The organism is Ancylobacter terrae, assembly GCF_045108345.1.
In the GTDB taxonomy this organism is placed as follows: Bacteria; Pseudomonadota; Alphaproteobacteria; order Rhizobiales; family Xanthobacteraceae; genus Ancylobacter.
Genome location: NZ_JBJGXH010000003.1, coordinates 113,934 through 226,279, shown reverse-complemented (window position 1 = coordinate 226,279; position 112,346 = coordinate 113,934). Strand labels below are relative to the sequence as shown.

Annotated in this window: 101 protein-coding genes and 2 tRNA genes (2 of these 103 cut by a window edge); 56 read left to right on the top strand and 47 right to left on the bottom strand. The window is 68.3% G+C overall.

Going from position 1 to position 112,346, the window contains the following annotated elements; all coding sequences use genetic code 11:
* The 3 genes from ACEUEL_RS17585 to ACEUEL_RS17575 all read left to right on the top strand — a co-directional run.
* A protein-coding gene (locus ACEUEL_RS17585; RefSeq protein WP_405707938.1) for a UbiD family decarboxylase crosses the window boundary here: on the top strand, nt 1-901 show its 3' portion. 458 nt of this gene lie to the left of the window's left edge; 901 of the gene's 1,359 nt are visible here — the last part of the coding sequence; the start codon falls outside the window, past its left edge; it ends in the stop codon at nt 899-901.
* Between the two features lie 119 nt (nt 902-1,020).
* Nucleotides 1,021-1,590 (top strand): hypothetical protein, encoded by a 570-nt coding sequence (locus tag ACEUEL_RS17580; RefSeq protein WP_405707936.1) that lies wholly within the window; start codon nt 1,021-1,023, stop codon nt 1,588-1,590.
* A 50-nt stretch (nt 1,591-1,640) separates the two neighbouring features.
* The gene (locus ACEUEL_RS17575; protein ID WP_405707934.1) at nt 1,641-2,591 is read left to right on the top strand and encodes an amidohydrolase family protein; all 951 of its coding nucleotides are present in this window, start codon (nt 1,641-1,643) and stop codon (nt 2,589-2,591) included.
* Nucleotides 2,592-3,369: 778 nt separating this feature from the next.
* Here the strand turns inward: ACEUEL_RS17575 and ACEUEL_RS17570 are convergent.
* Together ACEUEL_RS17570 and ACEUEL_RS17565 are read right to left on the bottom strand one after the other, a co-directional pair.
* Nucleotides 3,370-3,459 (bottom strand) — tRNA-Ser (locus ACEUEL_RS17570).
* An 828-nt stretch (nt 3,460-4,287) separates the two neighbouring features.
* Nucleotides 4,288-4,611, bottom strand: a complete 324-nt coding sequence (locus ACEUEL_RS17565) for a hypothetical protein (RefSeq protein ID WP_405707933.1) — start codon at nt 4,609-4,611, stop codon at nt 4,288-4,290.
* A 252-nt stretch (nt 4,612-4,863) separates the two neighbouring features.
* Here ACEUEL_RS17565 and rplU point away from each other — a divergent pair, with 252 nt between their 5' ends.
* The 6 genes from rplU to ACEUEL_RS17535 all read left to right on the top strand — a co-directional run bounded on the left by rplU (nt 4,864) and on the right by ACEUEL_RS17535 (nt 9,842).
* Nucleotides 4,864-5,172 (top strand): 50S ribosomal protein L21, encoded by a 309-nt coding sequence (rplU, locus tag ACEUEL_RS17560; RefSeq protein ID WP_405707931.1) that lies wholly within the window; start codon nt 4,864-4,866, stop codon nt 5,170-5,172.
* Nucleotides 5,173-5,202: 30 nt separating this feature from the next.
* Entirely contained in the window at nt 5,203-5,472 is a 270-nt protein-coding gene (rpmA, locus tag ACEUEL_RS17555; RefSeq protein WP_405707929.1) for a 50S ribosomal protein L27, read from the top strand.
* A 135-nt stretch (nt 5,473-5,607) separates the two neighbouring features.
* Nucleotides 5,608-6,258 (top strand): GNAT family N-acetyltransferase, encoded by a 651-nt coding sequence (locus ACEUEL_RS17550; RefSeq protein ID WP_405707927.1) that lies wholly within the window; start codon nt 5,608-5,610, stop codon nt 6,256-6,258.
* A 63-nt stretch (nt 6,259-6,321) separates the two neighbouring features.
* Nucleotides 6,322-7,356, top strand: a complete 1,035-nt coding sequence (obgE, locus tag ACEUEL_RS17545) for a GTPase ObgE (protein ID WP_405707925.1) — start codon at nt 6,322-6,324, stop codon at nt 7,354-7,356.
* A gap of 156 nt (nt 7,357-7,512) precedes the next feature.
* A complete protein-coding gene (locus ACEUEL_RS17540) occupies nt 7,513-8,346 on the top strand; it encodes a thermonuclease family protein (protein WP_405707924.1) in 834 nt (277 codons plus the stop codon).
* Nucleotides 8,347-8,351: 5 nt separating this feature from the next.
* Complete coding sequence (locus ACEUEL_RS17535; protein WP_405708443.1) at nt 8,352-9,842, top strand: M48 family metalloprotease; 1,491 nt, start codon at nt 8,352-8,354, stop codon at nt 9,840-9,842.
* 118 nt (nt 9,843-9,960) lie between these two features.
* Here the strand turns inward: ACEUEL_RS17535 and ACEUEL_RS17530 are convergent, their stop codons facing one another.
* Both ACEUEL_RS17530 and ACEUEL_RS17525 read right to left on the bottom strand, forming a co-directional pair.
* Nucleotides 9,961-10,623: a hypothetical protein gene (locus ACEUEL_RS17530; RefSeq protein WP_405707922.1), complete on the bottom strand. Its 663-nt coding sequence runs from the start codon at nt 10,621-10,623 to the stop codon at nt 9,961-9,963.
* A complete protein-coding gene (locus ACEUEL_RS17525; RefSeq protein WP_405707920.1) occupies nt 10,620-11,036 on the bottom strand; it encodes a helix-turn-helix domain-containing protein in 417 nt (138 codons plus the stop codon). The genes ACEUEL_RS17530 and ACEUEL_RS17525 overlap by 4 nt, the downstream gene beginning before the upstream one ends.
* Nucleotides 11,037-11,070: 34 nt before the next feature.
* Here ACEUEL_RS17525 and ACEUEL_RS17520 point away from each other — a divergent pair, with 34 nt between their 5' ends.
* The 12 genes from ACEUEL_RS17520 to ACEUEL_RS17465 all read left to right on the top strand — a co-directional run bounded on the left by ACEUEL_RS17520 (nt 11,071) and on the right by ACEUEL_RS17465 (nt 27,952).
* Entirely contained in the window at nt 11,071-11,898 is an 828-nt protein-coding gene (locus tag ACEUEL_RS17520) for an FAD binding domain-containing protein (protein ID WP_405707918.1), read from the top strand.
* On the top strand, nt 11,895-14,618 hold the full coding sequence (locus ACEUEL_RS17515) for a molybdopterin-dependent oxidoreductase (protein ID WP_405707916.1): 2,724 nt from the start codon (nt 11,895-11,897) through the stop codon (nt 14,616-14,618). Before ACEUEL_RS17520 ends, ACEUEL_RS17515 begins: the two co-directional genes overlap by 4 nt.
* Entirely contained in the window at nt 14,618-15,961 is a 1,344-nt protein-coding gene (gene guaD, locus ACEUEL_RS17510) for a guanine deaminase (RefSeq protein WP_405707915.1), read from the top strand. The genes ACEUEL_RS17515 and guaD overlap by 1 nt, the downstream gene beginning before the upstream one ends.
* A gap of 174 nt (nt 15,962-16,135) precedes the next feature.
* A tRNA-Gln gene (locus ACEUEL_RS17505) sits at nt 16,136-16,210 on the top strand.
* 260 nt (nt 16,211-16,470) lie between these two features.
* Nucleotides 16,471-17,751, top strand: coding sequence for a hypothetical protein (locus tag ACEUEL_RS17500; RefSeq protein ID WP_405707913.1), 1,281 nt, complete (start codon nt 16,471-16,473; stop codon nt 17,749-17,751).
* Nucleotides 17,751-18,905 (top strand): hypothetical protein, encoded by a 1,155-nt coding sequence (locus ACEUEL_RS17495; protein ID WP_405707911.1) that lies wholly within the window; start codon nt 17,751-17,753, stop codon nt 18,903-18,905. The genes ACEUEL_RS17500 and ACEUEL_RS17495 overlap by 1 nt, the downstream gene beginning before the upstream one ends.
* On the top strand, nt 18,853-19,326 hold the full coding sequence (locus ACEUEL_RS17490) for a BRO-N domain-containing protein (protein ID WP_405707910.1): 474 nt from the start codon (nt 18,853-18,855) through the stop codon (nt 19,324-19,326). Before ACEUEL_RS17495 ends, ACEUEL_RS17490 begins: the two co-directional genes overlap by 53 nt.
* On the top strand, nt 19,323-19,682 hold the full coding sequence (locus ACEUEL_RS17485) for a hypothetical protein (protein WP_405707909.1): 360 nt from the start codon (nt 19,323-19,325) through the stop codon (nt 19,680-19,682). The genes ACEUEL_RS17490 and ACEUEL_RS17485 overlap by 4 nt, the downstream gene beginning before the upstream one ends.
* 839 nt (nt 19,683-20,521) lie before the next feature.
* Entirely contained in the window at nt 20,522-20,815 is a 294-nt protein-coding gene (locus ACEUEL_RS17480; protein ID WP_405707907.1) for a hypothetical protein, read from the top strand.
* Nucleotides 20,816-20,980: 165 nt separating this feature from the next.
* Complete coding sequence (locus ACEUEL_RS17475; RefSeq protein WP_405707906.1) at nt 20,981-24,661, top strand: hypothetical protein; 3,681 nt, start codon at nt 20,981-20,983, stop codon at nt 24,659-24,661.
* 271 nt (nt 24,662-24,932) lie between these two features.
* Nucleotides 24,933-26,924, top strand: a complete 1,992-nt coding sequence (locus ACEUEL_RS17470) for a hypothetical protein (protein ID WP_405707905.1) — start codon at nt 24,933-24,935, stop codon at nt 26,922-26,924.
* A gap of 392 nt (nt 26,925-27,316) precedes the next feature.
* On the top strand, nt 27,317-27,952 hold the full coding sequence (locus ACEUEL_RS17465) for a DUF2293 domain-containing protein (protein WP_405707904.1): 636 nt from the start codon (nt 27,317-27,319) through the stop codon (nt 27,950-27,952).
* 66 nt (nt 27,953-28,018) lie between these two features.
* Here ACEUEL_RS17465 and ACEUEL_RS17460 read toward each other — a convergent pair whose 3' ends face one another.
* Nucleotides 28,019-28,657 carry a recombinase family protein gene (locus tag ACEUEL_RS17460; protein ID WP_405707903.1) on the bottom strand — a complete coding sequence of 213 codons (639 nt, stop codon included), beginning with the start codon at nt 28,655-28,657 and terminating at the stop codon, nt 28,019-28,021.
* A 231-nt stretch (nt 28,658-28,888) separates the two neighbouring features.
* Here ACEUEL_RS17460 and ACEUEL_RS17455 point away from each other — a divergent pair, with 231 nt between their 5' ends.
* The 6 genes from ACEUEL_RS17455 (at nt 28,889) to ACEUEL_RS17430 (ending at nt 33,120) form a co-directional block, all read left to right on the top strand.
* Entirely contained in the window at nt 28,889-29,584 is a 696-nt protein-coding gene (locus ACEUEL_RS17455; protein WP_405707901.1) for a hypothetical protein, read from the top strand.
* A gap of 142 nt (nt 29,585-29,726) precedes the next feature.
* Nucleotides 29,727-30,164 (top strand): hypothetical protein, encoded by a 438-nt coding sequence (locus ACEUEL_RS17450; protein ID WP_405707899.1) that lies wholly within the window; start codon nt 29,727-29,729, stop codon nt 30,162-30,164.
* A 338-nt stretch (nt 30,165-30,502) separates the two neighbouring features.
* A complete protein-coding gene (locus ACEUEL_RS17445; RefSeq protein ID WP_405707898.1) occupies nt 30,503-31,081 on the top strand; it encodes a hypothetical protein in 579 nt (192 codons plus the stop codon).
* Between the two features lie 126 nt (nt 31,082-31,207).
* Entirely contained in the window at nt 31,208-32,089 is an 882-nt protein-coding gene (locus tag ACEUEL_RS17440) for an abortive infection family protein (RefSeq protein ID WP_405707896.1), read from the top strand.
* A gap of 48 nt (nt 32,090-32,137) precedes the next feature.
* Nucleotides 32,138-32,824, top strand: coding sequence for an SOS response-associated peptidase (locus tag ACEUEL_RS17435; RefSeq protein ID WP_405707894.1), 687 nt, complete (start codon nt 32,138-32,140; stop codon nt 32,822-32,824).
* Nucleotides 32,825-32,880: 56 nt separating this feature from the next.
* A complete protein-coding gene (locus tag ACEUEL_RS17430; RefSeq protein ID WP_405707892.1) occupies nt 32,881-33,120 on the top strand; it encodes a CUE domain-containing protein in 240 nt (79 codons plus the stop codon).
* 12 nt (nt 33,121-33,132) lie between these two features.
* Here the strand turns inward: ACEUEL_RS17430 and ACEUEL_RS17425 are convergent, their stop codons facing one another.
* The 4 genes from ACEUEL_RS17425 to ACEUEL_RS17410 form a co-directional block, all read right to left on the bottom strand.
* Nucleotides 33,133-34,458 carry a DUF6538 domain-containing protein gene (locus ACEUEL_RS17425; RefSeq protein ID WP_405707891.1) on the bottom strand — a complete coding sequence of 442 codons (1,326 nt, stop codon included), beginning with the start codon at nt 34,456-34,458 and terminating at the stop codon, nt 33,133-33,135.
* Nucleotides 34,459-34,639: 181 nt separating this feature from the next.
* On the bottom strand, nt 34,640-34,918 hold the full coding sequence (locus ACEUEL_RS17420; protein ID WP_405707889.1) for a hypothetical protein: 279 nt from the start codon (nt 34,916-34,918) through the stop codon (nt 34,640-34,642).
* A gap of 188 nt (nt 34,919-35,106) precedes the next feature.
* Nucleotides 35,107-35,754, bottom strand: coding sequence for a pyridoxamine 5'-phosphate oxidase family protein (locus tag ACEUEL_RS17415; protein ID WP_405707887.1), 648 nt, complete (start codon nt 35,752-35,754; stop codon nt 35,107-35,109).
* 47 nt (nt 35,755-35,801) lie between these two features.
* Nucleotides 35,802-36,788: an MBL fold metallo-hydrolase gene (locus tag ACEUEL_RS17410; protein WP_405708440.1), complete on the bottom strand. Its 987-nt coding sequence runs from the start codon at nt 36,786-36,788 to the stop codon at nt 35,802-35,804.
* 133 nt (nt 36,789-36,921) lie between these two features.
* Here ACEUEL_RS17410 and ACEUEL_RS17405 point away from each other — a divergent pair, with 133 nt between their 5' ends.
* Nucleotides 36,922-37,836, top strand: a complete 915-nt coding sequence (locus tag ACEUEL_RS17405; protein ID WP_405707885.1) for a LysR family transcriptional regulator — start codon at nt 36,922-36,924, stop codon at nt 37,834-37,836.
* A gap of 133 nt (nt 37,837-37,969) precedes the next feature.
* On the opposite strand, the gene ACEUEL_RS17400 is transcribed toward ACEUEL_RS17405, so the two are convergent.
* The 5 genes from ACEUEL_RS17400 to ACEUEL_RS17380 form a co-directional block, all read right to left on the bottom strand.
* Complete coding sequence (locus tag ACEUEL_RS17400) at nt 37,970-38,983, bottom strand: proline racemase family protein (RefSeq protein WP_405707884.1); 1,014 nt, start codon at nt 38,981-38,983, stop codon at nt 37,970-37,972.
* Nucleotides 38,984-39,003: 20 nt separating this feature from the next.
* Entirely contained in the window at nt 39,004-39,798 is a 795-nt protein-coding gene (locus ACEUEL_RS17395) for an ABC transporter permease (protein WP_405707882.1), read from the bottom strand.
* Nucleotides 39,795-40,634, bottom strand: a complete 840-nt coding sequence (locus ACEUEL_RS17390; protein WP_405707880.1) for an ABC transporter permease — start codon at nt 40,632-40,634, stop codon at nt 39,795-39,797. Before ACEUEL_RS17390 ends, ACEUEL_RS17395 begins: the two co-directional genes overlap by 4 nt.
* 4 nt (nt 40,635-40,638) lie before the next feature.
* Nucleotides 40,639-41,682: an ABC transporter ATP-binding protein gene (locus ACEUEL_RS17385; protein WP_405707878.1), complete on the bottom strand. Its 1,044-nt coding sequence runs from the start codon at nt 41,680-41,682 to the stop codon at nt 40,639-40,641.
* A gap of 178 nt (nt 41,683-41,860) precedes the next feature.
* Entirely contained in the window at nt 41,861-42,901 is a 1,041-nt protein-coding gene (locus ACEUEL_RS17380; protein ID WP_405707876.1) for an ABC transporter substrate-binding protein, read from the bottom strand.
* Nucleotides 42,902-42,986: 85 nt separating this feature from the next.
* Between ACEUEL_RS17380 and ACEUEL_RS17375 the strand changes: the two genes are divergently transcribed.
* Nucleotides 42,987-44,045 (top strand): GlxA family transcriptional regulator, encoded by a 1,059-nt coding sequence (locus ACEUEL_RS17375; RefSeq protein ID WP_405707874.1) that lies wholly within the window; start codon nt 42,987-42,989, stop codon nt 44,043-44,045.
* Nucleotides 44,046-44,105: 60 nt separating this feature from the next.
* Here ACEUEL_RS17375 and ACEUEL_RS17370 read toward each other — a convergent pair whose 3' ends face one another.
* The 3 genes from ACEUEL_RS17370 to ACEUEL_RS17360 are packed head-to-tail and all read right to left on the bottom strand — an operon-like array spanning nt 44,106 to nt 47,547.
* The gene (locus tag ACEUEL_RS17370; RefSeq protein WP_405707872.1) at nt 44,106-45,281 is read right to left on the bottom strand and encodes a M24 family metallopeptidase; all 1,176 of its coding nucleotides are present in this window, start codon (nt 45,279-45,281) and stop codon (nt 44,106-44,108) included.
* A gap of 1 nt (nt 45,282) precedes the next feature.
* Nucleotides 45,283-46,380 carry a mandelate racemase/muconate lactonizing enzyme family protein gene (locus ACEUEL_RS17365; protein ID WP_405707871.1) on the bottom strand — a complete coding sequence of 366 codons (1,098 nt, stop codon included), beginning with the start codon at nt 46,378-46,380 and terminating at the stop codon, nt 45,283-45,285.
* 3 nt (nt 46,381-46,383) lie between these two features.
* A complete protein-coding gene (locus ACEUEL_RS17360; protein ID WP_405707869.1) occupies nt 46,384-47,547 on the bottom strand; it encodes a M20 family metallopeptidase in 1,164 nt (387 codons plus the stop codon).
* A 310-nt stretch (nt 47,548-47,857) separates the two neighbouring features.
* On the opposite strand from ACEUEL_RS17360, the gene ACEUEL_RS17355 reads away from it, so the two are divergent.
* The gene (locus ACEUEL_RS17355) at nt 47,858-48,775 is read left to right on the top strand and encodes a GntR family transcriptional regulator (protein WP_405707867.1); all 918 of its coding nucleotides are present in this window, start codon (nt 47,858-47,860) and stop codon (nt 48,773-48,775) included.
* A 26-nt stretch (nt 48,776-48,801) separates the two neighbouring features.
* Here ACEUEL_RS17355 and ACEUEL_RS17350 read toward each other — a convergent pair whose 3' ends face one another.
* The 6 genes from ACEUEL_RS17350 to ehuB form a co-directional block, all read right to left on the bottom strand.
* A complete protein-coding gene (locus tag ACEUEL_RS17350; protein WP_405707865.1) occupies nt 48,802-49,962 on the bottom strand; it encodes a M24 family metallopeptidase in 1,161 nt (386 codons plus the stop codon).
* A gap of 10 nt (nt 49,963-49,972) precedes the next feature.
* Nucleotides 49,973-51,148 (bottom strand): M24 family metallopeptidase, encoded by a 1,176-nt coding sequence (locus tag ACEUEL_RS17345; protein WP_405707864.1) that lies wholly within the window; start codon nt 51,146-51,148, stop codon nt 49,973-49,975.
* A 30-nt stretch (nt 51,149-51,178) separates the two neighbouring features.
* A complete protein-coding gene (gene ehuA, locus ACEUEL_RS17340; RefSeq protein WP_405707863.1) occupies nt 51,179-51,949 on the bottom strand; it encodes an ectoine/hydroxyectoine ABC transporter ATP-binding protein EhuA in 771 nt (256 codons plus the stop codon).
* Complete coding sequence (gene ehuD, locus ACEUEL_RS17335; RefSeq protein WP_405707861.1) at nt 51,946-52,611, bottom strand: ectoine/hydroxyectoine ABC transporter permease subunit EhuD; 666 nt, start codon at nt 52,609-52,611, stop codon at nt 51,946-51,948. The genes ehuA and ehuD overlap by 4 nt, the downstream gene beginning before the upstream one ends.
* Nucleotides 52,612-52,616: 5 nt before the next feature.
* Nucleotides 52,617-53,276: an ectoine/hydroxyectoine ABC transporter permease subunit EhuC gene (ehuC, locus tag ACEUEL_RS17330; protein WP_405707859.1), complete on the bottom strand. Its 660-nt coding sequence runs from the start codon at nt 53,274-53,276 to the stop codon at nt 52,617-52,619.
* Between the two features lie 90 nt (nt 53,277-53,366).
* Complete coding sequence (ehuB, locus tag ACEUEL_RS17325; RefSeq protein WP_405707857.1) at nt 53,367-54,233, bottom strand: ectoine/hydroxyectoine ABC transporter substrate-binding protein EhuB; 867 nt, start codon at nt 54,231-54,233, stop codon at nt 53,367-53,369.
* Nucleotides 54,234-54,541: 308 nt separating this feature from the next.
* Between ehuB and ACEUEL_RS17320 the strand changes: the two genes are divergently transcribed.
* The 3 genes from ACEUEL_RS17320 to ACEUEL_RS17310 are packed head-to-tail and all read left to right on the top strand — an operon-like array spanning nt 54,542 to nt 58,028.
* Entirely contained in the window at nt 54,542-55,756 is a 1,215-nt protein-coding gene (locus ACEUEL_RS17320; RefSeq protein ID WP_405707855.1) for a glutamine amidotransferase-related protein, read from the top strand.
* A 26-nt stretch (nt 55,757-55,782) separates the two neighbouring features.
* Nucleotides 55,783-56,763: a hydroxyacid dehydrogenase gene (locus tag ACEUEL_RS17315; RefSeq protein ID WP_405707853.1), complete on the top strand. Its 981-nt coding sequence runs from the start codon at nt 55,783-55,785 to the stop codon at nt 56,761-56,763.
* Nucleotides 56,760-58,028: a Zn-dependent hydrolase gene (locus ACEUEL_RS17310; protein ID WP_405707851.1), complete on the top strand. Its 1,269-nt coding sequence runs from the start codon at nt 56,760-56,762 to the stop codon at nt 58,026-58,028. Before ACEUEL_RS17315 ends, ACEUEL_RS17310 begins: the two co-directional genes overlap by 4 nt.
* A gap of 6 nt (nt 58,029-58,034) precedes the next feature.
* Here ACEUEL_RS17310 and ACEUEL_RS17305 read toward each other — a convergent pair whose 3' ends face one another.
* Genes ACEUEL_RS17305 through pxpB form a run of 3 tightly spaced genes read right to left on the bottom strand, consistent with a single transcriptional unit; the run spans nt 58,035 to nt 60,621 of the window.
* Nucleotides 58,035-58,808 carry a LamB/YcsF family protein gene (locus ACEUEL_RS17305; protein WP_405707850.1) on the bottom strand — a complete coding sequence of 258 codons (774 nt, stop codon included), beginning with the start codon at nt 58,806-58,808 and terminating at the stop codon, nt 58,035-58,037.
* Complete coding sequence (locus tag ACEUEL_RS17300; RefSeq protein ID WP_405707848.1) at nt 58,805-59,869, bottom strand: 5-oxoprolinase subunit C family protein; 1,065 nt, start codon at nt 59,867-59,869, stop codon at nt 58,805-58,807. The genes ACEUEL_RS17305 and ACEUEL_RS17300 overlap by 4 nt, the downstream gene beginning before the upstream one ends.
* Complete coding sequence (gene pxpB / locus ACEUEL_RS17295; RefSeq protein WP_405707846.1) at nt 59,866-60,621, bottom strand: 5-oxoprolinase subunit PxpB; 756 nt, start codon at nt 60,619-60,621, stop codon at nt 59,866-59,868. Before pxpB ends, ACEUEL_RS17300 begins: the two co-directional genes overlap by 4 nt.
* Nucleotides 60,622-60,897: 276 nt before the next feature.
* Between pxpB and ACEUEL_RS17290 the strand changes: the two genes are divergently transcribed.
* The 8 genes from ACEUEL_RS17290 (at nt 60,898) to ACEUEL_RS17255 (ending at nt 67,321) form a co-directional block, all read left to right on the top strand.
* Nucleotides 60,898-61,524, top strand: a complete 627-nt coding sequence (locus tag ACEUEL_RS17290; protein WP_405707844.1) for a DUF1989 domain-containing protein — start codon at nt 60,898-60,900, stop codon at nt 61,522-61,524.
* Entirely contained in the window at nt 61,524-62,342 is an 819-nt protein-coding gene (locus ACEUEL_RS17285; RefSeq protein WP_405707842.1) for an amino acid ABC transporter ATP-binding protein, read from the top strand. Before ACEUEL_RS17290 ends, ACEUEL_RS17285 begins: the two co-directional genes overlap by 1 nt.
* Nucleotides 62,339-63,001: an amino acid ABC transporter permease gene (locus ACEUEL_RS17280; protein WP_405707840.1), complete on the top strand. Its 663-nt coding sequence runs from the start codon at nt 62,339-62,341 to the stop codon at nt 62,999-63,001. The genes ACEUEL_RS17285 and ACEUEL_RS17280 overlap by 4 nt, the downstream gene beginning before the upstream one ends.
* A 27-nt stretch (nt 63,002-63,028) precedes the next feature.
* On the top strand, nt 63,029-63,982 hold the full coding sequence (locus ACEUEL_RS17275) for an agmatinase (protein WP_405707838.1): 954 nt from the start codon (nt 63,029-63,031) through the stop codon (nt 63,980-63,982).
* A gap of 57 nt (nt 63,983-64,039) precedes the next feature.
* Complete coding sequence (locus ACEUEL_RS17270) at nt 64,040-64,828, top strand: transporter substrate-binding domain-containing protein (RefSeq protein WP_405707836.1); 789 nt, start codon at nt 64,040-64,042, stop codon at nt 64,826-64,828.
* A gap of 98 nt (nt 64,829-64,926) precedes the next feature.
* Nucleotides 64,927-65,601 (top strand): GntR family transcriptional regulator, encoded by a 675-nt coding sequence (locus ACEUEL_RS17265; protein WP_405707834.1) that lies wholly within the window; start codon nt 64,927-64,929, stop codon nt 65,599-65,601.
* Between the two features lie 8 nt (nt 65,602-65,609).
* Nucleotides 65,610-66,542, top strand: coding sequence for a dihydrodipicolinate synthase family protein (locus ACEUEL_RS17260; RefSeq protein ID WP_405707832.1), 933 nt, complete (start codon nt 65,610-65,612; stop codon nt 66,540-66,542).
* Between the two features lie 2 nt (nt 66,543-66,544).
* Nucleotides 66,545-67,321 carry an SDR family oxidoreductase gene (locus ACEUEL_RS17255; RefSeq protein ID WP_405707830.1) on the top strand — a complete coding sequence of 259 codons (777 nt, stop codon included), beginning with the start codon at nt 66,545-66,547 and terminating at the stop codon, nt 67,319-67,321.
* Between the two features lie 11 nt (nt 67,322-67,332).
* On the opposite strand, the gene ACEUEL_RS17250 is transcribed toward ACEUEL_RS17255, so the two are convergent.
* On the bottom strand, nt 67,333-68,007 hold the full coding sequence (locus ACEUEL_RS17250; protein WP_405707828.1) for a GntR family transcriptional regulator: 675 nt from the start codon (nt 68,005-68,007) through the stop codon (nt 67,333-67,335).
* Nucleotides 68,008-68,252: 245 nt separating this feature from the next.
* Here ACEUEL_RS17250 and ACEUEL_RS17245 point away from each other — a divergent pair, with 245 nt between their 5' ends.
* Nucleotides 68,253-69,056 (top strand): substrate-binding domain-containing protein, encoded by an 804-nt coding sequence (locus ACEUEL_RS17245; protein WP_405707826.1) that lies wholly within the window; start codon nt 68,253-68,255, stop codon nt 69,054-69,056.
* A 40-nt stretch (nt 69,057-69,096) separates the two neighbouring features.
* Here the strand turns inward: ACEUEL_RS17245 and ACEUEL_RS17240 are convergent, their stop codons facing one another.
* Nucleotides 69,097-70,395: an LVIVD repeat-containing protein gene (locus tag ACEUEL_RS17240; protein WP_405707824.1), complete on the bottom strand. Its 1,299-nt coding sequence runs from the start codon at nt 70,393-70,395 to the stop codon at nt 69,097-69,099.
* Nucleotides 70,396-70,476: 81 nt separating this feature from the next.
* Entirely contained in the window at nt 70,477-71,166 is a 690-nt protein-coding gene (locus ACEUEL_RS17235; protein WP_405707822.1) for a fumarylacetoacetate hydrolase family protein, read from the bottom strand.
* A gap of 320 nt (nt 71,167-71,486) precedes the next feature.
* On the opposite strand from ACEUEL_RS17235, the gene ACEUEL_RS17230 reads away from it, so the two are divergent.
* The 3 genes from ACEUEL_RS17230 to ACEUEL_RS17220 are packed head-to-tail and all read left to right on the top strand — an operon-like array spanning nt 71,487 to nt 75,430.
* Entirely contained in the window at nt 71,487-73,232 is a 1,746-nt protein-coding gene (locus ACEUEL_RS17230; protein WP_405707821.1) for an ABC transporter permease, read from the top strand.
* The gene (locus tag ACEUEL_RS17225) at nt 73,232-74,338 is read left to right on the top strand and encodes an ABC transporter ATP-binding protein (RefSeq protein ID WP_405707819.1); all 1,107 of its coding nucleotides are present in this window, start codon (nt 73,232-73,234) and stop codon (nt 74,336-74,338) included. The genes ACEUEL_RS17230 and ACEUEL_RS17225 overlap by 1 nt, the downstream gene beginning before the upstream one ends.
* 54 nt (nt 74,339-74,392) lie before the next feature.
* Nucleotides 74,393-75,430: an ABC transporter substrate-binding protein gene (locus ACEUEL_RS17220; protein WP_405707817.1), complete on the top strand. Its 1,038-nt coding sequence runs from the start codon at nt 74,393-74,395 to the stop codon at nt 75,428-75,430.
* Between the two features lie 83 nt (nt 75,431-75,513).
* On the opposite strand, the gene ACEUEL_RS17215 is transcribed toward ACEUEL_RS17220, so the two are convergent.
* The 3 genes from ACEUEL_RS17215 to ACEUEL_RS17205 are packed head-to-tail and all read right to left on the bottom strand — an operon-like array spanning nt 75,514 to nt 80,143.
* Complete coding sequence (locus ACEUEL_RS17215; RefSeq protein ID WP_405707815.1) at nt 75,514-76,296, bottom strand: SDR family NAD(P)-dependent oxidoreductase; 783 nt, start codon at nt 76,294-76,296, stop codon at nt 75,514-75,516.
* Complete coding sequence (locus ACEUEL_RS17210) at nt 76,293-78,059, bottom strand: hydantoinase B/oxoprolinase family protein (RefSeq protein WP_405707813.1); 1,767 nt, start codon at nt 78,057-78,059, stop codon at nt 76,293-76,295. Before ACEUEL_RS17210 ends, ACEUEL_RS17215 begins: the two co-directional genes overlap by 4 nt.
* Nucleotides 78,056-80,143, bottom strand: coding sequence for a hydantoinase/oxoprolinase family protein (locus ACEUEL_RS17205; protein ID WP_405707811.1), 2,088 nt, complete (start codon nt 80,141-80,143; stop codon nt 78,056-78,058). The genes ACEUEL_RS17210 and ACEUEL_RS17205 overlap by 4 nt, the downstream gene beginning before the upstream one ends.
* Before the next feature lie 150 nt (nt 80,144-80,293).
* On the opposite strand from ACEUEL_RS17205, the gene ACEUEL_RS17200 reads away from it, so the two are divergent.
* The 3 genes from ACEUEL_RS17200 to ACEUEL_RS17190 are packed head-to-tail and all read left to right on the top strand — an operon-like array spanning nt 80,294 to nt 82,815.
* Nucleotides 80,294-80,986, top strand: a complete 693-nt coding sequence (locus ACEUEL_RS17200; RefSeq protein ID WP_405707809.1) for a GntR family transcriptional regulator — start codon at nt 80,294-80,296, stop codon at nt 80,984-80,986.
* A 28-nt stretch (nt 80,987-81,014) separates the two neighbouring features.
* The gene (locus ACEUEL_RS17195) at nt 81,015-82,592 is read left to right on the top strand and encodes a UxaA family hydrolase (RefSeq protein WP_405707807.1); all 1,578 of its coding nucleotides are present in this window, start codon (nt 81,015-81,017) and stop codon (nt 82,590-82,592) included.
* Between the two features lie 22 nt (nt 82,593-82,614).
* On the top strand, nt 82,615-82,815 hold the full coding sequence (locus ACEUEL_RS17190; RefSeq protein WP_405707806.1) for a tautomerase family protein: 201 nt from the start codon (nt 82,615-82,617) through the stop codon (nt 82,813-82,815).
* 15 nt (nt 82,816-82,830) lie between these two features.
* On the opposite strand, the gene ACEUEL_RS17185 is transcribed toward ACEUEL_RS17190, so the two are convergent.
* From ACEUEL_RS17185 to dctP, 5 genes are all read right to left on the bottom strand, one after another.
* On the bottom strand, nt 82,831-83,850 hold the full coding sequence (locus tag ACEUEL_RS17185; protein WP_405707804.1) for a hypothetical protein: 1,020 nt from the start codon (nt 83,848-83,850) through the stop codon (nt 82,831-82,833).
* A gap of 115 nt (nt 83,851-83,965) precedes the next feature.
* A complete protein-coding gene (gene aldA, locus ACEUEL_RS17180; RefSeq protein ID WP_405707802.1) occupies nt 83,966-85,435 on the bottom strand; it encodes an aldehyde dehydrogenase in 1,470 nt (489 codons plus the stop codon).
* Nucleotides 85,436-85,458: 23 nt separating this feature from the next.
* Nucleotides 85,459-86,769, bottom strand: coding sequence for a TRAP transporter large permease (locus tag ACEUEL_RS17175; protein WP_405707800.1), 1,311 nt, complete (start codon nt 86,767-86,769; stop codon nt 85,459-85,461).
* A gap of 15 nt (nt 86,770-86,784) precedes the next feature.
* Entirely contained in the window at nt 86,785-87,309 is a 525-nt protein-coding gene (locus ACEUEL_RS17170; RefSeq protein WP_405707798.1) for a TRAP transporter small permease, read from the bottom strand.
* Nucleotides 87,309-88,331 carry a TRAP transporter substrate-binding protein DctP gene (gene dctP, locus ACEUEL_RS17165; protein ID WP_405707796.1) on the bottom strand — a complete coding sequence of 341 codons (1,023 nt, stop codon included), beginning with the start codon at nt 88,329-88,331 and terminating at the stop codon, nt 87,309-87,311. Before dctP ends, ACEUEL_RS17170 begins: the two co-directional genes overlap by 1 nt.
* Before the next feature lie 155 nt (nt 88,332-88,486).
* Between dctP and ACEUEL_RS17160 the strand changes: the two genes are divergently transcribed.
* The 5 genes from ACEUEL_RS17160 to ACEUEL_RS17140 all read left to right on the top strand — a co-directional run bounded on the left by ACEUEL_RS17160 (nt 88,487) and on the right by ACEUEL_RS17140 (nt 94,273).
* Nucleotides 88,487-89,530: a dihydrodipicolinate synthase family protein gene (locus tag ACEUEL_RS17160; protein WP_405707794.1), complete on the top strand. Its 1,044-nt coding sequence runs from the start codon at nt 88,487-88,489 to the stop codon at nt 89,528-89,530.
* A gap of 36 nt (nt 89,531-89,566) precedes the next feature.
* Entirely contained in the window at nt 89,567-90,469 is a 903-nt protein-coding gene (locus ACEUEL_RS17155) for a dihydrodipicolinate synthase family protein (RefSeq protein ID WP_405707792.1), read from the top strand.
* 73 nt (nt 90,470-90,542) lie between these two features.
* The gene (locus ACEUEL_RS17150) at nt 90,543-91,340 is read left to right on the top strand and encodes an aldolase (protein WP_405707790.1); all 798 of its coding nucleotides are present in this window, start codon (nt 90,543-90,545) and stop codon (nt 91,338-91,340) included.
* 175 nt (nt 91,341-91,515) lie between these two features.
* A complete protein-coding gene (locus ACEUEL_RS17145; protein ID WP_405707788.1) occupies nt 91,516-93,645 on the top strand; it encodes a histidine kinase dimerization/phosphoacceptor domain -containing protein in 2,130 nt (709 codons plus the stop codon).
* A gap of 19 nt (nt 93,646-93,664) precedes the next feature.
* Complete coding sequence (locus ACEUEL_RS17140) at nt 93,665-94,273, top strand: biliverdin-producing heme oxygenase (RefSeq protein WP_405707786.1); 609 nt, start codon at nt 93,665-93,667, stop codon at nt 94,271-94,273.
* Nucleotides 94,274-94,322: 49 nt separating this feature from the next.
* On the opposite strand, the gene ACEUEL_RS17135 is transcribed toward ACEUEL_RS17140, so the two are convergent.
* The 7 genes from ACEUEL_RS17135 to ACEUEL_RS17105 all read right to left on the bottom strand — a co-directional run bounded on the left by ACEUEL_RS17135 (nt 94,323) and on the right by ACEUEL_RS17105 (nt 102,454).
* Nucleotides 94,323-95,723 (bottom strand): FAD-dependent oxidoreductase, encoded by a 1,401-nt coding sequence (locus tag ACEUEL_RS17135; RefSeq protein WP_405707784.1) that lies wholly within the window; start codon nt 95,721-95,723, stop codon nt 94,323-94,325.
* A 38-nt stretch (nt 95,724-95,761) separates the two neighbouring features.
* Nucleotides 95,762-96,877 carry an ABC transporter ATP-binding protein gene (locus ACEUEL_RS17130; protein WP_405707782.1) on the bottom strand — a complete coding sequence of 372 codons (1,116 nt, stop codon included), beginning with the start codon at nt 96,875-96,877 and terminating at the stop codon, nt 95,762-95,764.
* A 3-nt stretch (nt 96,878-96,880) separates the two neighbouring features.
* On the bottom strand, nt 96,881-97,732 hold the full coding sequence (locus tag ACEUEL_RS17125) for a carbohydrate ABC transporter permease (protein WP_405707780.1): 852 nt from the start codon (nt 97,730-97,732) through the stop codon (nt 96,881-96,883).
* Complete coding sequence (locus ACEUEL_RS17120; RefSeq protein ID WP_405707779.1) at nt 97,729-98,598, bottom strand: carbohydrate ABC transporter permease; 870 nt, start codon at nt 98,596-98,598, stop codon at nt 97,729-97,731. The genes ACEUEL_RS17125 and ACEUEL_RS17120 overlap by 4 nt, the downstream gene beginning before the upstream one ends.
* Before the next feature lie 56 nt (nt 98,599-98,654).
* Nucleotides 98,655-99,959, bottom strand: coding sequence for an ABC transporter substrate-binding protein (locus ACEUEL_RS17115; RefSeq protein WP_405707777.1), 1,305 nt, complete (start codon nt 99,957-99,959; stop codon nt 98,655-98,657).
* A 47-nt stretch (nt 99,960-100,006) separates the two neighbouring features.
* The gene (locus tag ACEUEL_RS17110; RefSeq protein WP_405707776.1) at nt 100,007-100,747 is read right to left on the bottom strand and encodes a FadR/GntR family transcriptional regulator; all 741 of its coding nucleotides are present in this window, start codon (nt 100,745-100,747) and stop codon (nt 100,007-100,009) included.
* Nucleotides 100,748-101,191: 444 nt separating this feature from the next.
* On the bottom strand, nt 101,192-102,454 hold the full coding sequence (locus ACEUEL_RS17105) for an alpha/beta hydrolase (RefSeq protein WP_405707774.1): 1,263 nt from the start codon (nt 102,452-102,454) through the stop codon (nt 101,192-101,194).
* A 272-nt stretch (nt 102,455-102,726) separates the two neighbouring features.
* Here ACEUEL_RS17105 and addB point away from each other — a divergent pair, with 272 nt between their 5' ends.
* From addB to trxA, 3 genes are all read left to right on the top strand, one after another.
* Entirely contained in the window at nt 102,727-105,780 is a 3,054-nt protein-coding gene (gene addB / locus ACEUEL_RS17100) for a double-strand break repair protein AddB (RefSeq protein WP_405707772.1), read from the top strand.
* Nucleotides 105,777-109,175 (top strand): double-strand break repair helicase AddA, encoded by a 3,399-nt coding sequence (addA, locus tag ACEUEL_RS17095; protein WP_405707770.1) that lies wholly within the window; start codon nt 105,777-105,779, stop codon nt 109,173-109,175. Before addB ends, addA begins: the two co-directional genes overlap by 4 nt.
* A gap of 73 nt (nt 109,176-109,248) precedes the next feature.
* Nucleotides 109,249-109,569: a thioredoxin gene (trxA, locus tag ACEUEL_RS17090; protein WP_405707768.1), complete on the top strand. Its 321-nt coding sequence runs from the start codon at nt 109,249-109,251 to the stop codon at nt 109,567-109,569.
* A gap of 194 nt (nt 109,570-109,763) precedes the next feature.
* On the opposite strand, the gene ACEUEL_RS17085 is transcribed toward trxA, so the two are convergent.
* The 3 genes from ACEUEL_RS17085 to tal all read right to left on the bottom strand — a co-directional run.
* The gene (locus ACEUEL_RS17085; RefSeq protein ID WP_405707766.1) at nt 109,764-110,705 is read right to left on the bottom strand and encodes a ring-cleaving dioxygenase; all 942 of its coding nucleotides are present in this window, start codon (nt 110,703-110,705) and stop codon (nt 109,764-109,766) included.
* Nucleotides 110,706-110,788: 83 nt separating this feature from the next.
* Nucleotides 110,789-111,547, bottom strand: coding sequence for a sulfite exporter TauE/SafE family protein (locus ACEUEL_RS17080; RefSeq protein WP_405707765.1), 759 nt, complete (start codon nt 111,545-111,547; stop codon nt 110,789-110,791).
* A 213-nt stretch (nt 111,548-111,760) separates the two neighbouring features.
* A protein-coding gene (gene tal / locus ACEUEL_RS17075) for a transaldolase (RefSeq protein WP_405707763.1) crosses the window boundary here: on the bottom strand, nt 111,761-112,346 show its 3' portion. The gene runs 386 nt beyond the window's last position; only the last 586 of its 972 coding nucleotides appear in the window; its start codon lies beyond the right edge, outside the window; the stop codon is at nt 111,761-111,763.

Below are 112,346 nucleotides of genomic sequence, written 5' to 3'. Positions count from 1 at the left end.
GTTCCAGCTTCACGATTCGAAGGTGCTCGGGGTGTTTTCGGCCCCTAATCATCGCTTCGGCAAGAACATGGCCAAGGCGATCGAGCGAAAGGTGCCGCTGCATGGCGCCATCGTCATTGGCGTCGATCCCATGACTGCCTTTTCCTGCCAGGTTCAGGGGGGCGACGCGACCAATGACTGGTTCGTCGCCGGCGGGCTGCGGGGCGAGCCGGTCGAACTGGTGCAGGCCGTCGCAAGCACGCTGAAAGTGCCGGCCCATGCCGAATTCATCATCGAGTTCGTGGTCGATTCAGACGACCAGCGCGTGGAGGGTCCGCTCGGCGAGTATACCGGCTACTACACGCCCGCCTCACTGAAGCCGACAGCCAAGGTAACGGCGATCACGCACCGTAAGGACGCGATCTTCCAGGGACTGCTGACCGGCAAGCCGGTCACGGAGAACCATGTTCTCAAGCAGATCCCCTTCGAGGCCTCGATCCTTCGCCAGCTACAGACTCAGTTCCCGACCATTTCCGATCTCTCGATCACCAGTTCGGGCGGCGTTCAGGTCTATGTCGTTATCGCCATGACGCCGCGCTACGAGGGCGAGGCGCGGCAGGCGATACTCGCCACGATGGCCTCGAACCTTCATCCCAAATGGGTGGTGGTCGTCGACCCGGACATCGACATCCGCAATTCGTCCGAGGTGGAATGGGCGAAGTCGTTTCGCGTCAAGCCCCGCGAAGACGTGTTCGTCGTCGACCGAACCGCCGCCGCTCCGCTCGATCCCTATACCGATGGCGGCTATTCATCGTCCGTGGGCATAGACGCCACAAGGCCCTTCGGCGTTGAATTCCCTGAAGTTTCGGAAGTGCCAGGCTGGCGAAGCTTCGATCTGCCGGAAATCATCCGCAGCAAATAGCTGCCCCGGGCCACCGGGCTGCGCGGCTGATCACCGCCAATTTTCAGTGGCAGGCCCTCACAGCAGGGAAAGCCCGACGCTAAGCGGACGATACAGAATGGAACCGGGAGGAGCCTGCCATGCGCGCCGTGATGCTGTGTCTAGTGTCTGTCATTCTGGTTATGGCCCTCGGCCTCGGGCAGCCGGCGGCGGCAAAGAACTATCTATGCAATCAGCAATTCGCCCTGTGCACCTCGGCGCCCTGCATCCCCCAGCCGGGCAACCCCGACATCTCGATCTGCGTCTGTGACGTGCAGGAGGGGCCGAACCTCGCGACGGTCGCCTGCGACACGGTTAAGCCGAGCACGGACACGGAGGGCATTCGCACCGTCTATTCGCAGTTCGCGCTGACCCAGTTTGAGCACGGCAAGAAGGGGCTGAAATGCGAGAGCGGCACTCCCTGGTCGAATTGCCTCAACAAGATCTGCACGGTCGATCCCGCCAAACCTGGCAAGGCAATCTGCGCCTGCGACATCGTCCGCACGGGCGAATGGCAGACGGCCGGCGGCGATTGCGACGCCGCCACCTGCAAGACGGCGTACTGGTCGGGCGCCCTCCTGGCGGACTCCCGGAGCAATGCTGAATTCATGATGGAACAACTCAAGATCACCAAGTCGCCGGCCGAGGCGTGCCCCGCTTCCAAGCCCTGATCGGATCGCACGGCGCCATTCGACCCATCAACGGTTAGAGGAGCGGGCACATGCGCAAGATCGCGCTCGAAGAGCATTTCACCACACCCGAGCTTGCAAACTACGTGGCGCGACCGACGCAGAGCGACGCCATCTTCGCCGATGTGGAACGGCGCCTCGTCGATTTCGATGAGCTTCGGCTCGAGATGATGGACCGGACCGGCATCGAGCTGATGGCGCTCTCCGTCACCACGCCGGGCGTTCAGGGCGTCCGCGATACCCGGGAGGCCATCCGGCTTGCGCGCGGCGCCAATGATTTCCTCGCGCGCGAGGTGCAGACGCGGCCGGATCGCTATGTCGGCTTCGCCCATCTCGCCCTGCAGGACGCCGAGGCCGCAGCGGCCGAACTGGAGAGGGCCGTCAGGGATCTCGGTTTCCGGGGAGCGCTCATCAACGGTCAGACCAACGGGCATTATCTCGACGAAGACCGCTACCTGCCTTTCTGGGAGCGTGTCGAGGAACTGAATGTCCCGATCTATCTGCATCCCGGAAGCATGGCCGACCAACCCGCCATGTTCGCCCGTCGCCCCGAAATCGGCGGTCCGATCTGGGCATGGACCGCGGAAACCGCGGCCCATGCGTTGCGGCTTGTCTTCGGTGGCACGTTCACGCGCTTTCCCAACGTGAAGATCATTCTCGGCCATATGGGCGAGACGCTGCCCTTCCTGCTCTGGCGCCTCGACAGCCGGCGGGAGTTCGACCTCGGCGAGACGCTCGCGCCGGACGCTCTTCCCTCGGCGATCATCAGGCGCAACATCGCCGTCACCACCTCGGGGGTATGCGACCCGGGAGCGCTCATCGCGACCCTCCAGGCAATGGGCGAAGACAATGTGATGTTCTCAGTCGACTATCCCTATGAGAATCCTCAAATCGCCGCCGACTTCATCGAATCCGCGACGATCAGTGCCGACGTCCGCGCCAAGGTCTGCCACGGCAATGCCGAACGGCTGCTGCGCCTATAGACTGACGCGGACAATGCTAGCTCGACAGAAAGCCAAAGCCAGTTCAGGGACGAATGCCGCAATGGACCCCGTGATGCTCCGCCCGCCTATCGCGGACGCGACAGCGAAATCAGCCGTACAACAGTCATGCAAGATGGTTACCGACGTAGCGGTTTAGTTCTTTGGCGCAAAGGTGATACGTGCCGTGCCTCGCCAATGTGTGCCTTTGGGCCACGGCCGTTGCCAGACCGATGGCCGAGATGGCGGCGCAAAGGTGCCGCCCCCTCCACCTCGAGAATGTCGGCTTTCGGGCTACAGCCGTTCTCAGATCAATGTCCGAGATCGCGGCGCAAAGCGGACGTCGCCGAAAGGGCGGTTGAAGGGCAGATATGGGTCAGGAACGGAAATCAGCGGCACCCGGCCAAACTCTATCAGTTTTTATGGATGCCGCGTCTTCTGGGCGCTTCGAGAAAGGGCTGGTTCGCATGCACTCCCGGTGCCGAGCAGTGAGTCGAACGCGAACTCGCCAAAGTCCGAAAGCGGACTGCGCAGAATGTTTCGAGAATTTTGCCGGGCAAAATCGCGGTTCGAACCGGCGGTCCGCTTTTTCCCCGACGAAACCGGACTGCCGAATTGGCCACCAGAGAATAGGCCCGAAGAGCCCGGCCTGAAATGCGGCTTTCCGGACTAACGGGTATCCCGAGAGAATGGGACAAACCGGAATAACGTGGGATTTTCCGGGGGGTTACGATAGCGTATTGGACGCTAAAAAATGAACAATTTCAATCACTTGATTGGCTGGCGGAGAGGGTGGGATTCGAACCCACGGTACGCTTGCACGCACAACGGTTTTCGAGACCGTCCCGATCGACCACTCCGGCACCTCTCCACGGCACGACGTCGACGATCCCTAGGGATCGCAGGCGGAGCGCGGTCCCAATAGCCGAGCCGGCGGCCGCGCACAAGAGAAGAAACGGGCGCCTCGCCAAGGATGCCGATGCGCACGCGATGACGCGGCGGGAAGGTGGTCGGATGGCCGTGCTCCGATCCCGCAACTGTCTCCCGGCGGAGGCCCGCCATGGGGCATCGCGGCAGAGTCGGCTCGGACGGGCGGCCCGATGCATCAAGACGCACGACCGCGCCGGGGCGGTTGCACCCCGCGCACGCCGGGTGCCTGTCTCGGACGGCGAAGGCATGCGGCACGGAAATGGTACGTGAGCCGGCGGCTAGCAATCAGCTATCGAGCGTCGCCGACACTTCGCACAACGACCCTGGGGACGTCGCGGGCGCCCTCAGGGTCGCTCTTTCTCATCGAGGCCGGCAACGTTCATTAACGACGTCGACGCGTCCTTCGAGCCTCTCCAGGCAGATCTTCCCCACCGAGACCGGCAACGTCATTCACGACGTCGACGCGTCCTTCGAGCCTCTCCAGGCAGATCTTCCTCATCGAGGACCGCAACGTCATTCACGACGTCGAAGCGTGCTTGAGGCCTCTCCGGGCTACCTATTTGTCATCGAGGGCCACAACGTCTTTGACGACGTCGACACATCCTTGAGGCCCCTCCGGGGCTAGAAACCGGCAACGTCATTTCACGACGTCGAGGCTTCCTTGAAGTCCGGATCGCTCTTTCTCATCGAGGCCGGCGACGTCATTCGCGACGTCGGGGCCTCGTTGACGGCTCCGGGGCGATCTTCCCCGGCCATCGCCGCGCCCGGCTCAGTCCCGCCGCTGCGTCAGCAGCCAGCCGATCGCCGCGCCGGCGACGCCGGCGGCCAGCACCAGCGCCAGCGGATGGGCGCTCGCATGGCGCGAGAGCTGGCGCATGCCCTCGCCATAGATCTCGCGGCCCGAGCCATAGGCCTCGCCGGCGAGCTCCCGCGCCTGGCTGCGGGCCTGGCCGGCGAGCCGGCGGCCCATGCCGACCGCCTCCTCATAGGCGTCCTCGGCGCGCAACGCGGCCTCGTGGCCGGCATCGCCCGCCACTTCGCGCAGGCGTCCGGTGAGTTCGCGGGCGGCGCCGGTGATGCGATTCCTGTTCATCTCGCGTTCTCCGTTCATCAGGGTCTCGACGACAGAACGCGCCGGCGCGCATTTGGTTGCGCGCCGGCAACGCCCGGGCCGCCCGCCGCCGCGCAGGGCGCCGCTTTTCTTGACAGGGGCTGGCGCGCCGATATAGAAGCCGCCGACGCGCGAGGCGTGCGCAAAAGCGCGCCCGCATTCCCCAACCGACCGAAAGAAGCCGGTCCGGAGCAGACGATGCGCCGAGACCGGGCTCGAACGAAAGGACAGAACATGTTCGCGGTCATCAAGACGGGTGGCAAGCAGTATCGCGTTGCCGCCAACGACGTCGTCACCGTCGGCAAGATCGAGGCCGAGGACGGCGCCAGCGTGAGCTTTCCGGTGCTGATGCTGGGTGGCGACACCCCGCAGGTCGGCGCTCCCGTGATCGAGGGCGCCTCGGTGACCGCCGAGATCGTGCGCCAGGAGCGCGGTGACAAGGTCATCGCCTTCAAGAAGCGCCGCCGGCAGAACTCCCGCCGCAAGATCGGCCACCGCCAGGACTTCACCGTGGTCCGCATCACCTCGATCGCCGGCGCCTGAGACCGCCAAGCTAGGAAATAGGAGAGCAACATGGCTCATAAGAAGGCAGGCGGTTCCTCCCGCAACGGTCGCGACTCCGACGGCCGTCGCCTCGGCGTGAAGAAGTTCGGCGGCGAAGCCGTGATCCCGGGCAACATCATCGTGCGCCAGCGCGGTACGAAGTGGCATGCCGGCACGAATGTGGGCATGGGCACCGACCATACCCTGTTCGCCCTTGCCGCCGGCCGCGTCGAGTTTCGCAAGAAAGCCAACGACCGCACCTATATTTCCGTAGTCCCCGCGGCCGAGGCCGCCGAATAAGACGGTGAGATCCCCAAGGTCCCACCGGTCTCGTCAAGCCGGTGGTACCTTCGGGCCGCGACTCGGGGTGCCGGATGACCGGGGAGGCGAGACGATCGCCTCCCCGTCGTCGTTCCAAGGCATCAGGAGATCGCCATGACCATCGTCGAAGCGACCCCAGGGTCTCCCCTGGCCGAGAGCTGTATCCCCGTCCTCGAAACCGAGCGGCTCGTGCTCCGCGTGCCGAGCATCGAGGACATGGCCTGGATCGCGGAGCTCGCCGACAACCGGAAGGTCGCGGAGATGACCGCGAGTCTTCCCCATCCCTACGGCATGTCCGATGCCGCCGCCTTCATCGCCAATCTGCCGTCCGGCCGGCAGGCGGCGACCTTCGCCATCTTCCTGCGCACCGACGGCGCCAATCCCATCGGCCCGCCGATCCCGATCGGCATGTGCGGCTTCGGCCTGCGCGCGGAGCCGGTGCCCGAGATCGGCTACTGGCTGGGCGAGCCCTATTGGGGCCGGGGCCTTGCCACCGAGGCGGCCCGCGCGGTGATCGACTACGCCTTCGGCGAGCGCCGTCTCGAGGCGCTCACCGCGTCGGCGCGGGTGGTCAACCCGGCCTCGCGGCGGGTCATCGAGAAGTGCGGCTTCCAGTGGACCGGGGCCGGTCTCACCCGGGTCCGTGCGCTCGGCGCCTCGGTGCCGGTCGACCGCTTCCGGCTGGAGCGGAGCCTGTGGGCCTCGCTGCGGGCGTGGGGCGCCTCCACCTTCCCGGTGCTGCACCTGCGCGACCGGCGCCACTGAACCAGTGTCCACCCTCAGGGCTGCCGGAACCGCCGGCAGCCGCGACCCGATGACGAGAGCACGATGAAATTCCTCGACCAGGCAAGGATCTATGTGCGCTCCGGCGACGGCGGGGCGGGCTGCCTGTCGTTCCGGCGGGAGAAGTTCATCGAGTTCGGCGGCCCGGACGGGGGCGACGGCGGGCGCGGCGGCGATGTGTGGATCGAGTGCGTCGACGGCCTCAACACGCTGATCGACTACCGCTTCCAGCAGCACTTCAAGGCCAAGAAGGGCGGCTTCGGCATGGGCAAGAACCGCTCGGGCGCCCGCGGCGACGACGTGGTGCTGAAAGTGCCGGCCGGCACCGAGGTGCTCGACGAGGACGGCGAGACCGTGCTCGCCGACCTCACCCATGTCGGGCAGAAGGTGAAGCTGCTCGAGGGCGGCAATGGCGGCTTCGGCAACGCCCACTTCAAGACCTCGACCAACCAGGCGCCGCGTCGGGCCAATCCCGGCCTCGAGGGGCAGGAGCGCTGGATCCTGCTGCGCCTCAAGCTGATCGCCGATGCCGGCCTCGTCGGCCTGCCCAATGCCGGCAAGTCGACCTTCCTCGCCGCGACCACGGCGGCCAAGCCCAAGATCGCCGACTATCCCTTCACCACGCTCCATCCCGGCCTCGGCGTGGTGCGCGTCGACGGGCGCGAATTCGTCCTCGCCGATATTCCCGGCCTGATCGAGGGCGCCCATGAGGGCGCCGGCATCGGCGACCGCTTCCTCGGCCATATCGAGCGCTGCCGCGTGCTGCTGCACCTCGTCGACGGCACCTCCGAGCATGCCGGCAAGACCTACAAGGTCGTGCGCAAGGAGCTCGAGGCCTATGGCCACGACCTCGCCGACAAGCCCGAGATCGTCGCGCTCTCCAAGGTCGACGCGCTCGATCCGGAGACGCTGAAGGAGCAGGTGGCGCGGCTGAAGCGGGCGGCGAAGAGGACGCCGCTGGTGCTCTCCGCCCAGTCCGGCGAGGGCATCGAGAAGGCGCTGCGCCAGTTGCTGGCGATCATCGACGAGGGCCGCGCCGTCGAGCAGGAGCGCGAAGTGCGCGAGCCCTGGCGACCCTGACGGCTCGGCGGACACGCCCCCGGTCGCCGCTCACACGGGCGTGTGCGCTGCAACACGAATTGCGCGTGCGGTGCGGACGGCTCGGGCTATACTGCGAGCCGGCCCGCCATGGACGGGCCGGGGAGCGGCACCGGGAAGGACGAAGCGCCGGCAGGTATGAAGGCTCGATCAGACATAGCGCGGGCGGATCGCCCCGGGCCGATCGGACGGGCCGCCGGCCGCCTGCTGGCGGGCGCCGCGCTGGCGCTGGCGGCGAGCCTCGGCGGGACCGCGCTCGGCTGCGACCTGCCGGCCCGTCTGGACGGCCGCGTCGTCTCGCTGACGCCGGGCGGCGAACTCGGCCTCGCCGATGGCCGCACGGTCCGGCTCGCGGCGGTTTCGCTCGATTCCGCCGATCCCGATCATGCCGGCGCGCTGGCGACCGCCCTGCGCGAACTCGCCCTCGGGCGCGACATCACCGTCGCCATGCCCGCCGAGACCTTGGACCGGCATGGCCGTCTCGGCGGTCTCGTCACCTTCGCCGGAAAGGACGGTGAGACGTTGCAGGCCACGCTCGCCGGCCTCGGTCTCGCGCTGGCCCGGCCGGAAGAGGGCTTCCTCTACTGCCTCGATGACATCCATGCGCAGGAGCGCCTTGCCCGCGCGGCGGGCTACGGCCTCTGGGAGCGTGGCGGGCTCGACGCCGCCGATGTCGGCGCCATCCGCGGGCGTTCCGGCCACTTCGCCGTGATCGAGGGACGCATTCACGATATCGGCGAGGGGCGGAGCCTGCGTTTCCTCAATTTCGGCCCGGTCTGGCGTCATGACTTGACGGTGCGGATACCGCGCGAATCGGATCCGGCCTTCGTCGCGGCCGGCATCGATGCCTCGGCGCTTGCCGGGCAGCGGGTGCGGGTCCGCGGTGTGGTGTTCGAGGCGGGAGGACCCGCGATCGATGTGCGCTGGCCCGCGCAGATCGAGAGGACCGAGGGCGGAGGCGGAACGCGGTGACCCGGATCGGGGCGGCGCATGGCGAGGCGGAACCGGTGCGGTGGCGGGCGGGCAGGCTCGGCGCGCTGGCGGCGGTCGCCCTGTTGCTCGCCGGCTGCGCCAGTCTCGACATCCAGTCCGGCGATACCCGCGCCTCGGCCGCGCCCTCCGCGATGGAGGAGCCTCTCACCCCGGCCCAGCGCAAGGAACATGAGCGCCTCGTCGCCAGCTATGGCGGCACCTACACCGATCCCAAGCTCCAGGGCCTGATCCAGGACGTGGTGGTGCGCCTCGTCGCCGCCTCCGAGCGGCCGGACCTCAAATACCGCGTCACCATCCTGAACTCGCCGGCGATCAACGCCTTCGCCCTGCCGAGCGGCTCGCTCTACGTCACCCGCGGCCTGCTGGCGCTCGCCAGCGACACCTCCGAGCTCGCCTCCGTGCTGTCGCACGAGATGGCGCATGTCATCGCCAACCACGCGGCGATCCGCGAGGACCAGATGAAGCAGGCGGTGCTGGTCAGCCGCGTCATCTCCGATGTCGTCAACGACAGCGACCTCGGGGCGCTGGCGCTGGCCAAGAGCCGCATCTCGCTGGCGAGCTTCTCGCGGGCACAGGAGCTGGAGGCGGACGCCATCGGCGTCGGCATCAGCGCTCGCGCCGGCTTCGACCCCTATGGCGCCTCGCGCTTCCTCGCCGCCATGGGCCGGCAGGCGGCGCTGCGCTCCTCCTCGATCGGGCAGAGCACGACGGCGGATTCGGCGGATTTCATGGCGAGCCACCCGGCGACGCCCGAGCGCATCTCCATCGCCATCGCCAACGCCCGCGAATACGCCTCGGCCGACAAGCCCGGCGAGCGCGACCGCGCCCAGTATCTGTCCGCCATCGACGGCATGGTCTATGGCGACGATCCGAAGGAAGGCTTCGTGCGCGGCCGGCGCTTCTTCCACCCCAAACTCGGCTTCACCTTCACCGCGCCGGAAGGCTTCACGCTGGAGAACACCTCGCAGGCGGTGCTGGGCGCCACCGCCACCGGCAGCGAGGCGCTCCGGCTCGATGCGGTGCGCGTCTCCGCCGACCAGAGCCTGTCGCAATATCTCTCCTCCGGCTGGATCGACGGCGTCGAGATCGCCTCGGTGGAAAGCCTCGTGCTGAACGGCTTCCCTGCCGCGACGGCGGTGGCCCGCGGCGAGCAGTGGTCGTTCCGCATGTTCGCCATCCGCTTCGGTTCGGATGTCTACCGGCTGATCTTCGCCGCGCGCGAACTGACCCCGGAGGTCGACCGCGGCTTCCGCGCCGCCGCCGAGACCTTCCGCCGCGTGTCGATCGAGGAAGCCGAGAAGGTGCGCCCCCTGCGCATCCGCGTCGTCACCGTCGGCATCACCGACACGGTCGACAAGCTCGCCGCCAAGATGGCGCTCACCGACCGGCCGCTGGAGCGCTTCCTGATCCTCAACGGCATCGAGAAATCGGCCAAGCTCAGCTATGGCGAGCAGGTGAAGATCGTGGCGGATTGATGCGTTTCACAGTGCGCCTAGCGGTTCGATCGTGTCGAAATGGGCTTGGCGTGCTCGTGCAACACCGCCGAGGCGGAATACAGCCCGGCACCAGCCCGCCTTAGTTGTTCGAGCGATTTTATTTATCGGCTATGCGCTTCTGCAGAAATTCCACTGCGCGCTCGACAAACGTCGTCCGTTTGCCATGGGCATCAGGAAATATAAAGCCCCCTTCATCGCCGCGCCTTCGCGCCGCCTCACACATCGCCAGGGCCTCGGAATTCCGCTTCATGAGTGCAAGGCTTGTGACCTCCGTGGCCAGAAAGGCCCCGGGATGGCCACGCGGGGCTGCGCGCAAGAACTCAAAATATTCTTGCATCGTAAGGTTATCGATCGTCGCCAGTTGCTGGGTCGACCAGTTCAAAGTGGTCGCCGCGAGACTCTCGACATCTGAAGCGTCGTTGGCCTCATACATTGTGAATCGTGGAGGTCTGCAGACCCATGCGCCTTGGGCGCGAAACGACAACGGAAGCCCATTATTCTCATTCAGAAGGCATATTTCCCAGAATATGGGATCAATTGCCATTGGCTTGAGATACAACGCAAAAAATGTACGATAGTCGGTTAGAGATACAGTCGTTACTACCTCAATGAACCACTCATTGTAGATCCGAAATAACTCTCCTCTCGCAGCGCGCCAGCCAGACCCCGCAGCATGATCGGCCAATGACCGGGCGAGAGCCTTGGCTTTTGCTCTCCGCTCGCTCTGTCCGGCCCTGTCGATCTTACTTTCAAGACTCATCTCAGTCTCTTCGGGGAATAGAGGCGCGGAGACACTTTACCCTTTTTGGGTTTTGAGTGAGATTTTAGTAGCGTCACCGTCAATCTTGCTCGCGCCCTCACCGGCCCCGCTCTCGTCGCGATAGCGTAAGCGATGCCGAGCGCGCGCTCCAGCTGCACTACCTGCCGCGTCATCGCCGAGCACGCGGCGTTCAGCCGCCGCGCCGCCTCGTGTACCAACAAGTGTTCGGCGACGGCATTGAAATAGATCAGCGAGGGTTGGTGGCACACGCCGGCGAGCAGCTCGGGCCCACGGCGGCAGGCGCGGGCGGGTGGCGCCCAATCGGCAGTCCTCCGGCGCGCAAAACATCTGTAGGCTCCCGATTCGCCATGTCCGGCCGGCCAGGCGGCCGTCCGGCACGGCGATTGCCTCATGCGCTGACGGGCGCGGGGGCGCCGGGGAGCGGAGATGGACCTGAACACGATCGAGGCGGTGGTGCGGCCGGTCGCGCGCGCCGAACTCGCCGGCTTCAGTGAGGGCGATGCCTTCCTCGCCGGCGGCACCTGGCTCTATTCCGAGCCGCAGCGGCATCTGCGCCGGCTGGTCGACCTCTCCGGCCTCGGCTGGGAGCCGCTGGCGGCCAGCGAGGCCGGCCTCACCATCGCCGCCACCTGCACCATCGCGGCCCTCGACGCGTTCGAGGCGCCGCCGGACTGGCGCGCGGCGGGCCTGATCCCCCAATGCTGCCGCGCCTTCCTGGCCTCGTTCAAAATCTGGAACATGGCCACCGTCGGCGGCAATCTGTGCATGGGCCTGCCGGCCGGGCCGATGATATCGCTCGCCGTCGCGCTGGACGGCGTCTGCCTGATCTGGACGCCGGACGGGGGCGAGCGGCGGCTGCCGGTGATCGACTTCGTGCGCGGGCCGCTCGACAACGCGCTGGCGCCCGGCGAGGTGCTGCGGGCGATCGAGCTGCCGCGCGCGGCGCTGATGCGGCGCACCGCCTTCCGCCGCGCCTCGCTCTCGCCGCTGGGGCGCTCCGGCGTGCTGCTGATCGGCACGCGCGACGAGGCCGGTGCCTTCGCGCTGACCGTCACCGCCGCGACGCGGCGCCCGGTGCAGCTGCGCTTCCCGAGCCTGCCCACACCTTCCGCGCTCGCCGCGGCGCTCGACGCCGCCATTCCCGCGGCGCTCTATTACGACGACATCCACGGCCGGCCCGATTGGCGCGCCCACATGACCTACGCCTTCGCGGCCGAGATCCGCGACGAGCTTGCGGAAGGCGGGTCGGCATGAGCGTGCGCGTCAACGGCGTCGACCACGAAGCCCGCCCGCGCCCCGGCCAGTGCCTGCGCAGCTTCCTGCGCGAGCTCGGCTGGTTCGGCGTCAAGAAGGGGTGCGATGCCGGCGATTGCGGCGCCTGCACCGTCCATGTCGACGGCCAGCCGGTGCATGCCTGCCTCTACCCCGCCTTCCGCACGGAGGGCCGCAGCGTGACCACCATCGAGGGGCTGGGGAACGGCGAGCGCCTGCACCCGGTGCAGCAGGCCTTCCTCGACGCGCAGGGCTTCCAGTGCGGCTTCTGCACCGCCGGCATGGTGATGACCGCCGCCAGCCTCAACCAGGCGCAGCGCGCCGACCTGCCCGACGCGCTCAAGGGCAACCTCTGCCGCTGCACCGGCTACCGCGCCATCGCCGATTCGATCGCCGGCGCGAGGCATGCCGAGGCCGGCGGCGCGTGCGGGCGCAACGCCCCGGCCCCGGCCGGGCCGGCGGTGGTGACCGGCCGTGCCCGCTACACCATGGATGTCGCGCCCGAGGGCGAGCTCGCCGGCCTCCTCCACATGAAGCTCCTGCGCGCGCCGCATGCCAGCGCCCGCATCCGCTCCATCGACGCCGCGAAGGCCCTCGCCCTGCGCGGCGTCGTCGCGGTGCTGACGCACGCGGACGCGCCGGCGCGCCATTTCTCCTCCGCCCGGCACCACCACCCGGCCGACGACGCCGACGACACGCGGGTGCTGGACAGTATCGTCCGCTTCGCCGGCCAGCGCGTCGCCGCCGTCATCGCCGAGAGCGAGGCGATCGCGGAAGCCGCGCGCGACCTCATCGCGGTCGATTACGAACTACGGCCGGCCGTGCTCGATCCGCAGGCGGCGATGGCGCCCGGCGCGCCGCGCGTCCACGACAAGGGGCCGGAATCGCGCATCGCCGACCCGGCCCGCAACATCGCGGCGCAGTTCGAGGGCGAGATCGGCAGCCTCGCGCAAGGGTTCGCGCAGGCCGACGCCGTGGTCGAGGCGACCTTCCTGTCGCAGCGCGTCCAGCACGCCCATCTCGAGACGCATGGCTGCATCGGCTGGATCGACGGCGCGGGCGTGCTCACCCTGCGCTCCTCGACGCAGACGCCCTTCCTCACCCGCGATGCGCTCGCCAGCCTCTACGACCTGCCGCGCGAAAAGGTGCGGGTGTTCGCGCCGCGGGTGGGCGGCGGCTTCGGCGGCAAGCAGGAGATGCTCACCGAGGACATCGTGGCCTTGGGCGTGCTGAAGACCGGGCGCCCGGTGAAGCTGGAATTCACCCGCTCCGAGCAGTTCGCCGCCTCGACCACCCGCCACCCGATGCAAATCACCGTAAAGCTCGGCGCCACCCGCGACGGGCGCCTCACCGCCCTGGAGATGCGCATGCTCTCCGACACCGGCGCCTATGGCAATCATGCCGGCGGCGTGCTGTTCCATGGCTCGGGGGAGTCGGTCGCGCTCTACAACTGCCCGAACAAGCGGGTCGAGGGCCGCGCCGTCTACACCAACACCCCGCCGAGCGGCGCCTTTCGCGGCTATGGCCTCAGCCAGACCATCTTCGCCGTCGAATCGGCGATGGACGAGCTCGCCCGCAGGCTGGGCCTCGACCCGTTCGCCTTCCGCCGGCTCAACATGGTGCGCCCCGGCGACCCCATGCTGTCCTGGGAAGCGCATGCGCCGCACGATGTCGACTATGGCAGCTACGGCCTCGACCAGTGCCTCGACCATGTCGAGCGGGAGCTGAACGCGGCGACCGAACAGGGCCCGCCCGGCTGGCTCACCGGCAACGGCGTCGCCTGCGCCATGATCGACACCATCCCCCCGCGTGGCCATGTCGCCGAGGTGGTGCTGCGGCTCGCCACGGATGGCGGCTACGAACTCGTCGTCGGCACCGCCGAGTTCGGCAACGGCACCACCACCGTCCATGCCCAGATCGCCGCCACCGTGCTCGGCACCCGGCCCGAGCGCATCCGCATCCGCCAGTCCGACACCGGCCAGGGCGGCTTCGACACCGGCGCCTATGGCTCGACCGGCACGGTGGTGGCCGGGCTCGCCACCCAGCGCGCGGGCGAGGCGCTGGCCGCGACGATCCGCACCGCCGCCGCCGTCCGCCTCGGGGTCGCGCCCGAGGCCTGCCGGCTCGACGGTGACGCCGTCATCGCCGGGGCGCGGCGCCTCGCGCTTACCGACCTCGCCGCCGCAGGCCCCCTCGAGGCCAGCGGGCGCGCCGACGGCAGCCCGCGCTCGGTCGCCTTCAACGTGCAGGGCTTCCGCGTCGCGGTGCATCCCACCTCCGGCGAGCTGCGCATCCTGCGCTCCATCCACGCCGCCGACGCCGGCACGGTGATCAACCCGATGCAGTGCCGCGGCCAGGTCGAGGGCGGCGTCGCCCAGGCGCTCGGCGCCGCGCTGCACGAGGAGATGCTGCTGGACGGGGAGGGCGCCTTTACCAGCCTCACCTTTCGCGGCTACCACATCCCCACCTTCGCCGACACGCCGCTGACCGAGGTGTTCTTCGCCGACACCGCCGACACGCTCGGCCCGCTCGGCGCCAAGTCGATGAGCGAGAGCCCCTATAATCCGGTCGCGGCGGCGCTCGCCAACGCCATCCGCGACGCCACCGGCATGCGGTTTACCGCGACACCGTTCAAGCCGGATCGGATCTGGCGGGCGGTGATGGAACGGGCCGCATCGCCGGCGCAACGGGAGGAGGCGTGATGGCCGGGACAAGGAAGCCGGCTGGGCCGGGCGCCCGCCGGGTCACGGCGCTGCGCGGCCCGGCGATCTCGCTGCGCGGCAATCCGTTCGAGCAGCCCTCGCGGGACTGCCTCGTCCACCACGCCGATGCGCTGGTGCTGGTCGAGGACGGCGTCATCGCCGCCGCCGGGCCCTATGCCGAGCTGCGGCACCTGCTGCCCGAGGGGGTCGCGCCCGACCATTACCCCGACGGGCTGATCTGCCCCGGCTTCATCGACACCCATGTGCATTACCCGCAGCTGCAGATGATCGGCGCCTATGGCGAGCAGCTGCTGGAGTGGCTGACGAAATACACCTTCGTTGCCGAGCAGCAATTCGCCGACATGGCCCATGCCGAGAAGGTCGCGGCGCTGTTCCTGCGCGAATTGCTGCGCGCCGGCACCACCACGGCCGTGGTCTACTGCACCGTGCACCCGCAGTCGGTGGAGGCGTTCTTCGCGCAATCCGAGCGGCTCGGCACGCGCATGATCGCCGGCAAGGTGCTGATGGACCGCAACGCCCCCGCCGCGCTGCTCGACACGGCCCAGCGCGGCTATGACGAGAGCACGGCGCTGATCGCGCGCTGGCACCGGCGCGGGCGCCAGCTCTACTGCGTCACCCCGCGCTTCGCCCCGACCTCCACCGCGGCCCAGCTCGACGCGGCCGGCGCGCTGCTCGGCGAGCATGAGGGGCTCTACCTCCAGACCCATCTGTGCGAGAATCCCGGCGAGGTCGCCTGGGTGCGCGAGCTGTTCCCCGAGCGCTCCGGCTATCTCGACGTCTACGACCATGCCGGCCTGGTCGGCCCGCGCGCGGTGTTCGGCCATGCTGTGCACCTGCACGAGGGCGATTTCTGCACCTGCCACCAGCGCGGCGCGGCGCTGGCGCATTGCCCGACCTCGAACCTGTTCCTCGGCAGCGGCCTTTTCAGGCTGTTCGATGCGGTCGATCCGCGCCGGCCGGTGCGGGTCGGGCTCGGTACCGATGTCGGCGGCGGCACCAGCCTGTCGCAACTCCAGAGCCTCAACGAGGCCTACAAGGTCGCCGCCCTCACCGGGCAGAGGCTCGATGCGGTACAGGCCTTCTACCTCGCCACGCTCGGCGGGGCGCATGCGCTCTATCTCGACGATCGCCTTGGAAAGCTGGAGCCGGGCTATGAGGCGGACATCGTCGTGCTCGACCCGCAGGCGACGCCGCTGATGGAATTCCGCCGCGGCTACTGCGCCGGCATCGAGGAACTGCTGTTCATGCTGATGACGCTCGGCGACGACCGGGCCGTGCGCGCCACCTATGTGGCGGGGGAATGCGTGCACCGGCGGGACTGACCGCACGGATCGGTCGGACTGGTCGGACTGATCGGACTGGTCGGACTGGTCCGACTTTTCACCTCACTGCACTGACCGGTCACGCCCTCCGGCCGCTCCCGCGCACCCCCGAGGCGGGTTGAAGCGGGACGCGGCTATGGCTATGGTCCGCGCCCGCGCCGGTCTCGCGGCCATTGGGGCGTCGCCAAGCGGTAAGGCAGGGGATTTTGATTCCCCCATGCGGAGGTTCGAATCCTCCCGCCCCAGCCATGCGCGGTATCTTGTTGAAATCAATGAGATAATTTTGATGCTACACCCACCAAATACACCCATAAATACACCCATCACCCTCTAACCTATCCCCATTGTCCACAGCGCCCCTGCACTCTTGACCGGTCGAAGACTCCTTGAAAGCTACGTGGCAAAAATACTCGCGGCTGATATGGGGGGTGGAGGTATTTTCGGATTGACATTGGCTGCGTGCATAGCCTTGCGTAACTCAAGATTGCGCTCACACAGGGTTATGTCCGATGCCCGTGGATTACACCTCAATCGGCCAACGCACTAAGGGTGCGTGGGTCGTCCATCACGGTCAGAAGACGGCTTCGGTCACGAATGCTTCGGCCGAGTTTCCTGCTCTGGATACCGCAGCAAAGGCGGCATCTTTGCTATCACATCTGGCTGCAAGCGACGAGGCGACCCTTGAGAAAGCCAAAGTAGAGGCGCTCGGTAAGGCGGCCGGTCTGAACCCTAAGCTCGAACTACCTGGCTTGCTGAAGATATTGGCCGATCGGAGAGTTATTGACACATCCACGAGCGGCGACGTCGCGGTTCTCGGCCTGACGAGTGCAGTTACGGCGCAGCACGCAGCCGATGTCTTTGACGATCAGGAGCCTACCAAGGAAGAGAAGGCTTCGATAGCGCTAGCAGAATTAACGTCTACCGCACCCGCCACTTACTCCCGAGCGAAGGAGTTCGTATCGGATAGCTTCAAAATATCTTCGTCGAATGCGGATGATCTTCTGCTGAAGTCCGAGCGCATCGGGTTTGTCGACGCCGAGGGGCGTGGCGCTGACCGTGTATTGTTCAACGGCAATCTTTTTCGCCGGGACTCTCTCGTCAAAACACAAAAGGTGCTTAGTTCGCTCTCAGTGTCCGATACCAGCAAGATTGTGGAGCTAGATGGTACGCTGGACCGCGATGCCTGCATCAGCGTTGCCCAAGTTGAACGCATTCTCGGAAAAGAGTTGTTCGACAAGCTGCGTGCTGCAGGCATGTATGACGTCAACGAGGTTGCAAACCCCTTGGGCGAGCACGCCTTCGTTACCCGTCCGTCGGCCTTTCACAAGTTCAATGACCCATTTGTTGACGACTCCTTCGACCTTGCAAAGGCTCTGGTCGCCGCCCTCACGTACGGTATGACACAAAGTAGCGTGGGGCGAGGCAAAATAGGCATGATCAAGGCGTTGCTCAACAAGCTCATCAGAGGCGTCTCGGTTGGTCCCGCAACCGCCATCGGCGAGGACTACCGTGTGCTTGAGATGAAGGGCGTTATTCGGGTGACGCCGGCCCGGCCTTACGGGTACACGATGGTCTTACTCAAGCGCGACATCGGGACGATGGCTCTAAACGTCCTCAGCACGGGGGAGACGTCGTCGTCTAACGCAGTAGACCGGTGCCTCCCCGGCAGCATGACGGGCTTCTCCGGCCCCGAGGCGACTAGATCAAAGTTTCGCGCAAAGCAGGCCGAAGCGAGTAGAAAGCTCACGCAGGATGTTCTTAGCGTTCTGCGTACGACGGGAGACTTCTGATGGCCGCGAGCAAGCCGGGAGCCAAAGGGCTTGATCTGGAGGAGGCACTTCGCGCCTATTTTTGGAATGCGGGGTATTTCGTAGCTCGGGGGGTGCCATATCGGCTCGACGACGAGGATGTTACTGACGTTGACCTGTGGATGTATGAGCGGCCGGCCGCGACATCGAGGCGGCGCCTGATACTCGATGCGAAGAACAAGAGAACGCCCAAGGCCGCGGAGCGGATTATCTGGGCCAAAGGGCTGCAAAGTGCGCTTGGGGTGGATGGCTGCATTGTCGCCACGACGGACAAGCGCCCCGGAGCGAAGCGGTTGGCCAAGGCACTCGGTGTCATACTCCTTGACGGTGAAGCGGTAGCTAAGATTGCGTCGTACGAGAAACGCACCGAAGCACGACGTATGCGGCTTGAGGATAAGGATACCGCTGTCAGAGCTGTCGATACAACGCGGCGAACCAACGAATGGCGCGCAACGCTTGTACGAGCGAGAGGGGCGTTGATATCTGGCTTCGGCTTCCAAAGTGCTAACCACAATCTATCAGCTGCCTCGTTCTTCGCCGTCCAAGCGGCGCAAGCCCAACCCGCTTCAGTGCCGGCCCAGGTTGCGATACGTGCGCTGTATGAGACGTCGGCCTTTGCTGCCGTTAGCCTCGATTATGTCCTCGCTGATCAGGCATTCCGTTCTGCAGACGAGCGCCGTAGGGCAATCACTGATGGCGTTCGCTTCGGCCAGGCAGAAGCCGGTGTTGCGCTATCAACCGTACGTGCGGCGATTGGGCTTGCGCGACAATTCGCTGATAATGGCCCTGCCGTCGCACGGCAGATTGAGCACGGCTTTACCGAGGCCGCTGAGCGCATTCCTGCAGAAGTCATTGGCGATTACGTAGCGCGCTTCGCTGGGACTGATGGTCTTTTCAGCGCTGCGCGCGAGCTAGAAATGGCGTCTGCCTCAGCAGAGCTTCCTTCATTTGACGCACTCGGAACTCAAGCGAAGTCAATCTTGGGCGTATTCTTAGATTTCAATGGCGTATCCCGAGAGCGAATTGCGAAGGCGTGGCCGGGTGGCGGAAACTCTTCAGCCGCACCCGTTCCGAACCCTGATCTTGGCACCGAAGACCTTTTTCAGCCGCCGGCTGATAAGCCAATCGGCCGGTAACGGGGACGCCACGACCACCTACCGCATCCGCGTGGTGCCCCTTGAGGGGAACCCGTGGTTCGTCGCGGCAGACTGCCGCCGCGTCCTCAACATCAAGCAGGCGGGCTCGAACCTCGCTTACCTCGCAGAAGACGAGAAGCGCGTCATTCGTGAGAGTGGTTCGACCTCTTTCAAGGGGCACGGCCTCGCGGTCATCTCCGAGAGCGGCCTCTACAAGCTCATCATGCGGAGCGACAAGCCGCAGGCGCGCGTGTTTCAAGACTGGGTGACCAAGGAAGTCCTGCCGACCATCAGGAAGACCGGCGGCTATGTCCTTCAGGGCGCCGACTGGGCGACCGTGGGGGAGGGCACGGTGTCCCCGGTTGACGCCGACTCCCGGAGGAATCACCCTAACCACGTAGGGGAGGGCCGCCCGGCATGACGAAGATTGCCACCGATGACTTGTTTCGGTCGCTCATCGAAATCCGTGACGCCTTCGAGGAAATGCCCCTGCCCATGGCCATCATGCTCCTCGCCGTGGAGCGCTGGCCCGGTAGCTCCTCATCCGAGCTAGGGCGCCTCGTGAACGCGCCCAAGCGACACTATTTCCGCCAACTCCAGCGCCTCGGAAAGGGCGACCACACCGGGCCGGGGCTGAACCTCGTGGCCGCCATCGTCCACCCGGACGGTCGTGCAAATGCCATCTATCTGACGCGGGCGGGGGAGAAGGTTCTCGCGCGTCTGAGGGCGGCTGGCCGATGCCGGTCGGAAGACACCGACGGGGACGGTACGAACTGAAGAGGCGTGGCAGACTGTCGCAGTGAAGGCGGCCCCTGAATAAAAATCCCGCAAAAAATCCCGCCCCAAGCGAGTCGTTCCAGTCCTTCGCGAGCAGCTTGTGCCCGGCTTGTGCCCTGACCCCCGAAATCGGGATATACTTCATTTAAGTCAAAGGGTTGCGCGAGGTCGAGGAAGCACCCTAAGCCTGTCTCGCGGCCATTAGAGCGGCCGCCATAGAGCTTCGAGGTACTCATGTCGTCATCGCTGCCCCAGCCCTCGCTCACCCATGACGTGCGCCGTCATCCCCTCGATGGAGTCTCGGCAAGTCTGCCCCTTATCGGTCGGGCAGTCCTTGAGCGCCGCGATTGGAAGCCTTGGACCTCTTGGCGGGACTTCTGCCTTGCCGAGTGGACTGCTACCGGCACATTCAGTCTGTGGGTAGGCCGCTACAATCTGCTCGCTGACATGTCGGTTCTGCAACTGCCTCGTCGCAAGCGCGCGCCCCCCATGGTTTTCGCGCTGTGGTGTCTTTTGGGGCTCCCGCTACTGGCTCTGGCCATGGCTGTTCGTTGCGGTTTTCGGAGCTTGTCCGCCTCGTTCCGCCGCCGGCCCGCTGTCCACAGTCCGGGCGCCTAAGGCAAACCCCTCACTATCGCTATTCCACACGCTCGCCACGCCCGCCGTGAATCTATTTCCTCGAGCGGACCCGCTCCTGCGCAGCGACGCGCGTGCGATCTTTGATTGCATTTGTCGTGAATGCACTAAACATGAAAATTTCCCGCATTCTCAATAGGGTAGCAAACCCCCCACTTTCGTTATTATCGACATCGCGCTTCGCGCCTCTAAGGACGATCCTCATGCACCTCTTGTCCATCATCACGACCGAAATCGACACACTTGTTGCGGAGTTGACCTCCCTTCGTGAGCGCGTCGAGTCCCTTCGCGGGCGAGTGCTTCGTTGCTCTGAGGCCGACGCGCTCTCCACATTCTGGGACGGCGTGCGCGAGCGCGGCAACTACACCATTCACACCATGCTGGGCGATGACGTTACCGAGACAGAATACGTCAAGGCACGTTTCGCTGAGCCGCTCGACCACATGCTTCATGCTCTATGTGAGCACCCCGATTTGGTTTCGGATCAGACCTTCTGAAGTAGGCAGTCGGATGCTCCCGTAGAAGCCTCCTAAGCCAGCAGAACTTCGAATCTATCCGCACTGTTCGCGCCCCCGTTCTTGGCCCCCTCCGGCCCTCTGGACGGGGGCTTTTCTATGCCCTGCGGCCTGCCTCAGCGCGGCCCTACCGGAACCGTCACACCCATGAGCAATGAACTCGCCCACGCCATCCGCGCGTCTTCCGAGCGCCTTGGCATCGACCCCAAGCACCTCGCCACGGCCATCTCCTACGAGACCGCAGGCACCTTCGACCCGTGGAAGAAAGGCCCGACCACGCAGTGGGGCGAGCATCGCGGTCTCATCCAGTGGGGCGAGCCGCAGCGCCAGAAGTACGGCGTCACCGAGGGGATGTCCGTCACGGACCAGCTTGGGGCCGTCGAGCGCTACCTGAAGGACGCTGGCGTCCAGCCGGGCATGGGCCTCCTCGACGTGTACTCGGCCATCAATGCCGGCCGCGTGGGCCGCTACACCGCCTCGGATGCGCAGAACGGCGGCGCTCCGGGGACCGTGCGGGACAAGGTGGAGCAGCAGATGGGGCCGCATGCCGAGAAGGCGGTGGCTCTCCTCGGCGGCACCCTGACCCCTGCCGAGCACATCGCGTCCAGCGACCGCGCCCCCACACGGCCCGTCACGGTCCCCGAGCAGCAAGTTGCGGACACCGCAGCGGCCAACTCGGATGGCCCAGGTATTGGCTCGGTCATCGGCGCTGCCGCCCGCGAGCACTCCTTCACCGGGTGGCTGGTCGGGCAGGACTGGCTCCTCCCGGATGACCCGGACTACCGGCTGGACCAAGAGCGCCTCAAGGCCCTCACCAAGGGCATTCCGCAGGACCGTTGGGCCGCCTTCGAGGAGGTCCGTTCCGAGGCTCAGGCGAACGCCCTGCGGCGCCAGCTTCTCGACCAGATGGACCGCCAGCGGACCCTCGCCGAGGCCGGCATCACGGGCACCCTCGCGTCCCTCGCGGCGAGCGTAGGGGACCCGATCGGCCTCGGTGTCGGGCTGGCCTCCGGTGGCGTCGGCAACGCCGTGATGTGGGGCACCAAGCTCGGGAAGCTCTCCCGCGTGGCGCTCTCTGCCGCCGCTGGCGCGGGCATCAATGCCGGCCTTGCGGCCGGCGAGGAGGCGCTGAAGCCGAACCCGGAGTGGGATGCCGTGCTGTATGCGGGGGCCGGTGGAGCGTTCTTAGGGGGCGCGTTCGGGGCGCTGTCGAAGATGCCTCACATGGCCCCGGAGACGCAGCGCCTGCGGACTCTCGCCGCGAAGGAGGTGGAGGACATCGAGCTTGCCTATGGCGACCCGGTGGCCGTGCGGAAGGCGAACCGCTCGGCAGGCGCCGCTCAGGGCATCGAGCACCAGTCCATCCGTCTCGATGCGGACGATTATGTGCGCCTTGCAGACGATGAGAACTCCCCTACCGCCGCGCTCGGGAGAGCCCGGTTCGATGCCACCGGGGCAACCAAGAAGTCCGACAACCCGCTCACCCGCATGACCGGCAACGCTCTCGGCGAGGACGCGGTGGGCAGCGTCGACCGCAGCAAGGCCACCGTCTATTCCGCCATGGAGGAACAGGCGGATATCGCGCGGCGGATGGATGCCCGGCTATCGGCGACCCATGAGGCGGCCCTGAAGGCATGGGCGAAGGAACGCGGGCTCGGTGTCTTCGAGCGCGAGCGGGCACGCGGGGAGTTCAATGAACTGGTCTCCCGAGCGGCCTCCACGGTGGACCCGTTGGACAGCTTCGATGCCCACGTGATGAAGGCCGCCGCTGCCACGCGGACCTTCTTCGACGACTTTCACGCCATGCTCAGCGACCCCGGCGCGGCTATCGGCCTGTCCGGTCAGCTTCGCCCGGTGGCGGGGTTCGGTCCCGGCGCGCCGCCCGCCAAGAGCTACCTTCCGCGCATCTTCTCCTATGACAAGGTGACGGAAGCCTACGCCAAGCATGGCCCCGCCGCCTTGGGCGAGGCAGTCGCCGCAGCGATGCGCCGGCTGAACCCGGACCTTGAGCCGGCCTATGCCACGAAGATTGGCCGGGGCTATGTGAAGAAGCTCCGGGAACTCGCCTACGGGGCCAATATCCGCACGCAAGGGGCGATGTTCGGGGATGACCTTGAGGGCCTTCGCGGTCTCCTCAGCGACCTTCCCGGCGTCGACCCGGAGGAGGTGGAGAACGTCATGGCACGCCTCACCCGGCCGAACGACACGGCGTCCGTCTCCCGCGCGAAGCACCGCGTCCTCTTGGACGAGAACCTTCGCCTTGAGATGCCGGACGGCACGGTGACCACCTTCGCGGACCTGTTCCTTGAGCGGGACGTGCAGAAGCTCACTGCGGCGTATGGGCGGCAGATGTCCGGGCGGGTGGCGATGGCCCGCATGCGCGTGGGCAAGGAGGTGGACGGGGAACGTCATCTCCTGATCGACGGAATCACCCATGACGGGGAATGGGACACCCATCTCCAGAAGGTCCGGGCCGTCGCGGCGGAAGTCGGGCAGGACCGGGCGGCTCTGGAGGGCGACATTCGTGTGCTCGACTATCTCTACAAGAGCACGGTGGGCACCCCTCTCCACGACCCGAACACGAACCTTGCGACCGCCGGCAGGCTCGCCCGCGACTATGGCTTCGTCCGCGTCATGGGTCAGGCGGGGTTCGCTCAGGTGGCGGAAATCGGCAACATCTTCGCCTCCTCGGGGATGAAGGCGGCGCTTACCGCCATGCCCTCGCTCCGGGTCCTCGCCCGCGATGCCCGCACCGGCACGCTCTCCCACGACCTCCTCGCCGAGATGGAAGCGGTATGGGGCTTCGGCGCCGAGCGGCTCCGGCAGGCGGGCAACTGGCGCCTGACCGGCGAGGACGAATGGGGCATGCAGGCGGCCACCAAACCCTGGCTGATGAACGCCGAGCGGGGCCTGAGGCTCGCCAAGCAGGTGACGCTTGAGGTCTCCGGTCTCCACGCGGTCAACACGGCGCTGCACCGCTGGTCCACCACGGCCATCCTGCACTGGTTCTCCCGCGCCGCCTCGGGGGAGATGAAGCTGTCCGTGGAACGGCTCCGTTCGCTCGGCCTCACCGACGAGATGGCAGAGCGGGTGTTCGGGCAGATGCGCCAGCACCGAAGCTTGGCGGACGGCTCCTCCTTCAAGCTGGAGCGGCTGAACCTCGACAAGTGGGAGGACCTTCAGGCCCTCGCTCACTTCGAGCAGGCGGTGTCACGCCGGGCGCGCCGGCTGGTTCAGGAGAATTCCCCCGGCCTGTTCGCACCGTGGATGTCGCACCCGGTGGCGCAGATCATCCTCCAGTTCCGCACCTTCTCGCTCGGGGCGCACTCGAAGCAGCTTCTCCACAACACCCATATGTGGGACCGGGAGAGCCTCTCGGTGTTCCTCGCGACGCTGGTGACGGGCGCGCTCAGCCATGTGGCGCAGACCGGGGCGAACATCCCGAACCTGACCGAGAAGCAGGTGGAGGACCGCCTGTCCTTCGCCGGCATCGCCAAGGGCGCGTTCCAGCGCACCGGCATGTCGGCATTGACCCCCATGCTGGTCGACACCGCCGCGCGGATGACGGGTCAGGACCCGGTCTTCACCAGCCGGTCCACCGGGCAGTCGGCGAGCATCTTCGGGAACCCCACCACGGGCCTCGTGGATGACTTGCCGAATGCCGTCAACGCCATCGTGGCGCCGTTCCGCTACGGCCGGAGCCTGAGCAAGCAGGAGGTGAAGGCCATCCTCCGGCCGCTCATCTGGCAGAACACGCTGCCCGTCACGACCCTGTTCGGGGCCATGGCGCGGGACCTGCCGGACTACGCGCCCAAACCTGCCCGCTGATCACCACCCGCGACGGCTTGCGAGCCGCCTCGGTCCCTTCTCATCCGACCCTCACGCCCTCGTTCGGCTGCCGCCGGGCGGGGGCTTTCCTTTTCCATGTCCGCGTCCCGAGGGGCGCCAGAAGAAAGCTCATCCCATGGCACAGAAACTCCCCGGCCTCGCGCCGATCACCGAGGACCGCCTCACCAGCCCCTCAGTCCGCTCTCGGGCTCCCCGCCGGGTGGCTTCTGAAATCCCCGAGGCTCGCTCCCTCGCCCCTCAGGCGGCTCCGGTGAACACCTACGTCCGGCCGCAGGAGGACCCTTACGCCGGAGCCGACCTCCTCGACCTCGCGTCCGCTCTCCGCGACTTCTCCCCGGTCCTGTCTCAGGCGTTCCAGAACGTCGAGAGGAAGCAGCAGGAGAGCGCTCAGGCGGCGGTCGCTCAGTCCACCGAGGAGGAGCTTCAGGCCCATGTTCGGGCCGGCACGGCGCCCCCCACGGTCACGGGGGCGGGGCAGAAGGCTTACTCGAAGCTGGCCGCTCAGCAACTCGCCATCGGCCGCCTCGGGAAACTTCAGGCGGCGTGGGATAGCGGCGAGTTCGACCGCGACAATGGGGACTTCGGCGCGTTCATCGCGAACGCCGCCAAGGAAGACCTCGCCAACATCCAAGACCCCGACGCCAAGAACGCCTACGGGGCCTTCATCAACAAGTTCAGCGGCAAGCTCAAGGCCGATGCGACCTCCTACAAGGTCCAGCAGGTCAAGGGCAACGCCCTGAACATGGTGGGGGATACGTGGTTCGCGGCACTGACCGCCGGCATCTCCGAGGGGAAGTCCCCGCAGGAGCTTCAGGCCGCCATCCGGGGGCAGTATGCGGGCTTCAAGTCCACCCTGAACCTGTCCCCTCAGGAACTCGATACGGCCCTTCTCGGGGTCACCCGGAGGCTGGCCGAGACGCCCGGCTCCGAGGCGTACATTGAGCACTTCCTGAACGACACGCGGGGCGGTGTCGGCTCCATCGCGGCCAAGGCGGACAGCGTCACGTCCTCTCAGACCATCATCAACCGCGCTCAGGCGGTGACGCGCCAGCACCAGACAGAGCAGCTTCGGCTCCAGAACAAGGCCAATGCCGACCGCGATCAAGCGATGGTGGATGGCCGGGTGGAGATGGCCGCCGAGAACGGGACGCTCGCCTTTATGACCCCCGTCGAGGTCCGCACGGAGAGCGGCGGGGCGAAGATGGTGAGCGCCGACGAGCAGCAGAAGGCGGGCGTTGAGGCCATCCGCAAGAAGGCCGAGGCGATGGCCGAGCAGGGCAACCCCGGCGCTGCCATGGACTACCGCATCGGTGCCCTGAACAAGAACGGACTGGTGGACCCTCAGTGGACCTCGGTGCTCAAGGCGGGGCCTTCAGCGGCCACCCACGAGGCGCTCGAGAAAGGTCAGGTCCCTCCGGCGCTGAAGTCCGGCATCGCCCTCTACGAGACACTCTACGCCCGCAACCCGCGCCTTCTCGCGAAGCACGTCGGGGAGAGCGAGCAGTTCTTCTATGAGGCGTATCGGGTGGCCCGGCAGGACATGGGCTACGACGAAGCCGGGTCCCTCGCGGCGGCGGTGCGGTTCACCGACACGGCGAACCCGCAGGAGATACCGCAAAGCCTTCGGCAGGACTTTCTGAAGCTGCGTGAGGGGCTCGCCAAGCTGCGGGCGGGGACGTGGGAGTGGATGTCGCCGTCCTCATGGTGGCTTCCCGGTGTCTCCGGTAACGGCATCGGGGCCGTGACGGTCACCGACGACGTGGCGCGGAAGATGGAACGGTGGGGCGAGTTCTATGTGCGCCTCGGTAAACCGCCTGAGGAGGCACTGGAGATGGCCGTGAGCCGTGTCCGGGATGTTCACACCGTGATCAACGGCACCCCGGTTCCGACCAATGACCGGACCACGCCGCCGAACTTCAAGGACATGGCGACGTGGAAGCTGAAGCAGTGGGCGCGCACCTACGGGGCGACCTATGGCCTCGACGCCAAGGACCTCACCGTGCGTGCCTCGGGGGACGGGCAGCAGGGGGCTTGGTCTATCTGGCGGAAGGATGGCTCGCCGGTCATGGTCATGGAGGAGGACGCCCGCAACGCCCTGTCGTTCTCCCTCAGGGGCGCGCGGGAGGAGTTCGAGGCGGCCGAGCGGGACCGCATCATCCGCGAGCAGAGCCCCGAGGTTAAGGCCGAACGGCTGAAGAAGTCGCAGGACGACCTCTGGAGCCGGGGCGGAAGCCGACGCTGAGCGGTAGAAGGCTGATGAAAGAGACCCGAAGGCGGTGTGAAAGCGCTGCCTTGGGGACGAACCCGGATGATTTTTCCCGAAAATCTGTCCGCCCATCTGAAATAGAGAGAAACGCGCGGACCCCCCCCATGGCCGCCCACGGAATGGCTCGGGCGGGTGACGCGCGGCTTTCCTCAGACGGGCGCGCGGCTAGGGAAGTCGCGGGCGTCTTCGGAAGGAGCGCGGGGACACGGCAGAGCATCCTCACACTGCCCTCAGGGAGCCGAGAGACGGGCGCTCACTGCCGCCGCTACATTCCTGCCTGCCCACCACTATCGGCCACCCATGAGTCACTCTGACTCGCCCTGAGACCCTTCCTCCGTGCCTGTTCCTGGCCCTATCGTGCGGGCGACATGGCATCGCCCCAAGACACCGAGAGCGACCCGCTCACCAACCCCGAACCGGAGCCCTCCGCTCCCTCCCCGGTGCCCGCCAAGCGCCGCACGTCGCAATGGTTCTTCCGCATCGAGCCGACGCCGGAGGAGCGCGAGCGCTTCCTTCGGCAACTCAGCGTCTACATCGCCGCCATGTATCCCGGTTGCCCGCACCGATGGCGCAGGCGGCTCGTGCGGCGGGCTCGGGAGCGAGGCCATTATGGGCGGCTCGGGGAGATTGCCGGGGTGCTGGTCACGAGTTCCATCCGCCACGAGGCAACGGACTATGACCGCCTGTTGCGCATCAATGGTCCCGGCGATGGCCTCACCCGCGAGGAGGCGAGGCTGGTGGTGGAGGCCGAAGTAGCTGACACCGTGGCTGACTGGCGGCGCCGTTCAGCCGAGCACGATGGCGGCTATATCGCCGTGCGTCGCCAGTTCCGCAGGGCGTGGAGGAAGGGCAGGAAGAAGCCCCGGCCGGGCCTCACGGCAGTGGAGAACGCGGCCCTCGCGGAGTATCTCGCGGAATGGCTGAAACGACCGCCCGAAGGACCGCCCGCGCCGGAGCACATGACGTTCGGCGGTGAGGCGTGGCGGGTGCTGCGGGACCCGTGAAGCGCCCTCGGCTTATGCCTCTTATAGGTGGACCAAGGTCCATATAGAGAGAGGGCAAGGGAGCGCTCAGGCTCCCCACGCCTCCAGCGCCTTCGCCTGCCCGGCCGGATCATCCTTGATCCGATAGACCGTCTGCCGGGTGAGGCCGGTGAGCTTGGAGACCTCGCTGACGCCAGTCCCCTGACCTAGCATCTGCCGCACCGTGGCGAACTGGTCCCGCGTGAAGGTCGGCTTCCGGCCTCGGTACTTCGAGGCCCCCTCGGTCTCCCTCGCGTGCGCAATGCCCGCCTTCTGCGCCTCCTTGGTCGCCTCTGCCTGCGCTTGGGCCGTGGCCGCCATGAAGCCTATCAGCGCGTCCCTCACGGCCATCTGCACGGGGTCCTTGGTGGCCCCGTCGAAGGTCATGGCGTTGATGATGGTCCGCACCACCACGCCCCGGCGCATGAACTCCCGGATGGTCTCGGTCACATCGGCGTAGTTCCGCCCGAGCCGGTCCACCCAGCGTACCACCAGCGTGTCCCCGGAGCGGAGCACATCGAACAGACGGCGGCCCTCGGGGCGCTCCCCGAGGGGCACGGAGACGCCCGACACGCCGTCATCTGCAATCACCATGTCGAAGGTGTAGCCGGCCGCTTCCGCCTGCGTTCGCTGGTGGGCAAGCGTCTGGTCGGCGGTGGAGACGCGAGCATAGAGGACGGTGGACATCGACCACTCCGGGTGTCGGTTAGGATGATGTCCGCAGATAATATGTACGCTGATACGATGTCAACCCTTGCGGACGTTCCTTCCAGTGCTCTCAGAGATGACCGCTAGGGCATACCTCAGGGGACGCGGGCGCCGAACTAGCAAGGTTGGTGGCTAAGTTGCCGTCAGCAATTAGGTGTGTCCAACTACCTTCCTCGTCCACACCGCCCAACGCAACCGGAGATGTTGATCATGGCCACGCCGGTAAGCGAGGGCTGGAGGGCACGCCTTTGGCACGGGATTGACGCAAGTGCGTGGATGGATGAATGGCTCTCGTTGCGGCTGCAATCCGAATGGAAGGCGCTTAATAATATCCGCGTTGAACATCCGTTGTTTGAGCGGGCAATTAGGCGCGAGAAGAGAAATCTTATTGATCGACTGATCCGTGGGCAGGGAGTTCTCCCTTGGTTTCAGAAGAGAAGCCCGCTCTTCAAAGAGCGTGGGTTGCTTCCGGGCACTCGACCGGCGCAATTGACGGCGTTCGATCACCTCATTCCCGTTCATCAACTCAAGTCGCTGGTGGAAATGGCAATTGACGGGGAGAACTGGGCGGCGCCGGTCGAGCGCTTGAAGTTCGCATGGCTGTGCCCCGCCGTCCTCATCACTCCTGAGACGCATCGAACGGTGAGCAAGGGAGAGAAGCGACGGTGCGGAGATTTCCGAATGCCGTTTTCTCGGTTTGCGCGGCTGGAGGGAGTAACGTTGGTCGACCACCGAGAGCGGGAGATTGACCCGGCTAAATTTACGCTGGCGGAGTTGGGGGACAGACTGAACGAGACCGGTATTGTTGGCGACGTCACCCGCTTCTTCGGCGACTTTACACTGCCGTCCGCCGAAGACGAAAAGGATTGGACGAGCAAGAACGTTCGATACCGCGAACCCGAGTAGTACCGCCAAACCTGCAACCGGTTTTTTTCTCACTTCAGCGCCGGCTGCGCAGGACATACTCATACACGTGAAGAGCGCCGCATAGCGTCGGCATAGGCATTCTTCGCTCTTCCCATCCAGCCCAACCCGGAGACCCTGCATCATGACCGATGCCACCCCTACGCGCGCCCTCACGTCCCCCGTTCTGTTCCGCCTCGACTTCTTCGGCACACCCATCCGAGGCACCCGGCATCCCGTCCACGGCCGCCTCCTGATGGCGCGGGATGTGGTGGAGGCCATCGGCTATCAGGTGAAGACCTACACCACCCACGTCCTCAATGGCCTCAAGGTGGCCCATGAGAACCGCATCCTCCTTCATCGCGAGGATTTCGACACCTCCGGGCGGAAGCTGGTGCCGACCTTCGACAAGGCCGCGTTCCTCACCCGCGCGGGGCTGGACCAGCTTGTGGCCGGTGCCGCTGCGAAGAAGGTGAAGAGCTTCAGCCCATGGATGGTGGATGTCATGGAGAACGGCGTCCGCCCGAAGACGGCGAAGGCGGTCCCCGAGGTGCCCCCGGAAGGGCTTCCTTGGAAGGAGTGACGACGGGAGGCGCTGGCGAGTCTTAGGGGCTCGCTGGCGCTCTCGCCGATGCGGGCTGCTATGCCCTCACTATAGAAAGCTCCGGCCGCTTCACGGCCATCGCAGACTCCGCAAACACCCCACTATAGGCCCCACGGTGCCGACCCCGAGGCGCTCCTGCCCGGCCATCGCGGCGAGCCCTCCGGGTTATTCGTGCGTGGACGTGCGAGGAGGCGTCTATCCCCTTTAGGTCCGCCGCAAGGGCCACCTAGGTCCGCTTCACCTTCCCCTTCCATCCATCGCCGTCACGGCTGAACCCGCCCGCCCATGTCGCGTGCGCGGGACTGGAGGCCCATGCCTTGCTCTACACTGAAGAAGTTCTCGACCGCCGCACCGGCGAACTCACGACCATCAGCCTCGGGGATTGGGTCACGGTGACCGAGTTCGGGGAGATGATGGGGGTCGGCCCCCGGCGTGTCCGCTCCATCCTCCGTCATCTCGACTTCGTCGGGGTCGAGGGTGGCGGTGCCCACCAGCGCCACTGTGCAAGCCGTTGGGCAGTACGCGAGGGGCTCGCCAAGCGTATCGACCCAATGAAGCGGGGGGTCCCACCCTTCGATGTCATCAGCCCGGCCGGGCAGGAATGGCTCCGGGCGAGATGGTCGGAAGCGGTCTCGCGTGTCGCTGACCGGGGCACTCGCTCCGGGGTGATGGAAGCAAAGACCGCCTTGGAGGATTTCCAGCGGTCCCGGTCACGGCACAACATGCCACCTCAGGAAGCCGTTTGCTGGCTCACCGACCATTTCCCGAGGCTCGCTCAGGAGGACATCGCGGCCATTCTCGACATTACCCAGCAACTTGCCAGCCGATATCAGAACGTCCAGTCGAAGCAGCGTCGGAAGGCGAGGGAAAGGGTAGAGAAGATGGGCCGGGAGTGAGGGCGTCCCCTCGCAGAGAAATCGGCGTGGTCTTCATTGGCGCGTGTTGTGGACCCTTGCGTTTGTCGAGGTACATTACCCGTGACTACAACACGCAGGAAAATGAAAAGGACTAAGCCGCCTTCCATGCATATCCAACTGGCACCTAGCACCCTCGAAGCTCTCGCGCAAATTATCTCCGGCGGATCGGGTAACGATAACGCGCCGCCTATCGGCGTTTATCGTTCTGGCCCAAAATTGGAGAGTTTCATGCGGGGCTGCAATGTCAGTATGTCAGTAGGAAATGGCTCGCGCCTCCCGGCACTAATCGCGGCACTTGAGCGCACCAATTCGCTCGGCGACCAAGACACACTGAAGATGATTATTGAGCGGGCCGCAGACCCGAGAGATTTTCTCGACCAGCCGGAAAAGTTATCCGCAGTCATCGACTATTTGAACGCTCGCCTAAGGTACGATGGTCTTGAGCTCCATCGGCGAGGTGGCCAAGTGCGCCTCGGTGTGGTGGGAAAATCGCCAAGTGTGATCGATGCTCTCTCTGCCACCATCACCCTGATCGATTTCGACACTGTCAGCCACGATCTTGAGCGCGCCCTAAGCAGCGCGGAGAGCGACCCCGAAGACGCCGTGACCTCCGCTTGCTCCGTACTCGAAAGCGTCTGTCGTTCGATACTCGTCGAACTCGAACTCCCGCTACCCGAGCAGAAGGATATCCAAGGTCTATACCGAGCCGTACGCGAGCCGCTGGGGCTGTCGCCCGGCAAGTCGGGGGTGCCCGACAATATCGCAAATGACGTACGGTCTATCCTTGGTGGTCTCAATTCGGTAATTCAAGGCATCGGGGCTCTGAGAACTCACGGGGGTGACGCTCACGGGAGAGAGAAAGGGCATAAACGAGTCATCGACTCGCGAATAGCGCGTCTCGCCATTCATTCCGCGAGCGCGGCGGCGCTTTTCCTCATCGAAACGTGGCAGCAGAAGTATCCAGCGGTGCGGCTCCGCGCGTATTGAGTGGCTCGCCAGATTCGGCGCTTTTGCAAGTCCCCTTCACGGTGCCCCATGTGCGGACGCATCATCCAACACCAAGGCCCGCTCACCTACGCCGAGCGCTTCGGGCTCGACACACGGGACACCCGCATCCCCAACTTGCCCCCTCGGTGCAACGGGGCGCCCTCTCAGGACATTCTCGTCATCCGCCGGAACCCCGAGACCGCCCGTGCGGAGCTTGGCGCCCTCCGCTGGGGTCTCGTGCCGGTGTGGTCGAGCGACCTCAAGATTGCGTGGAAGACCATCAACGCCCGTGCCGAGACGGTCGCCACCACGCCGGCCTTCCGGGGCGCATGGAAGGCCCGGCGACGATGCATCGTGCCGGTGGATGGGTTCTATGAATGGCGCCGCGAGGGGAAGCAGAAGCAGCCCTTCATGATCGCCCGGAAGGACGGAAAGCCGCTGGCTCTGGCTGGCCTTTGGGAAGGCTGGAGAGACCCCCAGAGCGGCGAATGGCTCCGCACCTTCACCATCCTCACATGCGACGCATCGCCGTTCATGGCGCCACTGCACGACCGGATGCCGGTCATTCTGGAGGAGGCAGACGTGGCGCGGTGGCTGGAGAGCGATGATGTGGCGAGCCTTTTGCGTCCCTACGGCCCCGATGACCTCGCCATGTGGCCAGTCTCCACGCGGGTGAACTCGCCGGCCAATGAGGGGCCGGACCTCGTGGAGCCGATCACGCTTCCCGCTGCCTAGTTGTTCTTATTTCGTTCTCATGGCATCACTCTCCAGCCTGACCGATGGAGGACGCCATGAACGCCGAGTCAGTACCTGTCCCGAACCCTGAAGCGACCCCCGAGGAGCCTCGTGCCAAGATAGGCGAGGACGATGTGGAAGCCGCCATTGCCGCCTGCGGGGGCGACCTGACGGCGACCATCCGCGCCCTTCTGGTAGCGCAAACGTTCCTTGAGGCGGCGCTTGAGGAGGCCCGGCAGGAGGCGTCTTGGGCGTACGTGAGGGGCAGGCCGTCGCGGCAGGCCAGCAAAGCATAGGGGAGCAGCCGTTCATGTGCCCGGACTGCCACCCTTCTTTTCTTTCTCCTTGGGAAGGGTGACCGCCTCCACGCAGGCGCGCAACTGTTCCACGCTCGGGCCGCCCGAATAGGTTCCGAGCGTCATTCCCTGTCGGGCATGGCCAACCACGCTGGAGATGATGTGCGGCGGTTGGCCTGCCATCTCAGCCTTGGTGACGAACCACCGACGAAAGGAATGGAAGTCGATATTGCTCTGGCGCGCGCCGGCAACCTTCTCGTCCACCTTGAGCTTCGTCCTCAGGCGCCCGAAGTGCTTCGTGATGGCCTGCCCCGGCTCAATGGCACTCCCCTCCTTGATCACCGGTAGCTCGCTGAAAAGCCGCTCCTCGGGCTCCTTGCCCGCTGTCCGGGTGGCCACGATGGATGTGAGCGCGGGATGCACTGGCACCACGCGGTTACCCGCCTTGGTCTTTGCGTCGAGCACGTGGAAGAGACCGTCCGCAGTGTCCTTCACCCGCAGTTTGGCAATCTCGGACACCCGCATGCCGGAAAGGGCCGCGATACGAACGGCGTCTCCCAGCATCGTGCCGGGCTCGCTACCGGCCACCAAGGTGAATACCTCGTCGTTCGTGAAGGGGCGCTTGGAGATGGTTGCGGCTTCTAGGTCGCGATCATTGACGCCTTGGCCTCGCCACGGGTTGTCGCCTTCCACATAACCGCGCCTTTCCAGCCACCGCCAGAACGAGGACAGACAGGACACATCCTTGTTGATCGTACGGGGGTGGATGCCCTTCTCTACGAAATGCTCCGCAACGTACTGCCCGACCTTGCGGCGGGTGGCCCCCTCTATCGTTGGGCAGTATGCGGCGAACTTGGTGATGGCGCGCCGGTAATCGTGCTTTTGCCGTGGCTTCATGCTGATGCGTTCGTCCAGCCACTTGTCCACCAACGGCAGGAAGGGCGTCGCGCTGCCAGTCGCCACCGCTCCGAACTCGGCGGCGGCGGCTTTCCCGTGCGTCTCCTCGATAAGCTCCGCACGGTCATAGATCAGTTCCCGCTTGAGGGCCTCCACCTCCTCCTCCGGTCCATCCCAAACGACTTCACTGGTTTTCCAGCGAATGGCCTCGTCCATAAGGGTGCCGCCAGACTTGGCCTTGCCCTTCCGCGTCTCCTCAAACGTCTGCCTGATGCGCGCGATAACCGCATGCTTCAAGCGGGCGGCCTCGGATAGGCTCTCCGTGCCCAGCGAGACGACCATATGCGGCTTGCCGATGGTCTCGCGGAGATCCTTGGGGACCGCAATGCGCACGCGCCACTGCCGCCGATGTTGCTCAAGGTGCATCTTGTCGTAGCGCATGCGCGGCTCCAGTGGGTCGGCTGGGGGTCGAAAATACACCCACCAAATACACCCATCGGCTACACCAAGGCAATGAAATCGTTACGAATAAACGACTGTTGGCTGAGAATCCGAGGCTCCTCCCGCCCCAGCCATGCGCGTTATCTTGTTGAAAAGATATTATGAATTCGCCGCGGCGGCGTCATGACGGGCGCGGGTTCAGGGCGCGCGAGGCTGCGTTCTCCCGGCGCCAGTCGAGCGGGCTCTCACGATAGGCCGGCAGGACCTGCAGCGCGAAGTCGACCAATGCGGCTTCGTCGGTTTCGCCCAGCGTCATGGCCTCGATGAGCGCCGCCGCAAAACGGCTTTCGTTCTCGCGCCCCTCCGGGTCAAGTTCCAAAGCGATTTCAAGAGCGCGGGCGAGGCATTTGTCGAGGATTTGGACGGTATCGGGGTCAAAACGGACGAAACGCGACGGCATGACTACCTCTGACGGCCATTTGCGGCTCGCGAGCCATGTAGTGCCGCCGCTCCGGAGCACAAGGCGTGCCGAACATCAAAGCGCCGGGACGGTGGCGGGCATGCCATCTCCGGGCTCGGCATGTTCTCTCGTACGGGATCGCGGATATCCGGAAGCTCACCGCCGTGCGCCGATCACATTACCGCTCATCAGCGTTGGTGAGTGGACGCCAACTCCTTGCGCAGACGCTCGTTTTCGCGCCGCAGGGTTGCAAGTTCCTCACGCACGGGGATGAGCGCGACATCCAGTTCCGCCTGCGTGAAGCGCGGCGTGATGTGCTGGGGGCAGTTCCAGTCGAACGCCGCGACCTCGATGAGGACGAGGCGCTCCACGCGGCCGGGATAGCCGGGCACCGCCAGTCTCTCCCCCAGCGCCGGATCGTCAGCCACATCCAGAATGCGCATGCGGCCGAAGATCTTCAGGCGCTGCCGGTGCGCATAATCCATCAGGAACAGCGAAACGCGGTCATTGGCCCGCACATTGCCGGTGGTTATGTATTGCCGGTTTCCGCGCAAATCGGCGAAACCCAGCGTCGTGTCGTCGACGGCCCGCAGGAAGCCCGGCGGGCCGCCGCGATACTGCACATACGGCCAGCCCGTCTCGGAGACGCTGGCGATATAGAAGCCATCCCGCTCGGCGATGAAGGCTCTTTCCGGCGCGCCGAGGGGCTGGCTTGGCACGGCAGGATCGACGTTGCCGTGCACCCCCATCCGCGCCCAATGCGCCGCGCTGCCGTAATGTTCCTGCGCGGCGGCAACCGAAGGGGTCGTGGCGATGTCGAGATATCGGTAGCTCATGTCGGCTCCACCCGGCACCGGGGGCGCGACGTGCGCGCCACCTGCGTTCAGTCCTGCAAGGCCCAGTCCGCCACCTGCCAGCGCATCTCACCGCGATCATTGACGATCCGGCCGAGACCCGGGAACGGCATGTGGGTCGCGGCGATCAGGGCGCCTTCCGAAGCGGCGCGGGGGAAGAAGCGGTCGCGCATCGACTGGGCCGCCGCGCGGTCCTGCTCGAACAGGAAGAAGACATCGGTCGCCCCGGGATGCACGACCGGAAAGACCATGTCGGAGACCATGATGAGGCTCCGCCCCGCATCCGCGACCCGTACCCCGATATGGCCGGGCGTGTGCCCGGTCAGGTCGACGATCGAGACGCCCGGCACGATCTCGCGCTCGCCGTCGATGGCCTGCAGCTTGGGGTACAGGCGCACGACCTCATCCGCCATGCGGAAGCTGGTCTGGAGATAGTCCGGAGCCCCATTGCGCTTGGCCGGGTCCGTCCAGTAGGTGACGTCACGCCGGTCGATGTAGATTTCCGCGTTCGGATAGTTGTTGGTGCCGCCGAGGACCAGCCCACCCATGTGGTCCTGGTGCATATGGGTGACGATCACCGCATCGATACGATCGCGCGGCACCCCGAGCGCAGCGAGCGCCTGCGGCAGCGCGCCAGTCTGTCCGATCGAACCGGCCGCGCCGGTATCGATCAGGATGCGGCGATCGCCGTCGTCGATAAGATACTGGTTGAACAGGAAACGCACCCCGCTCGGCCGGGCGGTGAACTGTGCGGCGGCTGCCTGCTCGACCTCGGCCGGTGAGCGGCCCGGAAAATAACCATAGGGCATGTCGGCATAGCCGTCGGTCAGCGCCGTCACGGTGAAGCGGCCGATGCGGATTTGCGCCAGCGGTGTGACGGGGTTGGGCGACGCGGGCGCAGCCGGAGCGCCCGGCGTCGCAGCGACGGCAGGTGTGAGCCCTCCGGCGAGAAGCCCACCGCCGATAAGGCCAAGGGGAAGACCGCCGGCGAAGGATCGACGGGACATATGCACCATGGCGTCCTCTCTGTTCACAGGAGACTGCAGAGCCCATCCTCTTGGCCCGACATGACGCAAAGCTAGGCTGCCCAGATTTCGTGGAGTATCCTGCGGTTTCGAGAGATGGCTTCCCGAAAATCGGAAGGGTGCGGTGGACCGTTTCGAGGCGATGTCGGTCCTGCTGGCGGTTGTCGAGGCGGGCAGTCTTTCAGCCGGGGCACGGCGGTTGCGCGCGCCGCTGGCAACGGTCAGCCGAAAGGTCGCCGAACTGGAGAAGCACCTGGGCGCCAGGCTCGTCCTGCGCACCAGCCGCGGCCTCGCCCTGACGGAGGAGGGGCGCGGTTTCGTCGCGGCGTCGCGGCGCATCCTGGAGGAACTCGAAGCGGCGGAGCGACGGGCCGCCGGCGATTACGGCGCCTTGCGCGGAGGGCTGCATGTAACCGCCCCGGTCGCTTTCGGCGAACGCCACGTCCTGCCTATTGCTCTCGATTTCCTCAAGCAGCATCCCGCAATCGACATGCGGCTCACCCTGGCGGATCGGCAGGTCAGCCTGATGGACGAGCACATCGACGTGGCGCTGCGGATCGGACATCTGGAGGACAGCGCGCTGATCGCGGCGCGCGTCGGCACGGTGCGCCGGGTGATCTGTGCGAGCCCGGATTATCTCGCCCGCCGAGGTGCCCCCCGCCGGCCGGACGATCTCGCCGGGCATGACGGCATCAGTTTTCAGGGCTTCGCCACAGCCCCGGAATGGCGTTATCGGCGTGACAGCGCAGCCTTCGCCGTCGAGCCTCGCCCGAAACTCGCCGTCAACACGACGGAAGCCGCCATTCGGGCGGCTCTCGCCGGGCTCGGGATCATCCGTGTCCTCTCCTACCAGGTGTCGGACGAACTGCGTTCCGGCCAGTTGGCGGTCCTGCTGACCGAGTTCGCGCCCGAGCCGCTCCCGGTAAGCCTCATCTACGCGCCGGCCGGTCTCCTGCCGCTGAAGCTTCGCAGCTTCCTCGACTGGACGGTGCCGCGCCTGCGCGAACGGGTCGCCGCGCTGCACGCCGGGGATTCGTAGGGTGCCGCCAGCAGCAGGCGCATGTGCGCCGAGCCGGAGCCGCGGCTAAGGGTGGACGGGATCGGCACCGCGCAGGGCGTCGATCCAAGATCCATCGATGCCGAGCGCCCAGTTCCGCTCCCGCCGTTCAGCCTCACGCGACGAGGAAGCCGGCGCCGACGGGATCCTGGCGGTCGATCAGCCAGCGTGCCGTGCCGAGCAGTCCCGCCGTTCCCTTTACCGTCGGGCGTACCGCGCGCACGTCGTTGAGCTTCGTCTCGCCGATCAGCTCGCCCTCGAAGGTGCCGGTGCCGAGCAACCCCTCGGAGGTGATCTTCTGGTGCAGCCCGATCACGCCGCGCGCCTCGAACATCGCCATCATCGCGCTGGTTCCGGTGCCGCCGGGCGAGCGGTCGAGTTGGCCGGCGCTGAACACATGCACGTTCTTGTAGAGCGCGCCGGGAATAGTCGGCTCGTGCCAGAAGGTGACGAAGTTGAAGTTGTTGATGTGGCCGGCGGTCGGGTGCTGGATCTTCACCTTCTCGCGGATCGCCTCGCGGGCGAGGATGCCGAGGCGCGACAGCTCCGAGCCGTTCTCGGCGCCGATCTTCAGCGAGGTGCCGCGCAGGTCGATGATGCCGAAATAATTGCCGCCCCAGACGATGTCGGCCTTCAGCGCGCCGACGCCCGGCAGGTCGAAGGCGATGTCCTGCGCCGCCACATAGGCCGGCACGTTCTCGAAGCGGGTCCACAGCACCTGATCGCCGTCGGTGGCGACCTCGGCCTGGACGAGGCCGGCGGTGGTCTCGAAGCGGATCCGGGTGATGCCGTCGTCGGAGCGCCGCACGAAACCATGAGCGACCATCGCCATGGCGACGGCGATCGTGCCATGCCCGCACATGTGCGAGTACTGCGTGCCGTCGATGTAAATGAGGCCGGCGTCGTAGTCGGGCGAGGACGGCGGGGTGAGGAACACGCCGAACATGTCGCGGTGCCCGCGCGGCTCGCGCATCAGCGCGGTGCGCACCCAGTCGTAATTCGCCTCGAGGAAGGCGCGCTTCTCGAGGATCGAGGAGCCCGCCGGATAGGGGATGCCGCTATGGATGATGCAGAGCGGTTCGCCCTCGGTATGGGTGTAGATGACGTCGAAACTGTCCTGCTTGCGCATGGCGAAGGCTCCGTTGGAAATCAGGACCGGTGGCGCTCGGACAACATGTCGAGCCCCATCAGCAGATCGAGAAGGATGATGACGAGCGCAGCCGCGCCGATGGTGATCGCGGACACCGCCGCGATGGTCGGATCGATCGTGTACTGCACGTAGTTGAACATCTTCACCGGGATGGTGTTGAGCGCCGACGTCGTGTTGAAGATCGACAGCTCGACATTGATCCAGGAAGAGATGAAGGCGAGAAGCGCGCCCGAGACGATGCCGCCGCGGATCTGCGGGAGCACGACCAGGAAGAAGGTGGTGAGCGGTCGGGCGCCAAGGTCCATCGACGCCTCTTCCAGCGCCCGTTGCTCGGGGGTCAGCAGCGGCAGCACCGAGCGCAGGACGAAGGGCGTGACGATCACCACGTGCCCGACCAGCAGCGCCTCGAAGGAACGCGCGAGACCGATGGCGCTGCCGAACTGCAGCAACGCCGCGCCCAGCACCACATAGGGCAGCACGAGAGGCGACATCAGGAGCGCGGAGATCGCCTCGCGCCCGGCGAAGACGTAGCGCGCGAGAGCGAGGCTCGCCGGCACCGCCAGCAGCACCGCCACCAGGGTCGCCGCCAGCGCCAGCACGGTGGAGGTGACGAAGGCCGAGACATAGGAGGGGTCGTCGAACAGCGCGCCGAACCATTTCAGGGTCAGCCCCTGCGGCGGAAAGGCGAGGTAGCTGGTCTGCGTCAGCGAGGTGCCGATGATCACCACCAGCGGCAACACCAGATAGGTGAGCGCGGCCAGAGCGATGAGGCGGATCAGGGAACGCGCGATCATGCCGCCCTCCTGCCCGCGTCGCCGATACGGCCGGCGATGGTGACGAGGACCAGCGTCAGCACCAGCAGCGTGACGCTGAGCGCCGCGCCGTAGTGGAAGTCGAACACCGAGGAATATTGCTGGAAGATCAGCATGGAGAACACGGTGATCTGTCCGCCCGAGAGCAGCGCCGGCGTCACATAGGCGCTGACCGCCAGCGCGAACACCATGATCGCCCCGGCGACGAGGCCCGGCAGGCACAGAGGCAGCGTGACGAACCAGAAGGTCCGCGCCGGCCCGACGCCGAGATCGGCGGAGGCGTCCTCATAGGCCGTATCGATCTTGGCGAGCGCATTGCCGACCGAGAGCACGACGAAAGGCATGAGGATGTAGACCATGCCGATCAGGATGCCGGTCTCGGTGCCGAGGAAGCGGATCGGCCGCTCGGTGAGGCCGAGCCCCATCAGCCCCTGGTTCACCAGCCCGGTGCGCCCGAGCAGCACCATCCAGCCGAACGAGCGCACGATGTTCGAGGTGAACAGCGGCACGATGATCAGGATCACGCAGGCCCGCCGCCATGCCCGCCAGCGCACGATGCGCACCAGGTACCAGGCCAGCGGAAAGCCGATCAGCAGGCAGATCGCGGTGGTGGCGAGGGCGATGCGGAACGTCACCCACAGCACGTCCCAGTGATACTGGTCGAGCAGGATGCGCGTGTAGTGCTCGGCCGTGAGGCCGCCGGCACCGTTGGTGAAGCTGGAGATTGCCACCACAGCCATCGGCGCCAGGAAGAAGGCGGCGAAGAACGCCAGCGGCGCGAACAGCAGCAAGGCGAGCGTGATACGCGGCGCGGTCACGGCCTTACTCCGCGATCAGGTGCAGCGCGGAGGGGCGCAGGCCGATGGTCACAGTGCTGCCCGCGCGCAGGTCGGCGGCGGCCATGCCCAGCCGGGCCACCTTCAGCACCACGCCGTCGCAGCGTAGGAACAGCGTGGTGACCGGCCCGATGGCGAGAACTTCCTCGACGACACCCGCCGCGGTGGCCATCCCTTCGGGCACCGGCCCCTCGACCAGCACGACATCCTCCGGCCGCACCATCGCGTAATGGGCACTCGCCGGCACGTCGAGCTCGACCCCGGTCACGGCGAGGCGCCCGCGTCCTGGAGCCGTGGGAGCGAGCGGGATCAGGTTCGGCTCACCCACGAACTCGGCGACGAAGCGCGTCGCCGGCGCGCGGTAGATCTCGGCCGGCGTGCCGGTCTGCTCGATGCGGCCGGCGTGCATGACCACGATCCGGTCGGCCATTGCCATGGCCTCTTCCTGGTCGTGGGTCACGAAGATGAAAGCGATGCCGAGTTTCTCCTGGATGTGCTTCAGTTCGATCTGCATGCGCCGGCGCAGCTTGAGGTCGAGCGCGGAAAGCGGCTCGTCGAGCAGCAGGAGCTTCGGGCGATTGACGATGGCCCGGGCGAGGGCCACGCGCTGCTGCTGGCCGCCGGAGAGTTCGCGCGGCAGGCGGGCGCCCATCTCGGCGAGCCCGACCAGTTCCAGCGCCTCGCGGGCCCGCTCCTGCGCCTCCGCCCGGCCGGCCCCGGCGCGGCGCGGCCCATAGGCGACGTTGTCGGCGACGCTCATGTGCGGGAACAGCGCGTAGCTCTGGAACACGGTGTTCAGCGGGCGGCGATAGGGCGGCGCGCGGGTGATGTCCTCGCCGTCGATGCGGATGCGGCCCTCGTCGGGGGTGAGGAAGCCGGCAATGCAGCGCAGCAGCGTGGTCTTGCCGCAGCCGCTCGGCCCGAGCAGGGCGATGAACTCCCCGGCAGCGACGGTCAGGCCGACCTCCTGCAGCGCCCGATGTCCGGCGAAGCGCTTGGAGACGGCATCGATGGCGAGAAGTGGCTGCACGGATCATGTCCTCGCTGGAGAGCGGACGGCACGCGGAAGGGTGGCCGTCCGATGTCGGCGAAGCGAGATTACGCCAGAGCGGACCTGTCGCGGGGATCAGCACTACCGCGTGCGGGAAGGCTCGGCATCGGATCAGGTGGAAGGCCCGCCCGGCTTAGTGCCCGGGCGGGCAGGCGCCTCACTTGCGGGCGATCTCGCGGTTCCAGGTGTCGACCAGCTCGGCGCGCTTGGCGTTCACCTCGGTCCAGTTCAGCAGGTAGAGATTCTCCACCGAACCCTTCTCGCCCCAGGGCAGCTTGCGCGCGGTCTCGGCGGAGACGGTCACCCCCTTCACCGACGGGCCGAGGAACAGCTTCTCGGCGAGGCACTGCGAGGCCTCCGGTGTCAGCGCGGTGTCGATGAACTTCTGCGCCATTTCCTTGCGCGGCGCGTTCTTCACCAGATGCAGCCGCGCATCGGTCGCCCACACGCCCTCCTTCGGCACCGTGAAGCCGATCGGCAGGCCCTTGGCGATCAGGTCGAACGCGCCGACGTTGAAATGCGCGCCGATTACCGCCTCGCCGCTCTGGAAAGCGTTGGAGGCGGCCCCCGACGAATCGAAGAATAGCGCCGGCTTCAGCTCCTTGATGCGGGCGAACACCGGGGCGAAGTCGCCCGCCGGCGCATTCAGCATCTTGTGCAGGAAGAACAGGAACGGCACGCCGGAGGAGTTGGCCGGCGAGGGAATGGTCACCGCGTCGGCATATTCCGGCTTCCACAGGTCGTTCCAGGAGGTCGGCGCCGCCTTGATCTCCTTGGTGCTGTAGGTGAGGCCGAGCGAATAATAGCCGGTGCCCACCGCATAGATGCCGTTGGCGTTCTTGTAGACCGCCTGCGGCAGTGCCGCCCTGAGGTTCGGCACGCCGGCCTCGGTGATCGGCTCCAGCACGCCCGCCGCTTCCGCGAGCTCGCTCACGCCGCCGTCCATCCAGGCGACGTCGAGGGTCGGGGCGTCTTTCTGCTGCTGCAGCTTGGACAGGGTGACGGTGGAGGTGCCGACCTCCGGCACGACGGCGACGCCGGTAGCCTTGGTGAAGGGGTCGGCAACGCAGGCCTTGAACGCGTCGCCCCAATTGCCGCCATACCAGGCGACGTGCAGCGCGTCCTGTGCCGATGCCGGCGCGACGGCGGCGGCGATCGCGAGCGCCGATGCCGTAACAAGACCATGCAGGCGTGCCATGTTGTTTCTCCCCTCATGTGCAGGCGATCGCATCTTTGCTCCCTTACGCAGCGGCGGCTTGCAGGATCGGGCCAGAAACTTTGATATGAGCGACATGCTGCAGCCGCCGCCACACATCGCCCCTCACGATGACGGCACCACCCTCCCGGCCGTGGCCGGGCGGATGTCACCGCTGCGTGTGGGCTTCGTGCTGCTCGATCAGTTCACGCTGGCAGCCTTTGGCGGGCTGATCGACGCGCTGCGCCTCGCCGCCGACCATGGTGGGCGAAGCCGGCAGATCCATGCCTCCTGGACGGTGATGAGCCTCGACGGCACGCCGCGGCGCGCCAGCTGCGGTGTTCTCATCTCCGACAGCGCGCCCCTGCTCGATCCGGCTCAGTTCGACTATGTCGCGGTGTGCGGCGGCAACGACTACCTCAACGAGAACCCGCCCCCCGCGCTGCTGGACTATCTGCGCCGCGCTGCCGCGTGCCGGGCACGTCTGATCGGCGTGTGCACCGGCACCTTCGCCATCGCCCAGGCCGGGCTCGCCGAAAAGCGCACCCTGTGCATCCACTGGAACGTGCTGGAGGCTTTCCAGTCGCGGTTTCCCGCGCTGAACGCGGTGACCGATAAGCTGTTCGTGGACGAAGGCGATCTGCTCTCCTGCGCCGGCTCCACCGCTGCCATCGACCTCGGGCTCTATCTCGTCACCCGCCATTGCGGGGCGACCAAGGCGAACCAGGCGGTGCGCCACATGATGCTGCAGGGCATGCGGCCGCCCTCCCTGCCGCAGCCGCACTTCCTCGCCGATCTCGGGGGTGTGGCGGATGCGCGGGTGCATCAGGCGGTGCACTTCATGGAGCAGCGGCTCGACGATCCGCCCTCGGTGGACGCCATCGCCCGCTATGTCGGCTGTTCGGGTCGCCAGCTGGAGCGCGCGTTCAATGCCGCCCTCGGGGTAGCGCCGGCGGCCTTCCAGCGGCAGCTGCGCACCCACTACGCCTGTTGGATGCTGGAGAACAGCCCGCGCTCGATCACCGAGATTGCGTTCGACTGCGGCTTCTCGGACGCTGCGCATTTCTCGCGCGAGTTCCGCAACGCCTTCGGGCTGTCGCCGCGCGATTATCGGTCCGGCCGGCGCGCATCGCGCCGCCCAAGCTGAACGCCCCGTCGTCGTCGGCCGCGCGGTCCGATCGACCGGCGGCACCGTGACGACGCCGTCCTACACCGCGACCTCGAGCAGGGCGCGGTCGAGCGTTCCGAGGACGCGGCAGCCCGTCTCGGTGACGACGATGGTCTCGCTGACCCCCACCGTGAAGCGGCCGAAGACTCGCAGTGCCGGCGGCAGGTGGAAGGCCATGCCCGGCTCGAGCAGCGTCTTTACGCCCGCGTTGAGGCTGAGGATGCTTCCCTCGCCCCAGTCCGGTGCGAAGGAGATCCCGACGCTGTAGCCGAGGCGCTTGCGGAAATTGTCGGTGTAGCCGGCGGCATCGATGACCTTCTGGCAGGCGTTGTGCGGCACCTCGCAGGGAACTCCCGGCCGGATCGCCTCCAGCGACACGGAGAGCGCCTCCTGGCAGACCTTCATCATGTCGAGCGCTTCGGTGGGCGGCGTGCCGATCCAGACGAGGCGCATCAGCGCGGCATGGTAGCGGTCATGCACCGCGGCCATTTCGAGGAAGGCGGGGTCGCCGATCCTCAGTTCGCGCCGCCGCCAGGTGCCGTGCGGCACTCCCGATCGGGGCCCGGAGGAAACGAGCGGCTCCATGCCCATATATTCTGAGCCGGCGCCGATGGCCGCGCCCATCATCGCGGCGACGATATCGTTCTCGGTGTTCCCCACCCGTACCGCGGCGAGGCCCGCCCGCATCCCGGCATCGACATAGCCGGCGGCCATGACGAGCTTTTCCACCTCGAGCGGCGACTTCACGGCCCGCAGCTTCTCCACCACGCCGGCCGCATCGTGCACCGCCCCGAGCGCGGCGACGAGCGCCTCATAGGTGGCGATCGGCAGGAACCAGCCGCGCTTGTCGATGGCGACCCGCCTGCTCTTGAGCCCCCTTGCCTCGATGAGGGCGACGAGGAACCGGACGGGATCGTCGGTGTCCTGGTAGATGGCGGCATCGCTGATGAAGGTGTTGGCGACGAAGTTGAAATATTCGAGCTGGCGGACCACGAACACGGGATCGCCGTCCACCGGCAGGATCAGCGCCTGAAAGGTGTAGTAGCCGGGTGTCTGCTGCCCGGTGAGGTAGAAGATGTTCTCCGGTCCGGTGACGATCATGACGTCGATGCCCGCCTGTACGAGGCCGGCGCGCGCCTTCTCGACGCGGGCATCGTACTCGGACTTCGGGAAAGCCGATTCCTGCCCCTGGATCACACCTGCGGTGGCGGTCATCTCACGAAAACTCCCTGATGAGACGCGTTCTGGACGCATCGAAAGCCAAGCCGAGGCCCGGGGCCGGGGGGGCGCGAACGAAACCCGCCGCGTAGTCGAGGCCGGCGGCGGGGTCGTCGGCGAGGCCGTCGGCACCGTAAAGCTCGGCAAAGCACGGGTGGGTGACGCAGGCGACATGCAGCGCCGCGCTCGTCGCGAGACCGCCCTCGTTCATCTGGCCGATCATGAAGGGAACGCCGGCATCGGCGAGCCGCGCCGCCGCCTCGAGCGTCGGCGTGATGCCGCCGAGCTTTACCAGCTTGAGATGCGCCATGAGGCCTGTGTCGAGATCGACGATCCGGTCGACGTCGTCGAGGCCGCTCACGCTTTCGTCGAGCATGATCGGTATCGGCGTTTCACGAGCGAGCGCGGCGAGCGCCGGCCAGTCGCCCGGGGCGATCGGCTGCTCGACATAACTGAGGCCGTAGCGGGCCAGGGAACGCAGATGCCGCGTGGCATCGCTCGCGGCCCAGGCGCCGTTGGCGTCGGCGGCGATCTTGACGGTGTCGCCGAAGCGCTCGCGCAGCAGGGCGATGCGGCGCAGGTCGCCCTCGAAGGCCTCCGCGCCGATCCGGACCTTGAGGTCGAGGAAGCCGCGCGCGACATAGTGCCCGGCCTGGTCCAGAAAAGTTTCGTCCGGCGAAACGAACAGCGTCTGATTGGTCGCGTGCGCGATAACGGCGCCGGCGGGGGCGCCGAGCATCACGGCGAGCGGCAGCCCGCGCCGCCTTGCGCGCAGGTCATGCAGGGCGGTGTCGACCAGCATGCGCACCGGCGCACTTGCGGCGGCCAGCGTTGGGGGAGCGGACGCCAGCAGGGCGGTGGGATCGGCGCTGAAGTCGATGCCGTTGACTGTCTCGATCGCCTCGGCGAGCACAGTCTCGGCAGGAAGGCCGTTGAGATAGGCGATGTTGAGCCGCACCTCGCCGACCGCGTCGATGGCGCCATCCCGGAGCCGGAGATAAAGCGTATCGAGCCCCTCGATGCGCCCCGACGAGGCCGTATGGAGAACGAGCCCGTCGCTATAGGTCAGCGCGGCCCGGTGCAGCGAGACGCGCATGGCTCAGCCTGCCAACATGGTGAGCGCGATGTCGCGATAGATCAGGGCCGAGGTGACGAACTCGTCGACCGGCACGAACTCGTCGGCCTTGTGCGCCACCGACAACGAGCCGGGGCCGATCACCACGCCCTCCGCGCCGGTCGAGCGGAAATGCACGAGATCGCACGCGCCCTGGAAGCCGAACGGGCCGGGCGCGGCGATGCCGTGCGCGCGGCAGGCCGCAAGACTCGCCAGGACGACCGGACGGTCAGCTGCCGTCTCGGTGGCGCCGCCGGTGGTGGGCTTCCACTCCAGTATGTCCGCGCGCAGCCCGAACCGGCGATGTGCGAGGTCCAGCAGGGCCGCGATATCGGCCTTCACCGCATCCTCGTCCTCGCCCGGCACCAGCCGCCGGTCGAGCAGCAGGTCGCAGGCGCCCGGCAGCACGTTGTCGGCGTGCCCGCCCTGGATACGGGTGACGGTAAGGCTTGCTCCGCCCACCAGCGGGTGGGTGCGGTGGCGGACGTCGGTCTCATGAGCCTCCGCGACGAGCCCGAGCAGTTGCCCTGCGCGCAAGATGGCATTCTCGCCGAGATGGGGTGAGCCGGAATGGGCCGGCACGCCATGGACGCGCACCAAGGGGCGTAGGCTGCCCTTGTGCGCGGAATAGACGCTGTTCGAGGTCGGCTCGCCGACCACGGCGAAATCGATGGCCGGCTTGCGCGACGCGTAGAGCCTGGCGCCTTCGCTGGCCACTTCCTCATCCGCCACGAAGACGGCGAGGAGGGTGCCGGACCATTGGGCCCGATCGGCAGCCATCAGGCGCACCGCTTCCAGCATGGCGGCAAGCGGTCCCTTGCAATCGCAGGCACCGCGCCCGTAGAGCCGGCCGTCCGCCTCGCGCAGCGCGAAGGGGTCCGAACTCCAGCCCTCTCCCGCCGGCACCACGTCCATATGGGTGTTGAAGGCGAAGACCGGACCGGGCCCATTGGCAAGGCGCGCTTCTACGTTCGCCCGCCCGGGCTTGTACTCGTCGATGGTGATCGCAAAGCCGAGTGGCGCCAGCCGGTCGCGCAGGTAAAGCGCGGCCTCGATCTCGCGGCCCGGCGGATTCTCGGTCCGCAGCGCGACGAGTTCGGCCAGCTCGCGCTTCATGCGAGCGACGTCCAGTGCGGGAGAGTTCGGCATCGGATCATCCACTCGGTGGAATCGGCGGCGCTTCGGCGGCGCGCTCATCACGTAGGCCAAAATTGTACTGTTGGTAAGAATATATACAAAGTCGTAAGCTGCGGCTGTCAAGCGCGGGGCGCCTGCGCGGCTGCACAAATGCTGATCTCCGCCGGATGAAAAACGCGCCAGCCAAGCCGTCTATCGTCCGACGCCCTGCAACTGCAGGGATCGCCGGCGCGATGCGACGGTCGGATAGGACGCGGGGCGGGTTGCGATCGCGGCGTACTACCCTGTATGTTTCGTCATCAATCGTACAATCCGGTTTCCGATGGCGCGTTCTCCGCACCCGAGCCATTTCCGACTTGCCGAACAGATAATCGAGATTGTCCGGAAGGGACGATTCGAGGCTGGCCATCGGCTGCGTGAGCAGGCGCTGGGCGATCTTCTGCAGGTCTCCCGCACGCCGGTACGCGCCGCGCTCAAACTGCTCGCCGAACACGGCATCGTCGAAGCCCGCCGCCACCAGGGATTCGTTCTCGCCGCGGGTCCGGAACGGCTCAGCCGGTTCAACCTCGACATGCCCTCGACCGCCGATCAGGACCTCTACCGCGTCATCGTTGAGGACCGGCTGGGCGACCGGCTTCCGGCTTCCTTCACCCAGGCCGATATAGGCCGGCGCTATGGGGTTGACCGGCCGCTGCTCCAGCGCACGCTCTCCCGCCTCGTCGAGGATGGGCTGCTGGAGCGCAACGCCGGGCGCGGCTGGACCTTCCTGCCCGCGCTCGACAACCGGCTGACATTGCAGAGCAGTTACGATTTCCGCCGCATCGTCGAGCCGCAGGGACTGCTGCTGCCGAGTTTCCGGGCCGACCCCGCGGCGCTCGAGCGGCTGCGTCTCGATCACCTCTATCTCGAGGCGCATCCGCGCATCGCCTCGGTGGGGGCCGGGCAGATCTTCGCGACCGACCAGCATTTCCACGAAACCATTGCCGGCTTCAGTGGCAATGCCTTCGTGCTGCAGGCGGTGCAGCAGCAGAACCGGCTGCGTCGCCTGCTGGAATTCGGCGGCTATGCCAATCGCCGGCGCGTGCGCGACTGGTGCCGGGAGCACCTCGCGATCATCGATGCATTGGCGCACGACGATCGCGACCGGGCGGCCGAACTGATGGCAAGGCATCTGAGCCACGCCCACGCCGCCGCGCCGAACTTCGCCAGCGCGAAGGACGGCGATCGCGCCGAAGGCTAGGCGTCTCGCGCGCAACCGTTCCCCCTTCAGGCGGCGGCCAGGGGATCGAGCGTGATCGGCATCCGGCCGAGCCGCTCGCATCCCTCGGCCGTCACGAGGAAGGTCTCGCCCGGCGCGACGTTCCGTTCGCCCTCGGTGACGACCATGTGCAGGAAGATGACCATGCCCTCTTCGACGAGCGCGGGATTGGCGCGATAGACCATCGGCCAGTCCATCCAGTTGGGCGAGAAGGTGGTGCCCAGCCCGTAGCCGCAGGCGTTCAGCCGGTTGGCCATGCCGGTGAAGCCGGCCGCCTCCAGGGTACCCGTATAGGCCGCGAAGATATCCCCGAAGCTCGCACCGGGGCGGATGGTGCACCGGCAGGCCTCCAATGCGGCGAGGCCGACATCGTGGAGTTCGCAAAGGCGCTCGTCACGGCGGCCCACCCGGTAGGTGCGCATCAGCGCCGAGTGGTAGTGACGGAACACGCCGGCGAACTCGATGGCGAGGGTGTCGTCGGCTTCCAGCCGTCGCCGCCCGGAGACGTAGCGCCCGAGATTCTGCCCCGGCCCCGACCCGATGATGAACTCGTTGCCGGAATAGTCGCCGTCTCCCGCCAGCACCGTCGATTGCAGCGCGGCGAGGATATCGCCTTCCCAGGCGTGCGGCTTGATCAGAGGCAGGGCGGCTTTGAGCGCGGCATCGGCGAGTTCCGCCGCCTTGCGGACATAGGCGATCTCGGCCGGCCGTTTGGCGGCGCGCTGGCGGGTGACGAGATCGGAGGCGTCGACGAGATCGCAGAACCCGTCCATCGCGGCCGACAGGCGATGGCCATTGGCAGCCGTCAGCCCGTAGGCATCCCATTCGACACCGAGCCGTGCACCGGCGAGGCCGTGCTCGGCGAGGATATCGCGCAGCTCGAGGGCCGGCTGCGCCGTCGGCCCGTCCACCCACATGCGCACATCCTGCAGCATCGAGGTGTAGGCGGCCGCACGCACATCGGGCGCGCGGGTCAGCAGCGTCAGCGTGCCGTCCGCGCCGATATAGAGGCACTGGAAGAACACATAGCCGAAGGTGTCGTAGCCGGTGAGATAGTACATGCTCTCCTGCCGGAACATGAGCAGTCCGGCGAGATCACGCGCCTTCAGGCCGGCGCAAGTGACGGCACGGCGCTCGGCCAGTTCCTCGGGCGTGAAGTGCAGCGGCATGGTGTTTTCCTCAGGCGAACAGCGGTTCGAGCGGCAGGCGGCTCAGTTCCTCGCAGCCGTCTTCCGTGACGATCACGGTGTGGCCCATGCCCACCGCCCGACGCGAGCCGACGGCGCCGAGCATGGCGTGTGGGAACAGCACCATGCCGGGCCGCATCACCAGCGGATTGCCGGCATAGATCATCGGTGGAACGTCCATCCAGGTTGGCGCGAAGGTGGCGCCCAGCGAATAGCCGCAGGCGCCGTAGCGATCGGCACCGAAGCCGGACGCGTCCAGCACGCGCCGGTGCTCGGCGTCGATCGCCCCGAGCGGGGCGCCGGGTCGGATGGCCCCGATCATCGCCTGCATCGTCGCGCGCACCACCTCGAACATGGTGGCGTGCTCGTCGGAGAGGCGACCGAGAATCACCGTGCGCTCGATGCAGGCCATGTAGCGGCGATGGCTGGCGCCGAACTCGACCAGCACCTGATCGTCCGGCTCCAGCCGGTGCGCGCCGAGCACGCCGCGCCCGTAGACCGCGCGCGGGCCGCTGTTGACGATGGGCTGCTCGCTCGGCAGGTCGCCGCCATGGGCCAGCGTTGTGGCGAGGATCGCACCCGCCATCTCGCCCGAGTAGCGGCCCGGCCAGGCTGTTTCACGCGCCGCCTCCATCGCCAGATCGGCGAGCCGGCCGGCTTCGCGCACGTGAACGAGTTCGGCCGGCGACTTGACGAGGCGCTGGTCGCGCACCAGGTCGGAGGCGTCGAAGAGAGCCGCGATGCCCGCCAGTTCCCGTTCGACCGCGCGCCCATTGGCGGCCGTCAGGCCGTAGGTGGCGAACTCGATCCCCAGCCGCGCGCCGCGCAGGCCCTTCTCGACGACGATGGCGGCAAGTTCCGCCGCCGGGTTGGCATCTTCGGCATTGTACCAGACGCGGATGTCCTCGATCGTCGAGGTGTCCCGCGCCTGCGCGACGTCGGGGCGGCGGGTCAGCAGCGTGATCGGCCCGTCGGCCGGCAGAACGGCGCACTGGAAGAAGACGTAGCCCGACGTGTCGTAGCACGTGAGGTAATAGAGGCTCTCCTGCGCGAACAGCAGCAGGGCGTCGAGCCCGCGCGCGACCATCAGTTCGCGGGTGCGGGCGAGGCGGGCCTCATATTCCTCACGCGGGAAGGTGGCGAGCGGCGGGGCGGGCAGGGACGACATGGCAAGGCACCGACTGGAGGGGAAGGCGGGTCAGGCGAGTTGAACCGCCCGCAGGAAGGACTGGGTGCGCGGCTGGACGGGATTGTCGATCATCTGCGCGGGCGGGCCCTGCTCGACGATCACGCCCTTTTCGAAGAAGCAGACGCGGTCGGCCAGGGCCCGGGCGACGCCCATCTGGTGGGTGACGATGAGCATGGTGAGGTCCCGCTCGACCGAGAGCGCGCGCATCACCTCCAGCACTTCGCCGACGAGTTCCGGGTCGAGCGCGGAGGTCACCTCGTCGAACAGCATGACCTTCGGCTGCATCGCCATGGCGCGGGCGATGGCGACGCGCTGCTGCTGGCCGCCGGAGAGGCGCGCCGGATAGCTGAGCAGCTTGTCGCCGAGCCCGACCTTGCGCAGCAGGGCTTCCGCCAGCGCCTCGGCCTCCGCCTTCGGTTTGCCCAGCACATGGCGCGGGGCGGCGGCGACGTTCTCAAGCGCCGTCATGTGCGGGAACAGGTTGAAGTGCTGGAACACCATGCCGACCTTGGCGCGCATGTGGTGCAGATGCGCCTGTGTCACCGGCTCGACCTCGCGACCCTCGCGCATGTACCAGAGCGCTTCGCCCTCGATCATGACCATGCCGTTCTCGATCCGCTCGAGCGTCATCAGCACGCGCAGCAGCGTCGACTTGCCCGAGCCGGAGGGGCCGATCAGCACGACCTTTTCGCCGCGCGCCGCTTCGAAGTCGAAGTTGTCGAGCACGACGGTTTCGCCGAACCGCTTGGTGACGTTCTCGAACTTGACCATGGGCATCATGCGCGCATCTCCTCCGGCCGCAGGCGCCGGTCGATGACGCCGATGAGCGGGGCAGCTGCCAGGCTCAGCGCCAGATAGATCAGCGCGGCCGCCGTCACCGGCTCGGTGTACTGGAAGCGTTCGGAGCCGATCTCGTTGGCGACGAACATCAGTTCCGTCACCGTTACGGCAGCGAGGATCGGCGTGTCCTTCAGCATCGAGATCGCGATGTTGCCGAGCGAAGGCACGATTGGTGGCAGCGCCTGCGGCAGCACGATGTGGCGATAGACGGCGAGGCGCCCGTAATTGAGGCTGACCGCCGCCTCCCACTGCCCCTTCGGCACCGCCTCCAGCCCCGCCCGGTAGGCCTCCGCGGCATAGGCGCCGTAATGCAGCCCGAGCGCGATGACCCCGGTCAGGAACGGCGACAGCGTCACGCCGAACTCGGGTAGCACGAAGAAAAGGAAATAGACCTGCACCAGCAGCGGCGTCGCCCGCAGGAACTCCATGACGAAGCGGGCGCCGATGCGCACCCACCGCCGGCCCGATCGCATCAAGCTGACCATGACCAGCCCGGCGAGCAGGGAGATGACGAAGCCGGCGCAGGTCGCCTCTATGGTGACCAGTGTTGCGCGCAGAAGCCGGGGCAGAATTTCCCACAGCAGGTCGAAGGAGAATTCCATCGCCGTCACCTCGCCGCCGGGTCGATGCCGCGCGCCAGCGCGCGCTCGATCCGCCGGGCGCTGCCGCTGATGAACAGGGCGATGAGGAAATAGACCACGAGCACCACGCTCAGCACGGCGGTGGTGTTGAGATGGACGAGGATGATGTTGCGGGCCTGGAAGGTAAGGTCGGCCAGCGTGATCAGCGAGACCAGCGAGGACCCCTTCAGCGTCTCGATGGCGAGGCTTCCGAACAGCGGCGCCATGATCCGCGCCGCCTGCGGCAGCACGACGATGCGGAAGCTCTGCACAGGGGAGAAGTTCAGCGCAATCGCCGCTTCGCGCTGGCCACGCGGCACGGCGCGCAACGCACCCCGCACGATCTCCGACCCGTAGGCGCCATTGCACAGGCCAATGGCGAGTACGCCGCAGACGAGTGCCGGCAGCTCGAGCCCGAGGGAGGGCAGGACGAAGAACAGCCAGAACATCTGCGCCAGCAGCGAGGTGCCGCGGAACAGCTCGACATAGATGATGGCCGGCACGTGCAGCAGCGGCGCGCGCGCTTCACGCGCCAGTCCCGAGGCGAAGGACATGATGATGGCGAGCAGGGCCGACAGCGCGGTGACGATGAGCGTCATGCCCGCGCCGTCGATCAGCAACTGCCGGTATTCCCAGACGATCGGCATGGAGGCTCCAGGGCGCGGCGACTCCGGGAAGCGGATCGACCGCGTCCCGAAGCCAAGTGTCTTCTGCCGGGGGAACGAGCGTGTGGACGCTCAACCCTTGCAGAGTTCGGCCGTGGTCATGCCCGCCGGCGGCAGGTCCGCCTTGGAGAAGCCGAAGGGCTCGATCATCTGGAGATATTCCGGCGAGTTCAGGATCGAGAGCATGGTCTCGTTGAAGGTTTTCAGGAATTCCGCATCGTCGGTTCGAACCGCGAAACTGCCGACGCCAAGCGCGGGCTTGCCGTTGACGACCGGCTGGGTGAAGGGCTCGGCACGCTCGACCGCCGGGTCGTTGGCGGCCTTGAGCAGTTCCTGCGCCGACAGCGAGGGGTAGAGGAAGGCGTCGATACGCCCCGCCTTCACCGCCGCGATGAGCGCGGGCCCGTCGGGCAGGGCCGAGACCTGCTCCTTCGGCACGCCCACCGCATAGGCATGCTCGATCAGCGCGCCCGCACCGGTGGTGTAGCCGAGCTTCAGCGCGGCGTTCTTGGCGAAGTCCCCGAGCGAGGCCAGCTTCTTCGGGTTGCCGGCCGGCACCACGATGGCGTCGCCGACGGCGAAGATCGGCTCGGCGAAGGCCACCTGCTTGCAGCGGTCGGGACGGATGTAGAGACCGGCGGCGATGATGTCGAAGCGCTTGGCCTTGAGGCCGGGGATGAGCGAGCCGAACGGGGTCAGGACGCCGTCGAACTCCTTCACGCCCATCTTGGCCAGCGTGGCGCGCAGCAGCGCGATGTCGGAGCCCACCAGTTCGCCATTGGCATTGGCGGAGCTGAACGGCGCCTCGTTGGCGAAGCCGACGCGGATGATCTCGCCGGACTTGATCTTGTCCGTGAGAGACTGCGCCGCGGCCACGCCGGACAGCAGGCTGAGGGCAAGGCCGGCGATCGCCGCCCGGCCGAAGAGGCTCTTGAGCATGGTCATCTGTCTCCGGTTCACTCCGCCGCCCGCGGCGGGAGTGCATTGCGTGGCGGGAGCCGCGGCGCGTCGGGGTCGGCGGACGCCTGCACCGGCAGCGGTTTCCCGACCAAGCAAATGCCAGGCCAGTACAATTGGTATACCGATAAAATGCCATTGGAACGCGAATTGCATTCCATTCGCCTTGCCTTCGCCGCCCCGGAGAGGGTATCGCCAGCATCGGGCGTCGAACGCTGTGGCTGACCGGCGGTGCCCATGCCGCGGGCAGGGTGGTGAAGAAGCGGGCGCCTGCCGAACCGGAGAACCGCATGACGGTCGTTCTCGTCGTCCACGAAACCGCGATCCCCGCCGTCGACGGGATGATCGCGGGGGAGGTCGCTGCTGAACGTGGCGCGCGCTTTACCCGCGTGGTGACGGGCGGGGGCGGGCATGCCCGCTTCGATTGCCACATCCATGTCCTCGCCCATGGCGAGATGGCGCCCAACGGCGTCATCTGGGCGGAACGGGCCGCGGATTCGGCTCTTGCCGCGCCGGTCGACCGCGGCGCCGTGGCCCTGCTGCCCGATGCCAGCGTCGTGGTGCCGATCAACCCGTATATACCGATCGATGTCGAGACGCGTGCGCGCCTCGTTGCCGGCGCCGAGCGGGCGGGCCGGAAGGTGGAGACGCTGGTCGTCACTGAAACGGACGGCCGGTTCGAACTCCGCGCAGAGGATAGCGAGGCGCTGATGGGAGCCTGGCGGCTCGACCCATATGGTCGCCCGTTCCGGGTCGAGGCCGAGCTAGCAACCGTACACGGCCGCCCGCTCGTGATCGTCCTCGTCGGCGACGAGGCGCTGATGCGCGAGGTCTACCCGGCCAATCTCGCCGCGCTCGGCGATGCGGCGGAGGCGCTCGGCGTGTCGCTCGACCTGCGGTTCGCGGACCCGCGCGCGGAGCCCGCGCCGGCCTGGGAAGCCGTTCTCGCCGGTGCCGACGGGCTGCTGCTGCCGGGCGGGTCGGACATGGAACAGGTGAGCGGCCAGATCGAGGCCGCCCGCATCGCCATCCGCCGCGACCTGCCGACCGTCGGGCTGTGTCTCGGCATGCAGACCATGGCGACGGCCGTGGCACAGGAAATCTGCGGCTTCAACGACGCCAATCTGGCCGAAGCGGATCCCGGTGCGCAGACCAAGACCTTTGTCCGCCTGCTCGATGGACAGGGGCACCCCGAGCACCGCCTCGGCGTGCGGCGCTGCCGCATTGTTGCCGGAACCCGGCTGGCGGGGCTTCTGGACGGCGCCGACGGTATCGATGTGCACTACAATCATCGCTTCGTGCTCGATGGCGACGTGGAAAAGCGGCTGTCGGGGAACGGCCTCACCGTCTCGGGATGGCAGGCCGGGCGCGATATCGCCGACGCCATCGAGGTGCCCGCCCTGCGCTTCTTCATCGGCATGCAGGGACATCCCGAACTGGCCAGCCGGCGTGGCCGCCCGCACCCGCTTATCGCCGGTTTCCTCCGCGCCGCTGCCGGAAACTGAAATCGTTCCCGCCAAGGTCATCCCCGATGCTGCGTTGCCTCATCATCCAGCCCATCCATCCCGCCGGACTCGAGCGGCTGTCGGCGGCCGGCATCGAGCCGATCGCGGCGCCGTCCTACGCAGCGGAGGCTGTCGTCGCCGCGATGCCGGGCATGAACGCGGTCATTACCCGAGACGCCGGGCTCAAGACCGACGCGATCGCCGCCGCGCCGGACCTGCGGGTCATCGGGGTGCACGGAATCGGCACCGATCCGGTGGACGTGGAAGAGGCGACACGACGCGGCATCTGCGTCGTCAATACGCCCGGTGCCAATGTCCGGGCGGTGGCGGAACAGGCGCTGGCGCTCACGCTGGCGCTCGCCAAGTCGGTGCCGGCGGCGGACGCGGCGGCGCGGCGCGGCGATTTCGGCTTCAAGTATCGCGCGCCGCTGCGCGAACTCGCGGGCGCCGTCTTCGGCGTGGTCGGGTTCGGCGGCATCGGTCAGGCGACCGCCGCGCTCGCCCGCGCATTCGGGATGCGCGTCGTCGGCTATTCGCGCAGCCGGGCGGACGAGGACTTCGCCGCCGCCGGGGTGACGCGCCTGGCCAGCCTCGAGGAGTTGCTCGCCGTCAGCGACGTGGTGTCTCTTCACCTGCCGAGCGTGCCCGCGACGCGCGGCATCATCGATGCAGCCGCGCTCGCCCGGATGAAACCCGGCGCCTTCCTCGTCAACACTTCGCGCGGTGCGCTGATCGACGAGCCGGCCCTCATCGAGGCGCTGGCCGCGCGTCGGATCGGCGGCGCCGGGCTCGACGTCTTCGCCCGCGAGCCGCTGTCGCCCGATTCGCCGCTCGCCGGTTTCGACAACGTCGTGCTGAGCCCGCATGTCGCCGGCTCTGCGGTCGAGGCGCTGGAGCGGACAGCGCTGATGGTGGCGGAACAGGTGGTGGACGCGCTGCACGGTCGCCGGCCGCGCCACCTCGTCAACCCTACCGTGTGGCCGGAGAATGGTGAGAAGCTGACATGAGCGCCGACCTCGCCATCGATGCCGCCTTTCCGCAGCGTCTGTTTGACGAACTGGCCGCCCATACCGGCGACGCACCGGGCATCACCCGTGCCGCCTATGGCGAAGGGGAGGAGTTCGCCCACCGGCTCATCCGCCGCGAGGGCGCAGCGCTCGGTTTGGTCGAGCGGATCGATCCTGCCGGAAATCTCTACCTGACCTATGAGGGGCGCGATCCGTCGCTGCCGGGCTGGGTAGTCGGCTCGCATCTCGATTCCGTGCCCCATGGCGGCAATTTCGACGGCGCCGCCGGCGTCGTCGCCGGCATGGCCGCGGTCCGGGCGCTGATCGCGGCCGGCATCCGCCCCCGCCGCTCCGTCACGGTGATGGCGATCCGCGCCGAGGAGAGCAACTGGTTCCCGCTCTCCTATCTCGGCAGCCGCGCTGCGCTGGGCCTGCTTCCCGAGGCGGCCCTCGATACGCCGCGCTCGGATACCGGGCTCGCCTTGCGCGAGCATATGGCACGGCTCGGCTTCGATCCCTCGCGGGTGGGAACGGGTAAGGTCCATCTCGATCCCGAGAGCATCCACGGCTTCATCGAGCTTCACATCGAGCAGGGGCCGGTGTTGGAGGCGGCGGATCTGCCGATCGGTCTGACCACCGGCATTTCCGGCAGTTTCCGCTATCGGAAGGCGCGGATATTCGGCGAATGGGGCCATTCGGGCGCTGTGCCGCGTTCCCATCGCCGCGATGCCGTGTTCGCCCTCGCGGATCTGATTACCGCGCTCGACGCGGCCTGGGCGCAGCTGCTGGCCGCGGGCGAGACGGCGACCATCACCTTCGGCGAGGTCGGTACCGATCCGGCCGTGCACGGTTTCAGCAAGGTGCCCGGCGAGGTCGGTTTCTGCCTCGACGTGCGCAGCCAGTCGACACAATGTCTCGATCGCATCCATGTGCGGCTGATGGAAATCGTGGCGGCAATCGAGGTCGCGCGCGGCGTGCGCTTCGCTCTGGGGGAGCGCACCGGTTCGATGCCGGCGCAGCTCGATGCCGGCCTGCGGGCGCAACTCGCGGCGATTGCAGACGCCCGGGGCGCCGGCTTCGTCGAGATGGCGAGCGGCGCTGGCCACGACACGGCCACCTTCGCCCAGGCCGGCGTTGTGTCCGCGCTGGTGTTCGTGCGCAACCAGAACGGCAGCCATAACCCCGACGAGGCGATGCGGCTGGAGGACTTCCTCGTCGGCGCCGACGTCATCGCCCATCTCCTGGCACGCGACGACAACGGCTGATGGCCTTCAGCCGATCCAGTCGCCGAACGGGCGCAACGCATGCCCGGCGGTAGTAAGGCGGTTGCGGATGATGCGCGCCATCTCCACCGCACCATGGGTGTCGCCGTGCACGCACACGGTGTCGGGCCGGACCTTCAGCCGGCTGCCGCTCGCGGTGACGATCTCGCCGTCCTCGACCATGCGCTGCACCCGCGTGGCGGCGGCCTCGGCATCGTGGATCACCGCGCCGGGCAGCTTGCGTGAGACGAGATTGCCGTTGTCCGCATAGGCGCGGTCCGCATAGACCTCGCGTGCCACCCGCAGACCCGCCGCCAGTCCGGCGCGCTCGGTCTCGAGCCCCGGCATGACGATGAAGATGAGGTCGCGGTCGACCGCGCGGATGGCGCGCGCGACGGCGTCGGCGAGATCGGCGTCCTCATTGGCGATATTGCCGAGCGAGCCGTGCGTCTTCACGTGCTGCAGTTTCTGCCCTTCCGCATGCGCGAGCGCCTGCAGCGCGCCGATCTGGTAGATCAGGTGCTTTTCCATGTCGGCCGGGCGTTCGCCCATGATCGGGCGGCGCCCGAACCCCCACAGGTCGAGAAAGCTCGGATGTGCGCCCACCCCCACCCCGTTGGCGCGTGCGGCGGCGAGCGTCTGCGCCATCACCAGCGGGTCGCCGGCGTGAAAGCCGCAGGCGATGTTGGCGGATGTGACTATTTCCAGCATCGCCGGATCGTCGCCCAGCGTGTAGACGCCGAAGCCCTCGCCCATGTCGCTGTTGAGATCGATCGTGCTCATGACGGTTCCGCCTCGCTGAAGGGGTCGCTGCTGGCGGAGGTGACGCCGCCGACGAGATTGAGGGCGAGCAGCCGCTCGCTGGCGAGCATTGCCGGACCGAGCGTGGCCGGCTCCATCGCCGCGATCAGGTCGTCAAGCTCGCGTGCGACGGCACGCGCCGCCTGCGCTGCCTGTTCCGGCGTCACGGCCTCGAAGGCGAGTTCGTCGCCGGGTCGCAATTGCGCGAGTGTGCCGAGGTCGGCGCCGATGACGGTGGCGATCTTCGGATAGCCGCCGGTCGACTGCCGGTCGGCGAGCAGGATGATAGGCCGGCCGTGACCGGGAATCTGGATCGATCCGTTGGCGATGCCGTCCGAGACGATGTTGAAGCCGGCGGCATGCTCGACTTCCGGCCCTTCCAGTTGGCAACCCATGCGATCGGCGCGAGCGGAAAGCCGGTAGGTTGCCGTCAGGAAGGTGTCGATACCAGTCGGTGTGAAGGCATCCGACTGAGGGCCGAGCACCACGCGCAGGCGTCGGGCGGGCCGAGGCAGGCGCTTGGCGTCGAGCCGCAGGGCGGGACCCGTGGGCGTTCCGGCGAGGGGGAGAACCGCGCCGGTCCGCAGTGGCTCGCCATCCAATCCCCCGATCCGCGAGCGGGTATGGGTGGAGACGCTGCCGAGCACCGGGGCGACGGCGAATCCTCCGGCGACGGCCAGATAGGCGCGCATGCCGCTGGCGGCGCGGCCGATGGCCACCTTGTCGCCGCGCGCGAGATCATGGGCTTCGAGATGCGGCGCCGCGTGGCCATTGATCGCCAGCGCCATGGGTGCGCCCGCGAGGGCGATGCGGCAGGTTTCGGCGGCCACGGTGAAGGCCATGCCGCTCATCGTCATCTCGATCACGCCCGCCTCGCGCGGATTGCCGACCAGCGCGTTGGCGAGGCTCATGGCCATCCTGTCCATCGCGCCCGAATTGGAGATGCCGAAGCGCTGATAGCCGAAGCGCCCGCCATCCTGCAGCGTCGAGAACAGGCCGCTCTCGCCGACGATCAGATGATTCCGGTCCGCAGTCGCGCTCACGACCGCGCTCCGGTTCCGGGCGGCAGACGCTCGGCGATGATCGCGCCGGCCTCGGCCTCGGCGAGCATGTCGGCATAGTCGCTCGCGCTTACGGCGTGGAATCGCAGAAGGTCGCCGGGGGCGAACAGGAACGGCTCGGCGCGCGCGGGATCGTAGGAGCGCACGGGAGTCTGACCGAGCAGGTGCCAGCCGCTCGGCACTTCGAGCGGCGGGGAGACCGCGGCCTGCCGCCCGCCGATGGAGATGCTGCGGGGCGGCGTCTTCGGCCGCGGGTCGGTACGGCGGCTGGTATGGATGCGCTCGGGCAGGCCGCCGAGATAGGCGAAGCCGGGCGCGAATCCGATCATGTAGACGCGGTAGAGCGCGCCGCTGTGCAGGGTGACCAGTTCGTCCGTCGACAGCCCGTGCTGCCGGGCGACGGATTCGAGGTCGACCCCGTGCTCGCCGCCATACCGCACCGGCACGCGCCAGAGCGCGCCGCCCGGCGCGGCCTCTTCGCCCTCATCGACTCGTGCGAGCAGGGCGCCGACCAGAGATTGCCGATCGATGACGAGCGGATCGAACAGAACCAGCAGCGAGCGATAGGTCGGTACGGTCTCGCGAACGCCCCCGATGGGATGCGCAGCCAGCGCTCGATCAAGCGCAATGACGCGCTGGTTGACCGCCTCGTCGACATCCGTGCCGAACTCGACGACGAGTCCGCAATCGCCCGCATCGAGCACGCGCGGCAGAAGGGGGCGAGGGCGGTTCATGGCCGTGCGAGGTGGTGCGCGGGCGCACTTCCCGCGTCATGTCTTGATAAAAAATATATGTATATCAGCATGTTATGTTGATCATGTCGCCGCGTCTGCCGCATCATCCGTCACGATGTCCGTTCCGCAAAGGCCAAATCGCAGGCAGTGTCTGCCCAAAGAATCCACTTGCATTCCGTCGGTATACCATAAAAATTCCAGCACCGACGAGATCTGGCGACAACTGGCGGATCGGCCTTCGTTCCTGCCGCCTTCCGCTGAGAGAGGCCCGTGCCGATGACCTTCGACGATGCTGGTCCGATCCTGCTTCCCGCCGGCCACGGCAAGGCGATCCGGCTGAAGGCCGGCTGGAGCGTACGCCTCTCCAATCCTTACGGCACGCAGGCTCTCGACTTCTGGGCGTTCAACGCCGGCGACCTCTCCGAATTCCTGTCGATGGACAATCTGCGTTCCTTCAACAGCGTCGCCTATGTCAACAAGAGCACGGTGCTGGTGACGACGGAGCGCCGCCCGATCGTCTCCATCGTCGAGGATACCTCCGCGGGTAATCACGACACGCTGCTGTGCGCCTGCAACCCCGCCATCTACCGCCAGCTCGGCGTGACCGGCTTCCACCGCTCCTGCGCCACCAACATGCATGAGGCGCTCGGCGAGATCGGCCTCACCTATCCCTTCACCCCGGCACCGCTGAACCTGTTCATGAGCGTCGAGGTCCGGCCCGACGGCACGCTCGACCGCATCCTGCCGCGCTCGCGGCCGGGCTCCTATATCGAACTGAAGGCCGAGTTCGATGCGGTGCTGGTGTTTTCAAACTGCCCGCAGGACATCACCACCATCAACGGCCCTGACCGCACGCCGCGCGACTGTCGGCTCGATATCTTCCCGCCGGCAGGGGCCGCGTGATGGCGGGATCCGGTAACCAGGCGCCGCCATTGCTGCGCATCCGCGACCTGCGCAAGAGCTTCGGCGCCCATGAGGTGCTGAAAGGCATCTCGCTCGATGTCGCGGTTGGCGAGGTGGTGTCGATCATCGGCGCCAGCGGGTCGGGCAAGAGCACCTTTCTGCGCTGCATCAACGTGATGGAGATGCCGAGCGAAGGGCAGCTCGACTTCGAGGATGTTCATTTCGACTTCGCGCCCGGCGCGGGTGGCCAGCCCAGCGAGGCCCAGCTGCGGGCTCTGCGCGCCCGCATCGGAATGGTGTTCCAGAGCTACAATCTCTGGCCGCACATGACCGTGCTGGAAAACGTCATCGAGGCACCGGTCCGGGTGAAGGGCATGCCGCGCGCGGAGGCCGTCGCGGTGGCGGAATCGCTGCTGGAGCGCATCGGGCTTGCCGAAAAGCGCGGGGCGTATCCGAGCCGACTGTCGGGCGGCCAGCAGCAGCGTGTCGCCATCGCCCGCGCGCTCGCCATGAAGCCGCGCCTGATGCTGTTCGACGAAGTGACCAGCGCGCTCGATCCCGAACTGGTCGGCGAGGTGCTCTCGCTGATGGCCTCGCTGGCGCAGGAGGGCATGACCATGCTGCTCGTGACCCACGAGATCGGCTTCGCCCGCGAGGTCTCGACCCGCACCGTGTTCTTTGACCAGGGGCTGATCGCCGAGGACGGCCCGCCGTCCGAGGTGCTGCGCCGGCCGAAGAGCGAGCGACTGCAGCAGTTCCTGAAGCGCGTGCTGCACGAGCATGTCGCCGACGAGGTGACGGGAGGCGCGCGGCCATGACCTTTTCCGAATGGCTCGATTTCTTCCTGCCCTATGTCCCCGGCTTCCTGCATGCCTCCTGGCTGGTCCTGGTGATCACCGTGCTGGTGATCCTGGTGAGCTGGGTCTGCGGGCTGCTCGTGGCGCTCGGCAAGGCGTCCGATTACCGTGTGATCCGGCAGGCCTGCGTCTTCTACATCTGGTTCATTCGCGGCACCCCCGCGCTGATCCAGATCTTCATCGTCTATTTCGGCCTGCCCCAGCTCGGGCTCGGCCTCTCGCCCTTTGTGGCGGGCGTCCTGGCGCTCGGCATAAATGGCGGCGCCTATGTGGCGGAGATCATCCGCTCGGGTCTCTCCGCAATCCCGCGAGGGCAGGTGGAATCCTCGCTGGCGCTCGGCATGAGCCGCTTCGAGACGCTGCAGCGCATCGTGCTGCCGCAGGTGGTGCGCATCATCCTGCCGGCGATCACCAACGAGGCGATCTCGACGCTGAAGAACACCTCGCTGCTTTCGACCATCACCGTGGTCGAGCTGACGCTCTACGCCCAGACCATCATCGCCACCACGTTCCGGCCGTTCGAGTTCTACGCGGCGACGGCCGTCATCTACCTCGTCATGACGACGATGCTCTCGCAGGTCGCGGCGATGCTGGAGCGCCACAATGCCCGTTATGTCTGACCGCGACGCCCCGGGAGGGCGGGTATCATGAGCGTGCTGCCGATCGACTCGCTGGAAACCCCGCGCTTCTGCGGCGTGCCGACCTTCATGCGGCTGCCGCAGGCGACGACGCTGAAAGGGCTCGACGCCGCCATCATCGGCATTCCCTCCGATGCCGGCGCGCCTTTCCGCACCGGCGCGCGCTTCGCGCCGAACGCGGCGCGCGCCATGTCGATCATGCTGCGGCCGATCAACCCCTACCGGGGCGGCATCAACGTGTTCGAGACCCTGCGTATCGCCGATGCCGGCGATGCCGCCGTCGTGCCGGGCTATCTCGAGGAGAGCCTCGCCCGCATCGAGGCCTCTGTGCGCACGCTGGTCGAGGCCGGCGTCACGCCCTTCGGCATCGGCGGCGACCACTCGGTGACGCTCGCCGAGCTGCGGGCGGTGGCGGCCACGCACGGACCGGTCGCGCTGATCCAGTTCGATTCCCATTCGGATACGTGGGACAAATATTTCGCCGGCAAAAAATACAGTGCCGGCACGCCCTTCCGGCGCGGCGTCGAGGAGAACATCATCGATCCCGCGCATTCGATCCAGGTCGGCCTGCGCGGCTCGCTGTTCGCCCCGACGGACATCAGCCAGTCGATCGATCTCGGCTATGAGGTCGTGACCACGGACGAGATGTTCGCCCTGGGGATGCCCGCGCTTGCCGCCCGCATCGCCGAACGGACGGCGGGTCGGCCGGCCTTCCTCACCTTTGACCTTGATTTTGTCGATCCGGCCGCCGCGCCGGCGGTGCAGACGCCGGAAGCGGGCGGGCCGAGCGCGCGCGAAACGCTGGACCTGCTCCGCCGTCTGAAGGGGATCAACCTCGTCGGTGCCGACGTGGTCGAGCTCAGCCCCGGTTTCGATGGTCCGGGCCAGATCACCGCGCTGCTCGCCGCCACCGTGATGGCCGAACTGCTCGCCCTCCACGCCGAAAGCCGCCTTCCAGCCTGAACAACAAGCCGTACCGTCGCCTGACCTTCCAACAACGGTTAAATCAAGGGGAACGACATGCGCCTTCCAGTCCTTTCCGTCCTCGCCGCCACCCTTCTCGGTGCCTTCGTCGCCGCGCCTGCGAGCGCCCAGGAACTGGAGCTGATCCAGCCCGGCAAGATCCTCATCGCCACCGAGGGCACCTATCCGCCCTTCTCGATGCGCGCCCCCGATGGCACGCTCGATGGGCTGGAGATCCGCGTCGGCAAGGAGATCGCCCGCCGGCTGAATCTCGAATACACCCCCGTGATCATCAAGTGGGAGTCGCTGCTCGTCGGCCTCGAGGCTGGCCAGTATGATTTCGCCTCCGACGCCATGGACATCACCGAGGCGCGGCAGAAGCAGGTGACGTTCGCCGACGGCTGGCTCGAATCGGGTGGCCGCGTGGTCACGAAGAAGGGCTCCGACATCAAGGCGTCCGCCGACATCAAGGGCCGCAAGGTGGGCGTGCTGGTCGCCTCGTCCTGGCAGAAACTGGCCGAGGAACGCGGCGCCACGGTGAAGACCTACAAGGCCGAGGCCGACGCATTGCAGGATCTGGTCAACGGCAATATCGACGCCGTGATCACCGATTCGATCGCCGCTGCCTACGCTATCCAGGCCTCGAAGCTGCCGCTGACCATGACCGAGGATTACATCAGCCATGTTCAGAAGGGTTTCCCCTTCAAGAAGGGCAAGCCGAACCTCGTCAAGGCTGTGAACAAGGCGCTCGCCGACATGGTCGCCGACGGCACCTATGCCAAGCTCACCACGCCGATCATCGGCTATTCGCCCGCGCCGAAGGACCCCATCCGGACCAAGTTCTGACCCGCCTGCGCAAGACGGCCCACGGTGCGCGGGGGCGGCTCTCCCGTGCACCGTGGGGCATTCCCCGCCGCCTGAACCCGTCGGACGAGCGAGATGTGATGAAGGAAGTGGACGACGACGCCTCCGATCGGCTTGAGCCGGCCCCCAGGGCGCTGAGCCAGATGGCCTATGACCGGCTATTGAACCAGCTCATCAAACGGGAAATTCCGGTGGGCGCCGTGCTTCAGGAGCGGCGTCTGGCGGAGTCGCTCGACATTTCCCGCACGCCGGTGCGCGAGGCGCTGAACCGGCTGGAAAGCGAAGGCTTCGTTACCCGCAAGCCGGGTCGGGTGATGGTGGTGAAGGAGTTCTCGACCCGCGAGCTGATCGAGACCCTGCATGTCCGCCAGATCATGGAATGCGAGGCGATCAGCCTCGCGACGCCGCGGATTCCGGCCGAAGAGCTCGACGCGGTGGAGCACGACATCCGCACTCTGCTCGCAACCTCCAAGCCCAGCGCCGAAGCCGATTGGGACGTCGACAGTCGCCTGCACCGCATGATCGCCGGCCACAGCGGCAACGCGGTGCTCGCAGGCATGATCGAGAGCCTGCGCGTGAAGACCTACACCTTCAATCTCGACCGCGTGCCCGAGCGCTTCGAGATCGGCCATCACGAGCATCTCGCGATGATCGAGGCCATGCGCCGGCGCGACCGCGAGGCGGCGCGGGAAGCCATCCGGCAGCACATCGACAACGTGAAGCAAAGCATCATCCTGAAGCTCAGCAGCATTTGAGGACGCAAATGTCTCCCCAGAAGATCAGCGAGACCACGCGCGGCGTTTACATCATCTCGCCGACGCCGTTCACGGACGACGGCAAGGTGGATCTCGCCAGCACCGACACCCTGCTCGATTTCTACGCGGACAAGGGCGTCACCGGCATCACCATCCTCGGCGTGCTCGGCGAGGCCGGAAAGCTGACGCCGGAGGAGGCCAGCGGCTTCCTCGACCATGTCATGAAGCGGGTCGACGGCACCAAGCCGATCGTTGTCGGCGCCACCAATCCGGGCACCGACAATCTGGTCCGCTTCGCCAACCAGGCGATGGAGAAGGGCGCCGCCGGCCTGATGATCGCCCCGCTCTCGGGCCTGAAGACCGACGACCAGATCTACGCCTACTGGGAGACCGTGCTCCGCCGCCTCGGGCCGGACATTCCGGTCTGCTACCAAGACTATCCGCAGACGACGCAGGTCGTCACTTCCGTCGCGGTCATCAACCGGCTGATCGACGATTTCCCGAATTTCGTGATGCTGAAGCACGAGGAGGGTTCGGGCCTCTCCAAGATCACCAAGCTGCGCGAGCGCTCGGACGCCGGCAAGGGCCGGCGCATCAGCATTCTCGTCGGCAATGGCGGCCTCTACCTGCCGCAGGAACTGCGCCGCGGTGTCGACGGCGCCATGACCGGCTTCGCCTATCCCGAGATGCTGGTCGGCGTCTGCGAGAAGTTCTTCGCCGGCGATGCCGAGGGCGCGGAGGATCTGTTCGATATCTATCTGCCGATCCTGCGCCACGAGCAGCAGCTCGGTTTCGGTCTTGCCGTGCGCAAGGAGATCCTGCGCCGCCGGGGCGCTATCGCCTGCTCCGCGACGCGCCATCCCGGTCCGAAGATGACTGCGCGCGACCATCAGGAACTCGATGAACTGATGGCTCGCCTCGACGCCCGGCTGGGGAAGTAGTCATGGATCTCGGACTGGCGGGCCGCACGGCCCTCGTGCTCGGCTCCAGCCGCGGCCTTGGCGAGGCCATCGCCCGGTCGCTGGCGGCGGAGGGCGCGCGCGTGATGGTGAGCGGGCGTGACGCCGCCCGCGTGGCGCGCGTCGCCGCCGACATCCGTGCCGCTGGCGGGGATGCCGGTGAACTCGTCGTCGACCTCGGCGACGCGGCGAGCTTGTCCGCCGCGCTCGACGGGCTGGGGCAGCCGGTCGACATCCTTGTCAACAATGGCGGCGGGCCGCCGCCCGGACCGGTGGCGCAGGTGGCCCCCGATCAGTGGGCTCGCTCGTTCGACGCAATGGTGGCCCCGATCTTTGCCGTGACCGCCCGTCTTCTACCCGGCATGCGGCAGCGCGGCTTCGGACGCGTGATCAACATCGTCTCGTCCGGCGTCGCCCAGCCCATTCCCAACCTCGGCATCTCCAACGCCTTGCGCTCCGCCATCGTTGGCTGGGCCAAGACGCTGGCGAGCGAGGTGGCGAAGGACGGCGTCACGGTGAACTGCGTGCTCCCCGGGCGCATCCACACGGCGCGCATCGACGAGCTCGACGCCGCCGCGGCGGCGCGCGGCGGTTCGACGCTGGAAGCCGTCGCGGAGGCCTCCCGCGCCACCATTCCGATGGGGCGCTATGGCGATCCGCGCGAATTCGCCGATGTCGTTGCCTTCCTCGCCAGCACGCGGGCGAGCTACGTGACCGGCACCCAGATCCGCATCGATGGTGGCCTGATCCGCAGCGTCTAGCGGCGCGACCGTCAGATCGTCGTGAGATGGCGGATGATCGAGGCCTTCACATTGTCGAGGTGCCGCGTCATCGCGGCGGCGGCGGCGGGCGCATCGCCGCCCTCGATCGCCGCGATGATGGCGATGTGCTCGCGATAGACCGCGGCGGCTCGGTCCGGCATGCGGCCGAGATCGAAGATGCGGGTGCGCCGGCGCAGGTCGCGGATGATCTCGGCCATCAGCGGGTTGCCGGAGGCGTCGGCGATCGCCTCGTGCATCGCGCTGTCGAGGGCGGCGCTTGCGGTGGCATCGTCGTCGCGTGCGTCGCCGCTCCCGCGCGCCATGAGCTCGGACAGCCCGTTCCGCAACTCGTTCAGGCGGGCGCGATCGATGCGATCGACCGAGAGCCGCGCGGCTTCCGATTCCAGCACCCGGCGCACATTCAGCACCTGCATGTATTCGGGCACGGTCATCTGGCGCACCTCCAGATGGCGCGCGCCGCGTCGCTTCAGAAGACCTTCGCCCTCAAGCATCAGCAGTGCATCGCGCAGGGGCGTGCGCGAGACGTCGAGGGCTTCGGCAAGCCGCCGCTCTGTCAGCACCTCGCCGCCGCGCAGGCGGCCCGAGAAGATCATGTCCTCCAGCCGCCGATGGACCTCTCGGGCAAGGCGCCGGGGCGCCATCTCGTCTGTTGCGAGCTTTACCATCTCCGTCCGCCCATGGCGCGGTGGTTGAAACGAGCCGGCCGCGCATCCCGTCCGTGTCTATCGGCCTGACGTCGGCGAGGCAATGATAGCCGCGATCACCCCGGGTCTTTTGCGAGGCCCCCGGTGCCATCATTATCGCCGTGTGCCGAACTGCACGCCTCCCGGCGGCACGGAACGCCGCGGCCTGCCTGCGCGACACGCTACGAATCCTGCCCCGGGGGAGCGACGACCTTGACGGCTGAACCTTGACGCGGCGTTGGCGAACCGGGAGTTTTGAAGCTGTCCGCGTTGACGCGGAGCTGTTCCACTCCCGGCATCTGCCGGCGGCCGTCACGCGCAGGACCATGCATAGCGAACCCATCGATCTTCTGAGCGCCGGGGCGGTCAAAGCCGTGCTGGGGGCCCTGAGCGTGGCGTTCCACGCGCGCACGGGTGTGTCCGCCCGTATCACCTTCGATACCGCTCCCGCCATCGCCGCGCGCCTGAAGGACGGCCAGCGCTACGACTTCGTCGTCGCGCCGCGACCGCTGATCGACGGTCTCGTGCGCGACGGGGAGATGGCCGTCGCCGAGCGCATCGCGCTGGCGCGGGTTGGGGTAGGGCTGGTTGGCGTGAAGGGCCGCGTGGCTCCCGACATCTCCGACGAGGCCGGCTTCGCTGCGGCACTGCGGGAAGCCGAGGCCATCGTCGTCAACCGGGCGTCGACCGGGCTTCACGTCGAGAAGATCGTCGCCCGGCTCGGCCTCGCGGCGGAGCTGGAAGGCAGGCTCATCCGTTTGCCGACCGGGCGCGACGTGATGGTCCATATGGCCGACGCCCCGTCTGGCCATGTCGGCTTCGGCGCGGTGACCGAGATCGAGGTTCACCGCGATCTCGGCGTGCGTCTGGCGGCCGAACTGCCGGCGTCGCTGCAGAACTACACGATCTACGACGCGGTATCGGTCCGGGGCGCCGCCGGCGAAGCGCCGGCCACGGACTTCCTCCGCTTCGTCGTCTCGCCGGCGGCTGATTCGAGTTTCGGCGAGGCGCGTGTCGAACGCCTCGCCTGACCGTTTTCGAGGTCGTGTCGAACTCGCGCCGGCGCGAGCGTCAGCCCGGCTCGAAGGCCAGTATGTCGAGGCCCCGGTCGCGGTCGAGCACATAGACGACGCCGTTCTCGTCGACATCGACGTCGTTGCTCTGCGGCGCGACGTGGCCCGGGAATGGATCGGGCAAATAGGACGCGACCTCGCGCGGCAGCTGCGGATCGGCGAGGTCGATCACCCGCAGCCCGCCGGCGAACCAGGTGGCGAAGACGAGGCTACCGACCTGCTTCTCCTGGAACTGATGGGCGCCGAAGCGCGCTCCGGTGCGCGCATAGGGCGATTCCATCTCGCTGACATGGAAGGTCGAGATCGGCTTCAGCGCGGCGGGATCGGTGGCATCCATGATCCAGAGGAAGCCGTGTGGCTGCCCGGGAACATGATCGTGCTCCTCGTCGATCATCAGGGCGAGATGCCGGCCGGCGACGGGCTCGGGCAGCTTCATGAAGGTATGCGTCGGCTCGGGGAAGGGGGGGTGGTAGTTGTAGCTGCCGATCGTTCGAGGATGGCTCATGTCGGAGATGTCAATGACAAAGCCGCCCGCGAACCAGCAGGCCGCCCACATCTGGTCGCCGCAACGCAGCGCGTGGTGCAGCCGGTGCTTCTGGCCCGGCCAGGTCGGCGTCTCGCCCGCGGCGACGTGCTGGCCCGGCATCGCCCAGCGCCCGACCTCGCGCGGCGCGCTTGGGTCGGCGAGGTCGTAGATGACGAGAATGTTGCCGACATAACCCGCCATCTCGGTCGAGATGTAGGCATAGCGCTCGTCCATGTCGAAGCGGTGAACGCCGATGCCGCCCGTCTTCACATAGGCCAGCAGCCGGGGATTGGCGGGATCGGCGATGTTCCAGACCCGGAAGCCGCCATCGGAATAGCCACGCGCCAGCCCCTCGCGCAGGTCCGGCATGTCCTTCTCGGCGACGCCGAGGGCGGTTGCGACCTCGGCATCCGTCGGCGACCGGCCCAGCTTCGCGGCCAAGGTCGCGCTGGCGCCGGCGATCTGCTCGCCCTTGCGGTAGAAATGGCGTTTATGGCGCTCGACATTGGTGATCATCAGATCGCCGGCCACACGGACCTTGTGCGTGTGGGAGAAATGGTCCGTCGGCGGCAGGGTGGCGACGACCTGCGGGCGGGAGGGGTCGCGCACATCGATGATGGACGTCCCGTCCGGTGGCGACATGTGCCCGACATAGGCGAAGCCGTTCTGGACCACCACCTGCCCGCCGCCGGGAATGTCCAGCCGGCTGAGCGGGCGGAGCGTTGCGGATGACGTGGCGCTGGCTGCGCCCGTCCTTGGCGAACTCGTCATGCGTTTCCCCTGACATGAGCGGCGAGGCCGGCCGCGGGACGGTCGGCCTCGCCTGTTCTTGATTTTCTGCCGCGTGCCGCCTCAGACGACCGGCGTGCGGACGTCCCCGATGCCGTCGACATGGCCATGCATGGTCTCGCCGCGCTGCACCGAACCGACCCCGGAAGGGGTGCCGGTCATGATGAGATCGCCCGGCGCCAGTTCGAACAGGGCTGAGAGGTGGGCGATGATCTCCGGCACTTTCCAGATCAGCTGGTTGAGATCACCGGTCTGCCGACGCTTGCCGTCGACGTCGAGCCAGATCGCGCCCTGGTCGGGGTGGCCGATCGTCGACGCCGGCACGATCGCGCTGCAGGGCGCCGACCATTCGAACGCCTTGGAGATTTCCCACGGGCGGCGCATCTCCTTGGCTTCGTTCTGGAGGTCGCGGCGCGTCATGTCGATGCCCACGGCATAGCCGTAGACGTGCGAGAGAGCATCCTCGACGGTGATGTCGCTGCCGCCCTTGCCGAGCGCGACCACCAGCTCGATCTCGAAATGCAGGTCCGAGGTGCGCGGCGGATAGGGGAAGGCCTTGCCGCTGTCGAGGACGTTGTTGGGGTTCTTCAGGAAGAAGAACGGCGGCTCCTTGTCAGGGTCGCCGCCCATCTCGACGGCATGTGCGGCGTAGTTGCGCCCGACGCAGTAGATGCGGCGGACTGGAAAGCGGCTTGTCGTTCCCTCGACGGGCAGCGACGGTAGCGCGGGCGGCTCCACGACATAGTCGGTCATTGTCGGCATCCGGATTGTTTCAAGGAGCGGGAAGGCGCGGAAGGCGTCAACCAATCCAAATTGGTTTTAGCTATTGGTCTCCTGCTGGTCAATCGAACGCGGTGGAGGCTCCGTCGATTTCAGCGAAAATCGCTCCAGCCGCTACCGATGCATCACAAATCAATGTTATCCAATCACCAATTGGTTGACATTGGTGATAGGGGGTGTGATCGTTCGGGCAAAACAAGATCGAGGAAACGCCGATGTCGGGTGACGTGCGGGGCTCTGCGGGGCCTCTTCGCCGCAGCGCGTCCGCAACGGCCGTGATGTGGTGAGAGTGCATGAGCGAACAGAGGTTGATCGCCGCCGGGGCGGTGGAGGCGCCGCGCCGGCCGGTATCGTCGCTGCGCTGGGAGTACCTGATCCTTGGCGGCGGCGTGGTCGCGCTGGTCGTGCTGATCGTGCTGCCGCTGGCCTCGCTGCTGAAGAGCAGCTTCGTGTCGGATGTGGGCGTCGGTCTGACGAATTTCTACGAGGTCGTCACCGAACCGCTCTACTACAATGCGCTGTTCAATTCACTGAAGCTGGGCTTCTGGGTCGGCGTGCTCAGCGTGGCGATCGGCGTGCCCTTCGCCTGGGCGGTCAGTCGCACCAATGTGCCGGGCAAGCGCTTCATCCACATCACCGCCGTCGTCTCCTATCTGTCGCCGGCCTTCCTCACCGCCATCGCCTATGTGAACATGTTCAGCCCCAATTCCGGGCTGGTGAACGTGTTTCTGCGGGACGTCCTGCATCTCCCCTTTCTGACCTTCAACGTCTTCTCGATGACCGGGCTCGTGCTGGTGACGACGCTCGGGACATTCCCCTTCGTCTATCTGCTCGCCTCGAGCGCGCTTCAGTCGGTCGATGCCTCCTATGAGGAAGCCGCGCAGATCCTCGGCTGCGGCCGGCTGCGCACGGCGCTGACCATCACCCTCCCGCTGGTCGCGCCGGCCATCGTCGCGGGCACGCTGCTCGCCTTCGTGCACGCCATCGCGCTGTTCGGCAGCCAGGCGATCATCGGCCTGCCTGCGCGCATCCCGACCCTGCCGACGCGCATCTATTCGCTGTTCGACTACCCGCCGCAGAACGGCATCGCCTCGGCGCTGTCGCTGGTCTTCGTGCTCATCACCGTCGCCGCGCTCTATCTCCAGCGCCGCTTCCTGGCACGCCGCTCCTATGTGACGCTCGGCGGCAAGGGCTCGCGTCCCCAACTCGTCGATCTCGGTCCCGCCCGCTGGCTGCTGTTCGGCTTCTGCGCGCTGGTGTTCCTCATCGCGGTGCTGCTGCCCTTCGCGACGCTGATCGCGGTGTCCTTCTCGAAGACGTGGGGTCTGAACTTCTGGACTGGGCTGACGCTCGCCAACTACAAATACGTGCTGGTCGACTACGCCATCACCCGCAAGGCGATCCTGAACAGCTTGATCCTCGCGACCGTTGCGGCCACGCTCACCATCTTCATCGGCGCCATCGTCGGCTGGATCGACCTGCGCACCAAGTTCCTCGGCCGGCGGGTGCTGGACTACATCGCACTGGTGCCGCTCGGCCTGCCCGGGATCGTGATGGCCGTGGCCCTGCTGCAATTCTGGCTGTCGACGCCGCTGCCGCTCTACGGGACCATGGCCATCCTGCTGCTCGCCTATGTCGGCCGCTACGTGCCGCTTGGCGTGCGCGCCGCCAGCACCTCGCTGCGCCAGATCGACTCGAGCTTGGAGGAGAGCGCGCGCATCCTCGGCGCGCCCTGGGTGACCACGGCGCGCGAGATCACCCTGCCGCTGATGCGGCCGGGCCTCTTCGCCGGCTGGCTGCTCGTCTTCGTGCCCGTCATCCAGGAACTCAGCGCGTCGATCCTGCTGTTCAGCTCCGACACGATCACCCTCGCGGTGGCCGTCTACAACCTGTTCGAGAGCGGCTACACCGAGCCGGTCGCGGCGCTGGCCATCGTCAACATGGTGATCATCGGTGCCGCCATCTGGGTCGCCACGCGGCTGGGCGGCGGGCGCATCGGCAAGGCAAACCTCGAAAGTCCGAAGATAGGAGCAGCCTGATGGGCGGCATTTCAATCCGCGGCCTGGTGAAGAGCTACACCGGCAAGGGCGACATGGCGGCGCTGTCGAGCCTCGACCTCGAGATCGGCGACAGCCAGTTCGTCACCCTGCTGGGGCCCTCCGGCTGCGGCAAGACCACGACGCTCCGGCTCATCGCCGGCTATCTCACCCCCGACGCCGGCACCATCCATGTCGACGGGCGGCTGCTGTCGTCGCCCGGCTCGGTGGTCTCGCCCGAGAACCGCGGCATGGGCATGGTGTTCCAGAACTACGCGGTGTGGCCGCACAAGACGGTCTACGAGAACGTCGCCTTCGGCCTGAAGCTGCGCCGGATCCCGGCGTCCGAGATGAAGGCGAAGGTCGAGCGCATGCTCTCCCTCGTCAACCTCGCCGGGCTCGAGGGGCGCTTTCCGAACGAACTCTCGGGCGGCCAGCAGCAGCGCGTCGCGCTCGCCCGCAGTCTGGTTGTGGAGCCGGACATTCTGCTGCTCGACGAGCCGCTCTCCAATCTCGATGCCAAGTTGCGTGAGCACATGCGTTCCGAGCTCAAGGAGCTGCAGCGCCGCACCGGGATCACCTTCGTCTACGTGACGCACGACCAGGCCGAGGCGCTGGCGCTCTCCGACCAGATCGCGGTGATGCATGGCGGCAAGCTGCAGCAATACGGTACCCCGCTCGAGGTCTATGCCCGCCCGAAGAACCGCACCGTGGCCGACTTCATGGGGCTGGTGAACATCCTGCCCGTCGAGGTGCTGGACGCGGGCCATGTCCGCATTGGTTCCGACATCGTCCTCGACATGGCCGTTCCGGGCTGGGCGACGGCGGGGACGAAGGCGGATCTGGCGGTGCGGCCGGAGAACGTCCACCTGAAGCCGGCCGGGGCGGGCGAAGCCTCCACGCTCCAGGGCACCGTGACGGAGCGCACCTTCCTCGGCAATCTCGCCGAATATCTCGTGCGCCTGCCCGGCGATCTCGTGGTGCGGGCGCAGTCGCACCCGCTGCTGATCGCCGAGCCGGGGGCGGCCCTCGCGGTGCGCATCGATCCGGCCGAATGCCTGCTGTTCCCGCGCGAGGCGGGCGCCAAACCCCTCGCGACCGCCGCCTGAGCGGACCACCACGACGCCAAGAGGATCGGAACGATCCACAACGGGAGGAAGACGATGCTGCTGCCCAATCTCGCGGCGAAGCCCGCCGCGGCCCCCATGCTGGCCGCCCTGGTCGGCGTGGTTCTCGCCTTATCGCCCGCCCATGCCCAATCGGGGGTCGACGAGGCGAAGGCCAAGCAGGAGGGGACCGTGACCTGGTACACCTCCACCCCGATCGCGATCGCCCAGAAGACCGCCGACCTCTTCACCCAGAAGACCGGCATCAAGGTCGATCTCTTCCGCTCCGGCGGCTCGCAGATCATGCGCCGCTTCCAGCAGGAATCGGATGCCGGCCGCGTCGCCGCGGACGTGCTCACCGCCTCCGACCAGGCCGAAATCACCGCGCTCGCCAACAAGGGTGCCTTCGTTCCCTTCAAGCCCGAGCATTTCGACAAGGTGCCGGCGATCGCCAAGGACCCGAACGGTGCCTATACCGCCCAGCGCCTCAATATGGTGACGATCTACTACCGCACCGACAAGGTCGCCCCTGAGGACGTGCCGAAGACGCTGAAGGACCTGACCGATCCGAAGTACAAGGACAAGCTGGTCATGGCCGATCCGTCCTTCTCGGCCATGCAGGTCGCGGTGACGGGCACCATCGCCCAGAAGCTCGGCTGGGATTATTATCAGGCGCTGGCCAAAAACGGCGCCATGGTGGTGCAGGGCGGCCAGCAGGTCTCGGACATGGTGAAGCGCGGCGAGCGGGTCATCGCCGTCGCCGCCTCGAACTCCTACGCCGCCGATGCCAAGCTCACCGGCTTCCCGATCGAGGCGGTCTACCCGGCCGACGGCACCTTCCTCGTCCCGGCCCCGACCGCCATCGTCAAGGGCGGGCCCCATCCCGAGGCGGCCAAGCTGTTCATGAACTTCCTGCTGAGCGACGAGGCGCAGCAGATGTTCCCGGCGACCGGCGGCTACTCGGCCCGCGAGGACATCGCCGCGCCGGCGGGCAGCCCCACCATCGAAAGCCTCACCATCACGCCGATCGATCTCGACTACATCGACAAGGAAGGTCCTGCCATCAAGCGGCAGTTCACCAAGATCTTCCAGTAAACTACCCTTAATGCACATCGCCCCCGGCGCGTTCAGCGCCGGGGGCGATGTCGTTTCCGGGTGTGGCCGCACGCGTCGGCTCGTCAATCCCGTGCCGGCGGCTGCGCGGCGTGGGCGGTATAGGCGGAGGTGGCGAGCCAGCCGCAATCCACCGGCAGCGTCGCGCCGGTGATGGCGGAAGCCGCCGCCGAGGTGAGGAACAGGATCACGGCCCCCACTTCGGCGGGTTCGACGAAGCGCCGCAGCGCCGACTTGGCAATCACCGCGTTCGGGTCGCGCTCGCCGCGCTCGATCCGGTTCTTCATGGCCGGCGTCAATGTGTAGCCGGGCGCCACGGCGTTGACGCGCACGCCGTGCGGTCCGAACTCCGCCGCCATCAGCTCGGTCATCATCTTCAGTCCGGCCTTGCCGATCGCATAGGCCGGCTGGGCGGAGGGGCGGAAGCTGGTGAGCGAGCACAGATTGACGATGGCGCCGCTCTTCGCCGCGCACATGCGCCGCCCGAAGGCGCGGTTCGCCAGCAGCGTGCCGCGGACATTGACGGTGTGGATGCGATCGAACTCGGCGATGCTCATGTCGACCGAGCGCACGGCGTTCTGGAGCAGGCCGGCCGAGTTGACCAGCGCGTCGACCCGGCCATATCGGTCATAGACCGCCGCCGCGAACGCCTCGACAGCCTCTTCCCGGGCGACGTCGAGCGGCATGAAGCTGATCCGCCCGCCCGGCGCGAGTTCGGCGGCGATTGCCTCGCCCCGCTCCGTGTCTATGTCCGCCAGCACCACATGCCAGCCGGCCGCCACATAAGCGCGCGCGGCCGCTTCGCCGATCCCGCTCGCCCCGCCGGTCACCACCGCCACGCCTGTCATGACCTCGTCCCCTGTTGCTGCCGCCGTTGCTGCCGTCGGCCTGCGCTGGCCTCGGCGTCGATCACCCCGTCGCGCAGCACGATGCCATAGGCGGCCTCGGCCGCCGCGGGGCTCACCTTGCCGTCGGCAATGTCGCGCGCGATAGCCTCGATCGCGCGTTCCAGCGGGTCGCCATAGCCCCCGCCGCCCGCCTGGTCGTGGCGGATCAGCGTGCCGGCGTGGATGTCCCGGGTCACCTTGGCCGGCAGCGGCCGCTCGTCGTCGCCGTCGGCGATGAAATTGCGCGAAGGCGCGCCCGGCCGGCCGCCGAACAGGCCATAGGGCGGATGGTCGTGGCGGTCGGCGCGCAGCTGCAGCACCGCTTCGCCCGCCAGCAGCCGGTAGGAACGCGTGAGGCCGAGCCCGCCTCGATATTCACCCGGCCCACCGGAATCAGGCCGGAAGCCATAGGCCTCGACCCGCAACGGATAGCGTTGCTCCAGCGTCTCGACCGGCAGGTTCGACATGTTCTGGGAGGGGTTGGTGATGCCCTCGATGCCGTCGGCGTCGTGGCGCCCGCCCCAGGCGCCGTTGATCATGTCGACCAGAACGAAGGGCGCGCGGGTCTCCTTGTCGTAGCCGCCGATGGCGACCACCGTGTTGCCGCCCTCTCCCGCTGCCATCATCTTCGTTGGCGCGATCTGGGCGAGCGCGCCCATCACCGTATCCACCACCCGGTAGCCGGTCAGCGCGCGCGCCGCGACCGGCGCCGGCGGCAGGGGATTGAGGATCGAACCCTCCGGCGCGGTGACGGTGATGCAGCGATAGACGCCGGCATTGTTCGGCACGTCGTGGTCGAGCGCGCAGCGCACGGTCAGATAGGTGGCGGACTTGGTGAAGGAGAAGGTGGCGTTGATCGCCCCACGCGTCTGCGGCGCCGAGCCGGTGAAGTCGACATGGAGATGGTCTCCCGCCACCGTGAGGGCGCAGACGATCGGCAGCGGCTCCGTCGAGAAGCCGTCGCCGTCGATATAATCGGTGAAGCGGTAGGTGCCGTCCGGCCAGCCGGCGATGGCCTTGCGCGTCAGCGCCTCGCCATAATCCATCAGCCGGTCGAAATAGGCGTCCAGCACCGCCCCGCCATGGCGCGCGTGCAGCCGCAGCAGCTCGCGCTCGCCGATGTTGCAGGTGGCATATTGGGCGTCGAGATCGCCGATGACGAGGTCGGGCAGGCGCACATTGGCGCGGATGAGCGCGAGCAGCGTCGCGTTGGGGACGCCGCGTTCATAGAGCTTCATCGGCGGGATGCGCAGGCCTTCCTGATAGATCTCCGTCGAGTCGCTCGCATTGGAACCGGGAACGCGCCCGCCGACATCGCAGTGGTGGGCGATCACCACCGAATAGCCGAACAGCGCGCCGTCGGCGAAGATCGGCTTGAACATGAAGATATCCGGCAGGTGCATCCCGCCCTGGTAAGGGTCGTTCAGGATCACCACGTCGCCGGGCGCGAGGTCATCCGCGAAGCGGGCGCGGATCACTTCCATCGCGTCCGGCACTGCGCCGAGATGCAGCGCCACCGTCTTCGCCTGGGAGAGGATGCGACCGTGGCGGTCGCAGAGCGTGGCGGAATAGTCGAGCACATCCCGCACGATGGGCGAGCGCGCCGTGCGCATCACCGCATAGGCCATGTCGTCGACGATGGTGTCGAGACCGCTCTTGAGCACGGCGAAGGTGATGGGATCGTCGGCCGCGACGGGGGAGGGAGTGGATGCCGGAGGGGTCATCGGCGTGGCTCCTCATGCGTCGCGAGAATGGTGCCGGCGGGGCCGGCGGCGGCGGTGAAGCCGGGCGGCACGATAAGGGTGCTGTCGGCGCTCTCTAGCACCAGCGGCCCGGCGCGCTCGCCGGTGAAGGCGCTGCGCGGCAGCACCGGCACGTCGATCCACCCCCGTGCCCGGCCGAAATAGGCGCGCCGCGCCGTCTCCTGCGCGGCCGCGCTGGCAGGCGGCGCGAGGCGCGTGGTGCGGAAATCGAAGGCGGCCCGCAGCGGTGCCTGCGCGACAAGACGAATGGCGACCGTCTCGATGCGGTCTTGCGCGACATAGCCGTAGAGCGTGCGGTAGGCGGCGCGGAAATCGTCGGCGAGTTCCGCAGGGCCCGCGCCCGGCGTGAAGGGCACCGGGATCGCCGCCTCCTGCCCCTCGAAGCGCAGATCGAGCGCGAAGCGGTGGACGAGGTCGTCCACCGGATAGGCGTCGGCAGCGAAGGCCGCGCGCGCCTCTTGCCCCATCGCCGCGCTCGTGGCCTTCAGCGCGGCGGCATCGAGCGCGGAGAGCGAGCCGGCAAAGGGGCGCAGGAAATGGTGTTCGAGGCTTCCCGCCAGCATGCCGGCCGCCGTGAAGACGCCCGGCGCCGGGGGAAACAGCACGCGGCGCATGCCCAGCATGGCGGCGAGGTCGCAGGCATGCGCCGGTCCCGACCCGCCGAAGGCGACCAGCGTGAAGTCGCGCGGATCGACGCCGCGCTCGACCGTCACCGCGCGGATCGCGCGGGCCATGTTGGTGTTCGCCACCTCGCGGATGCCCCAGGCGGCATCCTCGACGCCGAGCCCGAGCGGCACCCCGAGATCGCGCGTCAAAGCTGCGCGGCTCGCGGCGACGTCGAGGGTCAGCGCACCGCCGCCGAGCGCCGGCGGTAAGAGGCCGAGCGCGAGATTGGCATCGGTGACGGTGGCGTGCACGCCACCCTGCCGGTAGCAGGCGGGACCGGGGAAGGCGCCGGCCGAACGCGGACCGACGCAGAGCAGCCCTCCGCCGTCGATTGTCGCGATCGAGCCCGCGCCGCTGCCGACTTCGGCGACGTCGACGGTCGGCACCCGCATCATGTAACCGCCGGCCTTGATCAGCCGGCTCGGCGTCGAGATGCCGTCGCGGAACTCGTATTCATGCGTCCGGCTCACGTCACCGGCCTGCACCAGCGTCGCCGAGGCGGTGGTGCCGCCCATGTCGAAGGCGATGAGATCGGGCATGTCGATCGCGTCGCCGAGCCGCGCCGCCCCGACCGCCCCGGAGGCGCGGCCGGAGGAGACGAAGAACACCGGCTTCTCCCGCGCCATGGCGGCGGTGGAGAGCCCCCCGTTGGAATTGCCGATCAGCAGCGGCGCGGCGATGCCGAGCTCGCGCAGCGCCGTCTCCAGCCGCGCGATGTACCCGCGCAGGACGGGAAGGACATAGGCGTTCACCGCCGTGGTCGAGCTGCGCTCGTACTCGCCCATGGACGGCAGCACCGCCACCGAGGCGGTGACGGCGAGGTCAGGGAACGCCGCACGCAGAACCGCTGCCGCCCGCTCCTCGTGGGTGGGGTTCAGATAGGAGTTGAGGAAGCAGACCGCGACCGATTCGACGCCCGCCGCGACCAGCTCCGCGCCCGCCTGCCGCACGTCCTCCTCGGCAAGCGGGGTCACGATTTCCCCGCGCGCGCCGATCCGCTCGGTCACCTCCAGCCGCCAGCGGCGCGGCACCAGCGGCTCGGGCTTGCGCCAAGCGAGGTCGAACATCCCCGGCGTGCGCACCCGGCCGATCTCCAGCACGTCGCGGAAGCCGCGCGTGGTGATGAGCCCGCAGCGGGCGCCGACCTTCTGCAGCAGCGTGTTGGAGCCGACCGTCGTGCCATGGACGACCTCGGCGACGTCGGCTGCCGCGACGCCCGCCGCGTCGAGAATGGCGGCGATTCCGGTCACCACCGCCCGTTCCGGCGACTCGGGAGTGGAGGATGTCTTCAGAAACGCGGTGCGCCCGTCCGCACCGATCAGGACCAGATCGGTGAAGGTTCCGCCGATGTCGACGCCGATCCGGACACTGGTGCCCATGTTATCCTCATGGCTGATTGTCAGCATTCCTGCACGGCGCGCCGACGAGCGCAAGCGTGATTCTTGATTGTCAGCAATTTTCGTTGCGTTACCGAACGCCCCGGATTATTTCACGAAGGACCGTTCCACCATGGGAACGCGAGGCGATTCATGGCGAAGCTCACCAGCTTGAAGTCCGAGAAGAGGCTGCTCGACCGCCGCGCGGCGGACGAGATTCGCGCGCATATCCTCGAGGGTGTGCTGCCGGCCGGCGCGCGCCTGCTGGAGACCCAGCTCTCGGCGGAACTGGAGGTCAGCCGGGGCACGGTGCGCTCGGCCCTTGCCCAGCTTGCGAGCGAAGGGCTGGTGCAGCAGGTTGCCTTCACCCGCTGGGAAGTCTCCGGCGCCTCGGTGTCCGACGCCTGGGAGATCTACACGCTGCGCGGCGCGCTCGAAGGGCTCGGCGCCCGTCTCGCCGCCTCCAACGTCACGCCCGCCGACGGCGCACGCCTGCGCGGCATCGTTGCCGACCTCCTGCGCGCCATCCGCGAGGAGCGCTTCCAGGACGCGACCGACATCGACTTCGACCTGCACGCCGCGGTCATCGCGCTGGCCCATCACCAGAGGCTCGCCGAGCAGCACCGCTTCATCATGCAGCAGGTACGCTTCCACATGGTCCAGTCCGGCTTCCTGCCCAAGGATTATGAGGAACTGATCGCCGAGCACGCCGCCCTCGTCGAGGCGCTGATCGACGGCGATGCCGCCACCGCCGAGCGCCTCGCCTGCAGCCATAACGACGCCGAGGTGAAGCTGCTCACCCAGCTTCTGCACCAGAGCGAGGCGAGCGAGGTCGGCGCCGGCTGAGGCGCCCGCCGGTCGAGGAAACCCTGCCATGCCTCCCGAGTCCCTGCCTGCTGCTTCGGTGCCTGCCGCCGCCGACCTCTCGCTTCCTGCCGCGATCCTGCGCCTTCATCCCGCCGACGAGGTGGGCGTGGCGTTGCGTGCTCTCGCCCCTGGCGAGGCGCTCGATCCGGTGCCAGGCCGCGCGGGCGAGCCCATCCCCTTCGGCCACAAGGTGGCGCTGGTGCCTCTCGCGGCCGGCGCCGTCGTGCACCGGCTCGGCCAGCCCATCGGCGTCGCCACCCGCGATATCCCCGCTGGCGGGCATGTCCATGTCCACAATCTCGGCTTCGAGACCTCGATGGCGACGCGCACCATCGGCACGCGGCTGAGCAATGCGCCGCGCCGGCCGCAGCTCGAGGTGCCGACCTTCCAGGGTTTCCGCCGTCCCGACGGGCGGGTCGGGACCCGCAACTATGTCGGCATCCTCACTTCCGTGAACTGCTCGGCGCTGGTCGCCCGGCTGATCGCCGACCATTTCCGCGATCCCGCCCGCCTCGCGCCCTATCCCGGCGTCGACGGCGTGGTCGCGCTCACCCACAAATCGGGCTGCTCCATCGCCGAGGGTGGGCGTTCCATGGGCATGCTGCGCCGGGCGCTCGGCGGCTATGCCCGCCATCCCAACTTCGCCGGCGTGCTGCTGGTGGGTCTCGGCTGCGAGGACAACCAGATCGAGGCGCTGATGCGCGACGAGGCTCTCGTCGCCGGCCCGATGCTGCGCACTCTCGTCATGCAGGACGAGGGCGGCACCCGCGCCAGTGTCGCCAGGGGCATGGGCATGGTCGAGGAGATGCTCGTGGCCGCCGCCACCGCACGGCGCGAGCCGATCCCGGCGAGCGAGCTGGTGGTCGGCCTGCAATGCGGCGGTTCGGACAGCTTCTCCGGCATCTCGGCCAACCCGGCGCTCGGCGCTGCGGTGGACCGTCTCGTCGCCTGCGGGGGCACCGCCATCCTCTCCGAGACCCCGGAAATCTATGGCGCCGAGAATCTCCTGCTCGAACGCGCGGCCGACCGCGCCACCGGCGAGCGCCTGATCGGCCTGCTGGACTGGTGGGAAGAGCACACCCGAGACGAGCCGCAGGGCCTCGACAACAACCCCTCCCCCGGCAACAAGGCCGGCGGTCTGACGACCATATTGGAGAAGTCGCTCGGCGCGGTCGCCAAGGGCGGCACCACCAATCTCGTCGAGGTGGTGGGCTATGCCGCCCCGGTCACGCGGCGCGGCCTCGTCTTCATGGATTCGCCGGGCTTCGACCCGATCTCCGCAACCGGCCAGGTGGCGGGCGGCGCCAATCTCGTCGCCTTCACCACCGGGCGCGGCTCCTGCTTCGGCTGCCGCCCCGCCCCCTCGATCAAGCTCGCCACCAACACCGCCATGTACCGCCGGATGGCCGACGACATGGACATCAATTGCGGCGCCATCCTCGACGGCACCGCCTCGATCGACGAGATGGGCGAGGCGATCTTCGCCCTCATGCTCGCCACGGCCTCGGGGGCGGCGACACGCAGCGAGGAACTCGGCTATGGAGAGGACGAGTTCGCGCCGTGGCACGTGAACGCGTGGCTGTAGAAGTGCAAGGAGTCGAGGACCGATGCCGATCATCCGTGTCGAACTGCTGGAAGGGCGCAGCCGCGCCCAGAAGAAGGAATTCGCCGAAGTCGTGACCCGCGAGGCCTCCCGCATCCTCGGCTGCGCGCCGGACGTGGTGGACGTGGTGTTCGTCTCCATCTCCCCGGATGATTGGGCGAGCGCCGGGCGGCTCGTCAGCGAGCCCGACGACCCGCAGGGCTGACGACGCGGGGCGCCCTCAGCCGCGCCCGAGCGCCGCGCGTAGCGGCGCCCCGAGAATCACCACCTCGCCGTCGAAACCGGCGAGGGCCGCTGCGATCACCGCCAGATCGAGATCGGCGCTGTGCTCGCGGGCATAGCCGTCGACCGCATCGGTGTCGCCCGGGTAGCGCCCGCCGGGGTGGCGGTAGAGATCGATCCCGGCGATCACCAGCCGGGCGGGCTTCAGTGCGGCAGCCACCGCCACCATCAGCGCGCCATTGGTCGGAATGCGCGGGAGCGACAGCTCCGCCACCGGCGGCTCGAAGCGGTCGAGGAAGCCGTAGCCTGCCCGCGGCGGGCGCAGCCGCAGCGCGTGGCGGGTGAGGATGGGCAGCCCCGTCGCCGCCGTCGGGAACAGGATCACCGGCGCCCGCCCGGGTTCCGGCAGGTCGGGATCGACGGTGAAGACGACGTCCGGCGCGGTCAGCACGCCCCGCGCGCGCCAGATCCAGTTCACCCGGAACAGCGCCGCGTCGCTGGCCAGCGCCGCAAGATCGGGATGTTCGGACGAGGGACCGTTGCCGAGGCAGACGATGGCACCGGGCTCGCCGAGCCGCCGCCCGAGCGCCGCCACCGAGTCGAGCGGCGGTCCCGCGAGGCGGCGCAGCATCCTCTCCCGGAGCGTCCCGGCCGCGGCGGGCGGCGCGGAGGCCAGCAGCTGCGCCACCGTTCTGGTCGGATCGGCGTCCGGCGCTGCCACTGCGAGCACGCCGAGCCGCGCGCGCCAGGCGGGAGCCTGCGGCTCGCGGGGCAGCGCCAGCACGATCTCGTGCGGATAGCGCCGGCGCACCATCGCAAGCTCGGTGCGGGGCACGGCGATGACGAGGCGGATGTCGGGCCGCTCCCGCAGCGCCGCGTCCCAGACCGGGTAGAGCCGCGCCACCATCTCGCCCGGGCCGGCGAGAAGCAGGCTCGGCCGGCGCGGCGGCAGGCCGGGAGCAAAGCGGGCGAGGGCGTCGCGGGCGGACAGGCCCGGCCGCGGCGGCGGCAATGTCAAGGTCAACTCCGATCGATGCGGCGCCGCCCCTCGAGCCGCTGACGCCTGTGCCTCCGGCACAGGTGCAACCCTGTGTCGGAGGCACTCGCCCTGGCGGCGGGTGGGCACAAGCCGCTCAGGCGAAGTTCACATAGATCGTCTTCTTCTGGAAATAGGCGTCGAGACCATACTTGCCGTCCTCGCCGCCGATGCCGCTGTCGCGGATTCCGGCGTGATGGGCGTGAACGGCATCGCCGCCTGGCCGGTTCACATAGATCTCGCCGAAGCGGAGTTCGCGGACCAGCCGCATCATCCGCCGCAAGTCCTTGGTGAAGACATAGGCCGAGAGGCCGTAGCGGCTTTCATTGGCGAGGCGCAGCCCCTCGTCGAAATCGCCGACGCTCATCACCGGCACGACCGGCCCGAACACCTCGTCCTGCATGATCGCCATCTGGTTGTCGGTGACGCTCAGGATGGTCGGCTCGTACCAGTGCCCGCGCGCGAACTCGCCCTCGGTGAGCCGCCGGCCGCCGGTGAGCACCTGCGCCCCGGCGGCGCGGGCGGCCTCCACCATGCGCTCGACCTTGGCGAGCTCGGGCCCGGAGAATTTCGGCCCCACATCCACCAGCGTGGTCGGGTCGCCCACCTTCAGCGCCTTCACCGCGCGAGTGAACTTGTCGAGGAACTCGTCGGCGATGCGGTGATGCAGATACATGCGCTCGTTGCAGATGCAGATCTGGCCGCAGTTCTCGAAGCGCGAGAGCACCGCCGCCCGCACCGCCGCGCCGATGTCGGCATCCTCGGCGACAACGAAGGGCGCCTTGCCGCCCAGTTCCAGCCGCAGCAGCTTCAGGTCGTCGGCCGCGGCGCGGAAGATCTCCTTGCCCGCCCGCACGCTGCCCGTCAGCGTGATCAGCCGCGGGATGGGATGGCGCACCAGCGCCGCGCCCACGCCCTCGCCGGTGCCGCTGATCACGTTGATGACGCCGGGCGGGAAATCGAGCTGCGCCGAGAGCTGCGCGATCTCCAGCGCCGAAAGCGGCGTGCCCTCGTGGGACTTGATGACGATGGTGTTGCCGGCCAGCAGCGCGGGACCCATCTTCCGGCACATCAGCGCCGCCGGGTAGTTCCAGGCGGTGAGCCCGACGACGACGCCGTGGGCGACCTTCTGGATCCAGACCTGCTCGTCTGGCACGTCGGAGGGGATGATGTCGCCGGTGATGCGGCGCGCCTCCTCGGCGGCATAGGTGAGGTAGAGCGCGGCGCCCTCGATCTCGCCGCGCGCCTCCTGGATCGGCTTGCCCTGCTCGGCGACGACGATGCGGGCGAGCCGCTCGCGGTTCTCCAGGATGAGCCGGGCAAGGTCGCGCAGCAATTGCCCGCGGCTCTGCGGCGGCAGCGCCTCCCAGGCCGGTTGCGCGGCGCGGGCGGCGACCAGCGCGCGGTCGGCATCGTCCTCGCTGCCCCTCGGCACCGAGGCGATGACGGCGCCGGTCGCCGGGTTTTCGACGTCGATCCATTCCTTGAGGGTAGATTCCACCCACTGCCCACCGATGTAGTGGCGGTAGCGGTCGACGCCCTTCACGAGCTCTTTCATGGCCGGCATGGCTTTTCCTGTTGTTTCACGTCTCAGCCGGCGGCGCGCACCAGCGGCTGGTAGCCCATCTTCTCCGGCAGCCACAGCGTGATCTCCGGCACGTAGACGAGCACGAAGAGCAGTGCGATCAGCACGATGAGGAAGATCCACAGCTCCTTGGTGATGTCGGCGACCTTGATGCCGGACACGCCGGCGATCAGGAAGACGAGCTCGCCCATCGGCGGCGTCACCAGGCCGATCATCATGTTGACCACCGAGGTCACCCCGAAATGCACGGGGTCGATGCCGAGATGGATCACGGTCGGCATCAGGATCGGCACGATGATCAACAGCATCAGCAGCGTGTCGAGGAAGGCGCCGAGGATCAGGAACAGGATGTTCACCGCCAGCAGGAACATGACCGGGGTCATGTCGAGCGCGGTCATCCAGTTGCCCATCCGCTCGGGGATCTGCTCGGCCGCGACGATCCAGTTCATCACCAGCGCCCCGGCGATGGTGATGGCGACGACGCCGGTGGCGCGCGAGCTCTCCACCAGCACGCCGTGCAGGCCCGCAAAGCCGAGCGAACGGTACCAGAAGAAGGCGAGCACGAGCGCAAACAGCGCGCACACCGCCGCCGCCTCGGTGGGCGTCACCGCGCCGGAATAGATGCCGCCCAGCATGATGGCGGGGATCATCAGCGCCGGCAGCGCGTCGAAGGTGGCGGTCACCGCCTGCCTGACGCTCGGCGGCGGCTCGATCGGGAAATCGCGGCGGCGGGCGAGATAGACTACCACCGCCGACTGGGCACCGGCCAGCAGCAGGCCGGGGATGACGCCACCGAGGAAGAGGTAGCCGATCGAGGTATTGGTGACGACGCCGTACAGCACCATCGGGATCGAGGGCGGGATGATCGGCCCGACGATCGCCGATGTGGTGGACAGCGCGGCGGAGAAGCCCGGCGAGTAGCCGGCCTTCACCATCATGTCGACCTCGAGCTTGCCCGGCCCGGCGGCGTCGGCGAGCGCGCTGCCGCTCATGCCCGAGAAGATCACGCTGGCGACGATGTTCACATGGGCGAGGCCGCCCTTGAAGCGCCCGACCATCAGGTTGGCGAACTGGAACAGCCGGTCGGTGATGTGCGAGGCGTTCATGATCTCGGCGGAGAAGATGAACAGCGGCACCGACATCAGCACGAAGCTGGAATAGAGCCCGTTCAGGCTCTGCGAGGCGACGAGGCCAATGTCCTGCCCGGTCATGAACAGGTAGACGATGGCAGCCGCGAGCATGGCGTGGCCGATCGGCATGCCGAGGAACGACCAGACGAAGAACAGGCCGAACATCACATAGGCGGCAAGGCTCACGGGGGTGCGTCCTGATCAGAGATGCTCGCGCCAGTTGCGCCCGAGCAGCCGCGCGATGCGCACGACGGCGTTGACGACCACGGCGACCATGAAGATGACGAAGCAGCCATAGACGATGTCCATGCGCACCCGCAGCAGCATCGAGCTGCGCCGGGCGAGGAACATCACGTAGTCGACCGTGCCGGGGATGGCGGCCAGGAAGACCAGCCCCATCGTGCCGGTGAGGCCCACGGCCAGCACCCGCCGCGCCTGCGGCGGGAACGCGTTGTAGAGCAGGTCGAACACGATCTGCTTGCGCTCGGAGACGAGGATGTCGCAGCTCCAGAACACCACCCACACATAGGCGATGGAGCAGATCTCCAGCGACCACGAGACCGGCATGTCGAAGACATACCGGCTGATGATCTGGATCATGAAGCCGAGGAACATGAGGGCGAACAGGCCCGCCGCCACATGCTCCGCGAAGCGCTTCCAGCGCCGGATCCAGATCGACCCCGTGGTCACCGTGCCTCCGTCGTCGCCCTCGACGACGGCGCTCATCACGCCGCCTCGATCTTCTGCAGCAGCCCCTTCGGCCAGTTCTTGGCGAAATCGGAATCGGCGAAGGCGGCGAGCACCTGCTTGCGGAACACCGGCACCTCCGGCGTCGTCACCTTCACGCCCTTGCTCTCGAGGAAGGCGGCGGCCTCCTTCTCGGTCGAGATGACGCCCGCGTCGTTGAAGGCCTTGGCGGCGGCCTCGGCCTTCTCGATGGCCGCCTTCTGCTTGGCGTCGAGCCCGTTCCAGAACTTGGCGGACATGGTGAAGAAGGTGTTCGCCACCATGTGGCCGGTGAGCACGACCTGCTTCGAGACCTCGTAGAATTTGTTGGAGATGATATCGGGCAGCGGGTTCTCGAGGCCGTCGATGGTGCCGGTCTGCAGAGCGAGGTAGATTTCCTCGAAGGCGAGCGGCGTCGGGTTGGCGCCGAGCGCCTTGCCGAGGAACTGCCACGAGGCGGAGCCGGGCATGCGCAGCTTCACGCCGGCGAGGTCCTTGGGAACCTTCACGTCCTTGGGCTGGCGCAGCACGACATGGCGGGTGCCGAGATACTGGCTGCGCAGGATCTCGATATCCATGTCCTTGGCGACCCGCGCCTTGTACTCCTTGCCGATCGGCCCGTCATAGACCGCGTCGAGGTGCTTGGGATCGCGGATCAGGTAGCCGGTCGTGAAGATCGAGAACTCCGGGATCTGCTCGGCGACATCCTGCGGCGAGATCATGCCGACCTCGAGATTGCCGCGCTGCATCGCCTCGATCTCGGTGCCCTGCCCGAACAGGGTGCCGTTGAAATGGATCTGCACGTCGAAGACGCCGGGCGCTTCCTTGTCCAGCGCTTCCTTGAACTTCACCAGCGCCTTGGACTGCCATTCGGCGTCGGAGCCCGGCGTCGAGATGCGGATCACCTTGCCGGCAGCATGGCCGAGGCGGGAGATGAAGGGTGTCGCCAGGACGCCGGCGGCGCCCGCGAGGAAATGACGCCGGGCGAGGGGCCGGCAGAGGACGGGCGGCAGGCTGGTCATGGATATTCCCCTGTGTTGCTTCTTCGGCCGCGGTCGAACGCCGCATCTTGAAGCGGATGCTTCCACCGAGCGGGGAAGTCGTCAAGCTGAATGTTGACAATGTGCAATCAATCATCATTCTTGACCTGCCCGACCCGGGCGGCGTGAACGATGTGATGTCCGTGACCCCGAGCTCCTCCAGCGCTTCCACCGCCGAGCGGCGTCCGCCGCCGGGCCGCAGCCCGCTTCCCGCCGACCAGTGCCTCATGGTGGCCGCAGCGACCCCTCTCACGCCCGATCTCACGCCCGACATCGATCGCCTGGCCGCCCATTGCGCCTGGCTGGTCGCGCAGGGCTGCGACGGCATCACCCTGTTCGGCACCACCGGCGAGGGTACCGAATTCGCCGCGGACGACCGCCGTCGCGGACTCGAAGGCCTGCTCGCGGCGGGCGTCGAGCCGGGCCGCGTCATGGTGTCGGTCAATGCGATGGCAATTCCCGACATCGTCGATCTCGCCCGTCACGCGGTCGACCAGGGGGTGGACAGCGTGCTGCTGATGCCGCCCTGCGTCTATCGCTCCGGCATCGGCGAAGAGGGCACCTGGCGCTTCTACGCCACCGTCATCGAGCGTATCGCCCGGCCGGGGCTGCGGCTGTGCCTCTACCATTTCCCCGACATCTGCGGCGTGCCGCTGACGGCGCGCGTCATCCGTCGTCTCGACGAGGCCTTTCCGGGCGTGATCTATGGCGTGAAGGACAGCGGTGGCGACCTCGATTACACCGAGGCGCTGGTGCGACGCTTCTCGCACCTGTCGATCTTCACCGGCTCCGAGATCCACATGCCGCAGGCGTTGGCGGTGGGCGCGCGCGGCACCATCTGCGGGCTCGGCAACGTCATGCCGCGGCTGATGCGGGCGATGTTCGACGCGCCGACGGCCTTCGACCGGCGGGCGCTGGTTCCCGCCATCACCGCCGGCGATTTCGTGCTGTCGCGGCAGGCCTTCGTCGCCTCGATCAAGGCGGCGCTGGCGGAAGCGACCGGCTGGCCGGGCTGGCGACGCGTGCTGCCGCCCATGGCCGAGGTGCCGATGCCCGAGCGCGGCTGGATGCTGCGCGATCTCGCGCGCTGGGAGGCCGACCTGCCGGCGTCGCAGCGCAGCCTCGCCCCGGCGCAGACGGAAGCGGCCGCGGGCAATATCGTGCAGATACGCCGCGCCTGACCCTCACCCAGATCCCTTTCAACCGAGCCGATTGCCATGACCCGCTGGACCGGAGTTTTCCCCGCCGTCACTACCAAGCTGAAGGAGGACGAGAGCCTCGACCTCGCCGCGACGCAGGCGAGCCTCGACCGGCTCATCGCCAGCGGCGTGTCAGGGGTCATCGTGCTGCCGATGCTGGGCGAGAACGCCTCGCTCACCGCCGCCGAGCGCGAGGCGGTGATCCGCGCGGCGAAGGAGGCGGTCGCCGGGCGCGTGCCGCTGCTGTCGGGCCTCGCCCATGTCGGCACCGCCGATGCGCTGGCCGCCGCCCGCCACTACGAGAAGCTGGGCGCGGAAGGGCTGATGGCCTTCCCCTCCATCGCCTACAAGACCGATCCGCGCGAGACGGCGGCGTGGTACCGGGCGCTCGGCACCGGCTGCGGCCTGCCGATCATGATCTACAACAACCCCATCGCCTATGGCGTCGACGTGACGCCGGCGATCCTCAACGACCTCGCCGACGTGCCGTCCATCGTCTGCGTCAAGGAGGAGACCGGCGACATCCGCCGCGTCACCGACATCTACAATGAATGCGGCGACCGCTTCTCGGTGTTCTGCGGCGTCGACGACCTGCTGCTGGAGAGCGTCGCGCTCGGCGTCACCGGCTGGGTGTCGGGCATGACCAACGCCTTCGCCACCGAATGCGTGAAGCTGTTCGAGCTGTGCCGCGACGGCCGCTTTGACGAAGCGCGCCCGCTCTACCGCCTGCTGACCCCCGCCTTCCACCTCGACACGGACGTCAAGCTGGTCCAGTACATCAAGCTTGCCGAGAAGGTGGTCTATGGTGCGCCGGAATGGGTGCGTGCGCCGCGCCTGCCGCTGATCGGCGCCGAACGCGCGCGCGTGCTCGGTATTCTGGAGGCGACCGTCGCGGCGCTGGCGCAGGCCCGCGCCGCCTAGGCCGCTCCCGCCCCGCCCGAACGCCGCCGGCGGAACGAGCCGCCGGCCCCGCCTTGTCCGGAGACCCCTTGCAATGGCCCACGAGCTGAACCGTCCCGCCATCCATGCCGCGAATGGCGACGCCAACCAGCCGGAGCTGGAGACCGAGGCGATCTGGGAGGCACGGCGGGACCTCGCCGCATGTTTCCGCATGGCGGCCCGCTACGGCTTCGAAGAAGGCATCTGCAACCATTTCTCGGCGGTGGTGCCGGGCTATGACGACCTGTTCATCGTCAATCCCTATGGCTGGGCCTTCCGGGAGCTCACCGCCTCCCGCCTGCTGATCTGCGACTTCCACGGCCAGGTGGTCTCGGGCAGCGGCCAGCCGGAGGCGACGGCGTTCTTCATCCACGCCCGCGTGCACAAGAACGTGCCGCGCGCCCGCGCCGCCTTCCACACCCATATGCCCTATGCCACCGCGCTCTCGATGACCGAGGGCGATCCGCTCATCTTCGCCGGCCAGACCGCGCTGAAGTTCTACGGGCGCACCACGGTCGACCGCGACTATAACGGCCTGGCGCTGGACGAGCGCGAGGGCGACCGCATCGCCGCCTCGGTCGGCGACGCCGACATCGTCTTCATGAAGCACCACGGCGTGATGGTGCTCGGCCCGACCATCGCCGAGGCGTGGGACGACCTTTATTACCTCGAGCGCGCCTGCGAGGTGCAGACGCTCGCGCTCTCGACCGGGCGCGAGGTCAAGCCGGTGAAGCCGGAGATCGCCGAGGCCGCCTATCGCCAGATGCGCGAGGGCGATGCCGATTCGGCCCGGCTGCACCTGCAGTCGATCCGCCGCCAGCTCGATCTCGAGGAACCCGTCTACCGTATGTGAGGGCGGTCCGGCCGGGTTCCGTCGCCCGGTCCGGCGGATTCAAGGGGCCTGCGCCGTCTCTTTTCGGGGCGCCGGCCCGACCGCGCTACCATCCACCGGTAACGCCGGAGGGGAGCGCTTCCGCGCTATGTCGCAGGACGTGGTCAAGCGTCCGGCATTGCTCTAATCAGCGCGGATGATCGGTTCCGCGACTGCCCCGGCCGGGCTGACGGCCTGCGACCTCGAACCCATCCATATCCCCGGTTCGATCCAGCCGCACGGCTTCCTCCTCGTGGCGGAAGCCGGCTCGCTGCGCGTCGTCGGCGCCGCCGGCGACGTCGAGGCCCGGCTCACCCCGGACTGGCTGGGCGCGGACTTGCCCACCCTGCTCGGCTGCGATCCGCAGGTGCTGAGACGGTGCATCGGCGAGCCCACCGTTCGGCTCGATCCGGTGGCGGGCCCCGGCGGCATGTTCGACGTGCTGGTGCATTCGGCCGGCGATGCGCTGATCGTCGCGATGGAGGAAGCGCCGCCGATCCGCATGTCCGCCGCCGACATCCTCGCCCGGCTCTACGGCGCCGCCGGCCGGCTGGAACGCGCCGACGATCTGCCGACGCTGTGGCGTGCGGCGGCGCAGGCGTTCCGGCAGCTCACCGGCTATGGCCGGGTGATGATCTACCGGTTCCTGGAGGACGGATCCGGCTCGGTGATCGGCGAGGACCGCGCGCCGCAGATGCGCTCCTTCCTCAATCACCGCTTTCCCGCCGAGGACATTCCCCGCCAGGCCCGCGCGCTCTATGTCCGCAACCGCGTCCGCGTCATCCCTGATGTCGCCTATGTGCCGGCGCCGCTGCGCCCGGCGGAACCGCGGCTCGCGCAGCTCGACCTGAGCGATGTCGAGCTGCGCAGCGTGTCGCCGGTTCACATCCAGTACCTGCGCAACATGGGCGTCGCCGCCTCCGCCTCGGTGTCGATCGTCAAGGACGGGCAGCTGTGGGGGCTCGTCGCCTGCCATGACCATGAGCCCCGCCACCTGCCGCACGAGACGCGGCTCGCCTGCCAGATGCTGGCGGCCGATCTCGCCCGGCAGATCGCCCTGCGCGAGGAGACGGCGCAGTACCGCGAACGGATGCGGTTGCGGCTGGTCGAGGAATCGCTGGTGGCGCGGCTCTCCGCCGAGACGCCGCTCGACGCGGTGATGTCGGCGCATGGCAGCGAGATCTGCGCCGCGCTCGACGCGGACGGCTTCGCCATCGTCTCGGCAACCGCGACGCATGGCGTCGGCAACGCGCCCGCGCCGGCGGACCTGCGCCGTCTCGCCGGCCTGATCGGCGAGCGCGTGCCGCTGCGGGCCTTTGCCACCCACACGCTGCCCGAGACGCTGCCGGAGGCGGCCGACCTCGCGGCGCTGGCGAGCGGCGTCCTGGCCGTTTCCATTCCCGGCGACGAGCCGATGCAGCTGCTCTGGTTCCGCGCCGAGCATGTCCAGGTGATCGAATGGGCCGGCAACCCGCACAAGGCGAGCGGGGACGATCCGAACGCGATCCTCACCCCCCGCGCCTCGTTCGAGGCGTGGCGGCAGACCGTGCGCGGCCAGTCGCGGCCCTGGTCGCCGGCGGAGATCGACACCGCCTCGCGGGTCGCGCGCGGGCTGCTGGAGACGCGCCAGAACCGGCGCATCCGCGATCTCAACGCCAAGCTGAGCGCCACCATCGTCGAGAACGACCGGCTGCTCGAGCACAAGGACTATCTGATGCGCGAGGTGAATCACCGCGTCCAGAACAGCCTGCAGCTCGTCGCCGCCTTCCTGCGCCTCCAGGCACGGCTCGCCGGCGAGGAGGCGACGGTTCACCTCGCCGAGGCCGAGCGCCGGGTCGCCGCCGTTGCGCTGGTGCACCGCCAGCTCCATGGCGGCGACAACATCGAGAACGTCGATCTGGCGCGCTACCTCACCGATCTGTGCGACGAGATCGTCGCCTCGATGGGCGGGGACTGGCGGGACGTCATGCAGCGTGACTTCGCCCCCGTGCTGGTCGCCGCCAACCGGGCGGTGCAGCTCGGCCTGATCCTCACCGAGCTCGTCATCAACACCGCCAAATACGCCTATTCCGGCAAGCCCGGGCCGATCGCCATCAGCCTCGGCCAGCAGGGCGGCCGGCTCCTGCTCGTCGTGCGCGACCGGGGCGCGGGCCATAGCGGCCAGCGACAGGGCTTCGGCACGATGATGCTGAACGCCATGGCGCAGAGTCTCGGCGGCTCCATCGACTATGAGGACAACGCGCCCGGCCTGCGCGCCCGCGTCGTCGCGCCGCTGGCCGCCGACTGAGATGGCCGGGATCGAGCCCGTGCCCGGCGAGCCTTTGCCCGGCGAGCGGATGCGCGAGCGGCTGGCCGGCGCCACCCGCACTGAGCACGCCGCGCTCGACCGGGCGCTGATGGCGGCGCGTCCCTTCGCCGACCGCGCCCGCTACGGCGGCTATCTGCGCGTGCAGCAGGCCCTGCACGCGGACGCCGTGGCGCTCTATGCCTGCGCGGAGCTCGCCGACCTGGTGCACGCCGCCGGCATTGCTCCCCGCCTGCCGCAGGTCGAGGCCGATCTCGCCGATCTCGACCTTGCCATCGGGCACCCGCCCGCCGGCCCGGCACCGGAGGACATGGGAAAGGCGCTCGGCCGGCTCTATGTGATCGAGGGCTCGCGCCTCGGCGCGCGGCATCTGCTGCAGGCCGCGCGTCGGCTCGGCCTTCATGAAACCTTCGGCGCCCGACACCTCGCCCCCGATCCGCGCGGCGTCGACGTCGGCTGGCGTGCCTTCGTCGTGGCGATGGGTGCGCGCGAGTGGACCGAGGCGATGGCGGAAGGCGCCCGCGACGGGTTCGCCTTCGCCCGGCAGGTGGTCGACGCCGTGTTCGCGGGCGAGCGTGCGGATGGGGCCGGCCTCATCGGCGCCGCCTGATCCCGCGCACTCGGCCCGCCCGCATCCCGGCTCGCGCCGGCCCCGGCGATCAGTGGGTGCCGTCGACCACCGCGCCCTGCGCCTTGAGCCGGGCGCGCAGGCTGCCGAGCGGCACGTCGCGCACGTCGTCCACCCGGTTGGCGCTGCTGGCGAGCGCGGCGGCGGTGCCGACCGCCTGTCCCATTGCCATGCAGGTGCCCATCACCCGCGCCGAACCGTGCGCTTCCCGGCTCGCCGACAGGCAGCGCCCGGCCAGCAGCACGTTCTTCAGGCCGCGCGGGATCAGCGCGCCGTAGGGGATGTCGTAGGAGCCGCCGTCCCTGATCGGCTGGCGCAGCTGGTGCGTGCCGGCGCCGTGGATGTCGACGTGATGGGCACCCTTGGCGACGCCGTCCTCGCGCTTGCGCGCGTTCATCACGTCGTCGAAGCTGAGCACATAGTCGCCGAGGATGCGGCGCGTCTCGCGGATGCCGATGCGCGGGGCGATGCCCGAGAACTGCGCCTCCTCGAAGCCCGGCACGCGCTTGGCGAGGAATGTCGCGCAGGTCCACACCTGGTCCATCAGGTCGGGCAGCGCCTGCGTCAGCTTCTCCGTGCGGGTGGCGTCGACATTGGCGATGCGCGTCGAGTTGCAGTAGATCTCGCGCCGCTTCATCGAGACCGGCCCGATGCCGATCAGCGCCGTGCTGTGCAGGTCGCCGGCCGCGATCGCCTCGCGGATCAGCGGCCCGTTGGCGACGAAGAACACCTTGGGGAAGCCCTGCGCGACGAGGCGGCGGATCTGCTCCTCGCGGCTGAGGTCGTCATAGAACGGGTTCTCCGCCGCGGCGACGTTCTCCGGGTGCTCGGCGACGAAGTTCATCAGCCGCGCCGTGTCCACGCCCATCATGCGGAAGACGAGGCTGACCGGCTGCAGCGCGCCGTCCTCGCCGCCCTTCTCGTGCGGCGCGCCGGCGAGATAGGCGAGGTCGCCGTCGCCCGAGCAGTCGATGAACACCTTGGCGGTGACCAGCGTGCGCGCGCTCTTGTTGAGCAGCACGACGCCGGTGACGCGCCCGTCCTGCACCACCACGTCCTCGGCGAAGGTGTAGAGCAGCAGGTTCACGCCCGCCCGCCGCACCACGTTCATCGCCGCGATCTTCATCACCTCGGGATCGACGCACACCACCCAGATAGTGCGCCAGTCGTAGAAGGCGCCGACATAGCCGCCCATCGCCTCGCACGCGTCGAACAGCTCGCGCGCGACGCCGCCCACCACCCATTCGCCGCGCGTGTTGAGGCAGCCGTCGATCGGCAGGCCGCTCACCATCTCGCCGCCGATCATCGGCCCGGCCTCCACCAGCAGCGTGCGCGCGCCGTTCTTTGCGGCGCTGACCGCGGCGGCGATCCCCGCCGCGCCGCCGCCGATGACGACGACATCATAATCTTCCTGATTGAGGCGCTGTGCCATGAAAGGCTCCGATAGGCTGTGCGGGACGACGCGGCGCGTCAGGCGAAACGGCGGAGATTGGCGCCGGTGTCCGGATCGAACAGGTGGATGTCCTCGACGCGCGGGCGCAGATGCACGCTGTCGCCCGGAGCGAAGCCGGCGCGCGGATCGGCGCGGCAGTCGAGCAGCAGCGCCCCCGCCCGCACCTGCAGGATGAGGTCGGGCCCGATCAGTTCGGCGAGCTGGACGGTGCCGCCGACGCGGTCCGGCCCCGGCTCGGGCAGCGGCTCGAGGCTCTCCGCCCTGATGCCGGCGATCACCGCCCGTCCCGCCGCCGCCTCGAGGTCGGCCACGGGTCCCAGCGGGATGCGGATGTCGCCGGCGATGAGGACGGGCCCGCCCGCCGCGCGCTCCAGCCGCGCGGCGAACTGGTTGATCTCGCGCTCGCCGAGAAAGCCGGCGACGAAGCGGTTGGCCGGCCGGTTGTAGATCTCGGCCGGCGTGCCGAGCTGCTGCAGCCGCCCGCCGGCGAACACCGCGATGCGGCTCGACAGCGACATCGCCTCGGCCTGGTCGTGCGTCACATAGACGATGGTGGAGCCGATCCGCGCATGCAGCGCCTTGATGTCCTGCCGCATGCGGATGCGCAGCCGCGCGTCGAGGTTGGAGAGCGGCTCGTCGAGCAGGAATACCTTGGGATCCCGCACCATGGCGCGCCCCAGCGCCACGCGCTGCTGCTGGCCGCCGGAAAGCTCCTTCGGGTAGCGGGCGAGCAGGTCGCCGACGCCGAGCATCTCCGCCACCGCCTTCACCCGCGCCTCGATCTCGCCGGACGGGACGCGCCGCCGTGCGCGCAGCGGGAAGGCGATGTTCTCGAAGATCGTCATGTGCGGGTAGAGCGCGTAGTTCTGGAACACCATGGCGATGTCCCGCTTGTCGGGGCTCAGCTCGTTGACCACGCGCCCGGCGATGGCGATTTCGCCCTGCTCCATCGGCAGCAGGCCCGCGAGCAGGTTGAGCGTGGTCGACTTGCCCGAGCCCGAGGGCCCTAGCAGCGAGATGAACTCGCCCTCCGCGATGGACAGGTTCAGGTCGTCGAGCGCCGTCACCTTGCCGAAGCGCTTGGTGACCGAGCGAAAGCTCACATGGTTCATGGCAGTACCCGCGACGCTCATGGCTCAACCCTTCACGCTGCCGCCGGTGACGCCGGACAGGAAGTAGCGCTGGAAGGCCACGAAGAGGATGATGAGGGGGGCCGTCGAGACCATGGCGCCGGCGGTGAGCGGGCCCCATTCGCGGCCGTAATAGCCGAGGAAGTTGTAGATCGCGATCGGCAGGGTGCGGACGTCGTTGTTGGTCGTCATGACCAGCGCGACGACGAAGTCGTTCCAGGCGAAGGTGAGCACGAACAGGCCCGCCGCCACCAGGCCGGTGGTGGAGAGCGGCAGGATCACCCGGCGGATGGCGGCGAGCCGCGAATAGCCGTCGATCATCGCCGCCCGTTCCAGCTCCACCGGGATGGTCTGGAAGAAGGCCTGCAGGATCCACACCGTCATCGGCAGCTCGTAGGCGGCGTAGAGCAGCACGAGTCCGGTGCGGGTGTTGAGCAGGCCGAGATCGACCATGAAGCCGAAGGTCGGCACCAGCAGCGAGGAGATCGGCACGCTCATCACCGCGACGATGACCAGCAGCACGAGCGAGCGGCCCCGGAAGGCGAAGCGGGCGAGCGAATAGCCCGCCAGCGCACCGACCGCGAGGCAGACGAGGATGGTGAAGAACGACACCACCACGCTGTTGAACACGTAGTGCAGCACGTTCTGCTGCCAGAGCGTGGCGTAATGCTCGAAGCTCACCTGCGAGGGGATGAACTCGGGCGGGTAGGCCATGATGCGGTTGGCCGGCTTGAGCGAGGTCGACAACCCCCACAGGATGGGGAACAGGCAGATCAGCGCGATCAGCGCCGTGACGACCGCGTCCACCGTGCGCCGCGCCAGGATGCGGGTGCGATAGCTCGGATTCCGGTAGCTCATGCCTGCTGCTCCTTGGCGCGGAAGAGGCGGACGACGAGGAGGATCAGGATCACGTTGAACACGAACAGCATCAGCGCGAAGGCGTTGGCGATGCCGAGCCGGTAGTCCTGGAAGCCGGTGCGGTAGAGCTGGAGGCCGATGATGTTCGTCGCATCGCTCGGGCCGCCGCCGGTGAGGATCAGCGGGAAGGTGAGGATGTTGGCGAAGTGGATGATCAGCCGCACCAGCGTGATCAGGATCGGCAGCCGCATCAGCGGCAGGGTGATGCGGACGAAACGCCGCCACGGCCCGGCGCCGTCGACGCGGGCGGCGTCGTAGAGCTGCAGCGGCACGCTCTTCAGCCCGGCCATCAGCAGGATCATGGCGAAGGCCGCGTCCCGCCACATGGCGTTGAACACCAGCGCGCCCATCGCGTTGGTGGGATCGGCGAGGATGGTGACGTCGCCGAGCCCGAACGGGGCGAGGGCGAAGTTCATCAGCCCCGCCTCGCGCGAGAACACCCACTTCAGCAGCATGGAGCCCACCAGCATCGAGATGGTGAAGGGCACCAGCACGACGGCGCGGCCGAACACGTGCAGCCGGCTGTCGCGTTCGAGGAACAGCGCCAGCGCGAAGCCGGCGACGAAGGTGAAGATGAGCGCGAAGAAGGTGAACACGCCGGTCAGCCACAGGCTGCGCATCACCGTCGGCGAGGTGATCACCGCCCAGTAGTTGCCCAGCCCGACGAAGTCGGTGCGCTCGAGGAAGTCGACCTTGTAGAGGCTGAGGAAGGCGCCGATCCCGAGCGGGATCGCCACGAAGACGAACTCCATGGCGAGGAAGGGCGCCACCAGCCACCAGGCGGTCCGGTACGATCCGTCGGTCATGATGGGTCAGGGTCCGGTGGGCGGGTCGGGCCGGGCAGGAGGCTCGGTTCTCGCGCCTATTGCCGCTCGGTGAACTTCGCCTCGGCTTCCTTCAGCGCCTTGGCGGCGTCGGCCTCGCCGAGCACGACGCGGTGGACGGCGGCGTTGAGATCGGCGTCGAAGCGGGCGGTGTTGCAGCGGGTCGGCAGCATGAAGCTCCAGTCCGACCAGGCCTTCTGCATGGTCCGCATATAGGCGAATTGCGGCGTCTGGAATTTGGGGTCGTCGAACACCGAGCTTCGCGTCGGCACCTGGCCGCCGACGGTCGACCACAGCAGCACGCCGTCCTTGCTGATCAGGTAGTCGATGAATGTCGTCGCGGCGGCGAGGTTCTTCGAGTTGCGCCACGCCGCCAGGAACCACCCCGTGACGATCTGCGGTCCCGAGCGCGCCCCGTCCCAGGTCGGCCACGGCATCACCGCGAGGTTCGCGGCGCCGTTCCAGGTCGCCGACTTCACCGCGTTCTCGTAGCGGGCGAAGGGAGCGACCACCATGGCGTAGCGGCCGGCGGCGAACTGCTCCAGCAGGTCGTCGGTGTTGTTCACCAGCGCCTCGCGCGGCATCACCTTGTCGGTGGTGATCCAGCCGGCATGGGTGGCGATCGCCTTCTCGCCGGCCGGCGTCGCGTAATGGGGGGTGCAGGCGGCGCCGTCCCACACCTCCGGCTGGCCGGACTGGATCATCGGCACGATGGCGGTGGTGCCGGCGGTGCGCTCCACCGAGAGCGGCGCGCCGATGCCCCAGACATCCGGCGTGCCGTCGCCATTGGTGTCCTTGGTCAGCTTCTTCGCCGCGTCGGTGAGCTGGTCCCACGTCTTCAGCGTGGCGGGATCGATGCCGGCCTGCGCGAACAGGTCCTTGCGGTAGAAGATCGTCGCCGTCGCCGGGAACAGCGGCACGGCATAGCGCCCGCCATCGACCTTGGCGGCATCCCAGGCGGCGCGCATGTAGAAATCGCCGTCCGCCCCGGCCGGCCAGCCGGCGATGAAGGCCTTCTCGAGATCGGCGGTGGCGTTCGACTTCACCACCGCGCCGAGATTCTCCGCATTGACGAAGACCACGTCCGGCGCGGTGCCGGTGCGGTGGCCGAGCAGGAACTTGGCGCCGAGTTCCGAGAAGACCTGCGGCTCCACCTTGATGGTGATGCCCGGATTCGCCGCCTCGAACTGGGTGATGAGCTCCTTGAAGGCCCGGTCGCGCCCCGTCGCCTTGGAGGGGTCGAGGAACGTCCAGACGGTGACGGTCTGTGCGGCGGCCGCCGTGGCCGTGACCCCGAGGGCCAGGGCGCCGAGGAGCGCGGCCGCGCCGTGCAGGTGCTTCATGGTCTTCCTCCCAATGGTCGCGGCACTTTGCGTGCTCTGCGAAATGCTCACTCGTCGATCTGCTCGAAGTACCTCTTGCGGATGCGATCCATCAGGCGCTGCATCGCCTCGACGGCTTCGCCGCGGTCGCGGCGGGCGAGAGCGTCGTAGATGGCGCGGCGGTCCTTCAGCGCCTGGACATGGTGCTCGGGCTTGACGACGCGGTCGCGGATGGTCCGCCACATCTCGCCGGCGCGCATTTCCCAGAGGTCGCGGATGACGCCGACCAGGATGGTGTTGCGCGAGGCTTTCGCGATCACGTCGTGGAAGGCGAAGCGGTGGGCTTCCGCCGCCGGCCCGTCGAGGTCGCGCTCCATCGCGTCGAGCAGCTCCGCGAGCTTGGCGAGTTCCGCATCGTCGATATGGAGCGCGGCATCGCCCGCCGCGGCGCCCTCGATCAGTTCGCGCGCCCGGAACTGCTCGTGCGGGCCGGGGCCGGGATCGCCGCGCTTTTCCCATGGCACGCGGGCGGCAGGGTCGGGGCCGCGGCGCACATAGGTGCCGTCGCCGACCTTCACCTCGATCAGTCCCATGGTTTCGAGCGCGATCATCGCCTCGCGCACCGTGGTCCGGCTCACCTGGAACTGGCGGGCGAGGTCGCGCTCCGCCGGCAGCTGGGTGCCCGGCGGCAGCGGTGCCTGCCGGATGTGCTCGGCGATCTGGCGGGCGATGGCGACGTAGAGGCGCGGCTGCTCGATCGCCTGGAACACCGGCTTCTTCGGATCGGCGAGGTCAGATCGATCCGTCACGTCACCCCTCCAGAGGTCCAACGGTCCAGTGGTTGGACCATTGAGATTATTCATCACACCTGCGGCTCGAACGCAAGGGGCCGTCGTGCCGATGATCTGCGTCCGTTGCGGCGATGTCCGGTGGAAGCCCTGCCCGTCGAACGTCCCGCTCAGCCGGACGCGGGCGCCCACGGGCGCCTCGTCGGGCGGTCCGGTTGCGGAAATACCTGCGCAGCCGCCGTTATCGGCCCGCGGATGCCCGCGCCGCGCCGACCGCCCACGCGCATCGGCGCAACGGGGCGAGGCCACGACGGCGGGCGCCGTCGGACGACTCGATTGTCGAGAGCAGGGATGGGTTTTTGAGACGGCAGGCCCCGCCCGGGGGGCCGAAGCGACAGGAGAACGGTCACGTAGCGGGCCGCGATCCCGCCGCGTCACCCGGGCCGCGGCTGCGGCCGGCCGGCGTCACTCCGCCGCGGGCGGGGGCGCCAGCACCTCGGAGGGCTTCTCGCTGTCGGTCATGCTGTTGCCGAGGCTCTTCACCTGGGCGTTGTAATTGCTGCGCGTGTGCGGATCGACCACCGCGACCGGCGCCGCGACGATGACACCGGCGGCGGTGCCGACGGCGGCCGCGGTGCCCGCCGTCGCCTCGATGATCTTGTCGCCGATCCCGACGCGGGAATCGCTGATGGTCTGGCCCTCGGCGAGGCGCTTGCCGATCATCTGCACCACTTCCGGGCTCTCGGCGAACTTGCCGTGGTTCAGCGGGTCGCCGGTGCGCAGCTTGGTGAGGTCCACCACGGTGATCTTGCCGCGCTCGAAGGCGCTCTTGTAGGGCTCCTTGTCGGGATCGACGGCCCCCAGCCGGTCGACCCCGCCCCAGACCCGGCGCGACACCGCCAGCGCCTTGTCGTCGCGCGACACGAACACGGTGATGTTCGGCCGCGGCTCGCCCATGTCGTAGACCTGGGTGCGGAACACGTCGACGTCGACGTCCGGCGCCGCCAGCACGATGTTCTGGATCTTCGCCGGGATCCGCTTGTTGCGGATCGCCATCTGCCGCAGCGCTTCCACCGTCACCCAGTTGCCCATGGAATGGGCCATCACGGTGATCTCGCCCACCTGCGGGTCGGCGGCGATGTAGGTCAGCAGCCGCTCCAGCGCGTCGCGCGAATAATTGGTGCTCTCGCGGTCGTAGCCATAGGCGAGCACGCTGCCGCGCGAGGGCCAGGTGAACAGGATCGGCACCACCGGCGCGCCGGAATCGTGGATGATCTGGGCGTAGCGGAAGACGGCGTCGTCGAAGCGGTTGTTGAAGCCGTGGATGAACACCATCACCCGCCGGCCCGGCGTCTGCTTGAGCCTGCTGCTGAACCAGGTCAGCGCCTGGTCGCGGTTTATGATGTCGGCGCGGGTGGTGACGAAGTCGGTCTGCGGGTTGCCCGGCACGCGCTTCGGCCACTGCACCTCGCCGATCTTGCGCGCCGAATCGGGCGGCAGCGATACGGTGATGTTGGCGAAGGACAGCGTCGGCCGGCCGCGCTCGCCGGTGAACATGTCGGCCGGGTTCGCGGAGGGCAGGCGCGTGGTGGCGACCAGCATGTCGACCCGGCTGGTGCCCTCGACCGGGTCGCCGACCGGAACCAGCACGCCCTCCGGCGTCCCCGCGCAGGCGGCCAGCGTCAGCCCCAGCACGGCGAAGATCGCGCCTCTCACCGCCGACATCATCGGGTTGCTGCTCCGCTCGCTCGTCCTGCCTCTATCCGCGAAGACACCGTCGGTGGCAAGGCTGGTAGGCAGGGATGGGAGGATGGCGGAACGCTTTGGCGCGAACTGTCTGATTCAGGACACGCTGCGCGCGCCGCGGGGGAACGGGGGAGCGGCCGTGGGCGCGCCCGCCCGGCTCCGGCGCCGGCATTGGCCGTTTCCCGCTGCCGGCTGGCGCGAATCCCCCCGTTCCGCCCTATAGTGCCGTGCCCTCCCCTGCTCGCTCAGGCGCCATGCTCCCCTCCCGCGGTCCCCGCCTCTTCACCATCCCGGCCTCCGCGCCCTTCCTGCCGGCGCTGGCGCAGGCGCTGCTCGACGGCCGGCTGGTGGAGGGCTTCGCCCCGCGCGGCGACCCCCTTGCGCTCGCCCGCGCCACCGTCTACCTGCCGACCCGCCGCGCGGGACGCCTGTTCGGCGAGGCGCTGCTCGCGGCCGCGCCGGGCGGGGCGACGCTGCTGCCGCGCATCGTGCCGCTCGGCGATGTCGACGAGGACGCCAACGCCTTCGCCGAGAACCTGCCCGATCCGCCGGTCCCGGTGCCGGGGATGACCCGCCGGCTGGCGCTCGCCCGCCTGGTCGGCGCCTGGCGCCGGGCGCTGGTCGCCGGCGACGCACGCGCCGACGTCGCCGCCGGGGCGGGCTCGGAACTCGCGCTGGCCGATGCGCTGGCCGGGCTGATCGACGAGATGGCGGTGCAGCGGGTCGATTGGACGAGGCTCGACGACCTCGTGCCCGGCGAGCACGACCGCTACTGGGACATGGCACTCGATTTCCTCAAGATCGCCCGCCACGCCTGGCCCGCCTTCCTGGAGGAGAACGGCTATGGCGAGGCCAGCGAGCGGCAGGCCCGCCTCGCCGAGGCCGAGGCGAAGCGGCTCGAATCGCTCGGCGCGGCGGCGGGGCCGGTGGTGGCGGCGGGCTCGACCGGCTCGATGCCGGCGACGCTGCACCTCCTGCGCGCCATCGCCCGGCTGCCGCGCGGCGCCGTGGTGCTGCCGGGCCTCGACCCGCGCCTCGCCGATGCCGAGCGGATCGAACTGGTGGCCGGCGCCGAGCCGGCGCCGAGCCACCCCCAGTACGGTCTCGCCCGTCTGATGATCCGCCTGGGCGCCACGCGCGATCAGGTGGTCGAGTTGGTGCCGCCCGCCCCGCATGGCCGCGAGGCGCTGCTCGGCGAGGCGCTGCGCCCGGTCGCGACCACCGACGCCTGGGCGGATCTCTCCCGCCGCCTGCCGCCGCCGGCGCTCGACGCCGCGCTCGCCGGGCTCACCTTGGTCGAGGCGGACGATACCCGCGAGGAGGCGCTGGTCATCGCCTTCGCCCTGCGCGAGGTGCTGGACCGTCCCGGCGCCACCGGCGCGCTGATCACGCCGGATCGCGATCTCGCCCGGCGCGTCGCGGCGGAGCTGCTGCGCTTCGGCGTCGCCATCGACGATTCCGCCGGCGAGCCGCTGGCCGACACCCCTGCGGGGCGCTTCGCCCGCCTTGTCGCCGATGCCGCCGCCGGGGCGCTGGCGCCGCGGCCGCTGGCCGGGCTGCTGCGCCATCCGCTCGCCCGCTTCGGGCTTTCGCGGGAGGAACTGCAGGCCGCGGCCGATGCGCTGGAACTGCTCGTGCTGCGCGGCCCCCGCCCGGCGCCCGGCGCGGCCGGGCTCGCCGCCGCCGTGGCCGGCTTCAGCGCCGAGGGGCGGCACCGCACCGATCCGCGGCTGCGGCTCGATGCGGCGGCGATCGCGCAAGCCTCCGACCTCGCCGCCCGCATCGGCGCCGCGCTCGGCCCGCTGCTGGCGCTCGGCGAGGGCGAGCCGCCCTTCGCCGCGCTGGTCGCCGCCCACAGGGCTGCGCTCGCCGCCGCCGGGGAGATCGCCGGCGCGTCGGGCGAGGGCGAACTCGCGGACGTCTTCGAGCGCATGGCCGAGGCCAGCGAGCATGCCGCGCCGATGACGCTCGCCGACTATGCCGCCGCGCTGCCGCTGCTGCTGGGTGACGCGGTGGTGCGCCCGCCGGCGGGGGAGGGCGCGCGCATCCGCATCCTCGGCCCGCTCGAGGCGCGCCTGACCGCTTTCGACCGGGTCATCCTCGGCTGCCTGGTCGAGGATGTCTGGCCCGGCGCGGGCCGCAGCGACCCGTGGCTCAGCCGGCCGATGCGGGCGAGCCTCGGGCTGGAGGCGCCCGAACGCCGCATCGGCCTCGCCGCGCACGATTTCGTGCAGGCCTGCGGGGCGCCCGAGCTGATCCTCTCCCGGCCCGCCAAGCTCGCCGGCGCGCCGACCGTGCCCTCGCGCTTCCAGCAGCGGCTGGAGGCGGTGAGCGGTGCCGAGCGCTGGGCGCTGGCGCGAGCCCGCGGCGATGTGGTCCGCCGCCGGGCCGCCCGGCTGGACACGGATCCGCCCGGCCGCCGGGCCGCGCGCCCGATGCCGACGCCGAAGCTGGAGCTGCGCCCGACCCGGCTCAGCGTCACCGAGATCGAGACCTTCCTGCGCGATCCCTATTCGATCTATGCCCGCCATGTGCTGAAGCTGAACCCGCTCGACGCGCTCGACGAGACGCCGGGCGGCGCCGAGCGCGGCACCGCCATCCACGAAGCGCTCGGCGCCTTCGCGGGCGCCTTTCCCGAGGCGCTGCCGGCGGATGCGCTGGCTCGCCTGCTCGCGTTCGGCCGCGCCGCCTTCCGCGACCTCGAGGCGTTTCCCGCCGAGCACGCGGTGTGGTGGGCGCGCTTCGAGCGTCTCGCCGGCTGGTATGTCGCCTGGGAGCGCGAGCGCCGGCCCGAGCTTGCCGCACTGGTCGTCGAGACCGGCGGGCGGCTCGACATTCCGCTGCCCGCCCCGCGCGGCGCCTTTGTCCTCACCGCCCGCGCCGACCGCATCGAGCGCCGGCGGGCCGACGGGCGCCTCGTCATCGTGGATTTCAAGACCGGCACCGTGCCCTCCGCGAAGCAGGTGGCGCAGTTCTCCCCGCAATTGCCGCTGGAGGCCGCCATCGCCGCCGCCGGCGGCTTCCGCGACGTGCCGGCGGGGCCTGCCGCCGACCTCGTCCATGTGAAGCTCGGCGGCGGCAGCCCGCCGCTGGAGGAGAAGGGCGCGCTCGCCCCCGGCTGGACCGCCGAAAGCCTCGCCGCCGCGACGCTGGAGCGGCTCGCCGGCCTCGTGCGCGCCTTCGAGAACGAGCGCCAGCCCTATGTGGCGCTGAAGCGGCCCATGTTCGCCGGCCGCTTCGGCGACTACGATCACCTCGCGCGGGTCGGGGAATGGTCGGTCGGCGAGGGCGAGGAGGGCGAGGCATGAGCGCGTCCCCCCCCGCATCGCCCGGCACGCTCGCCGCCACCGCCCTGCAGACACAGGCCTCCGATCCGCTGATCTCGGCCTGGGTCTCGGCCAATGCCGGCTCCGGCAAGACCCATGTGCTGGCGCGGCGCGTCATCCGCCTGCTGCTGCGCGGCGTCGAGCCGGGGCGCGTCCTGTGCCTCACCTATACCAAGGCGGCGGCCGCCAACATGGCCAACCGCGTGCTGCGCGACCTGCGCAAATGGGTGAGCCTCGACGATGCCGCCCTCGATGAGGCGATCCTCGCCACCGATGGCGGCAAGCCCGATGCCGGCCGCCGCGCCCGCGCCCGCCGCCTCTTCGCCGCCGCGCTGGAGACGCCGGGCGGGCTGAAGATCCAGACCATCCATGCCTTCTGCGGTGCCCTGCTGCACCGCTTCCCCTTCGAGGCGGGCGTGCCAGCCGGCTTCCGCGAACTCGACGAGCCGGGCCGCGACGAGCTGCTCGCCCGCGTGCGCGCCGGCGTCGTGCTCGAGGCGGCGGGCCGGCCCGATACCCCGCTCGGGCGGGCCTTCGCGCTCCTGGTGGCGGAACTGGGCGACGGCGACCTCGACGAGTTCGTCGCCGCGCTCACCGCCCATCCCGCGCGTCTCGCCGCCGGCCCCACTGAGGTCGCCGCGCTGGTCGGCCTGCCGGCCGGCGTCGAGGCCGGCGCGATCGAGGCCCGCATCGTCACCGAGGCCACCATTGCGCGCGGCGCCTGGCGCGGCCTCGGCGAGGCGCTGGTGGCGGAGGGCGGCAATGCCGGCAAGCGCGGCGCGGCGCTGCTCGCCGCCGACGCGGCCCCGCCCGGCGCGGTGGCCGACCTCTACGCCCGCGTCTTCCTCAACGCCAAGGGGGAGGGCCTGGCCGACAGCAGCCTCGGCAAGAAGGACTCGCCCCACCGCCCCGCGCTGATGGCCGAGCGCGACCGTGTCGCCGGCCTGAACGCCCTCCTGATCGCCGCTCGCGCCGCTGAGCGCACGCTCGCCGCGCTGACGCTCGGGCGCGCGGCGCTGGCCCGCTACGAGGCCGCCAAGCGCGCCCGCGGCGTGCTCGACTTCGCCGATCTCGTCACCGCCGCCCGCAAGCTGCTGAACTCCGGCGCCTCGGCCTGGGTGCATTACAAGCTCGACCAGGGCATCGACCATGTGCTGGTCGACGAGGCGCAGGACACCAGCCCCGAGCAATGGGCGGTGATCGAGCCGCTGGTGGCCGAGTTCTTCGCGGGCGAGGGCACCCGTCCGGGGGGGCGCGAACGGCCCCGCACGCTGTTCGTGGTCGGCGACGAGAAGCAGTCGATCTTCTCCTTCCAGGGCGCCGATCCCCGCCGCTTCGACGCCATGCGGCGCGAGTTCGAGGCGCGCGTGCCGGACAGCGCCTTCGCCCATGTGCGGCTGCGCCATTCCTTCCGCTCCGCCCCGCGCCTGCTCGCGGCGGTGGACGAGGTGTTCGCCCGCGAGGCCGCCCATGCCGGGCTGACCGCCCAGCCCGAGCGCACCGTGCACGAGGCGATCCACGGCCACCTGCCCGCGCTGGTCGAACTCTGGGACATCGAGGCGCCCGGCGAGGCGCCGGAGGTCGACGCCTGGCAGAACCCGCTCGACGCCCCGCGCGAGGACGATCCGGTGAGCCGGCTGGCGGGCAAGATCGCCGCCCATGTCGCCGCCCGCATCGAGGGGCGCCACCCGGTGGCGACGCGGGACGGCGTGCGCCCGATCCGCCCGGGCGATTTCCTCGTGCTGGTGCGCCGGCGCGGCGGCCTGTTCGAGGCGGTGATTCGGGCTCTGAAGGGCGCGGGGGTGAATGTGGCTGGCGCCGACCGGCTCGTGGTCGCCCGCCACATCGCGGTGATGGACGTGATGGCGCTCGGCGATGCGCTGCTCTCGCGCGACGACGAACTGGCGCTCGCCTGCGTGCTGAAGAGCCCGCTGTTCGGCCTCGACGACGACGACCTGATCGAACTCGCCGCCCGCCGCACGGGCCGCCTGCACGACGCGCTGATGGCGCGGGCCGGCGAGAATCCGCGCTGGGCGCGGGCGGCGGGCGCGCTCGCCCGGCTCGCGCCGGAGGCCCTGGCGTTGCGCCCGTTCGACTTCTACGCCCGCGTGCTCGGCCGCGAGCGGGGGCGGGCGCGGATGATCGCCCGGCTCGGCACCGAGGCGGCCGACGCGCTCGACGAGATGCTGAACCTCGCCCGCGCCTATGAGAGCGTCGAGACGCCGACGCTGGCCGGCTTCCTCGCCTTCCTGCGCCGCGGCGGCGCCGACACCAAGCGCGACATGGAGGCGGGGCGCGACGAGGTGCGGGTGATGACCGTGCACGGCGCCAAGGGGCTGGAGGCGCCCTATGTCATCCTCGCCGACACCGTGGCGCTGCCCGACGCCAAGCTCGCCGGCGGCCTGCTGCCGGTGGAGAGCGGCGGGCGGCCCGCGCTGCTCTTCGCCCGGCGCAAGGAGGACGACCCCCCGGCGATGACGCTGGCGCGCGGCGCCGCCGACGCGGCACGGCTCGAGGAATACCGGCGCCTGCTCTATGTCGCGCTGACGCGGGCCGAGACCGCGCTGGTGGTCTGCGGCGCGCAGGGCCGCAACGCCCGCAAGCCCGAATGCTGGTACGACCTCGTGCGCACCGCGCTGGAACCCGAGGCGGTCGAGGTCGCCGCGACCGGTTTCGACGGCACCGTGCTCAGCTGGCGGCCCGAGCTGGAGCTGCCGCTGCCGGCGCCGGAGGAGGCCCCTGCCGCGGTCGGCGAGGAGATCCTGCCGCCCGACCCCGACTGGGCGCGGCTCGAGGCCCCGACGCCCGCCCCGCGCCGGCTCGCGCCCTCCGCCACCGGTCCGGCGCCGGGCGCCCAGGCGGCCGAGAGCCTGCGGCGCGGCGATATCATCCACCGCCTCATCGCCGGCCTCGCCCCCCTGGAGGGCGCCGCGCGCGACATCGCCGGACGGCGCCTCATCGAGAACCACGCGCCCGACTGGCCGCCGGCGCAGCGCGAGGGCGTGCTCGCCGAGGCGCGGGCGACGCTGGAGGCGCCGGAACTCGCCGCGCTGTTCGTCGCCGACAGCGTGCCCGAGGTGGCGCTCGCCGGCGAGGCGGTGCCGGGGCTTGCGGTCTCGGGGCGAATCGACCGGCTCGCCGTAGAGGCCGGGCGCGTGCTGATCGCCGACTTCAAGACCGACGCGCGGCCCCCCCGCGAGGGCGAGCCGGCGCGGGCCGAGCATGTGCGCCAGCTCGCGCTCTATGTCGGCGTGGTCGAAAAGCTGTTTCCCGGCAAGGCGGTCGAGGCGCTGCTGGTCTACACCGCCGGGCCCCGCGTCCATGCGCTTTCCGCAGGGGAGATCGGCGCCGCGCTGGCCGGGCTCACGTCGCCGTGACGCGCGCTTGACGCGGACCGGGGCGGCTACCTACGTTGAGCCCAACTTCCTGAACTCCAACGAGGTATGCGCCATGGGCGTCGAAAAGGTGTCGGATCAGTCCTTTGATGCCGACGTGATCAATTCTTCCAGCCCGGTGCTGGTCGACTTCTGGGCCGAGTGGTGCGGGCCCTGCCGCATGGTGGCGCCCGTACTCGACGAGATCGCCGGCGAACTCGGCGACAAGATCAAGATCGTCAAGCTGAACGTCGACGAGAACCCGGCCACCGCCTCCAAATACGGCATCATGTCGATCCCGACGCTGCTGCTGTTCAAGGACGGCAAGCTCGCTTCCCGCCAGGTCGGCGCCGCACCGAAGGCCAAGCTCGCGCAGTGGCTGAATTCGTCGATCTGACCGCCGGCCGGTCCTGCCTATGACAAACCCCGGAGCGGGATGCCGCTCCGGGGTTTTTGTTTGTACCGGCCGTTGGCGTGCAATCGCTGTCATCCCCGGGACGAGCCCGGGGATGACGAAGGTGGCGGGGATGACGCCGCGTGGGCGGGAGGGGAAGGGACCTGCCCGAGGGCCATGCCCACCCGCCTCGGGCTTCAGGCGAGCGGCTTCAGCCCCTTCTCGATGGCGGCGCGGCGCGGCTCGAGGAAGGGTGGCAGCGACAGGCTCTCGCCGAGATGCTCCAGCGGCTCGTCCTGGGCGAAGCCCGGCCCGTCGGTGGCGATCTCGAACAGGATGCCGTTCGGCTCGCGGAAATAGAGACTGCGGAAGTAGAACCGGTCGACCGGCCCGGACGAGGGCACGCGCAGGCTCTTCAGCCGCTCGTTCCACGCCTCGTACTGCGCCATGTCCGGCGTGCGGAAGGCGACGTGGTGCACGCTGCCGGCCCCCTGCGTGGCGGGTTTGAGATGCGGCTCCACCGCGACGTGGAGTTCCGCGGACGGCCCGCCCTCGCCCATGGCGAAGACATGCACCGTCGAGCCGCCGAGCTCGTACGTCCGCTCCTCGCGCATCTCCATCACATGGGTAAGCACGAGCGCCGTCGGCGCGAGATCCGGCACGCTCATCACGATCGGGCCGAGCCCGCGGATCTGGAATTCCGCCGGCACGGTGCTGCGGTCCCACGGATGCGCGGGGCCGACGCCGCCGTCGTCGACCAAAGCGAGGCGCTGGCCTTCGGGGTCCTCGAAATCGAGCGTCAGCCGCCCGTCGCGGGTGGTGATGGCCGCGTGCGTCACGCCCTTCTCGCCGAAGCGCTTCGCCCACCACTCCAGCGCCGCGGCGCCGTCGACCCGCAGCAGCGTGCGGATCACCGAATGGGTGCCCCGCCGCTCGCGCGGCACGCGCCAGTCGAAGAAGGTGAGGTCCGAGCCCGGGGAGGCGAGCGCGTCGGCGTAGAACAGGTGGTAGGCCGAGACGTCGTCCTGGTTCACGGTCTTCTTCACCAGCCGCATGCCGAGCAGGCCGGTGTAGAAGGCGTGGTTGCCGGCCGCATCGGCGGTGACGGCGGTGAGATGATGAATGCCGGTGAGTTGCATGGCAGTTCCTCCTGCCGCAAACATAATGGCTCTATCGGGTATGTCTCGTTGCAATGATGCAAGATCGGCTTGTGCCGCCGCGCTCAGATCACGCCGAGCGCCCGCAGCGCCTCCCAGCCGAGGCCGAGCGACAGCAGGAACAGCGTCGCCACGATCAGCCGGTAGAACAGCACTTCCGGGATGATCCGCGTCAGCTTCACGCCGACGAAGGTGGCGACCACCGCCACCGGCGCCAGCAGCGCGGCGGTCTTGAGATTGTCGAGGCTGAGCTGCCCGAGCAGGTAGTAGGGCGGCAGCTTCATCGCGTTGACGATGGCGAAGAACATGGTCGAGGTGCCGGCATAGACCATCTTCGGCAGCCGCTGCGGCAGCACGAACATCTGGTAGGGCGGCGCGCCGGCATGCGTCACGAAGCTGGTGAAGCCGGCCAGCGACCCCCAGAACAGCCCGCGCGGCCAGTCGGCGGGCCGCGCCTCCTTCGGCGTGCGGCCGAACCAGCGGTTCAGGCAGAAGGCGATGCCGATCAGCGCCACGAACAGCGTCACCACCGGTTCCGAGACGAGGCTCGCGGTCGCCCAGCCGAGGATGACGCCGAGCCCGGCGCAGGGCGCCAGGATCATCAGGTTGCGGCCGGAGAATTCCTTCCGATAGGCCCAGACGCCGAACGCGTCGCTCGCCACATAGACCGGCAGCAGCAGCCCGGCGGCGGCGATGGGCGACATGATGAAGCTCATGATCGGCACCGAGAGCATGCCGATCATCGGCACGCCCCCCTTGCTCATGCCGACCGAGAAGGCGGCCAGCGTGGCCAGGACGACGAACAGAAACTGGGGGTCGAGCATGGCACTACGGGCTGGCGCCGCGCGGGCCGACGCCGGCGCGCGGGAGGGAAGGCCCTTTCGAGGGGGCGGGGCGCTATCGTCGCCGGGAATGCCGCCCGGTTTCAACCGGCCGGCACGCCGAATGGTCAAAAAAGCTGTTCAATTTGTATGACAGTCACACCGGCACACAGATCGGCGGGGGTCGAAGGGCCGACCCCCGGATCGCGGCGCCGGCTACGCCGCCGAGGCGGTGGCGAGGCGCTGGCCGATCAGCCCGCGCAGGCTCTTCAGGTCCTTGACGAACGCGCGGATGCCCTCGCCGAGCTTCTCATGCGCCATCGCGTCCTCGTTCAGGGCGAAGCGGAACGCCTTCTCGTCGAGGGAAAGCCGCGCCGGCGCGCCGGCGACGCCGCCCGGATCGAGCCGGCGTTCCAGCGGGCCCTGGTCGGCGGCGAGCTGGTCGAGCAGCGAGGGGCCGATGGTGAGCCGGTCGCAGCCGGCCAGCGCCTCGATCTCGCCGGTGTTGCGGAACGAGGCGCCCATCACCACCGTGTCGATGCCGTGCGCCTTGTAATAGGCATAGATCTGGCGGACCGAGACCACGCCCGGGTCGGTCTCCGAGGTGAACGGGCCCCCGCCCGCCTTGACGTGCCAGTCGAGGATGCGCCCGACGAAGGGCGAGATCAGGAACACCTTGGCGTCGGCGCAGGCGGCCGCCTGGACGAGGCTGAACAGCAGGGTGAGATTGCAGTCGATGCCTTCCTTCTGCAGCACCCGCGCCGCCTGGATGCCCTCCCAGGTCGAGGCGATCTTGACGAGG

Excerpts from the sequence above, each read along its gene's own strand:
- ACEUEL_RS17120 (WP_405707779.1), bottom strand. The coding sequence starts at position 98,598 with ATGACCGACGGATCGTACCGGACCGCCTGGTGGCTGGTGGCGCCCTTC.
- ACEUEL_RS17575 (WP_405707934.1), top strand. The coding sequence starts at position 1,641 with ATGCGCAAGATCGCGCTCGAAGAGCATTTCACCACACCCGAGCTTGCA.
- ACEUEL_RS17205 (WP_405707811.1), bottom strand. The coding sequence starts at position 80,143 with ATGGGCACCAGTGTCCGGATCGGCGTCGACATCGGCGGAACCTTCACC.
- ACEUEL_RS17250 (WP_405707828.1), bottom strand. The coding sequence starts at position 68,007 with ATGGTAAAGCTCGCAACAGACGAGATGGCGCCCCGGCGCCTTGCCCGA.
- pxpB (WP_405707846.1), bottom strand. The coding sequence starts at position 60,621 with ATGAACCGCCCTCGCCCCCTTCTGCCGCGCGTGCTCGATGCGGGCGAT.
- ehuC (WP_405707859.1), bottom strand. The coding sequence starts at position 53,276 with ATGCCGATCGTCTGGGAATACCGGCAGTTGCTGATCGACGGCGCGGGC.
- ACEUEL_RS17285 (WP_405707842.1), top strand. The coding sequence starts at position 61,524 with ATGGCGGGATCCGGTAACCAGGCGCCGCCATTGCTGCGCATCCGCGAC.
- ACEUEL_RS17320 (WP_405707855.1), top strand. The coding sequence starts at position 54,542 with ATGACGGTCGTTCTCGTCGTCCACGAAACCGCGATCCCCGCCGTCGAC.
- ACEUEL_RS17085 (WP_405707766.1), bottom strand. The coding sequence starts at position 110,705 with ATGCAACTCACCGGCATTCATCATCTCACCGCCGTCACCGCCGATGCG.
- ACEUEL_RS17145 (WP_405707788.1), top strand. The coding sequence starts at position 91,516 with ATGATCGGTTCCGCGACTGCCCCGGCCGGGCTGACGGCCTGCGACCTC.
- ACEUEL_RS17460 (WP_405707903.1), bottom strand. The coding sequence starts at position 28,657 with ATGTCCACCGTCCTCTATGCTCGCGTCTCCACCGCCGACCAGACGCTT.
- ACEUEL_RS17290 (WP_405707844.1), top strand. The coding sequence starts at position 60,898 with ATGACCTTCGACGATGCTGGTCCGATCCTGCTTCCCGCCGGCCACGGC.
- ACEUEL_RS17455 (WP_405707901.1), top strand. The coding sequence starts at position 28,889 with ATGGCCACGCCGGTAAGCGAGGGCTGGAGGGCACGCCTTTGGCACGGG.
- ACEUEL_RS17345 (WP_405707864.1), bottom strand. The coding sequence starts at position 51,148 with ATGTCGTCCCTGCCCGCCCCGCCGCTCGCCACCTTCCCGCGTGAGGAA.
- ACEUEL_RS17125 (WP_405707780.1), bottom strand. The coding sequence starts at position 97,732 with ATGAGCTACCGGAATCCGAGCTATCGCACCCGCATCCTGGCGCGGCGC.
- ACEUEL_RS17380 (WP_405707876.1), bottom strand. The coding sequence starts at position 42,901 with ATGGCACGCCTGCATGGTCTTGTTACGGCATCGGCGCTCGCGATCGCC.
- ACEUEL_RS17425 (WP_405707891.1), bottom strand. The coding sequence starts at position 34,458 with ATGCGCTACGACAAGATGCACCTTGAGCAACATCGGCGGCAGTGGCGC.
- ACEUEL_RS17465 (WP_405707904.1), top strand. The coding sequence starts at position 27,317 with ATGGCATCGCCCCAAGACACCGAGAGCGACCCGCTCACCAACCCCGAA.
- ACEUEL_RS17485 (WP_405707909.1), top strand. The coding sequence starts at position 19,323 with ATGACGAAGATTGCCACCGATGACTTGTTTCGGTCGCTCATCGAAATC.
- ACEUEL_RS17230 (WP_405707821.1), top strand. The coding sequence starts at position 71,487 with ATGAGCGAACAGAGGTTGATCGCCGCCGGGGCGGTGGAGGCGCCGCGC.
- ACEUEL_RS17395 (WP_405707882.1), bottom strand. The coding sequence starts at position 39,798 with ATGATCGCGCGTTCCCTGATCCGCCTCATCGCTCTGGCCGCGCTCACC.
- ACEUEL_RS17130 (WP_405707782.1), bottom strand. The coding sequence starts at position 96,877 with ATGAGCGTCGCGGGTACTGCCATGAACCATGTGAGCTTTCGCTCGGTC.
- ACEUEL_RS17235 (WP_405707822.1), bottom strand. The coding sequence starts at position 71,166 with ATGACCGACTATGTCGTGGAGCCGCCCGCGCTACCGTCGCTGCCCGTC.
- obgE (WP_405707925.1), top strand. The coding sequence starts at position 6,322 with ATGAAATTCCTCGACCAGGCAAGGATCTATGTGCGCTCCGGCGACGGC.
- ACEUEL_RS17105 (WP_405707774.1), bottom strand. The coding sequence starts at position 102,454 with ATGATGTCGGCGGTGAGAGGCGCGATCTTCGCCGTGCTGGGGCTGACG.
- ACEUEL_RS17275 (WP_405707838.1), top strand. The coding sequence starts at position 63,029 with ATGAGCGTGCTGCCGATCGACTCGCTGGAAACCCCGCGCTTCTGCGGC.
- ACEUEL_RS17210 (WP_405707813.1), bottom strand. The coding sequence starts at position 78,059 with ATGACCCCTCCGGCATCCACTCCCTCCCCCGTCGCGGCCGACGATCCC.
- ACEUEL_RS17240 (WP_405707824.1), bottom strand. The coding sequence starts at position 70,395 with ATGACGAGTTCGCCAAGGACGGGCGCAGCCAGCGCCACGTCATCCGCA.
- ACEUEL_RS17400 (WP_405707884.1), bottom strand. The coding sequence starts at position 38,983 with ATGCGCAAGCAGGACAGTTTCGACGTCATCTACACCCATACCGAGGGC.
- ACEUEL_RS17190 (WP_405707806.1), top strand. The coding sequence starts at position 82,615 with ATGCCGATCATCCGTGTCGAACTGCTGGAAGGGCGCAGCCGCGCCCAG.
- ACEUEL_RS17195 (WP_405707807.1), top strand. The coding sequence starts at position 81,015 with ATGCCTCCCGAGTCCCTGCCTGCTGCTTCGGTGCCTGCCGCCGCCGAC.
- addB (WP_405707772.1), top strand. The coding sequence starts at position 102,727 with ATGCTCCCCTCCCGCGGTCCCCGCCTCTTCACCATCCCGGCCTCCGCG.
- ACEUEL_RS17225 (WP_405707819.1), top strand. The coding sequence starts at position 73,232 with ATGGGCGGCATTTCAATCCGCGGCCTGGTGAAGAGCTACACCGGCAAG.
- ACEUEL_RS17170 (WP_405707798.1), bottom strand. The coding sequence starts at position 87,309 with ATGAGCGCCGTCGTCGAGGGCGACGACGGAGGCACGGTGACCACGGGG.
- ACEUEL_RS17450 (WP_405707899.1), top strand. The coding sequence starts at position 29,727 with ATGACCGATGCCACCCCTACGCGCGCCCTCACGTCCCCCGTTCTGTTC.
- ACEUEL_RS17155 (WP_405707792.1), top strand. The coding sequence starts at position 89,567 with ATGACCCGCTGGACCGGAGTTTTCCCCGCCGTCACTACCAAGCTGAAG.
- ACEUEL_RS17080 (WP_405707765.1), bottom strand. The coding sequence starts at position 111,547 with ATGCTCGACCCCCAGTTTCTGTTCGTCGTCCTGGCCACGCTGGCCGCC.
- ehuD (WP_405707861.1), bottom strand. The coding sequence starts at position 52,611 with ATGGAATTCTCCTTCGACCTGCTGTGGGAAATTCTGCCCCGGCTTCTG.
- ACEUEL_RS17420 (WP_405707889.1), bottom strand. The coding sequence starts at position 34,918 with ATGCCGTCGCGTTTCGTCCGTTTTGACCCCGATACCGTCCAAATCCTC.
- ACEUEL_RS17135 (WP_405707784.1), bottom strand. The coding sequence starts at position 95,723 with ATGGCACAGCGCCTCAATCAGGAAGATTATGATGTCGTCGTCATCGGC.
- ACEUEL_RS17430 (WP_405707892.1), top strand. The coding sequence starts at position 32,881 with ATGAACGCCGAGTCAGTACCTGTCCCGAACCCTGAAGCGACCCCCGAG.
- ACEUEL_RS17350 (WP_405707865.1), bottom strand. The coding sequence starts at position 49,962 with ATGCCGCTGCACTTCACGCCCGAGGAACTGGCCGAGCGCCGTGCCGTC.
- ACEUEL_RS17255 (WP_405707830.1), top strand. The coding sequence starts at position 66,545 with ATGGATCTCGGACTGGCGGGCCGCACGGCCCTCGTGCTCGGCTCCAGC.
- ACEUEL_RS17435 (WP_405707894.1), top strand. The coding sequence starts at position 32,138 with ATGTGCGGACGCATCATCCAACACCAAGGCCCGCTCACCTACGCCGAG.
- ACEUEL_RS17515 (WP_405707916.1), top strand. The coding sequence starts at position 11,895 with ATGAGCGTGCGCGTCAACGGCGTCGACCACGAAGCCCGCCCGCGCCCC.
- ehuB (WP_405707857.1), bottom strand. The coding sequence starts at position 54,233 with ATGCTCAAGAGCCTCTTCGGCCGGGCGGCGATCGCCGGCCTTGCCCTC.
- ACEUEL_RS17270 (WP_405707836.1), top strand. The coding sequence starts at position 64,040 with ATGCGCCTTCCAGTCCTTTCCGTCCTCGCCGCCACCCTTCTCGGTGCC.
- ACEUEL_RS17520 (WP_405707918.1), top strand. The coding sequence starts at position 11,071 with ATGGACCTGAACACGATCGAGGCGGTGGTGCGGCCGGTCGCGCGCGCC.
- ACEUEL_RS17315 (WP_405707853.1), top strand. The coding sequence starts at position 55,783 with ATGCTGCGTTGCCTCATCATCCAGCCCATCCATCCCGCCGGACTCGAG.
- addA (WP_405707770.1), top strand. The coding sequence starts at position 105,777 with ATGAGCGCGTCCCCCCCCGCATCGCCCGGCACGCTCGCCGCCACCGCC.
- ACEUEL_RS17530 (WP_405707922.1), bottom strand. The coding sequence starts at position 10,623 with ATGAGTCTTGAAAGTAAGATCGACAGGGCCGGACAGAGCGAGCGGAGA.
- ACEUEL_RS17360 (WP_405707869.1), bottom strand. The coding sequence starts at position 47,547 with ATGCCGAACTCTCCCGCACTGGACGTCGCTCGCATGAAGCGCGAGCTG.
- dctP (WP_405707796.1), bottom strand. The coding sequence starts at position 88,331 with ATGACCAGCCTGCCGCCCGTCCTCTGCCGGCCCCTCGCCCGGCGTCAT.
- ehuA (WP_405707863.1), bottom strand. The coding sequence starts at position 51,949 with ATGATGCCCATGGTCAAGTTCGAGAACGTCACCAAGCGGTTCGGCGAA.
- ACEUEL_RS17160 (WP_405707794.1), top strand. The coding sequence starts at position 88,487 with ATGTCCGTGACCCCGAGCTCCTCCAGCGCTTCCACCGCCGAGCGGCGT.
- ACEUEL_RS17480 (WP_405707907.1), top strand. The coding sequence starts at position 20,522 with ATGCACCTCTTGTCCATCATCACGACCGAAATCGACACACTTGTTGCG.
- ACEUEL_RS17525 (WP_405707920.1), bottom strand. The coding sequence starts at position 11,036 with ATGAGGCAATCGCCGTGCCGGACGGCCGCCTGGCCGGCCGGACATGGC.
- ACEUEL_RS17475 (WP_405707906.1), top strand. The coding sequence starts at position 20,981 with ATGAGCAATGAACTCGCCCACGCCATCCGCGCGTCTTCCGAGCGCCTT.
- guaD (WP_405707915.1), top strand. The coding sequence starts at position 14,618 with ATGGCCGGGACAAGGAAGCCGGCTGGGCCGGGCGCCCGCCGGGTCACG.
- ACEUEL_RS17310 (WP_405707851.1), top strand. The coding sequence starts at position 56,760 with ATGAGCGCCGACCTCGCCATCGATGCCGCCTTTCCGCAGCGTCTGTTT.
- ACEUEL_RS17550 (WP_405707927.1), top strand. The coding sequence starts at position 5,608 with ATGACCATCGTCGAAGCGACCCCAGGGTCTCCCCTGGCCGAGAGCTGT.
- ACEUEL_RS17150 (WP_405707790.1), top strand. The coding sequence starts at position 90,543 with ATGGCCCACGAGCTGAACCGTCCCGCCATCCATGCCGCGAATGGCGAC.
- ACEUEL_RS17200 (WP_405707809.1), top strand. The coding sequence starts at position 80,294 with ATGGCGAAGCTCACCAGCTTGAAGTCCGAGAAGAGGCTGCTCGACCGC.
- aldA (WP_405707802.1), bottom strand. The coding sequence starts at position 85,435 with ATGCCGGCCATGAAAGAGCTCGTGAAGGGCGTCGACCGCTACCGCCAC.
- ACEUEL_RS17115 (WP_405707777.1), bottom strand. The coding sequence starts at position 99,959 with ATGAAGCACCTGCACGGCGCGGCCGCGCTCCTCGGCGCCCTGGCCCTC.
- ACEUEL_RS17410 (WP_405708440.1), bottom strand. The coding sequence starts at position 36,788 with ATGGTGCATATGTCCCGTCGATCCTTCGCCGGCGGTCTTCCCCTTGGC.
- ACEUEL_RS17540 (WP_405707924.1), top strand. The coding sequence starts at position 7,513 with ATGAAGGCTCGATCAGACATAGCGCGGGCGGATCGCCCCGGGCCGATC.
- ACEUEL_RS17305 (WP_405707850.1), bottom strand. The coding sequence starts at position 58,808 with ATGAGCACGATCGATCTCAACAGCGACATGGGCGAGGGCTTCGGCGTC.
- ACEUEL_RS17280 (WP_405707840.1), top strand. The coding sequence starts at position 62,339 with ATGACCTTTTCCGAATGGCTCGATTTCTTCCTGCCCTATGTCCCCGGC.
- ACEUEL_RS17565 (WP_405707933.1), bottom strand. The coding sequence starts at position 4,611 with ATGAACAGGAATCGCATCACCGGCGCCGCCCGCGAACTCACCGGACGC.
- ACEUEL_RS17500 (WP_405707913.1), top strand. The coding sequence starts at position 16,471 with ATGCCCGTGGATTACACCTCAATCGGCCAACGCACTAAGGGTGCGTGG.
- ACEUEL_RS17355 (WP_405707867.1), top strand. The coding sequence starts at position 47,858 with ATGGCGCGTTCTCCGCACCCGAGCCATTTCCGACTTGCCGAACAGATA.
- ACEUEL_RS17215 (WP_405707815.1), bottom strand. The coding sequence starts at position 76,296 with ATGACAGGCGTGGCGGTGGTGACCGGCGGGGCGAGCGGGATCGGCGAA.
- ACEUEL_RS17375 (WP_405707874.1), top strand. The coding sequence starts at position 42,987 with ATGAGCGACATGCTGCAGCCGCCGCCACACATCGCCCCTCACGATGAC.
- trxA (WP_405707768.1), top strand. The coding sequence starts at position 109,249 with ATGGGCGTCGAAAAGGTGTCGGATCAGTCCTTTGATGCCGACGTGATC.
- ACEUEL_RS17370 (WP_405707872.1), bottom strand. The coding sequence starts at position 45,281 with ATGACCGCCACCGCAGGTGTGATCCAGGGGCAGGAATCGGCTTTCCCG.
- ACEUEL_RS17415 (WP_405707887.1), bottom strand. The coding sequence starts at position 35,754 with ATGAGCTACCGATATCTCGACATCGCCACGACCCCTTCGGTTGCCGCC.
- ACEUEL_RS17440 (WP_405707896.1), top strand. The coding sequence starts at position 31,208 with ATGCATATCCAACTGGCACCTAGCACCCTCGAAGCTCTCGCGCAAATT.
- ACEUEL_RS17580 (WP_405707936.1), top strand. The coding sequence starts at position 1,021 with ATGCGCGCCGTGATGCTGTGTCTAGTGTCTGTCATTCTGGTTATGGCC.
- ACEUEL_RS17265 (WP_405707834.1), top strand. The coding sequence starts at position 64,927 with ATGAAGGAAGTGGACGACGACGCCTCCGATCGGCTTGAGCCGGCCCCC.
- rplU (WP_405707931.1), top strand. The coding sequence starts at position 4,864 with ATGTTCGCGGTCATCAAGACGGGTGGCAAGCAGTATCGCGTTGCCGCC.
- ACEUEL_RS17260 (WP_405707832.1), top strand. The coding sequence starts at position 65,610 with ATGTCTCCCCAGAAGATCAGCGAGACCACGCGCGGCGTTTACATCATC.
- rpmA (WP_405707929.1), top strand. The coding sequence starts at position 5,203 with ATGGCTCATAAGAAGGCAGGCGGTTCCTCCCGCAACGGTCGCGACTCC.
- ACEUEL_RS17220 (WP_405707817.1), top strand. The coding sequence starts at position 74,393 with ATGCTGCTGCCCAATCTCGCGGCGAAGCCCGCCGCGGCCCCCATGCTG.
- ACEUEL_RS17365 (WP_405707871.1), bottom strand. The coding sequence starts at position 46,380 with ATGCGCGTCTCGCTGCACCGGGCCGCGCTGACCTATAGCGACGGGCTC.
- ACEUEL_RS17495 (WP_405707911.1), top strand. The coding sequence starts at position 17,751 with ATGGCCGCGAGCAAGCCGGGAGCCAAAGGGCTTGATCTGGAGGAGGCA.